Below are 109,933 nucleotides of genomic sequence, written 5' to 3' on the forward strand. Positions count from 1 at the left end.
CACAGGACACTCCTTAAACATAGCTCTATGACTATGTCTTACTGGTGAAGTGTCCGGTTTAAACGGGGGCTATTACACTTACCCCATGCTTCTTGTGGGTCTTTTCTGTTACGGCGGATTGGGCGTGGCGGGTGCCTGGTTACCCGGCGCACCCCTGCAGATCATTGATCGTGTCCTATTAGGCTGTTTTACCGCCGTAGTGATGTCGGCTGGAACCAGTTTAATTGCCAGTTTTTATCAGGCTGAAGCACGACTTAAAATGATGGCGCGTCAGGGCATGGCTATCGAACTTGGTGGAGTGGTGTTTTTATTTATTGGCGGGATTCTGGCTTCCTTGAGTTGGCGCTATCCCTATGCACTCTATCTTTTGTCCTGGTTGCTGCTCGCATTGGTGGTCATTTTGTTTCCACGTCCGCAACAGCAAATCGTCACTGAAACCAGGGATGAAGGCGCAACCAACAGCGATCGGGCATTGCGTCCGGTATTGCTGGCGGCCATCTGCTCCATGATGTGTTTCTTTACCGCCATCATCATGCTGCCACAACGCTTTGCCGCGTTGGGCGTTAATGCCGCTCATATCGGGTATTTTCTGTCATTCGTTTCGCTGGTGGCCGTGTTGGCTGCAGCGTTGATGCCGCATGTGGCACTGCAATTTGGTCCTTATCCAACCCTGATCATGGCGTTCGTTTGTTATATGTTGGCGCACCTGGAGTTTGCTGCTGCACCGGACATGCTGCTGTGCCTGCCGGGCGGCATCCTGTTAGGCATAGGATTTGGCCTGTCAGTGCCTCTGGTCAACCATATGACGGTTGAAACCAGCCAACCGCATGAGCGTGGACGACAACTGGCGCGTTTATCGATGGCAATCTTTGCCGGGCAATTTCTCGCGGCCTTTATGGCTTATATTCCCGGCCAGGTGGCGATGACCTTTATTGCCGCAGCAATACTGGCCGTGATGAATATTGTTGCTTTGCGTAAGTTCGCCGTGGTGAGGAATTAATCTGTCCGAAAAGGGTCGATGCATGTCCTCATCCATCTATGCCTTACCGTTAAGATAGTGCGCAATCTCAATCATTTAGGATCCGCATGAAAACCATCATCAGTAAAAACTTTACTCCAGCCAAAGCCTGGGATGCCGTCGATATTGCCAATTTCGACGGTACCAGCGTCAGATTGCATTGGACTGATAAACCTTATCGCTGGCACATCAACGACGGCGAAGAGGTCTTTGTGGTGTTGGATGGTGCAGTAGAAATGCATTACCGCGAGCAGGGCGAAGTACAGAAAGTGATGTTGAATGTCGGTGATATTTTCTTTGCCAGTGTGGGAACCGAGCATGTTGCCCATCCGCAGGGCGCCGCGCGGGTACTGGTGGTTGAGAAAGAGGATTCGGTATGAAACCACACTAACCGTAATCGGTAACGATTTGATCCGTTAGGCGTAACAGGAGATGAGTGAGCAATCAGGTACAAGCTCGTACGAAAAGTAACCACGGCAGTGCAGCTGGCGTGGTTGGCGGTGGGAGGTGATTTATCCACAGGTTAGCGCGCAGTCTTTTCACCTGAAATGTGGATAACATCCTGATCATTATGACAGTCAATGTGACAGTAACGCTGCGCATGATTAGTTGGATCATCATGATCGCACTAATAGTTAATATGGTAATGGTAACCTGGGGTATTATTATTTCCATCGAAGGCACACAGCCTTCACAAACAACCCAAAGGAATAAAACCATGAAAACTATCAAAACACTGACCATCGCCGCTGCCGCCGCTCTTTCACTGATGTCTGCTGCCAGCTTTGCCCAGAGCATCTCCGTTGAGTCTTCAACTCTTGACGGTGCCGAAGCGAAAGTTGCCGCAGTCGCACAACAGCAGGGCGCTCAGTATAAAATCACTGAAGCGAACACCAACAACCGTGTGCACATGACGGCAGAACTGTACAAATAAGTTCAGTTTCCGCTTCAGCGTTAAGGCCGCCTTCGGGCGGCTTTGCTATTTAAGGCCTAATAAAACGTATTAGCTGATTGCGTTGACAAAACGCTGCGTTATTTGCTGAGGACGGGTTATCGCGCCACCGACCACCACAGCATGCGCGCCCAGTTTTAAACACTGCGCCGCCATCTCAGGTGTTTCCACATTGCCTTCTGCAATCACTGGCGCCTTCACTGCTGTTAATACTTCACGCAGAAAGTGAAAATCATTTGCCGCCAGATACTTTCCGCGCGTTTCCGCCGTGTAGCCATGCAGCGTAGTACCTACGCAGTCGAAGCCGAGTTCATCCGCCAGCAACGCCTCATCAACTGTCGCGATATCTGCCATCAGCAATAACTGCGGATAGCGTTGACGAATCGCCGCCACCAACTGCGGCAACTGCAGTTCGCCAGGCCTCTGATGTTGCGTGGCGTCCAGCGCGATCATCGCTGGATTCGCCGCCATCAATTCATCGACCTCTTTGAGCGTGGCAGTGATATATACATCACTGCCTGAATAATCTCGTTTGATAATGGCGATAATGGGCAAATCCACGGTTTGCATAATCTGCTCTACATCGATCAGACTGTTGGCGCGGATTGCCGACGCGCCACCTTGCTTCGCGGCTAATGCCATACGCGACATGATATAGGCGCTGTGCAGGGGTTCATTTTCCAGTGCCTGACAAGACACCACCAGTTTCCCTTTAATTTGCTCCAGCATGTTTACTTTCATAGCGCGAGTAACTCCTCAACTTCATTTTTGATAATGGTGACGTGCGGGCCATAGATCACCTGTACGCCGTTGCCACGCTGGATAACCGCGCGAGCGCCCGTGGCCTTCAATGCGGCTTCATTAAGTTTAGAACTGTCGTTTAGTGTGATACGCAAACGTGTGGCGCAGCAGTCAAGTTCGGCAATATTGTCTTTACCGCCCAGCGCTTCAATCACCTGCAAAGGGCGTTCGCCAGCGGCAACTGGCAAGGTATCGATGCTGATATCTTCACGGCCTGGCGTTTTAAAATTGAAACGAGCAATCAGCAGGCGGAAGGTGAAGTAATAGAGCAGGAACCACGGCACACCGACCAACGGCACATACATCCAATGCGTCTTCGCTTCGCCCTGCAAAACACCAAACAGAATGAAATCGATTAATCCGCCGGAGAAGGTTTGCCCAATGGTGATGTGTAAAATGTGGGCGATCATAAAGGCCAGGCCATCGAAAAGCGCGTGGATTACATACAACACCGGCGCCACAAACAGGAACGAGAACTCAATCGGTTCGGTGATCCCAGTCAGAAATGAGGTAAGGGCGGCGGACAACAACAAACCGGCCACACGTTTGCGGTTCTCGGGCTTGGCGGTGTGATACATCGCCAGACAGGCACCAAGCAGTCCGAACATCATGGTGATAAAACGGCCCGACATAAAACGCGCAGTCCCCAAGTAAAACTGCTGGGTGTTCGGATCGGCTAACTGAGCAAAGAAAATGCGCTGCGTACCTTCAACAAGATGGCCATTCACCATTTCGCTACCGCCCAATGCGGTGGTCCAGAACGGCAGATAGAAGATGTGATGCAAGCCGAATGGCCCGAGCATGCGGAGCACAAAGCCATAGATAAATGTGCCAAAATACCCCGTGGCATCGACCAATCCGCCCATGCCAAAAATCAGCTTTTGGAAGTGCGGCCATACGAGGGTCATTGCTGCACCAACGATAATCGCCACAAACGAGCTAATAATCGGGACGAAACGTGAGCCACCGAAGAAGCCAAGGAATTGCGGCAGGGCGATTTTGTTATAACGATTGTGCAGCAGCGCCGTGACCAGCCCAATCACCACGCCACCGAATACGCCCGTTTCCAGCGTTTGAATGCCGAGCGCCATGCCTTGACCCACGGCACTGAGATTACTGCTGGCCAGCACGCCGGTTAGCATCAAGAGGGCATTGATGGTGGCATTCATCACCAGATAGGCGAGCAGAGATGCCAGTCCTGCTGTGCCCTTGTCGCTTTTCGCGAGACCTACCGCCACGCCCACCGCAAACAGCACAGCGAGGTTGGCGAAGACCACCGAACCTGCGCTGGCCATGATGGTGAACACCCCTTGTAGCCAGGCGATATCCAGAAACGGATAGGCTTTAACAGTGTTGGGATTGGATAACGCGCCGCCAATGCCCAACAGCAAGCCGGCGGCAGGCAATACCGCGATCGGCAACATAAAGGATTTTCCAAAACGTTGCGCTTTTTCAAACCAGCCTCCTGAAGAGGCTCCACTGAACATTGACATAAATTTTTATCCCCGAAGTGTTGTTGTGGTAAAAATTATTATCACAATCTACTTAATCGGATGAAAATTACTACCATTAGTGTGATAGCTTTCACTTATAATGAATTCTGCTGGCACAAAGCAGGGCCTTTACGCACACTAAGCGCCATCAATATTGGCTAATGGAGAGGTGTCATGACGGACAATGGAAATATTTTGCTGCATCTGAAGCAGGGCCTGCCGGGTTACAGTCCGGCGCTGCAAAAGCTGGGCGACTTCATCCTGACCGAACCGCAGAGAGTGCTGTATCTCACCATTACCGAATTGGCGAAAGAGACGGACACCAGCGAAGCCAGCGTGACGCGCTTGTGCCGCAACCTGAGTTGCAAAGGCTACACCGAATTTAAGATGGCGCTGGCGCTGGATGTGCAGCAGAGTCAGCCCACGCTGGCAGCAACGGGCGATCCGGTTGATGCGCTGGTGGAAGAGTCGGTGCAGGCGCTGCGCGATACCGGAAAATTTATTGATCGCGAGGTTTTACAGCAGGCAGGTGCGGCGGTGCATCAGGCGCGTTCTATCCAAATCTATGGTGTGGCTGCCAGCGCGATAACCGGTGAATATTTGCATTATCGTCTACTACGGCTGGGCAAATCCGCGCAGCTGTTTGGTGATATGCATCGTGCGGCCATGAATGCTTCGACCCTGGGTGAAGGTGATTTGGTCATCGCGATCTCTGCTTCCGGTTCCACCAAAGATCTGATACATGTGGTCAATGTGGCGAAGAAGCGCAAAGCTCAGGTGCTGATGCTAAGTAATACGCTGCGCAGCCCGATGGGCAATCTGGCGGATATGTTGCTGGTGGCGGCGCGACCGGAAGGCCCACTTAATGCCGGAACGTTGAGTGGGAAGGTAGGGGCGATGTTGCTGGTTGAGGCGTTAATGGGGGAGCTGATGGCACATGATGCGCATTACGCCACTGCTAGTCAGCAAACGGCCAGTGCCACATTGCCGATGCTGATCTAACCGTAATGTAAGTCGCTCTCAATCCCAACATGACGGAAAAATCGGTGCGCAGCGATGCGCACCCGAGAAGATACATTTACTCACTCGCCAGCGCGGCGACCGGATCCATACGGGCAGCTTTGCGCGCAGGCAAATAACCAAAAATCATGCCGATAATAGTGGAGCAGGCGAAAGCTGCCCCCGCGGATTCCCATGAGTAGATGGCTGTCAGTACACCGCCTGCCATCAGGCTAATCAGCGGACCGATCACCAGTGAGAGTGCCACGCCGAGTGAACCGCCAACCAAACATACCAGCACCGCCTCAATCATAAACTGCTGCATGATATCGCCACGCCGCGCACCCACGGCCATACGCACGCCAATCTCATGCGTTCGTTCGGTGACGGACACCAGCATAATATTCATCACGCCGATGCTGCCGATCATCAGCGCAATCGATGCCACCATCAAAATCAGCAAGGTCAAGGTGGCTGCTGCCCCTTCAATCGCTTTGCGGTACTTATCGCGGTTAAACATCAGGAAGTCTTTGGTGCCATGGCGCGCAGTCAATAGTTGCGTGAGAGATTCCACCGCCGGACCGCTGACCACATCATCTTTAAGCTTAACGCTGATACTTGTGAGCGCTGTTTGCCCACTGATGCGGTACATCATGGTGCTCCAGGGCAGCCACACGCTGAGACGATTGGGCGAAATGCCGTTATCTTCATGCGCCACACCAATGACTCGCACCGGCACAGACCCTAACACGATCATTTTTCCGATGGGGTTTTCATTGGCTGCAAACAGCTTATTGCGCGTATTGGTATCAATGATGATCTCTTGCCGGGCATGGCGTTCATCACTGAAGTTGCTGCCTTCGGTGAGTTTGATGCCCTGAATCTCAAAGTAATCTTTGCCGACGCCCGATACGGATGCTTTTGACGAGTTGGAGAGATAACGGATCGGCTGGGTCGAGAGCAGCTCAGGGCTGACTTTGTCGACAAACTGCTGGCGAGTAATCACATCGGCATCCGCCATCACCAGCGTCAACACCGGATGCGCATCATCTTCGGCGAAATCGCCGCCGGCATACACGGACACCACATTCGTCCCGAGACCGGAAATACTCTCCAGCGTTTTTTCACGCGCACCTTGTCCAAGCGCGACGACAGTGACGACAGCGGCAATACCAAAGATAATACCGGTCATGGTGAGTGCGGTGCGTAAGCGATGCGTATTCATGGCATTTAGCGCCATGCGCATTGACTCGCGCAGGCGATCAACAAATCCGCGCAGCTTGCTCTGACTTCTGCTCACCATTGGCTGATAGCGCGATCGCGTCGCCTCTGTTTTTGGCCCGCTGTCAGCAAAAATTTCACCGTCCTGGATTTCGATGATGCGGTCAGCGTGCTGTGCCACTTTCATATCGTGCGTGACGATAATCACCGTGTGGCCATCACGATTCAGATCATGAAGGATGCGTAATACTTCCTCGCCCGAATGGGAATCCAGCGCGCCGGTGGGTTCATCGGCAAGAATAATTTCAGCGCCGTTGATGAGTGCGCGCGCAATGCTCACACGCTGCTGCTGGCCACCAGAGAGTTCGCCCGGTTTATGGTGTTCACGGCCTTTTAGTCCCAGTCGCTCCAGCAACTGAGCAGCACGCTCCCGACGCGACTGCCCTTGTAAATTGGCATAAATCGCCGGAATTTCGACGTTGCTTAATGCGGTAAGGTCCGGCATCAGGTGGTAGCGCTGAAAAATAAAACCAATATGTTCGCGACGGACTTTCGCCAGCGCATCCGGTGACAGTGAAGCGGTATTCTGGCCTGAAATAAAATAGTGACCGCTGTCGGCGGCATCCAGGCAGCCGAGAATATTTAGCAATGTGGATTTGCCTGAGCCGGAAGGGCCAATGATCGCGACCATTTCGCCACTGGCGATCTGCAAATTGATATCTTTCAGCACATGCAAAGATTCTGAACCGTTAACATAGCTGCGCTGAATGTTTTTCAGTTCGATCAAGCTCACATCACCACCTTGTCCGCACCGGCGGCTTGGGTAGCAAGGATGACTTTTTCACCGGCTTTCAAGCCGCTGAGAACCTGAATATCAACGCTGTCTGAAATACCAGTGGTGATAATACGTTTCTCAGGCTGATTCTCCTTGTTCGCCACCTCGACAAAGGTCTTGCCTTCCGCGTCTTTTTTCGTTGCCTGTACCGGAATCAACAGCGCGTCTTTCGCAGTGTCGCGCAGCAGATTAACTTGCGCGGTCATTGAGATGCGCAGGGTGTTATCGGGATTGGGAACATCGAGTAACGCATTGTAATAAATGGCAGCATTGGTACTGCTGGCCGGCGTACTCTCACTGTTGCACATCAAGGCATCATCTTTCATCACCGATTCGGGTGCCAGTTCAATGCTACGCAGCGTCGCGTTGTAGCGTTTATCGGGATTGGCGAAGGTGGTAAACCAGGCTTGCTGGCCGGGGTGGATGTTGGTGATGTCCGCTTCGGAAACCTGCACTTTAATGGTCATGGTGCCCAGTTGCGCCAGCTTGGCGATGGTCGGCGCGCTCTGCGCGGCGTTAACCGTCTGGCCCTGTTTGGTCACGATGGCGATCACCGTGCCATCCATCGGTGCCATGATGCGGGTATAGCTGAGATCGAGCTGCTTCTTGTCCACCTCAATTTGTGCTTGAATGACGCGCGCTTTTTGCGCCGTCAACTCAGCACGTGCGGTGCTCCACGCTTCTGCCGCTTCGTCAAAATCCTGACGTGACACCAGGTTGGCTTTAATCATTTGCTGCAGGCGTTTGAACTGCGCATCCTGCCTGACCAACGTCGCTTCACGTGTTTCCAGATCGGCTTGCGCGACGCTCAGTGCAGCCTGCGCGTTGCGTAAATCACTGCGCTGTGGCTGGTCGTCAATTTCAGCGATCAGCTCGCCCTTACTGACGTTATCTCCGGCTTTGATATAGAGCTTTTTCACCTGACCTGAAACCTGCGCACCGACATTGACGCGCTCAATAGCGTCCATCTTGCCGGTCGCAGCGATGACGTTTTCGATGTCGCCTTGACGCACCACGGCAGTGACCAGTGGATTCGGTTTTGGTCTTGAACTGCTGTAGGCCCAGACCAGAATAATGATCGCCAAAATAGCGATCGCGACCAAAAGCCGCTTTTTAGAGGTATTCAACATAAGCATCCCTTTAATGAAGCGAGAATAGTAATCATTAAATGCAACAAACAGGAGAAAATTCGTCAGGATTTCTGCATTAAGTTGGGTGCGTTGAGAAAAAAATGAAAATTTTTCGAATAGAAATCGTCGTTGAGTTGTTTACCCCTAAACCACTCACTATTTGGGAAATGCTATGTCCGCTCCGGCGCGCCAAAACTCACGTCAACGCTATGACGCTTTCAGCATGACGCTGCACTGGATCACTGCGTTTAGCGTCATTTTTCTGTTTGCCTCGGCGCACATTTGGGAACAACTGGAAAAGGGCACACCGCTGCGCAAGGGTTTACAGGCGTGGCATATCTCTTTTGGCATTTTGCTGGCTTTAGTGATGATTGTGCGCCCACTGTGGCGTTTCTATTGCCAACGTCAGACGCATTTGGCCGTGGCGCCAGCTGAAAGCAGCACGCCGATGCGCATCATCGCGCATGCCGTTCATGGCTTGTTGTACCTGTTGTTATTCACTCAGGTTGTATTGGGTTTTCTGTTTCGTTGGTCGCAACAGGAACCGTTTAATTTCTTTGGCCTGTTCGATATTCCAACCTTTATTCATGTCGATACCGCACTGCGTCACACGCTGGCGGGATTACACATTAACGTTGCCTGGGCACTGATTAGCCTGGCAGGTGCGCATGCGCTGGCGGCGTTACTCCATCACTACGTTCTGCGTGACAACGTGCTGCGCCGTATGCTGCCGTTGCGCGATTCGATGCCCCTCCGCGAGGATAAATGAATGATGAAGATGATGAATCAGGTTCGCTGGTTTGCCGTGCCAGTATTGCTGATGGTGTTACATGCACAGACTGCATTCGCCATGGGAGATGACGACAGTGACAAGAAAACCCCGGACTGTCCGAAAGGGCAGGTTTATGACAGCAAAACCAAATCCTGCGTGCCGGAAAAAACCAGCATGCTGAGTGATGAGGATAAGACGAATTACGCCTACCAACTGGCGAAAAAAGGCGAGTATCAAGCTGCGCTGACGTTACTGGATACGTTGCACAATCAGAACACCAAAGAGGCATGGAATTATCGCGGCTACGCCACACGTAAACTGGGCCGCACCGACGAAGGGATGCGTTACTATCAGAAATCGATCGCACTAGACCCCAAATATGCCAAGGTGCGTGAATATTTAGGTGAAGCCTGGATGATCAAAGGCCGACCGGATCTGGCTAAAGAGCAGCTCACTATCATCAAATCGCTGTGCGGTGTGAAGTGTGAAGAGTATCAGGATTTGCACGCGGCCATTAATGGTCACCCTGAGTCCTGATGACCGCTGTTGACGGAGGATAGAAACATTACCAGCACTGAAGTCCGTCAACATCTGGCGGCGCATCTGACGCGTATGTGGCGTTACGCGATGGTGTTATCGCGTAATAAAGATGTGGCCGAAGAGTTAGTGCAGTCCACCTGTGTGCGGGCGCTGGAACGCAGCGCCCAGTACACACCGGGCACACGCATCGATCGCTGGCTGTTTACCGTGCTGCACTCCGTTTGGATCAACGAACTGCGCGCGCAGCGGGTGCGCATGGGGCAGGGATTCGTCGAGAGTGATGAATTGCTCGCTCCCGACCATCAACAACACAATGAACAGCGCATGCAATATGCCAAAGTGATGCAACGGGTTGGGCAGTTGCCAGAGGCACAGCGCAACGCGGTATTTTTAGTTTATGTCGAGGGTTTTACCTATCAGGAAGCCGCCGACACGCTGGCCGTACCGATTGGAACCATCATGAGCCGCCTCGCTGCGGCACGCACTACTTTAGCCAGCGCAGTGACAGCGCGGCCTGCGGTACAGGAGAAACGCTTGTGAATGCACCACGATTTACCTCGCCCTATGCCGACGAAGCTATCGTTGCCTGGCTGGATGGTGAAATGCGCGCGGAGGATGCTCAGGCGTTTGAAACCGAATTAAAGCGCAGTGAAACGTTGTCAGCACGGACGGCTGAGCTGATGAAAAGCAATCAACCTTTTGCGGATGCGTTCGCGCCAATGCTGGATGAGGCGCCGCTGGAGCGTATGGAGTCACGACTGGCGTACCTGCTCGAAAACACGCCATCCGCACCGATAAAAGAGGCTGTTCAGGTTAGCCGCCGTGCGTTGATCGCAGCATCAGTCAGTTTTCTGCTGGTGGGCAGTGCCGTCGGTTTTTGGGCCAGACCCGTCGCGAAAGCTGAACAGGATGAGAGCGCGCGAATACGTGAACTGGAAGCACAATATATGTCGCTCTATAGCCCGGAAACGTTGGCGGATGTCGACAGTTCGCCACAGGTGTTAGCGCGTTCATTACAACGCACGGCGCGCGACCTCGATCTGCGTCTGACGACTGAGCAATTGACGCTTCCTGAAGCGAGCCTGAAAAGTGTGCGTATGCTGCGCTACGACGATTCACTGATCACTCAAATCGCCTGGAATCACAGCAATTACGGTCCGATGGCCCTGTGTATTTCGCGGGAAGATGCGAGTAAACAGAGTGCATTGGCGCAGGAAAAACGGCACGGTATGAATCTGGTGTGGTGGCATCGCAGCGGATATCAGTACGTGCTGATTGGGCGCAATCCTGCTGATCAGTTAAAACGAGCGGCGCAGGTGTTGAGCGCCGCTCTGGTGTAATTTATCAGTGATCACTCATTATGCCCTGGGATGCAGGATACAAATATCGCAGGGGCGTATTGATGGGAAGTTCGCTTAAAGGATGCCCAACTGCTGTTTCAGTTGCGCAATCTCATCGCGCCATTGTGCCTGCAACGCCGGTTTTTGATGTTTGGGCTTACGCTCTCTATCTTCATCCAGCTTGCTTTCCAGATCACACAACGCCAGCAGCAGCGCATCTTCATCGTTGTACGATTCAGACGTCACGGACAGAACATTTACGGTCTCGCTGTCTGACGGTTGTTTGGCACTCAGTTGCTTAATCACCGGTTCAAAGTCATGCCACTCGCTCAGTTGCTGATCCTGAATCAGCCAGAAACGGTTACAGCTGCTGGCGATCAGATTGCGATCGTGCGACACCAGCAACACCGCGCCCTCGAACTGATTGAGGGCGGCTGCCAACTCCTCTTTACCCAGCATATCCAAATGGTTGGTGGGCTCATCCAGCAGCAATAAGGAATAGCGCGCGAGTGTCAGCCCGACAAACAGCAGGCGTGAGCGTTCACCGCCACTCAGCGAGCCCACTAATTGCTGATGACGGAGATAAGGGAACCCCGCACCTATCAGAGCCATCTTTCGCTGGTCGTCACTTAGAGGGGCAAAATGCGCCAGTGCCTCGTTGAGGCTCTCCTCATCAAGCAATTGCGTGAGGCTTTGGTCGTAATAACCTAGCTTTGCACGCGGATGAAACAGTGTGGTGGTCTCACGCTGGTATTCCAGCCAGAGTTGGCGCAGCAGCGAAGATTTCCCGCTGCCGTTGCGGCCCACTATGGCGATGCGGTCGCCGCTTTTAACCTGCAGGCGGGGTAACGAAAACAACGCAGGCGCGTTCTCCGCTGGGCGAATGTGCATTTCAGTCAGCGCCAGCACCCGATCGGCATCCAGCGCTTCTCCCAGTAATTGAAGACGCCATAGACTGCCTTCGGTCAACGTGGTTTGTGCCTCTTTCAACCAACTGGCGCGTTTCTCCATTTGCTGCGCTTTACGCGACAGACCTTCGTTGTCGTAGGTACGTCCCCAAATTGCCAGCCGTTTGGCACTTTTTTCGACGCGCTCAATCTCATTCTGTTCTGCCTGATAACGTTGCGCATCGGTTTCATCCTGCTGGGCCAGCGCTAGTCGGGCAGCGGAGCAGGGCAGGCGGAAGAATTGCAGGGTTTGATCGCGCAGGATCCAGCTGCAATTGGTGACCTGATCCAGCAAGGTGCTGTCATGTGACACCAGCACAAAGCTGCCTTTCCAATTTATCAGGAACTGTTCCAGCCAAAGCAGCGTTGGAAGATCCAGATGGTTGCTGGGTTCATCCAGTAACAGCAGATCAGGCTGGAGAATAAGTGCACGCGCCAGCAGTAACCGCATATGTTGACCGCCACTCAACGTGGCTGCCGTTTGGGTATGCTGTTCAGCATCGAACCCCAGCGAAGAGAGTAGCGCTTCCGCTCGCCAGGCTTCACTGACCTGTTGCTGTTCTGGCAGACGCGCAATCACGCTTGTCAGCAGCGTGGCTTGCTGGAGCAGAGTGGGAAGATGTTGCTCAATTCGCGCCAGCAAACAGTGGTTGGCTAACGTAACGCTGCCCTGACTGCTTGCAAGTTCACCGCTGAGGATTTTTAGCAGGGTACTTTTTCCCGTGCCGTTATCACCGAGCAGCCCAATGCGATCACCTTTTTTGAGGCTGAAATTGATGTCGTGAAAAAGGGTACCGAAGGCGTTATCAAAGCCGACAGCGTGTGCGGATAGTAATGTGCTCATGTGCTTACTCATAAGTTGCAGGCATGCGAACGCCTGACGTCAAAAACTGCTGACGACAACCCGGTAAGCCGGAGGAAGGGTTGAGAATTTCAGTAGACTTCGCTCAGGCGGATTATCGCAGCACGAATGCAGAGATAGCTGAGCGCGGCCAATTACTATAAAAGTGTGAGTAAATAAACAATTCACACGATGGCATAGTAATCCTCCTTATTTATCAGTAGTGAGTAGGGTGGGTTGATGATAGTCACCTGGGCTGGCATTATCCACAGAATATTCGCGATGTTGTGAAGCCACAGGCCATGCCCGGTCAAAAGATATGATTTTCCAACTTGCGTAGTGCAACGGTATCTCCCCCTGAACAGGTTCCTCGAGCTAGTGACAATTATTCTCGATTAGCTGGAAAAATCAGTACGTCAAATTTCAGATTTTATCTAAAGCTCCATTGAATGGTGATAACAAATACCGAGGGGATAATAATCCCCGATTCAATGCCGAAATAGGGTGTGAAATTATATTGAAAGCCATGATAAATATAGGGTGAGAATCCTATTCCGGTGGCCTTTTTAAAGTCGTGATAGGAACCGTGATCGCCACAATCCTTAAAGGCATCGAAAAAAAACTCACCGGTGTAGCCGTAGATACCTTTAAAGGTCCAGCCATCATCCCAGGTTTTCCAGTCTTTTCTCACCCCTAACGCAAGACAGCGATCGTCAAAGCTGTTTTTCATGGTGCCGATCAGGACGCTATAGGTGGAATCTTCGGACAATTTTCTTTCTACCGAAAAGAAGTTATTCTCAAAATTTTCAGTGTATTGCCCATGATTCCCGGTCAGATGATAAACGTAGGAACCCGTGTTGATGGAATATAGGTTAATTTCGCTCGCTGGGCACTGCAGCGAAATGAGTGTTAATACAATCAGTAAGCCCCATAATAATCTGAGATTTGTTCTGGGGGAATCTTCTGTTATTTCATTCATTTTTTCCTCACCACTGGCAATGCGATAATGAAAAAAGCGAACAGCAACCTGATGGGTTGACTCAACATGTTGATTGACAAGTCAGAATGATCAGAGCTTTGAAATTTCAGATAAAGATATTTTATACTGATGAAATCATAGACGATGACGTATTTTAGCAGCTTTTTTGAAAGGGCAATATTGCGAAGAGAAGCGCATTATAAACATGCCTGGTTATATGATTAATAAATAAGGGATTCGTTCAAATAAATCATTCATGTACACTTTTCACTGAATGATGTGTTCCTCATCCAATAAGGGGTAACCCGTGATAGGTTGCAAGCCTGCAAGTTATTGGTCATAAGCCGATTGAAGATTCTCCACCCCAACGCTGCAGCATAACCAGAATCTCACGCCCGGTTATGCTGAACTACACAGGGATGGAAAGTAGAATGACTTCATTCCTGAGTGCAGTTTTAACCTTGATCCACCCAGATGAGCCTATCCACATCAAACCCCAGCCTTTGCGCGATAGCCAGGTACTGTTTTTTCACTTGATTCGGAAGCTTCGGCTCTCGCGACAAGATCCATAAATAACCCCGATTTGGACCGCTCACTAGCGCGTATTGATAATCATCATCCAATGCGATCACGTTATAGCCGCCATAGAACGGGCCAAAAAAGGAGACTTTAAGCGCTGCGGTATCCGATTTGCCGGTGAAATAGGCCTTGCCCTCACTCTCACTCCACTCTTTTTTCACCGAATCATATCCACGATTCAGCACGTTTATGCCGCCATCGTTGCGTTGAGTATAAGTGGCTGTGACATGATCTTTGCCGCGCTCAAAGCGGTGATCCAGGCGGGCGATTTCGTACCATTTGCCCAAATAGCGGTTGGCATCAAAAGGGCTGATAGGCGTGACACCTTTTGGTGGCGTCGGGGATTTACAGGCAACCAGCGTTAACGATAACGCGGCAAGTGCGGCGATGGGCCATATTTTCATTACTGCTCCTTAATCGATCCTGATCCGTATTAAAGGGTATGTCAGCATGATTATAGGCCAGAAATATCGAGGCGGCCCTTAGGCCACCTGATGCAGGGGATTATTTCTTCTCTTTATCTTCGTCAGCCGGAATCAGTGGCTCATCAATCGCAATAGAGGTGCCTGACTTTAACAACTGAATATCGAGTATCACGTAGGTCATGGTGGTGATAAACAAAGAAATCACGCTGCCAATCACGCCGCTGGTGGTAAAGGTGAAGTAGTTGTACATCACCACCCAGGTCACACAAATAAACAGGGCAAGCGCAACGTTAATGGCTGACTGTGAATAGTTGGTAGTGCGAGCGCCCATCTCATTGATTTGCTTATAGAGGTTGGTGCCAACGTATTTCTCCAGCACAAAAATGCCTTGATCCCAACTGCGCAGGCGTCGCGCGCTGCTGCGGGTGAAGAACAGGAATAACAACGAGACAAACAGACCGGAAAAGGCGATCAGCACGGGGACAGCTTCTAATGCATACACCAAACTTTTGTGGCTGGGTGCTTGTGCGGTGAGATCCAGCGTCAGCGAGGCGCCCAGGACGGCATAGAAGAAAATAAACAACGCTAAAAACACCGCATTGCGTTTCCAGTCGAGTTCCGCTTCGTGATTTTTCTGCTGCCGAGCGATGTCGAGGGCGTGTTGTAAACGCGTGTCGCTGGATTGGGTATCCACTTGCCCTATCTCTTCTCCGAGCAAACGGTGAATAAACGGCTGATCGGCCGAATCAATGGTGATGCGCATAACTATCCTGATGGCGTAACTATCGAGGTGCACAGTGTAACGCAATTTCGGCCGCAGGCAGGAATCTGCGAGACAACACGCAGTTTCAGTGCTGCAGTTGCTCATGATTTGCACATCATTTGTACACTTTACTCTGCGGTCACTGTCGGCCGTGTACAGCACGACGGAGGAATAGCCTATGTCGTACGTAGATGGTTTTGTCGTTGCGGTGCCTGAAGTTAATAAAGAGGATTACCGTGCCATGGCGGCCAAAGCAGCGCCGCTGTTTAAGGAGTTTGGTGCCACCCGCATCGTGGAGTGCTGGGCAGATGATGTACCTGAAGGCAAGCTCACGGATTTTTATCGGTCGGTGAAAGCGGAAGAGGGAGAAACAGTGGTGTTCAGCTGGATTGAATATCCCTCACGTGAAGTGCGTGATGCGGCCAATCAGAAAATGATGTCCGATCCGCGGATGAAAGAGATGGGCGAAAACATGCCGTTTGATGGCAAAAGAATGATTTACGGCGGTTTCTCGATTCTACTCGAAGAGTAATGTGCAGGGCGCGTCGGCGCCCTGCACATTTCTGTCGCGGTCAGGCATGCGAGAGGCTACGGCCACTGCTGACACTGTATGACGGTTCGATAACCATCGTGATCTTGATACGTTTTTCCGTTTTGATCCCAATATGGGTTGAACGAATCAATCTGTACAAATCCCGCCAATACCATTTGCTGGCATGTTTGCTGCCACCTATCACGCTCGGGTAAATACAGCACCAACAGATCTTCTGATGAGGGTGAAGGGATGACCGGATGCGAAGTGCATTGTGTGAATTCCAGATGCCAGGGCACATCTGCTTTTCCCAGCATCACGCCATTGAAGCCTTGGTGGTCTTCAAAGGCGCCAATCACATCCAGTCCCAATCCTGATTGATAAAGTTCACGACTGAGCTCCAGTTGTGAAACTGGTCGCGCTACGCGTAGGGTAAGTGTTGCCACAAGTTTAACTCCATGACGATGAGGTTTAGTCCTGTCACTCATACTGTAGCGGCGACAAAAGAGTGATGGCGCAATGCGTGCGCATTGTGTATTGGCGTTGCTAAATCGTCATGAATTAACGCTATTTTTTCTTAATTCTAAACGGGATGGAGAACATGATGAGCTATGTCAGCGAGATGAGAACCTTAGTTGGACATCGTATGTTGCTGCTTGTGGGAGCGAACGTCATCATCCTTGACGATAAGCAACGTATTTTACTACAACAGCGATTAGACGGAAGCTGGGGACTACCCGGTGGGTTGATGGAACCGGGTGAAAGCCTCGAACAAACCGCTGTGCGTGAAGTGAAAGAAGAGACGAATATTGATATTGATGAACTTCATTTTTTGAAAGTCTTTTCTGGCAAAGAATTTACTTTTACGCTTAATAATAACGATGAAATCAATGTTGTCACCGCCCTTTACTGGTCAAAAAAATGGCATGGTAGTTTAATAAATGATAAGAGTGAGGGGTTGTCATTGGCATTCTTCACCACTGATGATATGCCCGATAATATGAGCGAAGAGTATCAGCTCTACCTTCGTTACTTTGTCTCAAAATAAATCGTCATCAGATTGGATTACGTGGCCATACTCAGTACAACAAACGCCACTTCAACAAGGAGTTAACATGCTGGATATCATCCATTTTCCCCTGTTCCTCGTTTCGGTATTTCTGCTGTGTATCACGCCGGGTCCGGACCTCGCTTATGTGGTCGGGCAAAGCGTGGCCAATGGGCGACGCAGCGGCGTGATATCTGCGAGCGGTGTGGCGCTGGGCAGCTGTACGCATGCGTTGGCCAGTGCAATAGGCTTAACGGCGTTAATTATCGCCTCGCCGATGTTATTTACAGCGATTAAATATATCGGGGCTGCTTATCTTATTTATTTAGGTGGCAAGATGGTGTGGGAAACATTTATTGTCAAACCACAGGGATGTCGCTCACAGACTCAGGTGCCACGCTCCAATACACGTAATCTTTTAGTACGCGGTTTTATTACATCTATCACTAATCCCAAAGTGTTATTGTTTTTCATTTCGTTCTTCCCACAATTCGTCGTGGTAGAGGGTAACTATCATGCGAGTTCCTTCCTGCTGTTGGGACTAACATACGCGGTGATTGGGTTGATCACTGATGTGACGTTTGCCCTGCTGGCGGGCGGTGCTGCGAGTGCAGTATCGCGCAACATTACGCTGCAAAAGCTGCTGGATCGTATCGTCGGTATGACATTCATTGGCCTGGGAATTCGCCTGGCCCTGACCCGACGTTAAAAATGCAGAAGAGACAGCAAGTCTGATGATTGGCGATAGCGACTTAATCGGGTAACGTGAAGTGTCTTACGTTACCTACAAAATAATGACCGCACGCTAAGTTGCAGGAGAGCTCGTTCATGGCCGTTAATCCCAATATCATCGGCATCGTCAGCGATGAATTCACCAACCCAAATACCGTCACGATGCTGAATGAAATGACGCGCCAGTTAAACGCGCGTGGTTTAGTGACGCTGTTGCTGAATGTCGATTCAGCAGAAAGCTATCAACGTATGTTGCAGAATGCCGCATCTTTGCCGCTGGCGGGGTTGGTATTTCTGACATCCCTGTTTGAGGATGAATTGCATACCGCAGCAAAACTATTGCCTGACGTGGCGACGGTGCATTTAAGCCAGAGCCGTGAAGCAGGTGCTGAGGTCGTGATTGCCAATGGTTTCGATGCGGGTGCCGAGATGGGGTTATTGTTACTGTCTCAAGGACATCAACGCTTTGGCTTTATGCACAGTCATCAGCAGGCCGATCCCGCGCGTCAAATGGCAGGCATGGTGTCCAGCCTTGAGGCAGAACATAAAACGCTGAACATTCAGCTGGTGGCCGGGGCTAACGATCGAGAACTGGCTTATCAGACCATGATGGCCTACCTGAAGAAAACCCGTGCAGCCGAGCGCATTAATGCACTGTTCTGCGAAAGCGATGTGCTGGCCTTTGGTGCATTGCAGGCAGTGCGCGATTTTGGCCAGGGCGCACACGTGGCAGTCGTAGGTTTTGATGATGTGGATGAAGCCCGCGCCTCAACCTGGCATCTGACCAGTTGGGCACAGCGTCGTGACTTGCTGGTCAACGAAGCACTGAATCGTTTACTGGAAAACCGTGCTGATACAGGCAACGCCTGGCAGCAAGGTGAGTTGCAGGTGCGTCACTCCCATCACGGAAAATATGTCCCGGGTGAAATGTCGCAGTGTGGTTGTGCGATTCGACACTAATTTTATTGGGTCGCCAGGCCGGCGACCCGCTGCAATCAATTCTCTAAACGCCCGACCAGGCTAGCAGAACCCAGCGCGTGACCTTTCAATTTTGCGACTAACTCAGTGTGACTGAGTCCTGCGGGTAAAGTGCCGTTCGCAAGGTCGGTCGCCACCAGCACAAAATTGTAGTGGTGATAGCCCGCGCCTGCGGGTGGACAAGGGCCATAATAGTTTTGCGTGCCGGGCGTATTGGTGCCATAGCTAAAATTTCCTCCTTTGCTTAACTCACCCTGTTGGAATTTGTTACGCGTAGCATCAATGTTGTACGCCAGCATATGCGTCACCCCCAAGCCTTTGGCGCCAGCCGGATCGTTCAGCAGTAGCACATAACTCTGGGTGCCCACGGGCGGATTGGCCCAGCTAAGCGCGGGCGACAGGTTTTTGCCGCTGCAGGAGAGATTGTTCTTATCATTGCCACCCAATGCTTTCTTCATCACGCCGTTATCGGCGAAGTCTGCTGACTTAAGCGAAAACACCGCCGCATGGGCAAACAGTGGCAGGCTGCTTAAGCAGAGTAGGGTCATTAACTTCTTCATTATTGCTCCTCAACAAGGACGGGTTGTGCGTGCGACAGTCGATCCCACGCGTGAAAATTAGCGCTGGGCTAGCGCCATTGGCTGACGCGCCGAATAGAGCACAACGATGGCGGAAAACAGGGCAAATGCTGCAGCACACAACAACATGCTGGCAAATCCATCGGCGTAGCTGGTAATGATGAGTGGTTGTAAAGAGACCTGATGAACGGCGTCATACATCGCCAGTGCATGGCGGAAATCGCCGGCAATAACCTGCGCGCTAAAACCGGGTTGAAGGGGCAACTGCGCGTGTAGCATCGCTGATTGTAATTGCCACTGTGTGCTGGCCGCCAGAATCGCGCCCAGCGTGGCAAATCCTAACAAAATGCCGGAAAAACGGGCTGTTGTGCTGATACCCGATGCCATTCCTGCCTGCTGCGGCGGTACGGTTGCCATAATCGCCTTTTGGGTTTCGCCATTGAGCAGCCCACCGCCACTGCCGAGTAGGGCCATACCCGCCAGGGTCAGCAGCAAATGGTGGTGGTACACGGCAGTCGCAATCATCATGTTGCCAAAGGAGACGGTGACCAGGCCAAGAGCCAGTAAAGTGGCGGCATGCAGGCGTTTGCCGAGCCAGCGCGCCATAACAGGAAACAGCAGCATTGCCAAAGCGAAAGGCAGCATACCCGCTCCGGCCATTAACGGCGTCATTCCCTCAACATTCTGCAATAACAGCGGCAGTAATGAGGTCATAACTTGCGCGGTGGCAGCGTAAGCAAACATCGCTAATACTGCGCCAATAAAGGGGAACGAGCGGAAAAGTTGCAAATTCAACATCGGCCTGCTTTTGCCACTTTCCACACGGACAAATAGGCCAAACCACAACGCGCCGAGACACAATCTGCCCACCACTTCACGGCTCAACCAGCCATGTTGCGGCGCTAATATTAATGCCCAGGTCAAACAGAACATGCCTGCGATAAACAGCGCGATGCCAGGTAAATCGAGTTTACCCGCGTGTTCATGCCTGGATTCCTCAATGTGGCGGGTGACGGCCAGCATCAGCAGGGCACAAATAGGAATATTGACAAAAAATGTCCAGCGCCAGCCAAGCAACGTACTGATCATGCCACCGGCCAACGGTGCCAGCACCATGGTTAATCCCATCACACCGGCCCAAATCGCCCATGCCCGGTTACGTGCCTGACTATCGCGAAAGCTGTGCGCGATAATTGCCAGTGCTGGCGCCAGCAGAAATGCGGAGCCAATACCCTGAACCGTACGGGCAATATTGAGTGCCAAAACGCTGGTCGCCATGCCACAGGCGAGTGAGGCCAGTGCAAAGAGTAAAATGCCGCCGAGAAAGAGTCGGCGTCGGCCAAATTTGTCTGCCAGCGACCCTGCCGGCAAAAGGAGTGAGGAAAAGCTCAGCACGTAAGCGCCAATGACCCATTCCATGTCTGCAAAAGAAGCATGCAGACCTTTAGCGATGGTTGGCAACATAACGCCGACGATATTGGTGTCGATTACCGTCAATGCGCACCCGGTTGAGGCAACGAGTAAAACACGATTCAGATGGCGATGGTCGAGTGCAATGGTAGCAGTGGACATCTTTTCTCCCGCGAGCAAGGTAGTGAATGCTTTACAGCTTGAATCCATCACGGAAGTCATTCAATAAACAGTACTGGAGTTATTGTTAGGCAAAACCTAACAACATTTATATCGCTGGCGTTTCCGTTTCAGGTAATGATCGACATGTTCATCACACAAGATAAGTAGGAGGTAAAACGTGGAATTACGCCATCTACGCTATTTTCTGGAACTGGCAAAAACGCTGCATTATGGCGTGGCGGCTGAGAATCTTAATATATCCACGCCGACGCTGTCGGTGCAGATTAATCAATTGGAAGAAGAATTAGGTGCGCCATTATTTTATCGCACTCAACGTAAAGTCGAGTTGACGCAGATTGGAGAAATTTTCCAACAGGAGGCGCGTGAGACTCTACAACATGCGGAGCAGGCCAAATCCCGAGTACGTAGTGCCGCTCGCGGCGAACGCGGTTATATCCGCGTGGGCTATGTGGCATCCGCACTATTATCTGGCATTTTAACCCGGTTATTGACGAGCTTTAGTGCCAGCGCACCTGATATCTCAATCAATGCACGTGAATCAGTCATGGATACACTGGCCACTCAGGTCAGTGAACGTACTATTGATGTTGCCTTTGTGCGCGGTCCTGTGCCGTTGCCTGCCGATGTCGGATACATTGAAGTCGAGCAAGATCACTTTGCATTGGCACTGCCGGATAACCACCCGCTGGTTGCGCAGGAACAACCCATCGAACCTGCGCAACTTAAAGGGGAAACCTTTATTTTGCCCGAACAAGTGTCTGGCACCGTGACCTTTGCACAGCGTGGTGGGTTTATTCTTAGTCGTAGCTGGTCGGCGGGCAGTTTAAATGAAGTGCTGGCCAATGTCGCATTAGGTAATGGTGTCGCGGTAATACCGGCTATTCTGGTGACTCAATTAAAATTAACCGGCATCACTTATCGCGAAATACCCGGAGCCGTTATTCCTTCATCCATTTGGTTCTTATATCGTAAACGTGAACGTACTCCCGCAGTGAATAAGCTGGTGCGCATGATTGAACGAAGCACCTGACTATTTTATTTGCAACGTCGCAACGCGATCTTTCAATGCGCGTTCAATCGCCTTGCGGTGATAGGGTGACATTTTGCGCCACTCCTGTGCCTCTTTACGCGTACGGCCGCAGGCACGACACCAGCCATTTTTTCCCTCAAAAATACAGACATCAGTACAAGGCGATTTTACAGACATGGAAATAATTCCTTATTGGGTGAGGCCACTGTAGCCATGGAACATCATATAGACGCCCACGATGGCAATCAGGGCACTAGAGAAGTAAGGTGCACGGCGTGCAATATCGGCGAAACCTTTCCATCGACGGGATACATGCCGAACACTTAGCGCCGCACCTACGCCGACGGTCACCAGCGTAAGCGCCAGGCCGATGCTGAAGCAGACCACCAGCGCCGCACCAAGACTAAACTGCTTCACCTGCAGGCAGAGAAGGAGGACCGTGATCGCTGCGGGGCAGGGAATTAATCCCCCCGTCAGGCCGAAGAGAAGAATTTGCAGATTGCTGATTTCACGGCCATCAAAGCGTCGGCGTATGTCTTCCGCGTGCGCGCGCTCGTGTGCATCCTGATATTCCTGAGAACCTTCCGCGAACCTGGCCAATTCGCCATGATGTCCGTGTTCATGATGAGCATGCTCATGATGATGCCCGTGCTCATGATGATGCCCGTGCCCATGATGATGTTCATGCTCATGATGATGCCCGTGCCCATGATGATGCTCATGTTCATGATGATGCCCGTGCTCATGATGATTCCCATGTTCATGATGATGATCCTGCGTATGTTCATGATCGTGTTGCTGATGCCACGCTTGTGCTTCAGACCAGGTACGCCAGAACATCCAGGCAGCTGTTGCAATGATAATGAGGCCTGAAATCAGCTGCAGCCAGGGTTCGGCAGCTTCGGCAGTAAACTGCCGACTGATATACATCCCGCCCATCGCAATCAGCCATACCACCGCAGTGTGGGAAAAAGTGGCTGCCAGACCCAGAATCACCGCCTGGCGAACACTGCCACGGATGGCGACGATAAATGCCGCCATCATCGTCTTAGAGTGACCCGGCTCCAGGCCGTGCAACGCCCCAAGCAAGATGGCGCTTGGGATAAACAGCAACGCGCTAGACGTGCCCTGGCTCAGCAGGGCAGCGAAATCATTCATGGTGTGCATCTCGTGTCGTGATAAGTTGAAAGCGGCATTGCAGTGCCGTAAAATCAAAAAATTCAAAGAAAATATACTATACCCCAGTATACATTAAGATCAACAGGAGCCGAGAATGGGCCATACACTCAAGCATCAGAAAAGCCTGTTAACCCGCGTACGTCGTATTAAAGGGCAGGCAGCTTCGCTCGAGACCGCATTGGAATCGGGTGAGGAGTGCCTAAAAGTGTTGCAGCAGGTAGCAGCGGTACGCGGGGCAGTTAATGGTCTAATGGCAGAACTGCTGGAGGGGCATATCAAAGAGCACCTGATGAATGAATCTGCCACCGAAGCGGAGCGCACTCAGGATTTGGAAGAGATTGTCAGCGTTATACGTTCATATCTGAAGTAGGAGCAAACCATGCTGTGGCTCATCGTAAAATACGCCATCACGGCGGGCATGGTGGTGCTGATTTCTGAAGTGGCGAAACGCAGTGACCGTCTCGGAGGGTTGATTGCGGCGCTGCCATTAGTGACGATATTGGTGTTGATCTGGATGAAGCTGGAAGGTCAGAGCCAGGCAAAGATCGCCAGCCACGCCTGGTATACCTTCTGGTACGTGGTGCCAACCCTGCCGATGTTTGTCGCCTTTCCATTTCTCTATCAGCGCTGGGGATTTTGGCCCACGCTGGTGGCGAGTTGCCTGTTAACTATCGTGCTTTTTGTCCTGTGGGCAACGTTGCTAAAGCGCTTTGGCATACAGTTGATGTAGTCTGATTTTTTATGCCTGCACCCGTTTTCTTTACCCCTTTTTTATCTCGCGCTTGATGAATGCGGAGGGAGAATCCAGCACACAGGTTTATCAAAGTATTTTACTGGGTGCGGGATTCAGCGGGCGCGCGCGGTACTGAGGTCAGGGCGCGATATTGACCGCGCCCAAACATTCAAATGAGCGCGTCAGCCATAGCCGCCAGTTGGGCAAACGGACCCGATAGCGTTTGGTTATGATGGGCAATGATCTGGGATGCACTCATCTGCCCGTTGTCTGTCGTGCTATGTGCATCGCTGATTATTACCACGCGAAAGCCTAAGTCTGCCGCTGCCCGGCAAGTCGTATCCACGCAATATTCTGTTTTCATACCACAAATCACCAACTCTTCAATTCCGGCGAGTTGTAGCGAAGCAAGGAGCGTCGTGCCACGGAAACAGTTGGGGTAGCGTTTCACAAACACACCATCCAACTCGGCATCTATCGCCAACTGTGGAATAAGCTGCGTGAGCGGACTGCTCTCGGCAAGAGGTGTTCCCTCAGGCCCGGTATGGCGAGCAGCAAAGATCGGAGCTTTTGCGTCGCGTGCACGGGCAATCAACGTGTTGATATTGTTCAGCAAAGTTTCTGCGGCAAATGGCTGCTGCGGCGCAAAAAACAAACCGTGTTGCATATCGATAATCAATAGCGCTTTTTTACTTGAGGATGGCATGGTGTGTCTCCTTTCACTGGGTGATGAACGGAGACAATCCCCGTCCATTGGCTGACGGGGTGAGGATTCTGTACGCTTACGTTTTTGCTACAGATACACTCACGCCGCCGATGAATGCGGTGGTGGTTGTCACTGTGCTCAACGTAATGAACCAAGACATCATCGGCTCGCGGCAGATTGGGGAATAAATCTGACGTTAGCACAACATCGTACAAAATCCCTGCGGTTTTTTTTCTGCTGAGAGGAAAAGGCGCTAAAGTAGCAGTCAGTGTGTATCTGCGGAGAAACGACGTTGGTAAAGCCCGTCCACTTGTCACGCGTTCTGCATAGCCCTATGGCGGGTACAGAGGCCATGGCGCTGCAGAGCGAACATACCTTCCCGCGCCATTCCCATGATCACTTCGGGATGGGTGTCATCTCGCAAGGTGCACAGCGCTCATGGAGCCTGCTGGGGCAGATAGAGGCCGGCCCTGGAGATGTGATTATTGTCAATCCGGGAGAAGTGCACGATGGTATGCCGCTTCAGGGCGCGCGTAGCTGGCAGATGGTCTATCTGGAACCTGAACTGTTGTGGCAGGAGTTACGGATGGAGAGGAGTGATGCCGATGCAGTGCTCAAGCCGTTAGTCAGAGACAACTCTCTGAGCCATCGTCTGTTTCAGCTTTTTTTTGCCTTAAATCAGACCAAGGTTGAACCGGGTTTTCTGGAAGAGACGTTATTACAATGCTTAATGCACCTCTGTCATCACCACCTTCTGACCCTGGCTTTCCCGCCCAACATGACACCCACGATACAAAGGGCAAAGCAATATTTAGATGATGCTCCATCACGTCAGACGAGCCTGAGTGAATTGGCAACGTTGTGTGGGCTAAGTCGATTCCAACTTTTGCGCAGTTTTGCTCGTGAAGTTGGAATGACGCCCCATACCTATCTCATGCAGTTGCGCGTCCGTAATGCAAGACAATGGCTGGCAAAAGGGAATAGTGTGGCTGATGCCGCTGTTATGAGTGGTTTTGCCGATCAAAGCCACCTCACGCGTGCATTCTCGCGCCAAATGGGTATCACGCCGGCACGCTATCAAAAAGCCATTCTGATGTAATCCTCTGCAATTTTGTTCAAGACGCAGGCATTTCGTGAATTGATACTCAGGCGATACATTCGACTGAGGGATTAAAAATGCACGCTGGAATAGAGTTTTATGTCACTACTTTGGTGGTAGTGATGTCACCGGGCCCTGGGGCTATGTTAACTATTGCCAGCGGTCTGAATCGAGGAATGCGTGTAAGTTTTATTACGGCTTTAGGGTGCACGCTCGGTATTGTGCCGCATCTTCTCGCTACATTGCTGGGATTAGCCGTTATTTTTCATACCAGTGACTACGCATTCAACATGTTGAAGCTAATCGGCGTTGGCTACTTGCTCTACATGGCGTGGATGGCGCTACGTGAGCGGACGTCACTGACAACGGAGGTGGAGAGTAAAAAATCCGCATTGCGTATTATTAACCATGCTCTGTTACTCAATCTCTTTAACCCTAAATTATCGCTGTTTTTTCTGGCTTTTTTACCGCAATTTATCGCTTCAGAGAGTTCGACGCCGACACAAGATATGTTAGTACTGAGTGCCATTTTTATGTTGCTGACGCTTTTCATCTTTATGTTGTATGGCGCTTTTGCCGCGCTGATGAGGCGTCGGGTGCTCGAAAAACCGCGCGTGATGCGCTTTATGAACCGAATCTTTGCGTTGAGCTTTGTTTGCCTGGGCATCAAATTGCTCATCAGTTCGCGATAACCCATTTATAAAGGAGAAATCTTGATGGAATTTGACTCTATTGATGCAGTCAGGGAAGAAATTGATAAAGTGGATCAACAAGTTGTGGCACTGATTGCCCGGCGTGGAGAGTGTGTTAAGGCCGCTGCACAGTTTAAACAAGACCGCGCAGCGGTACGCGCTCCCGATCGTGTCCAACAGGTGATTGATAAAGTGAGATGTCAGGCAAAAGCGCAGGGGTTATCTGAAGAAATTATTGAGCAGGTTTACCGTGCGATGATTACGGCCTTTATCGATTATGAGCTGCAACAGCATGGTGAATTGAAAGCGTAGTGAAGCGCCCGACAAAAAAAGGCTGCAATGGGTTAAAATTGCAGCCTTAAGTTATGAAAATTTCATTAACAAGAGGGTGCCTCGAGGCCCCGATTTTAATGCTGTGTGTCTTTGCCCGTATTATCGCGGTTGCGAAAAATGTGTGTGACGTTGTTGGTATCTTTGAGTGCCATGCTGTCCTGAGTGGAGGATTGCATGTTGTTCTTCACTTCTGCCATGGCGCGGCTTAGTGCTTTTTGGCGGCCAGCATCGGGTTCAACGGACGCCATCAAACGAAGCTTATCGAGCAGGGCGCTGTTCGTCACCGGCCCCTTTTTTTTCAGCAGCTGCAGTACGGCATCGCCCATGACGATATCAGTTAATCGTTCATCTTTACTTCTGTTCATACACGTTCTCTGGTTACCGCAAAGACCTGCGACAGGTAACAAAGTGGATTCAGTCTAACGTGAAATAACCTATGAGGCGGAAGCCACTTTGTCCGATGTCAGGTCGGTGCGCATGTTCTCAGGATCATCGCTCGGAGGTAAACATCAGGCCAATTAACTGTTGGCAGTGCAACTCTTCTTCCGGGCTGTTGGCCTGTTCCAGTCGGCAAATCAGCTTGGTGCAGATCGTTTTGCGACTCAGTGAACGGCCTGAACGCAGTATTTCTCCAACGATTTTACCCAGGATTTCCTGCTGAGAAGGCAGGGAAGCCTCATTAAAATAACGCGTAATCGCATCCGACGTTGATAGCAGGTTGCTACCCTGACGCATGGTTCCATCCTCCAGGTTAACTAATGAGCACCAGGCCCACTAAAGTTATACAAAGAAAAGCCTGTTGTACATAAATAAGGTTAACCATCAGGGGAGCTATTTTTTGCAAAAAGTGCTAGTCTATTAATTACAGATGCTTATGTAAAAGCACTCTTTTCAGGGCATTTAAACTTGATGTCTGGGCCAATAAGATAGAGATTGAGTTAACCTATGGTACTTAGTACTATAGATATTGCATGTGTGGACAAGGAGCGTCCTTATCAAATCACAGTCAGGAGACACCATGGCAATTTATGTTTTAAAACCATTCGACAGAAATACCAATGCTGATGGGATTGACGACGGCAAGCTATGCATTGCAGCGTTAGAAGTTATCGCGGGTCGATATGAAGCTAATTTAGGCGGTGGGGTATATAAGAAACGCATTCCCTTAACCAAAGGTTAAAGTAGTGGTGCCAGAGCTGTCATTGCTTTCAAAATTGATAAGCACCTCTTCTTTGTAAATGGGTATGCTAAGTCAGCAGTCAAAAGCACAATACGAGAAATGACCGAAACTGAACTGCTACTTTATAAGTATAAGCAAGTTGCCAAAGAGTTATTCAACCTCACCACTGAACAAGCAAGACGAGCGATTAGGGCGGGGAAAATGCGAGAGGTGCAGTGTGATGGTTAATCACCTTAAAGATCTTCAGGAAATCGCACATGATTTCAATGAAATTGGCGTTGTCTCTGATGATCTTAAAGAAAAAATCGATTCAAGGGTAAGATTGCGCGAGTTGCGAGCGGCACTGCCTGTTCAGCCTATGATGTCGGGCCAGGCTATTAAAGAATTGCGTGAGCGTTTGGGCTTGAGTCAAGCAATGCTGGCGGCTTGCGTTGGAATGTCAGTCGCCACGATTATTAAATGGGAACGAGAAGAAAAAAAACCAAACGGCGCGGCGCTGCGTTTGCTCAATATTATTGATCGTAAAGGTTTGAGTGTTCTTCAGTAATACCAAAGCCCCTGAATCGGGGCTTTAAGTTCCTTATTAATTATTTGAACCCCCAATGTGCTAATTACTATTACATTCCTGTAAAGGTCAGTAATCACCATCTGTTGAACGTGTCAGCGTTTTCCACGCCTCGATCTCTGCATTCAACGCCACAAGTTTATCTTTCACCAGCTTTAATGCATCGCTGCCGAGCAGCAAATGTGCAGGCGGATTATCGCTCTCAATGATAGCCAGCATCGCGCGCGCTGCTTTCTCTGGATCCCCAAGCTGTTTGCCGCTTTTCGCTTCTCTTGCCTGGCGGATAGGATCAAAGAGAGCGTTATAATCACTGATGCTGCGCGCGCTTCGCACCATTGAGCGGCCTGCCCAGTCAGTACGGAATGAACCGGGGGCAACGGCCGTTACATGAATATTAAATGCGGCGAGTTCTTTGCTAAGAGTTTCTGAGATTCCTTCCAGCGCAAACTTACTCCCACAGTAATAACTAATGCCCGGCATGGTGATAAATCCGCCCATCGACGTGATGTTAAGGATATGCCCGCGACGCCGTTGGCGCATGAAGGGCAATACGGCTTTGATCATCGCCACGGCACCAAATACATTAACGTCAAATTGGTGGCGCATCTCCTCCAGCGAGGACTCCTCCATAATCCCTTCGTGTCCATAACCCGCGTTATTGACCAAAACATCAATTGGACCCTGATCAGCTTCAATGTCGGCTATAAGGTCATCAATAACAGCGAAATGAGTGACATCGAGTTCAAACGCCAGCGCATTTTGCGGATGGAGTTGTTCAAATGCCAATTTAGCTTCTACATTTCGCACCGTCCCGATCACGCGATAACCTTTGGCTAAGGCCTCCAGCGCCAGCGCACGACCGAAACCGCTGCTTACACCAGTAATCAAAAGTGTTTTAGAGGTAGACATCGTTTTTCTCCCTACATGAATGATGCATGCATAATATTCTCTGGAGGTCAGCGCTATAAGGCCGTATCTTCTGCTTTTATTGCCTAATCTTATGAGTGAGGAGGAGTGGTGGTAGATTCAGAGGTACAACAACGTACGGTGGAATTGCTTAAATCGCTCGCGCCGCATGAGGGCTACAACCTGACGGCACTTTCTGATGTGCGTATTTTGCGTTCAGATCGCCCACTAGCACGCACGCCAGTGCTTTACGATCCCGGTATTGTGATTGTCTGCCAGGGCACTAAGCGTGGTTTCTTTGGCGATCAAATCTACCTCTACGATGAGCAACATTATCTGGCGGTTTCTGTGCCGGTTCCCTTTACCATGGAAACCGCAGCGAGCGCAGAACACCCGTTGCTGGCGATCTACATGCATCTTGATTTCAGTGTGGCGACAGCATTGTTGCTGGAACTAGAGCAACAGCAAGTGCCTTTCACGGCGAAAGCGGCGCAGAGCATGATGTCGAGTCCCATGGATCAGCCGCTACGTGATTCAGTGCTACGTTTCCTGACGGCTCTGAGTCATCCTTTGGATGCACAGATCCTCGGCCCCGCACTGGTGCGTGAACTCTATTATCGTGTGTTGACGGGTGCACAAGGTCAGGCACTGCGTGCCGCGCTGACGTTGCAGGGGCAATTCGGCAAGGTGGGTAAAGCGCTGCGTCATATTCATGCCTGCTATGCCCAGACGCTCAATCTGGCGCAGTTGGCGGGTGAAGCAAACATGAGCGTGCCGACCTTCAGCGCGCATTTTAAAACCATCACCCAGCAGTCACCGATGCAATACGTGAAATCGGTACGCTTACATCAGGCGCGAATGCTGATGGTGCGTCAGGAGATGACGGCGGCCTCGGCGAGCCTTGCGGTGGGTTATGAAAGCGCATCCCAATTTAACCGGGAATTCAAACGTCTGTTCGGGCTGCCACCGGCGGAGGAGATCAAGCGCATGCAGCGCAATTTCGCGGTGCTGCCTGCACAGCAGGCTTCTGCATATGTCTCTTCGCATTAGGGCTCACACAGTGGTTTTAAGCACCATTACCGCATAACAACAAATGTCATCAGTCGCATTGGTAAACACGCAATCCGTTGGATCGCCCAATTCCAGGCAATCACCGACGTTCATTTCAAACAGATTGTCGCCCTCCTGAAAGCGCAAAGTGCCTTCCAGCACCCAGATCAACTGACGACGTGAAAGGTAGGAAATCGCTGGCATTGGCACGTCAGTGTGCGGAGGGAGCTCTACACTCACGACATCCAACGGGATATCGCCAGGTGAAATATGGCGGCGAATGTAGCCCGTTTCCGGATCCTGCCACACGGGTTGTTGTGCATGGCGCAGCAACGTCCCGGGTTGAACTTCCGTGAGGGCGATGAGCTGCGACATGCTCATAGCAAACGAGCCGGCGAGGCGAGCGAGAGACGTCGCAGTTGGGCTGCTCTCACCCCGTTCTATTTTATGGATCATCGCCCGTGAAACACCGGACTGTTCTGCCAGGTCGGTTAAAGACCAGCCGCGCTTCTCACGTTCGATTTTAATGTTCTGACCAATGCGCGCATTGATGTCATCTTCTTTACTAGACAACTCATCTAACATAATGGATAACTACAATAGTAAACGAAACATCCACTATAGTGACGAGGCGGAAATCATGCAAATACGAGCAGCAGAAGAGGGCGATGCCGGGGCGATCGCGGACATCTACAACGACGCAGTACTCAACACCACCGCGATTTGGAATGAGAATACCGTGGATATTGCTAACCGCATCCAGTGGATGGCTGCAAGCCAGGCCGCAGGGTTTCCGGTATTGGTGGCGATTCAGGAGCAAGCCGTCATTGGCTACGCCTCCTATGGCGACTGGCGTCCCTGGGACGGCTACCGACATACCGTTGAACATTCAGTCTATGTCCATAAAAATGGGCGCGGCCAAGGTGTGGGCGGCATGCTGATGACCGCCTTGATTGAGCGGGCGCGCGAGCAGGGCAAACATATGATGATTGCCGGGATTGAGTCAGAGAACAGCGCTTCAATCGCGCTGCACAAGAAGCTGGGCTTCAATGATGGGGGGAGATTAAATCAGGTAGGCTGCAAATTTGGCCGATGGCTCGATCTGACCTTTTTGCAGCTTCAGCTTGATGCAAGGCCGCAGCCTTAACTTAGTGTTTCTGCAAAACGTATTCACTGGGTAAGCTGTCGATATCCTGCATGATCCGCGATACATGTTTGCGCATGCGATTACGTGCTAAGGCGGCGCCTTTTATCCCATCGAACGTTCAGCCAGTCGCCACGCTTTTGGCGACATTCCCGTCTCGCGTTTAAAAGCATGGCTGAAGGCGCTTTCTGAAGTGTAACCCAGCGTCTGCGCCACCACGGCCACCTGATCGGACTCCTCACGTAAGGCGCGTTCGGCTAATCGCATGCGCCATTGTGTCAGATAGGCAACCGGTGTCACACCCGCCACAGTTCGAAACTGCTGAGCAAAGGTGGTACGTGACATGGCGCAGGCTTTTGCCAACTCTTCCAGATGCCAATTTCTTGCCGGATCGCCATGCATCAGTTGCAGCGCAGGCGCAAGACGCGCATCGCCAAGGGCTCGCAGCCAACTGGCGGGGAAAGCATCACAGGTTTGCAGATGAGCACGCAAAATCTGAATAAACAGCAGTTGCGCCAACTGTGACGAGGCCAGTTGCGAACCCGGCTGTGTGGTACGACGCTCTTGTACTAACTGGTCCAGTAACCAACGGAACGAGGCCGCTTGCGGAGAGGCGGCAGGGACATGAATCCATGGCGGCAAAACGTGCGTCAATAAACGGCCACTGGTGGGATTCAGCAGGACATGCCCACCGATATGCGCAAAATCATCCCCTTCACCAATGGGTGCATGAGGTTTTCCGGCACCGAAAAACACACTCATGGCATCAACCGGCTCTACGCCGGGCTCGCTGGACAGCACAAAGGCGCGTTTTGCACTCAGTAAACCAACATCGCCGGTTGAGAACAGAATTGGCCTGGCGCCGTCGTCAAACTGAACCCAGCATTGTCCTTTCAGGACGGCGAAAAACTTAATCTTCTCGGGCGCAGGGAAACGTAACGCCCAGCGCCCGCCCGCGCTAAAGCCTCCCGTCACCAGGGATTCCGCGTGGACGAATTTCAGGATGTCGGAAAAAGGGTCGTTTTGCATTTCCGTACTATCACGCAACTTACACGCACTATCAAGCATTCAAAATCCGGTCATGGCTGTTTACTCTGCTCAGTATCACAACAGCGAGGCATTTTTCATGACTAAAGAAACCGTTTTGGTGACGGGTGGTACCGGTTTTATCGCGCAACATTGCATTATTTCCCTGCTTAAACAGGGATACAGAGTGCGCACGACGGTGCGTTCAGCCCAGCGGGAGAACGAAGTGCGACAACATCTCCAGCAAGGAGGTGTAGAGCCAGGCGAAAACCTGACATTTGTCGTGGCTGATTTAATGGCCGATCAGGGTTGGGATGCGGCCACTCAAGGCTGTACTTATGTGCTGCACGGCGCATCACCTACACCATCCGGTGAGCAGGTCACCGAGGCCGATTGGATCAACCCCGCGATTGAGGGAAATTTGCGCGTTCTGCGGGCGGCGAGGGATGCAGGCGTGAAACGCGTGGTGTTAACGTCGGCATTTGGTGCGGTCGGAGTCGGTCACGCGGCGGACTACCCGCGCCCATTTAAGGAGACGGACTGGACGAACCTAAACAGCGATTTATGGCCGTATCAACGTTCCAAAACCTTATCGGAACGGGCAGCCTGGGCCTTTATTGAGAAGGAGGGGCGGGGTTTAGAGCTGTCAGCTATCAATCCCGTGGCTGTACTCGGACCTGTGCTGGGCGCAGACTACTCACACTCAACCCGGATTATCAAAGAGATGTTAGAAGGGCAGCCGGGTTGTCCTGATATCAACAGCTGTTTTGTGGATGTGCGGGATGTCGCCAATTTACACGTCATCGCTATGAAGCACCCAGCAGCCAGGGGGGAGCGATTCCTTGCCAGTTCGGGCCATAGTTTGCGTCTGGTGGAGGTAGCCCATACCTTGAAAACGTCACTGGGTGACGCCGCCCGCTGCGTATCAATGATCGAACTCACGGATGAGAGTGTGCGGGCTGCTGCAGATAAGAATCCAGTGATGATAGGGATGGTGAAATTGTTGGGGGTAGATATGAACGTCACGGCAGAGAAAGCGATGTCTGTGTTGGGCTGGCAGCCGCGCACACCCCAACAGGCAATTATCGCGACGGCCCAGAGCTTTATTGAGCTGGGTTTGGTCTCACACAACTAGCGTCTGCGGGCAGCATGCAGTTATGTACTGACAGATACTGTGGCATTTATTCCCACCTAAACCTCAACACGATGCTATATAAATGATAACGATTATCATCAATTGCTTTATGCTGAGGTCAGGATGCAACCAACAGAACTCACCGCCGACTGTTGTATTGTCGGCGGCGGACCAGCAGGATTAATGCTGGGTTATTTACTGGCGAGATCAGGATTAAGCGTCGTGGTGATTGAAAAACATCCCGACTTCCTGCGCGATTTTCGTGGCGATACCATCCATCCCTCGACGCTGGAGATCATGCGCCATCTCGGGCTGCTGGATGAGCTACTGACCTTACCGCATCAGAGAGCCGAAAAATTACAGGCAGAAGTGGCTGGTCAGGAGATCACGATGGCTGATTTCTCGCGCTTGCCGGTGCAGTGCCGCTTTATTGCCTTTATGCCGCAATGGGATTTCCTCAATTTTCTCGCGAGCAAAGCGGCCGCTTTTCCCGGCTTCACGCTCTTACAATCCACCGCTTTTGATGATTTGATCTATGCAGAGGGTATGGTATCGGGTGTTAAAACGTTACAGGGTAACGCTACGCGCCTCATTCATACCTCGTTGGTGATAGGCGCGGATGGGCGTAACTCGGAGGTACGTGCCAAAGCCGGATTGCAGAGTAAAAGCTTTGGCTCATCCCGTGATGTGCTGTGGTTCCGGTTGGGCAAACAGGGAAGCGATCCCGAATGGGGTATGGGCCACAAAGGGCCAAAGCAGAATTTCATTGTGATTGATCGCGGTGACTACTGGCAATGCGGCTACACCATCCAAAAAGGAGAGTTTGACGCATTAAAGCTTGCCGGTCTGGAGACGCTAAAGCAGGCTATGGCTGAAGTGGCGCCCTTCAGCGCTGAGCGCATGGCGGATCTCGACGGTTGGGACAAATTGAAGCTGTTGTCGATTCGCATTGACCGGCTGGATCAGTGGATGAAGCCCGGCGTGCTGTGCATTGGTGATGCAGCCCATGCGATGTCGCCGATTGGTGGCGTTGGCGTCAATCTGGCGATTCAGGATGCGGTGGCAGCGGCCAATTGCCTGACTCTTCCACTGAAAAAAGGTCATGTCACACTACGTGACCTGCAGAAAGTGCAACAGCGCCGACAGTTTCCCACCGTTGCCACGCAATTCCTGCAAATTAAAATGAGCAGTAATAAACGTAAGCGCACTACGCCGAGTAAAGTGCCGCAGATGATCAGCCGTTTCCCGTTCTTGCGCTATCTGTTCGGTCGTTTAATTGGTTTAGGCTTTCGAACTGAAAAACCAGAACATCTCAATGAGTAAGTTTGGCTTTCCAATCCTGAAACCTGCTTCCATTTATCCCGATGCCTCCAGCGGCAACAATAGATTCACAGAGCAGACAACAGTGGGTTGTCTGCTAACCCTCATCAAAATGCAGGTGGGTATAAGCGATCTGCTTGTCATTTGTAACATTTCATTAACTTTATGATGGGGTTTTGATAATTTTTTCTAATGGTTTTTTAGCTGAGTTAATCTCTTCGTGCCTTTTATTCATTTGGATGCGCGCCAGACCCTCAATGTTTAATCAACAATTTGTTTATTTTAACCTGTTGATGAGATTAGTTTCTGTCCTCGATTAAATCCTTGATTTGAAATGACTCGCACGCTGTTACATCGCAATACCACAGTTTCACTATGGTTAATGAGCTCTTTTAAGACCATAAGAAACTGAGGAAACAGCAGGTATGAAATTAGAAAACTTATCTCGTCGAACCTTCATGGCATTTGCAGCGGGTGGCACCGTGGCGCTGGCAGCGGGTAAAGTTCATGCCCACGAGGCAACAGTGGCCACTTACCCAGCAAACGATCCCCGCCATCCCCGCGACCCCGGTCCACACGATCCTATCCGTGAGGGGCTCAATCCCGATATTGTCGATCCACCCGCAACAGACAGCGGTACATTACCGAATCTGCGCTTCTCTTTTAGCGATGCGCATGTACGCAAAGGCAGCGGAGGTTGGACGCGGCAGGTGACACAACGCGAATTAGGGATTTCCACTACCATCGCTGGTGTAGATATGCGGCTTGATAATGGCGGCATTCGTGAACTGCACTGGCATAAAGAGGGCGAGTGGGCGTACATGCTCTATGGCAATGCACGTATCACTGCACTGGACACCCAAGGTGGATGGTTTGTGGATGATGTTGGCGTCGGTGACTTGTGGTATTTCCCGCCCGGTGTGCCGCACTCTATCCAGGGGCTCGGTCCCGACGGCTGCGAGTTTTTACTGGCCTTTGATAACGGTAACTTTGATGAGGACAGCACTTTCCTGCTTAGCGACTGGTTTAAACACATTCCGCCTGAAGTGCTCGCCAAAAATTTTGGCGTATCAGCGGACGTTTTCAACACGCTGCCATCACCGGCCGACGAGTATATTTTTGCCGGGAAAGCGCCGGAGGGCGGGGATTCTGCAGCTGTGAAAGGTGGCGTGAAATCTGTGCTGAATTTCTCGCATAAAATGCTGGCGCAAAAACCGATTACCCTGCCGGGTGGCACTGTACGCATTACCGACACCAGTAATTTCCCCATATCAAAAACCGTCGCCGCTGCATTGGTGGAACTTGAGCCCGGCGCTATGCGGGAATTGCATTGGCATCCAAACAACGATGAGTGGCAATACTATCTGGAAGGTGAAGGGCGCATGGGCGTGTTTGCCTCATCGGGGCAGGCTCGGACCTTCGATTTCCGCGCGGGTGATGTTGGCTATGTTCCTTTCGCCATGGGGCATTACATTGAAAATATCGGTGATAAGCCGCTGCGGTTTTTAGAATTATTTAAAAGCGATTACTACGAGGATATTTCATTGAACCAATGGTTAGCCAGTACGCCAGCAGATTTGGTGCGGCAGCATCTGCATCTGGATGATAAATTTATGCAGGCGCTGCAGTTTGCTAAGCATCCGGTGGTGAAATAGCATGGAAAGCGCGTCGCGGGAGCGGCGCGCAATAAGGGTTTAATGCCTTAAACGATAGATATCAGCAAAGTACAGATAGCCTTTTCTGGCGCGCATCTCGTTTAGCCGTGTTTTTTCACTCTCGGTCAGAATGGCGCTGCCCAGCAGTTCATCGACAAAAGCGTCCCGGACATGGACTTCCATATACCAGTCACCGGTGTAGCAATTCTTCCAGGCACCTTTATCGATATCCTTCGCTTTGTACGACGGATTGACATGGAAGAAGAAGAAGAAATTACACACCGCAAAAATCAGAATGCAAACCACATATTCGATGGTGCCGAAAGAGTCGGAGTACAACAGCAGCGCCATGGTAAGAACAAACAGTATCCACATCAGGCTGAATAAACCGGGATAATTTTTGATAAAGGAGATATCAAAGTAGGGGCGGTCATTACGCTGCTCTTCTACGTTGATTCTATCCAGCTCGGTTTGTAGTCGCTCATCTAGTTGATTACTCATGCATTCACCTCAGTGGTTTCCTTATCCATACTGCGCCCGCGCGAGTCTAACAGATAACCACCACGATTTTAGCCTAACCTTGATGGTGATTAGGGGAATTATCTGTGGGGAAGAGAATGGAGTATGAAACCGTATTGGCATTCTGGTTTAACGCGCACAATGAAAGCTATTGGTTCAAACAGAATGACGGGTTTGATGAAGCGATACGAGATGGTTTTTATGATAACTGGGAAGCGGCTCGTCGCGGTGAGCTATCGGCCTGGCGGAAAGACATTCGGGGACGATTGGCAGAAATCATCGTGCTGGATCAATTCTCCCGCAATCTTCACCGGGACAGTGCTCTCGCCTGGCAGCAGGATGGCATGGCGCTATTGCTCGCGCAGGAAGCGGTGAAAACTCCGGGCTATGCGTCACTGAACCTGGATGAAAAAGGCTTTCTCTTGATGCCCTGGATGCATGCCGAGTCTCGTGTTATCCATCAACAAGCCGAAGTGTTGTTCGATGCGCTGAAAGGATCGTCTTACTATCAGAGTGAGTTAGAGCATCGGCAGATTATTGAAGTGTTTGGTCGCTATCCACATCGTAATCAGCGCCTAAATCGCCCATCAACGCCGGCAGAGCAAGCGTTTCTTAATGAGAGGAAACGCTCATTTTATTGACTCAACATCTGCCTCTGCTATTGGGATGGGGCATACATGGACAAAAAAAGCCCGCTAAGCGGGCGGGGTAATTAAACCAAGGAAAAATTCTCGTAGGCAACGCATTGCTGTGTGTTGCGTCACTATATTAGCAACGATAAGTGGCCAGTACATAAAATGATCGATGATTAAATTTTGCTGATTTGATAAAGGTTATATTTGTGACGAACGTGTTATTTTGATGTTTACAACTGCACGCAAAATAGGCGTTGAAGCGCCTTTTTCCCGGCTGGTGTGACATTTATCTCTCGATAGCCTGCCGTGCGGCTTAGCCATTGTTTATCAATTAGCAGACTAAGAAGCGCGGCTCCCGCTGCGCCACCGAGATGCATGCGGCGTTCACTCCAGTCGAGGCAGGCACAACAAGGTTTACGTTTACTACGAAGATTTCGCTGCATGCCGATGCCCTCTAACTGCCGCCGGCCTAAGGGGGTAAGAGCACTACCGTCGGCAACAACCCACTCGTTTTCTTGCATAAAACTGTATATCTCAACCGCCAGTTCACCTGCCAAATGATCATAACAGGTGCGGGCATGGCGCAGATGGCTGGGTGTAGCGGAAACCAGTGCTCGCTGTGGCTGCATCGATACCCCCATAAGGGTTTCAAGCAGGTGCGCAATATCGTTGCCCGCCAAACGGAAATAGCGATGGCGGCCCTTAGATAAACACGTGACAAGGCGGGCATCCAGTAGTTTGCCCAGATGTCCGCTGGTGGTGGAGGCGGCGATATCGGCGACGCCGCTTAATTCTGTGGCTGTCCAGGCACGGCCATCCATCACCGCGCACAAAATGCTGACACGCGAAGGGTCGGCCAGAGCGGCAGCCACAGCAGACATCGCCTGCTGCAAGCCTTGTTCCGCCGTCTCATTGGTGATTATGGGGCTGCTACGGCTTGCCATGCGGTGGTTACCTCTGCTGCACGTTCAGGATTATCGGTAATCAGGATCAACTGGTTGTTGTGGTCACTGTATTGAAGCTGAATGTTAACGCCATTGCGTGCTAGCACGTCAGCAATATCGCCAAGCTGTCCTGGTCGATCCTGTTTCAGCTTGCGGATCAGCGGCTGTTGTACTGAAACCACCTGAAAACCGGCCGCCATTAGCACTTGTCTGGCTTGCTCCCCATGCACAACTAAAAAATGCGCGTGACTTTGTTCACCCACCGTGAACACGCCGCCTCCTTCAAGTCCTACACCATGCTTGCCAAGGGTCAAACCTAATGCGGCTAACTCGCCTGGGACATTATTGAGCATCACGTGAATATCAAACATGTTGGCTTGCCTCGTGCGCGTATTCCCGCAGTACAGCGGCGATACGGATGTGGTAGAAAGAAAACAAGCTGTTTCGACCCTCCTGTTGAGCCTTTTGGTGCGAGATATTTCTCTTCCATGCCAGCACGGCCTCTTCGTTTTCCCAGTAGGAGAGGGACAGGATCTTTCCAGGATCGTTGAGGCTTGAAAATCGCTCTACTGAAATAAACCCAGGCAAACGGGTAAGTTGAGATTTCAGTTGTGCGGCGAGTTCAAGATAGCGGGCTTGGTGCTCAGGTTGGGTGCGTGCTTCAAACAGGACAGCAATCATGGTTCAGCTCCATCAGTCAGTGATGGCAGCAGTGTAGCGAGTGGAGATGAAGATGCTTCGGCGAACAACGAAGTATGGCGCAGCGCGAGTTCGCTGCGCCAGCCCACTCATCCCACCCAGCGAGACTGACGGATGACGCGACAAAAATTCATTGGTGAAAAACCAGGCTGCTTATCGGCAATGACATCGGCTTTAACATTGCCGAAGGTGGTATCAGGCTTGTTTTTAATCCCATCGTAGAAAGCCTGAATAATCTCCTCCTTAAATTGGGCTGGGCGTGGATGCTGTTCTACCACGGCTTCACGCTCCGCATCGCTGAAGTGATCATAGTTGATGCCCAATACATCCATTTCCACGCCAGCGGTGACTAATGCAATTTCCGGGGCCATAAATTGCGGAATGCCCGGGGTGGTATGCAGCGCAATCGCGGTCCAGACTTTATCGATATCGGCCTGCTCTACACCATACTGTTGCAAGAAATCGCGCGCCGCATTGGCGCCATCCACCTCAAAGCGTTTGTCGCAGCTGCAGTGTTCGTGCGTCAGGCCAACATCATGGAACATACAGCCGACATAAAGCAGCTCAGCATCCACCTTAAGATCTAAGCGGCGTCCTGCGAGTGCGCCCCAGTAATAGACGCGGCTGGAGTGGTGAAACAGCAAATCGGATTCGGTATCACGGACGAACGTCGTCGCGTCACGGGTCATTGCAGTATCGGGAATAGTGATGCCGTTAATGGAAAATTTCATGGGAGGTTCTCCGCTCGGTTAAGTTGCAACCAGCTTAATGCCGAGGCAGAATGTCTTAAATAAGCTTTTGGCGACCTTTTAAGACATTAAGACTTTTACAGACGGGAATAGCGCATGAATCACCATCTTGCGATTTTAGCGGTGCCGGGGGCGCAATTGCTCGATGTCTCTGGACCGTTGGATGTGTTTGCCGAAGCTAACCGACTGCTCAATCGTGCCGTTTACCAGCTGCAAGTCATGTCACTGGAAGGGGAACATATTCGTTGTTCCTCGGGCGTGCGCCTGATGGCGGATATTACACTGCACGATATCCAGCAAATTGACACGTTTCTGATCGCGGGGGCACCTGAGGCGCGGGATATGCAGCTAACTGCGCAGCAAACCGCTCGTCTGATTGAGCTATGCCATCACAGCCAGCGCTTTGGCTCGATTTGTACCGGTGCGCTGCTGCTGGCACAAACCGGGTTGCTGAGTGGTAAAAAAGTGACGACCCATTGGGCCTGCGCTGACGCACTGATGGAACAGGTACCGGATGCGCAGGTGGAGGCCGATGCGCTTTATATCGCAGATGGACGATTGCGTACCGCCGCTGGCGTCACGTCGGGGCTCGATCTTGCCCTGAGGTTGGTGGAAGAAGATTTGGGGCGCGAATTGGCTCAGGATATCGCTGCCAATTTGGTGATGTTCTTTCAACGGCCAGTGAATCAAGGGCATTTTGTTCGCAAACAACCACTTTCGCTGGGTGGGCGCAGTGCGTTTCAGGAGATGCAGAGATGGGCTTTGGCCAATCTGGCACAGGTGAGTTCACTCGATGATCTTGCCGCACATATGCAAATTAGCACACGGCATTTAGCGAGGCTTTTCCGTCAGCATATGGATGTACAGGCGGGCAATTGGCTGGAGAATGCGCGAATTGATCAAGCGCGTAAGTTGCTGGAAGCAGGATCAATGCCGCTGAAAGCCATTCCGGCCGCCTGTGGTTACCGCAGTAACGATGTTCTACGACGGGCTTTTGTTAAGGTGACGGGCATGACGCCATCGATGTATCGCAAGATGTTTATGCGCTAGCGGCGCGGCTCTTAGCGCATGCATGAGACGTCAATACTGGCAATATATTGCGTCGCTACGTTTCATGAGTAGAAGAGGCGTTGAGCACCGTAGCGGCGTGATTTATCACGCGTATTCAAAGCCAGGGTGGCACTGGAAGATGCGCAATAAATGTGGCCGCTACGGTTGGTGTGTATTATTTATTCCGGCCAGTTATCCAGAATGCGCTGACGTACTTCTTCCGGATAGCCTTGCGCGAATGAAGCATGCAAATGGCGCTTAGTCTGTAAGGTGTCAAACACGACTTTGGCGCCTTTCCCGGCAACGTATTCTGCCTCGTCGTAGCATTGTGGCAGGCGAATGACACGTTGATTCTCAAACACCGCACGACGGCCTACCGGGTGCACGCGCGTTGACAATGCCCAAACCACTTCACGCAGGTTGGTGGGATCAAAGTCATCATCCACGACATAGACTTTCGGGATAAATACCATCGCATCGGTTTTGAACAGCACTTCACCAATGCGTTGGGCCAACTCTTCACTGCTGACACCCGGCAGCAGTACGCGCCAGTTTTCTGGCATCACCACCAGCAACCAGTGCACGGTGGAATCTTCCGGAATCCAGGTGGTTTTGATCGGCAATTCCGCTTCACGCAGATAAGTCAGTGCATCCGCCGCTAAGCCCATTGCCCACAAGGTGTGCGATTCATCGGTGGGGCGACCGGTGATCGACATCGGCCAGATCGGATCGTCGCGATGGGTAATGGTTTCCACGTGGAAAGTGGGCTGAGCCGAAGAGCCTTCGCCCAGATAGCCGCCGTACTCGCCGTAGGGACCTTCCTGACAATCGCGCTCAATCGAGACATGGCCTTCAATCACAATTTCAGCCGTTGCGGGCACATCAAGATCGAGACTAATGGCTTTCACTACCGGCACTGGCTCTCCCGCCAAAGTGCCGATGTAATCGGCTTCATCCGCGTGGGCTGGGATCGGAATCCCTGACACACATGAGATCGCCGGCGCAGGACCTTGCACGAGTGCATAAGGCATCGACTCACCGCGTGCTACCCACTGCGTCCAGATCTGACCAATATGCTGACTTGGTACAATCAGACCAACCATGCGCTTGCCATCCACTTTCATCACGCGGGCAATAGACCAGTTGACCCATTTTCCATCCGGGGTTTTCACAATCAGCGTGCCCCAGGTGTTGGCGTAACGACCACCGTCTTTGTCATGAGCGAACGGGATAGGGAAGCGGTCAAGATTTGCCGCATCGCCACGTAATATATTCTGCTGGCATTCTGCCTGAGCAGACTCAACGCGGACAGGCGGAATACCGGGTTTAAAGCGGGCAGCGGACAGAGCTTCGATAATCTCCGGGCCGCTGGACTCAGGGGCTAAGCCCAGTGACATCGCGACGCGTGAGTAGGGCATATCGCTGCGCGACGATAATGCCGCAGGCGCACCAAACAGACGAAAGCCCGGCGCGACACCGGCGACCTTGTGAAACAGCGGCGCAGGTGACTGGATTTCATAGCTGCGGCGCGTGATGGCGCTGGGTTCGAAATCATCATCCACTTCACGCTGCACATGCATGATGTCGCCCATTTCATCGAGGGCAGTGATAAAGCTGCGTAAATCGCCGTAATATTTCATCAGGCTCTCCTTAAGCCAGGGTATAACGTGGACCCGTCCAGCGATGGGTAATGTCGTTATCAAGGCCGAACTGATCAAGAATGCGAGAAACAGTGTGGTTAATGATGTCGTCAACGGACTGCGGGTTGTTGTAGAAAGCAGGCATTGGCGGGAGCATCAACGCGCCCGCGCGGGTGAGCGCCAGCATGTTTTCCAGGTGTATGGCGTTGAGCGGCGCTTCGCGAGGCACCAGCACCAGCTTGCGTTGCTCCTTGAGCGTCACGTCAGCAGCGCGCGTAATCAGTCCATCGCCATAACCGCTGCGGATACCCGCCAGGGTTTTCATGCTGCACGGCACCACGATCATGCCATCCACGCGAAATGATCCGCTGGAGATGGCCGCCGCTTGATCGTGTTCGCTGTAAGTCCTGGTCGCGAGGGCAGCGACCTCCTGTACACTGTAAGATGTTTCCATTTGGATGGTGGCGCGCGCCCATTTGGAGATGACTAAATGGGTTTCGACTTCAAGTTCACGCAACGCAGACAGCACGCGTACGCCGATTGCTGCACCTGTTGCGCCGGTCATACCTACAACAAGCTTCATAAGTGATCCATTTTGCAGTATAGTTTAAGTTCAAACTGTTTGTGTTCGAACTATAAGTTTGACGATTTAAGGAGTCAAGTGCACCGATGTCACAAAATCCTGACTTAATTCTTGCCGCCCCCTTGTGGCCGCACGGCGATTGTTCGTTAATGCACCTTGTACGGCGTGCCGGACAACACTCGACTTTTTGTTGGTCTCAATCTGTGGATACCGGCCTGTCAGCCGTGCAGTACGCGATTCTGGTGGTATTGGCTGAGGAGTCAGCCTGCGATCAGCAAACGCTGGGTCAGCGTGCCGGGTTTGATAAAGCCACCGGCACCTATGTTATTGATCGAATGAATAAAAGCGGTTTGCTGAATGTAGTGACAGATGTGAACAACCGTCGTCGTAAACTGGTGTCGATGACCGCAGAAGGGGAAGTGATGCTGAATCGTATGATTGAGCAGGCAAAAAGCGCGGAGAAGATGATCACCACCGGCCTCGACAGCCAGGATATCGCCGATCTGAAGCGCTTATTAAGCAAACTGGGTGGATTGCAGGAACCTGAATAACATGCCGCAAACAGCTTTCGCCGAGCAACCTGGCGAACCGAAACCGGATCTCACCATCGGCTTTTTGCTGATGAAAAGTTTTACCCTGGCCTCCGTCGCGGGGCTGGTAGAGTCACTGCGTTTTGCGGCAGACGAATCGTTTACCAGTCGCCAGATCTTTTGTCGCTGGGAATGGATGACTTGTGATAACCAGCCAATCACAGCCAGCTGCGGACTACCGGTTTCGCCTACGGCTGACCTCGATTTCAGCAAGAACTGGGATTACTTTGTGGTGGCGGGAGGCTTACTGGAAGAAACACGCCAGTCGCCACCGTGGCTGTTACAGGCACTTCGCGACTTACATGCGCGTAATATTCCCATCATCACGCTATGTAGCGGCGCCTTTGTCGCTGGCAACGCAGGCCTGCTGGATGGACGGCATTGCGCCATTCATTTCACCACGCGTGATGAATTTCGCCTGCGATTTCCGAAAGCGATCCCGGTCATCGACAAGACCTACATCAAGGATGGTGGCATTATTTCCTGCCCCGGCGGCACGGCGATCGATCTCGCTGCCGATCTGATCCGCCAGCATTGTGGGCTGGTGCGTTCACAGAAGGTCTTAAAGTATTTGCTGGTGGAAGAGCCCGCTGCACCGGTCAAAAAGACACAGCAAAAGAACACGCTTAACGAGCCGGATGTGTATGAAAACGAGCTGGTGAATAAGGTCATCGAATTTATGAAACATCACCTCGATTCGCCGGTTCCGCTGGCCGATGTAGCCGAATTCGCAGGCGTCACTTTCCGCCAGCTCAATTTGATTTTCACCAAATGCACCGGCTACTCGGCGGCTGTCTACTGGCGGCGTATGCGGCTGGAGCTGGCGCGCAAGTTGATGGCGGACTCCAGCAACAGCATCAATGCGATTGCCACTGCGACAGGATTTGCCGATGCTTCACATTTGATTGCCTGGTTCCGTAAGCAGTATGGCGAAACGCCCAGCTCGTTTCGTAAACGGCGGCGTGTGGTGGAGAGATTGGTTAAGGAGTAGGGGCCGAAATGGCCCCTTTTTACTTAGTGCGAATGCTTAGAGAGTTTGCCAGAAACGGATGGCGCTGGGCTTTCTCCCTCCAGTGAGGCCGCATCATCCAGATTGCGCGATGCGGTTTCTGGTGCCAGGAACCACGACACGATCAGGCCGATAAACGTAATGCCTGCAGCAATGTACATGGTGGGACCAATGCCGATGGTTTGCAGTGAGATCGGTACCAGATATGTCCCAACCGCCGCGCCAATGCGCGACATTGAGGTGCCAATGCCGACGGCTCCGGCGCGAATTTCAGTCGGGAAGATCTCATTTGGATAGACCAGCTGCAGCACCTGCGCGCCGCCGATAAACAGGGCGTAAGCACCAAACATCAGCAGGATGATCATTGAAGGGCCATCACGCAAGGCACCGAGTAACAGCAGTGCCAGACCTGACCACAAGAAACTGTGCAACAACAACTTACGGCGTCCCAGTGAGTTCACCAAACGCGTGCCGATCATGCAGCCCACCACGAACAGCAAGGTAATGGCGATGGAACCGTAAGATGCCCAGTCACCACTGAGATGTAGCGCCTGCAAAACTTTGGGTGCAAAGGCGTAAACGGCGAACACCGGAATAACCGAGCAGGTCCAGAAAATGGTCACAAACGCCATGCGTTTGCCATAGCCAGAATGCAGCAAGCTACCGAATGACAGGTGATTGTTTTCAGGTTGTGGGGGCAGGTTCTTTAGACTAAAGCGGTCGCCATAGACGCGGCGGATAACGGCTTCTGCTTCCTGATGTCGTCCTTTGCTAATCAGCCAGCGCGGTGATTCAGGTGTGCCCATTCTGACAATGAAGAGCAGCGCGCCGATGACTGCCGTGCTCGCCAACGTATAACGCCATGCTTCTACACCGCCAAAATTCAGCAAAGCTTCACCCACCAGATACGCGGTGGCCGCCCCGGCAAACCACAGAATGGTGAGCGTGGCGAGGCATGGGCCGCGCGACTTCTTCGGCATAAACTCAACCAGAAAAGCGGTAGCAACCGGGTATTCAATACCCACGGCGACGCCCGTCATAAAGCGTAAGGCAAAGAGCGTTTCTCCGCTTTGTACCCAAAACTGCGCCAGCGAACAGACAATAAAGAGGGTGGGGCCGACGAAGTAGATCATGCGGCGACCCAGGCGATCGGTCAGTACGCCACCCATGAAGCCACCAAAGAAAATCCCGATCAGGGCTGAAGCCGCAATCAGACCTTCCCATAATGGGCTGAGACCCAAGGCCGGCGACACTTTCGTCATGGCTATACCAATAATACTGAGCACATAGCCATCGACGAAAGAGCCGCCGCCTGAGCGCACCGTTAATAAGCGGTGGAAACGGCTGATAGGAACATCTTCAATAGACATGTTATTTGACATGTTTTACTCCTGTTTCTTTTCGGCGTGAGGGAACTTCACTACGCCAATGCGACTGAATTAAGCACAATCTGCGATGGGTGCTTAACATCATCAGGACGCCAGATAAATATAAACCTGTAGCGGTGATTAAAATGTTATTCAGAACAGAAATTAAAAAAGAAGTGCATCGATAACGCTAGCGGGATTGTTTCATATATCATTTCCTCCGGTGCAGGATAGTCGGATAAATATAACTGAGAGCTTTATCATTTTGATGTGGCTTTTTTGCGGGAGGCGACCACGCCTCCCGAAGTGTTATTCAGAAATCTTACTGCTGACACTTTTGGTAACCACGGTACGTGTTGACCACCAGCAGACTAACGACCCAAGACTGACCATCGCCGTTCCTTGCCAAAACGACAGGATAAGGTGCGAGCTGAGAATAAAGGCCGCTAAAATCGACGAAATGATCGGGATAAAGTAAGACGCGGCGGCTAATACCGTTACATTGCCATGCAAAATGCCGACGTTCCACGCCGCGTAACCGAATCCCATCGCCATCGCCGCCAGCGCCAGTGAAATCCACGTATTAAAAGAGGGTGCAAATTCGGGTTGCGGCGAAATGAGGTATTTAACCCATAATGTTAATGCTGTTAAAACAAAGAACAGCGTAATACCGTTATTACCGTTGGCAATTCTTTTGGTAACCACACAATAAATGGCCCAAATGATTGCGCCGGTAAATGCCAGACCATAGCTTAACGGGTTTTCCATTATATTGTTCGTCATTTCACTGAGCGAAAACCCTTGATCGCCACCCAGTACGCGACATATTCCTGCCACGGCTAAAATCACGCCCGGAATAATCAGCGGGCTGACTTTTTGCCGGTTAACAATCACCGCCAGCACAATCGTCATACTTGGCCATAGATAATTCACCATGCCCACTTCAATTGCTTGCCGTCCGCTATGGGTAAATCCGAGTGAGAGCGAAAGGCAAAGTTCGTAGCAGACAAACAGCACGCTGCCGATAATCACATAACGGCGGGGGAATTTTTTCAGGTTGGGAAATCCCACGCTGAACAGCAGCAATATGGCACTACAGCTGTAGATCAACGCCGCCCCAGCGATCGGACCGAAGCCTTCGCTAACACTTTTGATCAATCCAACAATCGCGCTCCATAACAGGATGGCAATCAAACCTATGAGCGTCGCTTTCTTTTGGGGCATCACCCGCTACCTCTTCTACACAATGTTCACCTGAAATGCCGGTGCAAGCTTACCTGTTAAATTCAGGTTAAAACCAGCATAAAACTATGCCGCCTGACGCACAGTGTAAATACGTCAAAGGGGACGATAGTTGTGGAATGTGATCGTTATCTGAATTCATTTAGAAAATTATTACGTCACTAAAAATAATTTAAATTGTTGATTAATAGTGAATATAAGTTAATTCCTGGTAGGAATGTTCCATCTGATAGTATTTCCTTTGTATTTTTCACGTATACAAAAAACTTATCCCGATTGACCTCTCTTCATGCGATATGCAAATTGTTAACAAACGCAACCATACGGCGTTGCATTTGGTCCTGAATTCACCTGGAGATTTCGTGATGACATTTGAAGGTATCTACACCCCGGCAATTACCCCTTACGCAGCAGATGGCAGCATTGATTTCGCGGCGTTCGCCAACGTCCTCGAATCGCTGATCGAAGCGCGCGTGCACGGCATTATCATCGGCGGATCAACCGGTGAGTATTATGCACAAAGCGCAGAAGAGCGTCTGTCTCTGGTTGAACATGCACGTAAAGTGATTGGCAACCGTCTGCCACTGATTGTGGGTACCGGCGCTATTCGCACTGAAGACGCGGTGGCTTTTGCAACCCACGCTCGTGAGCATAAAGCCGATGCCATTCTGGTGACGTCACCGCCGTATGCGCTGCCAACTGAACTGGAAAACGCCCACCATGCGCTGACCGTTGACAAAGCCGCTCAGTTGCCGATCATGCTGTACAACTATCCGGGCCGTATGGGCATCTCCATGGGAGAAACTTACTTCCGCGAAGTGAGCCGTTCGAAAAATGTGGTGGCGATTAAAGAGAGTTCAGGCGACTTCAACAATCTGCATCTGCTGGCCTGTCAATTCCCGAACATCGCGCTTTCTTGTGGTTGGGATGATCAGGCGCTGGAGTTCTTCGCCTGGGGCGCGCGTAGCTGGGTGTGTGCGGGCTCTAACTTCATTCCACGTGAGCACGTCGCGTTGTACAACGCCTGCGTCGTGGAAAAAGATTTCGATAAAGGACGTAAGATCATGGCTGCGATGATGCCACTGATGAACTTCCTTGATGGCGGCAAATTTGTGCAGTCGATTAAATACGGTTCTGAACTGGCAGGCCTGAAAGCAGGCCAGGTGCGCGCACCGCTGCAGGCACTGGAAGAAGAAGAGAAAGCGCAGTTGCAGGCCGTGATCGACGGTGTGAAACGCAATGTGGCAGCCGTTGCAGTGCTTTAAGGAGTGCGCATGAAACAGGTACAAACGCTGAGCGATGTGGTGAACGTGGCGCGAGAACTGCGGTTCCCGGATCAGGCGTTCATTAACGGACGTTTTACTGCGGCGGTCTCCGGCAAAACACTGGAAACCACCAATCCTGCTACGGGTGAGATTCTGACGCACATCGCTGCTTGTGAAAGCGCGGATGTGAACCTGGCGGTACAGGGCGCACGTAGCGCGTTTGAGTCAGGCAGCTGGAGCCAGCTTCATCCCGGCGAGCGCAAAGCCGTATTACTCAAGCTGGCTGACTTGCTGGAAAACGAAGTCACGCAACTGGCGGTAATGGAAAGTCTCGACAGCGGCAAACCGGTTAGCGAATGCCTGGCAGTGGACGTGCCAGAGACGATTCACGTGATTCGCTGGCATGCGGAAGCCATCGACAAGCTGTACGACCAGACCGCGCCAACCGGCAACGGGGCGATGGCGATGATCGTTCGTGAGCCGATTGGTGTGGTGGGCTGCGTGCTGCCATGGAATTTCCCGCTGCTGATGCTGGCGTGGAAAATCGGCCCAGCGCTGGCTGCTGGCTGCTCGGTGATTGTGAAGCCGGCGGAGCAAACTTCGCTAACGGCATTGCGCGTGGCTGAACTGGCGCATGAAGCGGGTATTCCAGCCGGCGTGCTCAACATCGTCACCGGTACCGGGAAAGAGGTGGGGGAACCCATCGGCCTGCATCCTGATATTGATATGGTGAGCTTCACCGGTTCAACGGCGACCGGACGCCGTTTCCTGCACTATTCCGCGGAATCGAATCTGAAGAAGATTGTGCTGGAATGCGGCGGGAAAAACCCGGCGCTGGTGTTCGATGATGCCGAAGATCTGGCCAGCGTTGCCGCCAATGTGCTAAACGGCGCATTCTGGAATATGGGTGAAAACTGTTCTGCAACTTCCCGACTGCTGGTGCAGGAAGGTGTTAAGGATAAACTGCTCGCTGAGATCGCGGAGCAGATCGGTGAATGGCGTATGGGCAATCCGCTGGATCCAGAGAATCGTCTGGGTACCATGATCACCACCGATCATTTCTGCAAAGTCAGTGACTATCTGAAAACCGCGCGCAAAGAAGGATTACGCATCATTCAGGGCGGATTCACCGATCGCGGTATTTACGTGCAGCCGACCATTGTGGATGGCGTGACGCCGAAAAGCGCACTGTTCCGCGAGGAGATCTTTGGGCCGGTGCTGTGTATCACCACCTTTAAAACGGAAGCCGAAGCCATCGCACTGGCAAATGACACTGATTACGGTCTGGCGGCATCGGTTTACACTGGCAAACTAAGCCGTGCAATTCGCGTATCACGTGCAGTCCGCGCGGGAACGGTGACGGTCAACTGTTTCGGTGAAGGTGATGCAACCACGCCATTTGGTGGCTATAAACAGTCTGGTTTTGGTGGACGCGATAAATCGGTGTACGCACTTGATCAGTACACCGAGCTGAAAACCATCTGGATTGATGTGCCTGCTGAGTAAGTTTAATGCCCGCCACGGATGGCGGGTATACCCTGGAAATAGGATAATTCTCTGCAGATGACGACTCGTATTTTTCTTCTGTAACTCCTTGTAATATAATCATTCCCTTTTCTGTGATCCACCGCAGAATGCAAAAAATATCCCATAATTATTTTTGCTGTATACACACTTTTTCTGTAGGTTAAGCAGGAATTGCATGCGGAATGTCATCACAGGAGATCACTTTGAGATCGGGAAAAGCAGCGTTATACGAAGATTTAAAACGCCTAATTTTGACCATGGAACTGGACCCAGACGAGTTGCTGGATGAAGCCAGCCTGACGGGACAATACGGTTTATCTCGCACGCCTGTGCGTGAAGTTTTCCAGCGACTGGCAGGAGAGGGTTACTTAGAAATCGTCGAAAAACGCGGCGTGCGCGTCATCCCGATGAGCCATTCCACACTGCGCAATTTCTTCCTCGTCGCACCGATGATCTACGCCGCTACCGGTCGCCTGGCGGTACAGAATTTTAAACCTTCCCAGCTGAAATCGCTGAAAGAGACGCAAAAGCGCTTCCGTAAAGCGGTGCAGACGCGTGATGCCGAAGCGCTGGCACTGGAGAACAATCGTTTCCATGAGATCATGGGCGAGATGGCAGCCAATCCCTATTTACAGCCCAGCCTGGGCCGTTTACTGATCGACCATTGCCGCATCGGCCACACCTTTTTCCGCCCGCAAAATGAAGACATGGAACGCCGCCTGCAGCTAGCCGCCGAGCATCATGATGCCTTTATCAGCGCGATCGAAGCGCGAGATGAGCAGAAGGTGGTGGATCTGGTGTTCGAACATTGGGAACTGTCACGCGAAAATATGGAAATCTTTATCGCGCCGCAGGGATTAAAAGCAGACGATCTGGTGCAGTCACCGGAAGGGAATAAGTTGTAGTTTCAGGGTTGTCGATTTTGATACGATAAGGCGGCCTTATGGCCGCCTTGAAATGCGCAGAGTATTTTTAAACAACAGGGCTTACTCGTTACCCCACTCATTCAAAAAGTTAGCAATCTCATCGATTCGCACCGCTTGAATACCCGCTTCACGGGCCATCTCTTGCTGCGACTCTTCGCTAATCTCTTCGTTATTGCTAAGACGAGTCAGTAACAGCTGGAAGTAGTGCGCCAGTGCATCGAGTTCTGCTTCGCTCACATCGTGTTCAGATTCCGACGCGTATTCTTCAGCAATGTCATAATACTTCAGTGGAATATTGTTATTCATTATCAGCTCCCCTTTAAACTTTGAGCATTTTCACTGCGGCATCAATGTCGATCTCATCTTCAGTAAAGATCAGCGTCGTCCCCTGGAAAGTGGTCACCGCCAGTTTTTTTACTGAGCGCATTTCATCAGGCTTAACGTCTGTCTTGGGTTTGATGTTGTTCATCAGAAGGCCCACCGACAGAACGGTGTTTTCTTTATCAATGCGGGTATCAACCGGCTCTTCTTCACTGTAAACCACGAAGGATTTAATCGATGTGAGCTTCAGACGCTCACCGGCGATAAAGATGTATTTGCTGTCCGGTATCACTTTCACCGAAAAGGCCGATAAACCTTTGTTATTGGTGGTCGGTTCGAACGTCACTGCCGCGTCTTTTTTAATCAGATCAGGGTTGGCGACCTTAATCACATGGAAATAACGGTTGTCTCCGTTTTCATCTTTGATAAATCCAAAACCTTTGTCTTCAAACCAGGTTGTGATCGTTCCGTTCATCGCCGTTACCGCCTACTTAATCGTTAATCTAATCAGTTTTTTGCAGCGCGCAGTGTAAAGCACATTGCCTGCGCAGACTACGCCTTTGCTGTAAGTCTGGACGATAAATTTCTGCTGTGCGAGCGCGAGCCTGTGAGAAGAGGGCAAAATTCGTCAGCCCGCTGAAAATTGGTTATCATCCGCACCCACTTCTCAGCCTGGCAGTCCGATGTCCACCATTATCGATACTTTTATAGCTCCGCCGTGTTCTGAAGAGATCTCGATTCTCTATCAGGATGAGCATCTGGTATTGATCGATAAACCCACGGGGCTGCTCAGCCTTTCAGGTAAAAATCCGCAAAATCTGGATTCCGTGCATCACCGGTTGGTGAAGTTATTCCCCGGCTGCACCTTAGTGCATCGCCTCGATTTCGGGACATCCGGATTAATGGTGGTGGCGCGCAACAAAGCGATCAACGCCTTGTTGTGCCAGCAGTTTAGCCAGCGCAGCGTGACTAAAATTTACACGGCGCTATTGTGCGGACATCTCAACCATAATGAAGGGTTGATTGACGCCTCGATAGCAAAAGACCCGGCGCTGTTTCCGTTGATGTCGATTTGTGCCGAGACGGGGAAACCTGCGCGTTCGCGCTATCAGGTAATAGAACGCTTAACTCGTGAAGGGGATAATGGCGTGATATTGCCGGTTTCGCGGGTGCAGCTATTGCCAGAGACGGGCCGCACCCATCAATTGCGTATCCATTGCCAGCAATTGGGCCATCCGATTCTTGGCTGTGATCTGTATGGCGGGTTACTGCAGCCGGGTACGGAAAAAACACCCCGGCTGATGCTGCACGCCAGTGAATTGCATTTTGTCCATCCCATTAGCGGGGAGAACATCACTGCGCGTCATGCCAGCCCGTTTTGACACGGGCGGCATGTATTACCACATCAAATCATCCGGCACTTTGAAGTCCGCGTACGGATCGTCTTCATCCTGCTCTTCCTGACTCAATGCACTGTTCAATACAATGCTATCTGCATCACGCTGCGCAATTTTATCAGCCACGCTGGCGGGAATAATCGCGTATTTGCTTTCGCCACTGCTATCCGCCGCCAGGCGCGCAATCGCCAGACGGCCATTGATCAACTGTGTTTGCGTGGTCTTATCCACACTGATCTTTTTAATTAGGTTGCTATCGGTGAAGTTGAAATCAATCGTCCCTTTGGCAATGGTGATCGCGTTCATTTCGATCAGTTGCTTAACCTGTGCTTTGTACTCTTTGGACAAAGTGGCTTGCTTCTGCTGCTCACTTAGCTGCTTATCACGCTCAATTTGCGCTTTTTTATTCTCTTCCACCGCTTCACGCGCTTCACGTGCCTGCACACGAGACTTCTTGGCAGTGCGCTGCACTTTGGCCATTTTCTTGGTGGAAACTAATCCAGCTTTGAGCATCTGCTCTTGTAAGGTGAGTTTTGTCATCTTCGTCTCTAAAATCCGTTAAAACCTGGCCGGATTATACCTGTAATGCGAGGGCTGATCACGGCGAGGTTTGAGATCGTGATAAATCGTCGTATCAGCGCAGGAGTAATGCCAGCAAGGCAATCAGAGCGGGAAGGGCCTGCACATAGAGAATTTTTCGACTGGCGGTCATCGCGCCGAAGATTCCGGCAATCAACACACAGATGAGGAAAAACAGAGTGACAGGCACACCGTTTTCCCCCAGCCATAACCCCCAGAGTAAACCTGCCGCCAGAAAACCGTTATAAAGGCCCTGATTGGCCGCCAGCACTCGGGTTTCGCGCGCAAAGTCGACGCTGAGTTTGAAGGCTTTCCGGCCGGTTTTCGTCTCCCACAGAAACATCTCCAACACCAGAATGTAGATATGAATCACGGCGACGAGAGCAACAAGGATATTGGCTAACACGGAATTCCTTAATTGAGTGTTCTTTAGATGTATAGAAAGTTTAAGCCAGATTAGCGCCGGTTATTTTTTGCGGAAAAAAAGGCTAGTGATGGCGGTTAAAACCCCTATGAACGGCATCGTTATAGCCCCCGCCCGAAAATTGTGCTGGTCTATGCGTTTTTCTTTACGGATGTCTTCAAAGCGAGAAAGTGCTGCCTTTTCATCGGCCGCGCTGACTTCTTCAAACTGTTTTTCGAATCCCTGACGGGTTAACAGAGTTGCTCTCACATTGTCTGACTTTTGCAGCGCCACGATCTGGTTTCTTTTTTTATAAAAACAATATTCAGGCATTCGATATTCCTTATCAAAAGAGGTAACGGCAATTTATCAGCAGGAACGAAAAGGTACCAAGGTGTCAGAGGTTTTTTTCATGAATATGTGACTTGCGTTATTAGGCAAGTAATACCATGCGACGAGGAGGTACATTTGTTATTGAATCCGCGAAGTTCAGCGCAGATGTTTTGACGCATTCCCAGACGTGTCAGAGCAGTCGCTGACCATCTAATCGCACTGTTCGAGGTTAATCAGCATTCACTGCAGCAGCCCTGAAACAGCACGGCGAAATCAGCACACGCCTGGCGAAGGTTTTGCGCTATATTGGCAGCACTAACACCCGAATATCTCTGCGAAACAGGTAACATTGGCAATGGCTCTGATCCCGAAAAACTATGCACGGCTGGAAAGCGGCTACCGTGAGAAAGCATTAAAAATCTATCCTTGGGTTTGTGGACGCTGCTCACGTGAATTTGTTTACTCCAATCTGCGTGAACTCACCGTGCATCATATCGATCACGATCATACTAACAACCCGGAAGATGGCAGTAACTGGGAATTGTTGTGTCTCTTTTGTCACGACCATGAGCACTCTAAGTACACCGAAGCTGACATGTACGGCACCAGAGTGGTGGCCGGTGAAGATGCACAGAACGATGTAGAAGCAGCAACCTACAATCCCTTTGCTGATTTAAAATCGATGTTAAATAAGAAGAAATAATCGGCACTGATCATTGATGCTGCCAGCATGCCGAACAGAGGCTGGCAGCCTTTACCGTTTGATTTACTGGCGTAACTTCTCTAAAAGTTGCTCAGCCCCTTTATCAATTCCTGTCTCTGCTGCACTAAGTGAACCAAAAGTCGCACCCACGTTCATCGCATTTGGATATTGTTCCGCAACGTACGCCAGTAAGAGTTCGTTTGATGCCGCATCTTTCACCTCCACGGCGAAATTCACGTAGCCACTCATCAAGCCACGTCCTCCACGTACCGACTGAACGATATTGTATGGGCCGCCGGCTAAATCAAACTTTGTGAATGTACCAATCACTTGCGGCGTGGTATCGGCGCCGGTCAGGGTCAGTTTCAATTTGAGCGCAGGAGCCGCCCCGGCAGGGGGATTGGTGATGAATTTCTCCGCTAGCACGTCTTCAAACTTCTTACGCATATATTCAGCGAGTTGACGACGATCATCCACAGACAAGTCATTGAATTGCGCATCATTGCCGCTGTAAATGTCGACCGGTTCAATGCTGATGCTGCGATATTTGCTCCAGTCTACGGGAGCGGCATAACGAAAGGGAATGCGATCGCTATCGTCAGACGTATTCGGCGACATGCGTGATGCTGACGCGATACCAGCATATTTCACCGGGCTGGTAGAGGAACAACCGACAGCGGCAAAAGCGGCCGCTAATACAAGGCTACGACACAACGGGCTGAACAAACGACTCATCTTGATACTCTCCGATAGAAGACATAAGTGAACTGTACGGTTTAGTTAATATCAGTTAGCATAAATCTGTCAAGAAGAGGTTTCAGGGTGTGACATCGTGATGCGGGGGCTGAGAGGTGAGTGCAAGACGTTCGTTAGTGTCGGGTGAAAGAGTTAACGGAAACTATGCAGGATGATGGCCGTATTAGCGGCAATTTTGCTATTGCTCTTCCGCGCCATCCGCAATTTAGGCGAGATACTTCATCTCTGGCAATTAGGTATAAAACGAGGCGGGTTTTATGCCGTCAGGGTTTGGGGCGCGCGCCGCAAACCCTTATTGATGCTGCTGGTTATCGACACCATTGTGGTGGTGGCGCTTATTTGCATTCTGTCAGCCAGAATTCAGATGTTGTGAGCAGCACCTCTGAGGAACAACGAAACGGCGTTTTGCACCATAGTCGTCACCTCACTTTTGGTATAATTCGGCAACGTTCGCTGAAGGAATAATTCATCGACTTCAGCTTTTACTAACGCTGAAAATTGTTTGGCGCGTAATGCCGGGCTGCCGCCGATCAATTCCCCGCTGGCGATGTGATGCTCCATTACCGCCGTCAGGGCGTTCATACTCTCACGCACCCCGGACTCATGAAAAAGCGCGCCGATATCGGAATGGCCCGCTTCACCGACCACCATTCTGTACAACTGCAGAGCCTTCCAGTCTGATGTCAGCGCGCCCAGCATACCTTCACCAAAACGCTGTAACTTCTCACTTAACAACAGGGATTGAGTCTCCGGGTGGTTAAGTTCATCAGCCGCACGCATCAGAAAATTTGTACTAAAACATCTGACAACGGCTTCAAACAGGCTCTCTTTAGAAGCGAAGTAATTATAGAGTGTCGCCTTCGAGCAACCGGCCTGCTTTGCAACGCTATCCATTGAAGCTCGCTCATATCCTTGTTCCAGGAACACGGCTGAAGCGGCGTTGATAATGTCAGTTCTCTTTTGTTCGGTTAGCGTGCGCATCACTCTCTCCTTTGTCGGCGATAAATATTAACAAAACCGGCTGGTTCATTAAAGGAGAGAGGATGGTGGATTCGACGTCTGGAAAATGTTGAGTGAAACCTTAATTGCCACGAAGGGATGTGCGCTGCACAAGCAACACGCTGATTAAAACGATGACCAGTCCGACAAAAGCCGTACCGCTCATCACCTGAGATAGCACTATCCAACCCAGCAGCACGGCGGTGATCGGGCTGAGTAATCCGAGCGATGCCACCGCAACGCTGGGCAGGCGGCCAATTCCCCTGAACCACAACCCGTATGCCACAAATGCACCGGCCAGGGAGAGATAGGCATAAGCGGCCCACTGCGGCAGCGTCAGTGTGGGCAGTGGGGCGTCAATCAGCCACGCTGCGGGTAGCAACATTATTCCACCCAGTATCAGCTGCCAGCCGGTGAGGGCCATCACCGGCAAATCCGTTTTCCAGCGGCGTGTCAGCCATACGCCTGTGGCCATACAGGTCGCGCCCAACAACGCTGCCACAATGCCGACCGGTTCGAACACTGTTTGCGGAGAGAGTAATAGCAAGGCCATCCCGACAACCCCGGCCAGCGCGGCCCATAAAGTGATTCTCGCTGGCGCCCGATGTTCAACTCCCCATGCCAGTAACATCACCAGCAGCGGTTGTATCGCGCCCAATACGGCAGCAAGCCCGCCAGGCAGCCGATAGGCAGCGACAAACAACAGTGCCTGGAAAACACCGATATTCAGCGCACTAAGAATAATGAGCCGTCCAATATCACGGCTGGCGGGCAGGCGACGAGTGAACAGCAACATTAATACCCCTGCCGGAAGTACCCGAATCAGCGCCGCCGTAAAAGGGCGATCGGGTGGCAGAAATTGTGTTGTGACGATGTAGGTTGATCCCCAGATAGCCGGGGCCAGGGCAGTCAATATCACGTCACGCCAGTACGAAAGAGAGAAAGAGGATTGCATCACTTTGCCTTTATCTTCAATTCAAGATAAAATTAGTGTGTCCACCAATTACCTTGAAGTCAAGATAAATGAATGATCAAACTGAAACCCGATCTGATGCCGTCGATCTCATCCTTCAGCAGTGGCAGCGCGAGCGGCCAGATTTAGACTGCAGCCCGATGGGACCGATTGGACGTCTCAAGCGTTGCACGGCGCTGATTGAACAGCGACTTGAAGAAGCTTTTGCCGAGTTTGAATTGAGCATGTGGGAGTTTGATATGCTGGCAACACTGCGCCGTGCCGGAGCACCTTATAGTTTAAGTCCTACCGAGTTGTTTTCGACGCTAATGGTCACCTCGGGCACCATGACGCATCGCTTAAAACGCCTTGAATCCAGAGGGCTGATTACCCGACAGGTAAATGCAGAGGATGCGCGAAGCATGCTGGTGCAATTAAGTCAGGACGGACTGGCGTTAATAGACCGTGCGGTAGAAAAACACGTGGATAACGAAAGAAAGATTCTGTCTGGGCTCTCTCCTGAAGTGCTGATGGCACTGGATAGCCACCTGTCGGGTTTATTGCGATCGCTTGACGGATCCCATCAGCGCTAATTGCCCCATTCTCACGCGTCAGCGTTGTGACGTCGTAATGAGTATTCCCCTATCAGGACACCAAATTTATTTCAGGTCCGGTGCTGTGGCGTAAGTTGAGCACACCGGATCCCTCTAACACTTTCATGCCAATCCCCGCGCCTGAACCCCCGATTTTTTGCGATCCATAACACAATCGTATCGTGATTATATTGACAACATTTCATGAAATTCAGTAAAACTTTATACATAAGGTATACATGATAAATACCCGTGAAATTCATTAAACACTTACGCTTTACACCGCTAAAAAACCCTACGTTGTACGGGCAATCCGCCAGTACAAACAATGAAAACGTGTATTGGAGTAACGAAATTGCAAAAGATCACCTCACTGCCTGCCGATGATTCGATGCCGGGTTGGTTTCATACCAGTGCCGCTCGTACGCCACGCCCGGCGCATATTGGTCAGAAAAAAACACGCTTCGCGATTGTGGGGGCGGGCTTAACGGGTCTGGCAGCTGCGCGACAATTAGCGCTGAATTTCCCCAATGATGAAGTGGTGCTGATTGAGGCGCAGGAAGTGGGATATGGATCGGCAGGACGTAACGCTGGTTTTGCCATCGACGTACCGCATGATATCGGCGCGAAGGATTATATTGGCGACGTCACCATTGCGAATAAAGTCCTCAAGCTGAATACATTAGGGCAAAACTATCTGCGTCAGATTGTGCAGGAACACGGCATCGAATGTCAGATGACCGAATCCGGTAAATATCAGGCATCAGTCGGTGAGCAGGGCACAGCGATTCTCGAAGCCTATCGTAGCGGATTGGCAAAGATCGGGCGCGAATCCGAAATGATCTCGGGTAAAGATCTGCCGGATCACATTGGCACTTCTTATTACAAGCAGGCGCTGTTTATTCCCGGCACCATCTTGTTGCAGCCTTCAGCATTGGTAAAAGGTCTGGCGGATAATCTGCCCGCGAACGTCACGCTGTACGAGTACACACCCATCACGTCGATTGACTACGGTGACAAAGTGACGTTGGTGCATGACAAAGGGAGCATCACCGCTGATACGTTGATCCTGGCTAATAACGGTTTTGCGTCGCACTTTGGTTTCCTGCAGCGCCGTTTGCTACCGACTTTCCTTTACGGCAGCCTGTCACGTCAGTTGACTGAAGAAGAACAAGCGCGTTTAGGAGGCAAAGCGGTGTGGGGGGTGATTCCGGCGCATCCGTTTGGCAGCACCATTCGTCGCACAGTGGATAATCGTATTCTGGTGCGCAACAGTTTTAGTTTCCATCCGGATGGACGACCACGCGAGAAATACCTTAAGCAGTATCTGGAAAACCATCGCAAATCGTTTGAACGCCGTTTCCCAATGCTGCCGCAGGTGGATTTTGAATACACCTGGAGCGGCGCGATTTGCCTGTCGGAAAACCACGAAGGCTTCTTTGGCAAACTGGCACCGAATGTTTATGGTGCGCTGTGCTGTAACGGATTAGGCATAACGCGCGGCACGGCAACCGGCAAATTGATTGCCGATATGATCGCCGGTGAGAAAAACGAACTGATCGATTTCCTCACCCAATCACCGGGTCCAAACCGCACGCCAGCTGAGCCTTTCCTTTCGATTGGCGTGAACTCGGTGTTGAAGTGGGGCCAATACCGCGCAGGCATGGAAGTATAAGAAGGAAATTGCCGCCAGCATTAATGGCGGCTTTTACCCTTGGCTGCTTACCACTTCATCTCACCAGTATTCACTTTCGCACTCAGTTCCAGTGAACTTTCATCCGGCAGATTCGGATAGGCTTTTTTCATCGCCTCAATCACTTCTGCTGATCCCTTGTGCTGCTGGAGTGCTTTTTCAAAACTCTGCAGATAGTTAAGGGTAAATGTCACCGCGCCATCGCCCGCCGGACGTGAGCCAATGTAGTGTCCTGGAATGACCACTTTCGGTTTAAGCTGCTGAATCTCTTTGAGCACGCTGCGCCACTGCTCACGGCTGGCTGGCGTTTGCGTATCTGCGGTCCAGACGTGGATGCCCGCTGCCACGGCGGTGCCCCCCAGCACGGCCTTATTGGCTGGGATCCACAGATAAGCGGATTTATCACCCGCATGACGCAGTTCAACACGTTCACCATCCACGTTAAACGAAGTCTGATGGGTGATCTGCGGTACATAAAGTTGGGTAGGCGCACCATCCGGCATTTTCGGGCCCCAATACGCTAATTTGGCGGCTTTAGTAGCTTCGATATGCTCAACCACTGTTGGTGCTGCGACAATTTTCACCTGAGGGAAGGCTTTGACGATGGGCTCGAGGCCAAAATAGAAATCAGGATCGCCTGAGGTAATCAGGATTTGAGTGAGTTTTTTGCCGCTGGCTTTGATCATCTCTACCAGTTTCTCGCCGTCTTTCGGGCTGAACTGTGCATCGACCAGCAGCGCTTCGTGTGGCCCGGTAATCAGCGTTGACGATACCGGAAACACGCCTTGTTCCTGCGGATTGTAAACTGCCAATTGCAATGGGGCAGCAAACGCCGGGCCGGCTGCCAGTGCGAGCAACAACGTCAGTGACTTCATCTTCATCTCATTTTCCTTTCAGTGCCAACATGGCTGGGAAGCACATCATTGTAAGGATTTTTATGTCTGCTAGAATTCCCGCAAATAGAGATGATCAGTTTCATAAAACGATCAGATGGAGAGCAGATGGACAGAGTCAAAGCCGCTTCAGTATTTAATCGCATTTGCGAACTAGGCAGCCTGAGTGCCGCAGCGCGGGCGCTGGATATCTCACGGCCAATGGTCAGCCGTTATCTGGATGAAATGGAGAAATGGGCAGGCGCACGTTTACTACACCGTTCATCACGTCGCTTGACCATTACCCCGGCCGGGGAAAAAGTGCTGGAGAAAACCCGCATGCTGGCACGGCTGGCCGATGAGATAACCGGACAGGGCGAACCGGGAGAACCGCAGGGCACATTACGCGTCGCCTGTGCGCACTCCACCGCGACCCATATTCTGGGGCCGATGATCCCGGCCTTTTTGGCACGCTATCCACTGCTGCGCATTGAGTTAGAAATCAACAACCAGCCGGTGAGTTTAGTGGGAGAGCGCATCGATGTGGCGGTGAGGATCACGGAAAATCCTGAACCGGGCGCAATTGCCCGCCTTCTTGGCGAATGTGCTTCGGTGGTGTGCGCATCACCCGATTATTTGCGCAAGCATGGCAATCCTGAAACGCCGCAGGATTTGAGCCAGCATAATTGCCTGCACTATAGCCGCTTTGCCGGGCAGAGTTGGCAGTTCAACGATGCCAATGGCGATGCACTGAGCACAGCCGTGAGCGGAAATTTCAGTGCCGGCATCTCATCGGTATTGTGCGATGCCGCCATCGCCGGATGTGGGCTGGCCATGGTGCCAGAAATGGAAGCGCGAGCCGGGATAGCAAACGGTCAGTTGCAATGTGTACTGCCGGACTTTACGCCAAAAACCCTCGGCATTTATGGATTGTATATGTCGCGCGAACGCCAACCTGCCGCGCTGCGGCTGTTTCTTGATGCGGTGCAGCAACAGCTGGCTTCATAAATGCTTTACGCATAACGTCATACAGTTGTGCTATGTCTTGAGAATCTGACACGCAAGGAGAACTCAAGATGCGCATTCCCGACTACCCTTCGCAACATAACGAACAGTGGGCTCAGGTCGATAATTACTTTGCAAACGCATTGGCAGCCGAGGATGTGGCGCTGAAAGCTGCATTAGCGCATAACGCTGCTCAGGGCTTACCGGTGCACGATGTTTCGGCATTACAGGGCAAATGGCTGGCATTGATGGTGACGATTACAGGTGCAAAGCGCGTACTGGAAATTGGCACATTAGGGGGATACAGCACAATCTGGATGGCTCGGGCTCTACCGGAAAACGGCCAAATTATCACGCTCGAATTCAATCCCCATCACGCTGAAGTGGCCCGTCACAACCTGGCGTTGGCACGTGTTCACGATCATGCAGAAGTGATCGTTGGCGCTGCATTGGATAGCTTGCCGATGCTGACTGCGCCGTTTGACCTGATCTTCATTGATGCCGATAAAGTCAATAATCCTCACTATCTTCACTGGGCATTGAAACTTGCTCGTGTTGGGACCGTGATCATTGCGGATAACGTGGTTCGCGGAGGGGCGGTAGTCGCTGCGGATAGTGAGGATCCTAATGTCAGCGGCCTGCGTGAGTTCGTCGATATGATCAACCAGGATAATCGATTGGAAGCCACGGCACTGCAGACGGTTGGCGAAAAAGGCTGGGATGGACTGATCATGGCGGTGGTGAAAAGTTTATAAGCGCTAAATGGGTGATAGTATCCATCAGCAAGTATCACTGAACGTTAATAATGGAGTATTAACTGATGCGCCACTGGGCTACTGACTTTGTTCTCATCTTTGGTTTGATGGGAGGGAGTCACTTTGGCTTGCCAGCACAGACAGCCGGCGCTACGCAACTCGCGGGATTGATACGTGAGCCGCTCTCATTAACCATAACCTTCCCCAACGGACAACGCGCGGTGCTGGATGCTTATGTCACACGACCAGACAAACCCGGTGTGTTTCCTGTTGCACTGATCACCCACGGCACCGATGGCAGCGAGCAGAGCGATCGCCAGCATCTCACGCCGAACCGTTTCTCAGCTGCCGCCATCACCTTTGCCCGACATGGTTATGCCGCTGTGGTGGTGATGCGACAGGGCTATGGTCAATCCACCGGCCACAACGATTATCAAGGCAACAGCTGCGCCCAGCCGCAACATGCTCTAGCAGGGAAAATGGCACGAGACGATATCCTTGCTGCACTGACGGCGATACGGGTACAGCCCTGGGCGGCAAAACATCAAGCTGTGCTGGTCGGCCAATCATCTGGCGGTTTCAGCGTGCTCGCCGCCAGTGCCCTGAATCCACCGGGTGTACAGGCTATCATCAGCTTTTCAGGTGGACGCGGAGCCATGGGTGAGGGCCAGGTTTGTGATAAAACCTCACTGCTGGCGACGCTGAAATCTTATGGTCAAACCGCACGAATCCCAACACTCTGGCTTTACACTGCCAATGATCAGTCGTTTTCACCCCAGCTTGGCGAGGAGATGTTCAAGGCTTACCATCACGCAGAGGCTAAGGGTAAGCTGATCACTCTGCCGGCTTACGGTAACGATGGGCATGATTTACTGATTTCAGCGCCGGAAGGATTCTGGTGGCGCAGCGTCTCGTCGTTTCTTAGCCAGCAACATTTGCCGAGCCATGAAGTGGTGTCCCTTACTGAAGTCGAGCTTGCTGCACCGGCAGGATTAACGCCATCAGGTCAACAGGCTTTCAAACACTATCTGTCAGATCTCGGCTATGAGAAAGCGTTCGCGACCAACGGCGAAGGTGTGTGGGGCCGCGCCCACTGGGCTCGCACCCAGCAGGATGCAAACCATGAAGCTCTGGCAAATTGCGAGCAGTATCGTGAGAAGGAAGAAGCGGCGTGCACCATTTACGCCGCTGGAGATCAACGCTCAGCGGCGAAATGACGCGCTAGGCGATGGGCGTGACTTGCATAAAGTGCATGATCGCCACCAGTGTAACGATCGACAGCACCGTGGAGATGAGGATCGCGCCAGAAGTGATTTGCGCATCACGCCGATAATACTCAGCCAGCATAAAGGGCCCGGTACCGGTGGGCAGTGCCGCCAGCAGAATCGCCATGTTGGTGAGATCTTGCGGCAGGTGAAACAGCCAGACGGCTAACATCCAGGTCAGCAGCGGCTGCATCACCAGCTTGGCCACCACGACCAGGCCCACCGTGGTGAAACTCATTTTCGCCGCGGTGGGCAATTCGCTGGCTTTGGCTTTTTGTCGGCTGGCTAGAAACACCCCTAAACACACCAGCGCGCAAGGGCTGGCCGCACCGCCGAGCAGTTTCAGGAAGGTTTCAACGCTGCCGGGCATGGTCAAACCCGCGCTGGAGCAAGCTGCCCCCAACAGCGGTGAGATAATCAGCGGGTTCTTTAAAATGGCGCGCAGTACTTTAATCGCCAGTCGATGAAATTCACGTTCACTCTGCAAACCAATCTCGATCATCGCGATGGCAATCGCGAACAGGATACACGCCACCACAATAGTCGCCGTGGTGGTGGGGATCAGGCTGCTTTTACCAAAAATCAGTAACAACAGCGGAAAACCCAGATAACCGGTGTTGGGATAGGCGGCGGCAACGCCATCGACGCTGGCATCGGCAGTGGATTTGCCTTTGAATTTTTGACAGGCAAACACGATAACAAATGAGGCGGCGCAGGAGAGGGCAAACGCCCAGAAGAATTCCGGTTGATAAATGGTGTGCCACGGCGTGTGTGCCATGATGTCAAACAGCAGCGCAGGCAGCGCAAGCCATACCACAAATTTATTCAGTTCCGTCGCCGAGGTTGGCCCTAATACACCTATCATGCGGCAAGCATATCCCGCCACAATTAAGCCGAAAACCGGCAAAAGAATCAGAAACGTCGCTATCATTGTGTCCTCCCAGTAAGCTGAAGGACTCTAGTGCCTTTAGTGATGCAGATCCAATAGCAAATTTGGCCGGGATTGATACGGAAAATGAATCATGCTTGATATGAAGCCGCTGCGGTACTTTATCGCGCTGGCAGAAGTGAAAAATTTCCACCGTGCCGCGGAGCGTCTGCATCTATCACAGCCGTCCTTAAGTCGTCACATCGCTGCACTGGAAAAAGCGGTGGGTACACAGCTGGTGGAACGCAATACGCGCCAGCTAATGCTGACGCCCGCCGGTGAGAGCTTCTACCAGGATGCACGTAAGATCCTCGAATCACTCCAGCAGGCGCAACAACTGGCGCGTGACACCGCCGCGGGCAAATCGGGTTTATTGCGCGTGGGTTTCACTATGTACTCTGCACATAGCGTGATCCCGGAGTATGTGCGATTGATTCGCCATCACTTCCCCAACATTGCTCTGGAATTGGAAGAGGCGGTCACTGAAGACCTGCCGGATAAAGTGCTGGCAGGTGAAGTCGATTTAGCGGTACTGGTGGAAGGAACTGCACGCGTGGGCATGCAGACATTGACCGTGTTAACCGAGCCTTTATGTGTGGCCATGTCGCGCACACATCCTAAAGCGAGAAGTCGGAAATTGCAGATCGAAGATTTGCGCGACGATCCTTTTGTGATGACCTCCGCCAGCGCCGGGAGCCGATTAACCGCGGTAATTATGGATTATTGCCGGGCTCATGGTTTTGAACCGATGGTCAGTCTGCAGGTTCGTCTGCAACACACCATGCTTAGCCTGGTCAATGACGCTAGCTATGTGGCATTGGTGCCTTCATCTGTTCAACAACTCAAAATGGATGGCATCGTCTTCAAACCGCTGGCGGATGCGCCGCAGGTTAATCTTGCCGTTGCCTGGAGCAGCGATAACCGCAATCCCTGCCTCAACAGTTTTATAAAACTGCTGATTCAACGACACGCAGCAGTGTGAAACCTACGCCAGCCGCATAATTCTCTGCGGCGCGATAACTACATTGAATTAAATCAATAGGTTAAGATGGGTGGGCCCTGCGAGTCAGTGGCGGTTTCAGCCTGAAATCGCCACAAATTCAGCATTGTGTTGTTCAAAAAATAAGCCAATATTTACTTTATCGTTAAGCCAATTTTAATCTTCACCACGTAGAGTGCCCTCACAGTCACAACCATCAGTAAACGAAGTCAGAATTGCCGAGGCGTAACAGAACTCCTGTTAGTTGCCCGCGTCTATAGACCGTGTTGAGCTGTGTTATCCGCTGGAGAGTACCTTTGCTGCGACTATTATTTCTGTTGATGGGTGGACCGGCGCTAAGAGCGGGTTGGCCTTATCTGACCGGGCTGGGCCTGCTGTGTGCTGGTGCGAGTACCGGGATCCTGATGGATCTGTTGCAACATGGAAGTTTATCGTTCCCCTTGCATGTGTTAGGGGTATTCCTTGCGGTCGAAGGGCTGGCGGAAGCAGTGAGTGCAATCTATTCGCCTGCCGGCATTGCCTGGCCACCTTTGATGAAATCTGCAGGGCTGATGCTGTTTGGCCTGTTGGTATTCATTGCACCGCATGACAGCAGCCTCTGCTTCTCACTGGGTTTTGCCTTGATTTTTCTGCTGGATGGCGGGTTCCGTGTCATTTCATGCAGCCTGATGCGCTGTCGGCGATGGACGCGGAAATTCAGCCTCGGATGCGCGGAAATCCTGTTCAGCCTCCTGATTGCCATCCATTGGCCGCTGGCTCCGCATGTGATCGTGCCGCTGTGTTTTGCTCTTTTGCTGGCGGGATGGGGCATCAATCTCTTGTTTATGGGAGCGCAAATTCATGCGCTGCCAGAGAACACCAGTGTTACCGCACTGCCTCTCTTTACCCGCAAAGGACTGCGTGCGCCGCATGGATTGAATTATGAACATCCGCCGCTGCAGGCTGGGCATACCAGTGTGCCGCTCAATGTCTACATCTGGACGCCGTTGGGTTCGGGCGATGTCGCCGGACGTCGTCCATGGTTTGACCGTTGGGTCGCAGCGATTGACCATCGCGGTAAAGTATCTACCGGCCATACATCGTTAGAGATGGGTAATGAACTCTATATCAGCCTCTACCCGGTTGATGACGTTTCACGCAGCTTGCGCGGTTTCCTGCAAACGCTGCGCGCAAAAGAGGAGTTCGACGTTGAGGGTTGTTTGCTGCCATCGCTGGAAAGTGAAATCAAAAGATGGTGCCGCCCTGATAAACGTCTGGTTCTTACGCACTACAATCAGGCAGCCTTGCGCAATTACTGGCGCGCGAATGCAACCGATACCCGCTATAACCTCACATCACGTAACTGTTCGACCAGCGTAATGCAGGCGCTGGACGTTGCTACTGAAGGCTTGTTGGGTGAACACGGTTTGAAAGGGCTTTGGGTCATCCTCAACCCCGATTTTTGGTTGTTGAGCCTGGTACGCAGCCGCGCAGAAGGCATGACGTGGACGCCAGGACTGGTGATGGATTACTGCATTTTGCTGCGCCGTGTGCTGGAAACTCAACAGCGAACCAGCCGCTATCGCAAAATCATTCATCGTTTAAGAGTCGAACTGCTCGGCGCACGCATGGTCGTGCGCAGTTTGTTACGTTGACCGTTTTTGAACAGCATTCAGGCAAAACCATTCTGTTGCAGAATGGCTCTGGCCGCTGTTGTACTGAGAAAGGCGGCAAGGGGATTAGCAGAGTGGGTGAATGTCGCCCATCCATATTCTGCCTGAATGTTGAACGGTTCCGGGATGCTCAACACCTGCAAATGCGGATGATTGATTAGACGTGGAGCATAGCTGGCGTAGCCAATAAAGAGATCTGCGTGCTGATGGTCGATTAACCATTGTGCTGCCAGTTCGCCCGTGGGGACAGCCAGGCTATCGATGCCACCCACCAGCTGACGCGCGCGCTGTTTCAACCTTTCACCGCAGCCTGGATAAACCTGTCCGATATTGTCAAACAGCTGCCAGGTGTAATCGCCGGAAGGGTCGCTTAACGGCGTCGATGTTGCCAGCCGCAGGTCGTCACGTTGTAAAAGTGAAAGCCAGGTGTCGCTTTCGGTGACAACGTCACTTCTGGTGGTCAAACATAAGCTGTTAGCGGCAAATTTGCCGGTGTGCATTGCAAGACCGCGCTGTAACAGCGTGGCCGGGTGCTTAAGATTGGCGGAGGCAAACAAATCGCATTGTGCACCTTGTTCAATCCTCAGCCGAAGTAAGCCAGCAGGGCCGAAGTGGGTGTCGGTCGTCAGGCCAGACTGATGATGAAAGGCTGTCATCAGATCCGGCCAGACACCGCGCAGACTACCGGCTGCCAGAATGTGCAGCGTTGTCATGATAGGCGGTCCGATAAAAATGCTGATACCAGCGATCAGCCTGCTGTTGCATATCAATATCGCGGAATTTTTCCGGATAGAGTTTCTTCGCCATCCAGAGCTCACCCAAGCCGATAGCTTCTGGCATTGGATAGCCCCAGGCTTTGGCATATTCCGGCATCAGCCAGACCCGATGATGCTTCACCGCGTCAATGGTGCGCCAGCGTGGATTTTGTTGGATCTCATCCACCACTTGAGGATAGCGATCCTGGACAAAAATCACCTGAGGATTCCACGCCACAACTTGCTCCATGCTGACTTGCTTGAAACCCTGAACGGTCGATGCCGCAACGTTGTAGGCGCCCGCGTGCAACATCATCAAACCGGTGTATTTGCCAGAACCATAAGTGGTGAGGTCCGGATTGGCCATGTAAGCACGAACACGCTGTTGCTCAGTTAAACCTTGCAGACGATCGCTCACCAGTTTACGTCCGGCAAACGCCGCGGCAATCAGCTCTTTGGCCTGTTGCTGCTTATTCACCACCTCACCAATCAAGGTAATCCCTTCTTTGATGCCGAGATCGTAAGCTTGATTCTCATTTTGCATGCTGGGGTTAATCTTGCCTTGTTCCCCTGCATCGTCATGGCGTAAGGAAATAGCCAATACCGGAATGCCCAGCGCCGAAATCTGGTCAATCATCTCTTTAGGCGCGTAGTTAGTGACAAAAACCACCTGCGGATGCAGCGCCACCAATTTTTCTAAATCCACATGGGTCAGATCGCCCAGCATGGCTTTCTGTGCCAGTTCAGGCACCAGCTGCGCGTAGCCATCACCCAACTGTTGCTTCCAGTTCGCGAGGATGCCGACGATCTTATCGGTCGCGTTGAGTTGCACCAGCAGGTTCAGCGTTTGGTGCTGTAGCACCACCACGCGATCGACCTGATCGGGGATCGTCACCTGACGACCAATTTGGTCGGTCACCACACGGCTGGCGAAGGTGTTCAAAGAGGTAAAGGTGAGTAAGCCCGCCAGAATCATGCGGTTAAGCGTTGTGTTCATGAGTTATCCCTGCAGCGTAATGCAAAGGATTATATAGCGCTAATTGGCAGGTGCCTATGACTGTTTCAGTGATACGCAGTCGTCGGACGACATGGCACAGCGTCATCTGCTACAATATCGGGCCAATTGCAGCGCGATCCGCTGTCAATTTTCACCTGTCAAATCAAAACAAAAGCCATCGGGCGAATCAACCTGCATGGCGGTGGAGTAGTGGTTGTTATGTTGCACGATGTAGGAATTATTAATGTCTGGACGTTTCTGGCGGGTGCGCTAGTGATTATTCTGCTGCCCGGCCCAAACAGTTTATACGTGCTGCGTACCGGGATGAGCCGCGGTGCTAAAGCGGCGTCTAAGGCGATAGCAGGGGTGATGATGGGTGATCTGATTCTGATCTTCCTTGCCTGGGCCGGTGTTGCGACGCTGATTCGCACCAGTCCGCACATTTTTATGGTGGTGAAGTATCTGGGCGCGATGTTCCTGCTCTATTTAGGCGTAAAGATCATTCTGGGTGCATTGCGCAAGCGCGAAGGTAACCAGCCCGCTGAAGCCGTTAAAATAGAAAATTATTTCCTGCGCGCACTGCTGCTGGGCGTGACCAACCCAAAAGCCATTCTGTTCTACGTCTCCTTTTTCATCCAGTTTATTGATCCAGCAGTCACTCACACTGCGCCTGCCTTTGCAGTGCTGGGCTCGATGATTCAACTGATCAGCCTGAGCTATTACCTGATTTTGCTGATGGCGGGCAACGTGATGGTTCGCTTTCTGAAAAATCGCACTCGTCTGGTAAAACTGGGGAATATGCTCACGGGCATGTTGTTCTTTGGTTTTGCTGTGCGCTTAATGAGTGCACAAAGTTAATTTTATCCCCAGCGCTAATATCCAGGAAACAGCAGGAAAACCTGCTGTTTCCGTTTTCGGGTAGCATTTAAATCATCCCCGGCTTTCTACTCCCACCAAAATTTGTTGTGACCCGCCCAGCTTTTTTCTTTTAATTTATTCGACGTTCTTAATGAGCAGGATATTGTTTGCCATAGTGCAGTGCACTATTGGTGTGCACCGTTAAGGCGCAGAAAAGATTAATGACTGCGGACACAAGCGGATATTTAACTGGCACCACTCTTGCATACCCTTGTATATACATGAGTGTATCACTTGTCGCTAACACCCCATAATCATAACAGAAGGAAATAACTATGTTTTCTCTCCATGCTGTGAAGAAATCAGTTTCTCATGTTTGCTGCTTAGGTTTATTCACACTCGCGGCACACTCTGTTTATGCAGCGGAAACAGCGCCTATCAAAATGGGGGTTGAACCCTGGTTGGGCTACGGCCAGTGGCACATAGCCTCGGCAAAGGGCCTTTTTGCCAAATCTGGGTTGAACAAGGTTGAAGTGATTAACTTCGCCGAAGATAAAGATATCAATGCGGCGCTGGCGAGTGGTCAGATTGATGCCGCCAATATCGCTACTCACACCGCTATGGGGATGATTTCCGCCGGGCTGCCGGTAAAAATCGTCCTGGTGCTGGATCAGAGCAACACGGCAGACGCCATCCTGGCGAGCAAAGAGGTCGGCAGCGTTAAGGAGCTCAAAGGCAAGCAGGTCGCATATGAAGAGGGCACCACCAGCGATATCCTGCTGCGCAGCGCGCTGGCATCGGCAGGATTATCCTTTAGTGATATTAAACCGGTGCCGATGCCTGCAGCTTCGGCTGGTAGTGCCATCCTGGCTGGAAGAGTACCCGTAGCAGTCACCTACGAGCCCTATCTCAGCGTGGCGAAGAAATCAGACCCCAGTATTAAAATGCTGTATAGCGGATCTTCCGATCCAGGTTTAATCAGTGATGTGCTGGTCGTGCGTGATGATTTTATTAAAAGCCACCCGGATGAAATAAAAGCATTAATTAAGACCTGGGGTGCGGCGCTCGATTTTTATAACGCCAATACCACTGAAGGCCGCGCCATTATTTCTAAAGCGGTGGGGGCTACGCCTGAGGATTTAGATACCGCCTTTGATGGGGTTAAATATTTTACCTTGAGTGAAAACAAAGCCTATCTCTCACATGATTTCACCACTAAAACCTTCCCGCATATTTTAAAAGCGGCAACCGAGGCCGGAATTGTGATCCAACCGGTGACGCCTGCTCAAACCATTGATGCAGAGTTTGCCAATCAGCAATAAGCGTTGATAGCGCCTCTCTGCCGCACCTGTCAGCGGAGAGGCATGGAAATCAGGAGGGGGCATGAGTTCAGTTGAGTTGCAGCGGGTTAATCGTCAGGCGAAGAAAAAACGCCGTCGGAGTCACCTTTTAACCATTGGTAGAGAACCCTCACGGGCCCAATTTTTAACTATCGCGATTCTGGTGTTCGTATTCTTGATTCTGGCCTGGTGGCTGGCCACATCCTCAGGAGCAATCAAACCTATTTTTCTGCCGGGCATTGAACGCGTCTGGCGTCAGATGGTGACGCTGGCACAGAACGGTACTTTGCAAAGTGATATCGCCAGCAGCCTGTATCGCATGGTGATTGCGTTCGCGATCTCCTCGGCGATGGCCATTTTCATTGGCGTTCTGGCGGGTTGCTACGGTTTGTTTAAAGCCATAGTTGAACCTCTGGTCGATTTTATTCGCTATATGCCGGTGGTGGCGTTTGTCCCTCTCACCATTTTATGGACGGGTACTGACGATATTCAGAAATTCCTCGTGATCTGGATTGGTACCTTCTTTCAGCAGGTGCTGATGATGATCGATGCCATCAAACGCGTGCCACCTGATTTCGTCGGGCTGGGTCGTACCCTTGGCTTATCCGATCGCAAAATCTTACTGCGAATTGTCATCCCCTCTGCTTTACCCGCAATTTGGGATGCATTGCGCATCAGCCTCGGTTGGGCATGGACGTGGTTAGTGCTGGCTGAATTGGTGGCTTCTACCTCAGGTTTAGGCTACCGCATTGTGGTTTCCCAACGCTATTTCCAGACCGAGACCATCATCGGCTACATCCTGTTACTGGGGCTGCTGGGCCTGATTACCGACCAAATCATGCGCGCCGCTGAGCGTGTGTTATTCCGCTACAACCGGAGACGTTCCTGATGGCGAGCTTAACAATAAATAAACTGGAGAAGAGTTTCGCTCAGGGGAAATCTCGCCGCCGCGTGCTGCATGGCATCGACCTGACGCTCAATGACAACGAGTTTGTTTCGATTGTTGGGGCTTCCGGCTGCGGCAAAAGCACACTGTTATCTATTGCAGCTGGTCTGGAGGAGTTTGACAGCGGCGATGTGCTGGTAGACGGGCAACCGATTCCCGGCCCTGGGCTGGATCGCGGCGTAGTGTTCCAATCTTACACTTTGCTGCCGTGGCTGACGGCGCGCGGCAATATTGAATTTGCCCTGAAAGCCGCAGGCACACCAGCCAGCCAGTGCCGGGAAATCGCGCAGCAGCATCTGGAACTGGTGAAACTGGGTGATGCCGCCGATCGCTGGCCCAGTGAACTCTCGGGAGGGATGAAGCAGCGTGTGGCCATCGCCCGAGCGCTCTCGTATCGCCCCAAAATTCTGTTAATGGATGAGCCTTTTGGCGCGCTGGATGCCATGACGCGTCACCAGATGCAGCAGTTATTGATTGAGATTTGGGAAAAGCATCGCCTGACGGTGATGTTTGTTACGCACGATATTGAAGAAGCCGTCAGGCTGTCGGACCGCATTGTCGTGATGGGCCCAGGAAAAATCGATACCACTTTCGCGGTGAACTTACCGCGCCCCCGTCATGAGGGGATCAATCGCGTACCTGAATTTATCGAGCTGCAGCATCAGGTGCTGAGCCGCATTCACCAACACGAATTCACGCACTGACAATATTGAGGATTAACTATGGCCGTTTCATTTCATGATCTGTCAACGTCTGACGTATTACCTGAGCAGCTATTCAAACGCACCGAATCTGACCTGTCGAGTTTTGCCGAAAAGGTGAAGCCGATTATTGAAGCAGTCAGAACTGAAGGGGATCAGGCGTTAATTCGTTTTGCCCGTGAATTTGATGGCGTGCAGCCAGAAACCTTTGCCATCAAGGCTGACGAACAGGAGTTCGATGCGGCATTCGAACGCGTTGATCCGCAGGTGATCGACGCGATCCGTTTCGCGGTGGAGAATATCCGCGCGTTTCATGAAGCACAGAAGCCCGAGGAGATGTGGTGGAAAGAGATGCGTCCTGGTGCTTTTGCCGGTGATCGCCATGTTCCGATTGATGCCGTAGCCTGCTATGTCCCGCGCGGTAAGGGTTCATTTCCCAGCGTATTGCTAATGACAACCATCCCCGCCATCGTCGCCGGTGTGCCGCTGCCCATTGTGATTACGCCCCCAGGCCCGGATGGCACTGTGGATGATGCAACGCTGGTTGCTGCGCGGTTGGTGGGAATTGAGCACGTGTACAAATGTGGCGGTGCACAAGGGGTGGCGGCAGTGGCGTTTGGCACCGAATCCATTCCGAAATGTTTAAAAATTGTCGGCCCCGGCAGTCCCTGGGTGGTAGCGGCCAAACGTCAGCTTACGCATTTGATCCATCCCGGTGTGCCTGCGGGTCCTAGCGAAAGCCTAATCTTAGCGGATGATTCGGTGAATGGGGCATTGGCGGCGCTCGATCTGATAATTGAATCCGAACACGGCCCGGATAGCTCGGCTTATCTGGTGACGTCCAGCCGTCGCGTGGCGGAAGAGGCCATCGCCGCGCTACCGGGCTACTGGCAGCAGATCGGTGAAAAAAGGGCAGATTTCTCCCAGCGCGTACTCTGTGGCGACCACGGTGGCGTGATCCTCACCAAAGACTTTGCCACGGCGATTGAATTCGTCAACGCGTACGCCCCGGAACATCTCGAAGTGCTGGCACACGAACCGATGGATGTGATGATGAAAATCCGCAATGCGGGTGAAATTCTGCTGGGAGAGCATTCGCCGATTGTGCTGGGTAACTTCGTGCTCGGGCCTAATGCGGTGTTACCAACCAACGGGGCGGCGAAAACCGCAGGACCGCTCTCGGTGTTTGACTATATGAAGCGTATGTCTATCGCTTATGTCACCAGCCGGGGCTATCAGGAATTGGCTCCTAAAGCCAAACGCTTTGCGGAATATGAAGGGTTCCCCGGCCATGCATTGGCGGTGTCAGATATCCGACAGACCTTACTGAAAGGTGGGCGCGATGAATGATCGCCTGCGTCCTCCACTTGCGGCAGAAGCGCGTCGTTTAACCAAAGAAAACCAGTGGGAACGTGCCAGCGAGAAACTTCAGCAGTTGATCGCAGATGTCACCGGGATCGAGGCGATCAGCCTGCAGATCAACCGCGATCAATACAGCCTGAACTCTTTAAATGGTCGCGTGGTGCTCGCGGATGGGCGCACGCTGTTTTTCAAATTCCATCACGAAGAAGGGGAAGAGCACACCATTGATGAGTATTACCGCGCTGAACTGTTGCGTGAGCATGGCTTCGCTGTCGATGTGCCGGTCTACACCTGCGGTGAACCGGGACGACAAATTCTGCTGTACAGCTTACGCAACGATCAGCGTCTGGCGGATGTGTGCCGTGCAGTGGAATCCACAGCGGACTGGAAGCAATCAGCAGCGATTATTGAGGCTCAGCGTCGCGCCGATAGCGATATTCTCGCTCACACGCTGCCGCCGTTGCGTATGGCAACGGCGGCAGAAGTGGCAGCTGAATCTATTCATCAATTGTTCTGGAATCGACTGGTTTCCGAGGGTGATCCGGATGGCTTGGGTGGGCGAGTAGCGCAGTTCTATATTGGGCAGCGCTTCACGCTGGGTGAGGTGCAGCTCGATTGGGAAACTCTGAGCCAGATGCATTGGCAGGTCAACGGCGTGTTATATCCCAAGACTCTTCACCAGCTGTTCCTGGCCGCGGGAGAAGTGTTGAAACCTGCTGCGCTGGCATCTCACGGTGTCGTGGTGGCACATGGTGATGCACACAATGCCAACGTATGGTACGAAACGCAGCACGGTGAACCTGAACTGGTGAGTTTCGACCCTGCTTTTGCGGGTAGCAATATTCCCGCTTTACTGGCTGAAATTAAAGCCACGTTCCATAACATTTATGCGCATCCGTGCTGGTTGTATGAACCTGACGATGCCGCCGCCCGCTATCAGGTCAATGTGCGGTGCGATGGCAACACGCTGATTGTTGAACATGACTGGCAACTCAGCCCGCTACGCCGCGCATTTCTGACCAGTAAAGGAGAGCTTTACTGGAAGCCTTTGCTTGCAGCCCTGCAGGAGAAAGGCTGGCTGCCCGGCAACTGGCAACAGATTATGCGGCTGGCGTTGTTCTGCTGTCCGACGCTGGTGATGAATTTACGTGCCGGCTCATCCAGTAACCATAATCCGACAAGCTCAGCGATTGGCTTCTCGGTTGCCGTGATGCTGGCGTGCGGCGGAGAGGATGAATTCACCCACTGGATCAACAGCCTGATCACGGAGAACTGAGATGAAAGCGATACGCCTCAAAAGTATTGGTCAGGTCACTGTTGATGAACTCTCCCCACCCGATTTGCCCGCCGGATGGGCCAGGATCAACGTGCACTCAGCAGGAATCTGTGGCTCCGATTTACATAATTTCAAAACTGGAAAGTGGATTGCTCATCTTCCGGTAACACCAGGACATGAGTTGTTCGGCGTCATTAGCGAAATCAACGGCGAGAGCGACCGCTTCCAGCCAGGCATGCGCGTAGTCGCTGATTCGCGCGTGTATTGCGGCCATTGCGCATTTTGCTCGTCTGGCGCGATGAACCTGTGCGAGTCCCTGGGCTTTGTAGGAGAAGTGTTTGACGGTGGTTTTGCTGAACAGGTGGCGTTACCGCTAAGTAGTTTGCTGGCGGTACCCGATGCGATTCCCGATGAGATAGCGGTATTGAGTGAACCGCTAGGCGTGGCGTTGCGAGTGGTGAATCAACTCAATCCCGCAGAAGGTGATGCTGTGTGTGTCACGGGCGGCGGAACCATCGGAGGTTTGACAGCGTTACTTCTGCATCGCTTGAAAAAATGTCAGGTGCAGTTAATCGAACCGAATGCGCAGCGCTATCAATTGATCGCTTCTGTCGTGCCGCTGTCCACGCCCCAAAAATATGCCTTGGGTGTTGAAGCCTCAGGATTTCCTGCCGCACTCTCGCAGCTGATCGCAGGGATAACTTCGGGTGGTCGCATTGCGATGGTCGGAATATTTCACCATACGGACGGCATTGATCTGAATGCTTTAGTGGAGCGGGAGATCACGCTGGTGGGTTGCAGTGTCTTCCAGCATGAACAGCAGGCGGCACTGGATATCATGGCCTTGCTGGCGGACGACTTAACAAGGCTTATCGCGCCACCGGTGCAGCTGGATGATGTGCCTGAAACCTATCAGACGCTGATTGAGGGCAAATCGGCCTTCCTGAAAACGGTAATCAAATTATGAGTGTCATGACGTCATTTTCCTTACAAGGTAAAAACGCATTGGTCACGGGCGGGACACGTGGCATTGGTTATGCGCTGGCACAGGCGTTGGCTCAGGCCGGTGCGCGTGTGACGATCACCGGTCGTGATGCGGTTACACTAAAAGCCGCGGTGGCGCAGTTGCGCGCCTCTGGCGTAGAGGCACAGGGACTGATTCTGGATGTCACTCAGGTTGAAAGCATCCAACAGACGCTAGCCGCTGCGGGGCGGGTGGATATTTTGATTAACAATGCAGGCACCGAACAGATTCGCCCTTCGCTCGAAGTGGATGAAGCGTTGTGGGATACCATTGTTGGCACTAACCTCAAGGGCGCATTTTTTTGTGCTCAGGCGGTGGCGAAAAACATGGTTTCTGCGGCATCCGGCGGTGCGATCATTAATGTGTGCTCGCTGACCACCTGTGTGGGCGTGCCCGGCGCCGTTGCCTATGCCAGCTCCAAGTCAGGATTGGCGGGGATGACGCGCACGCTGAGCGCGGAATGGGCGGCGCATAACATCCGCGTGAATGGCATCGGTCCCGGCTACTTCGAAACGGAAATGACTCAGGTGTTTTATCAGGATGACGCGTGGCGCGACGCGATGCAGAAAAAAATCCCGCTTGGTCGATTTGGTGAATTCGACGATCTGGCCGGCAGTGTGGTTTTTCTTAGCTCGGAGGCTGCCCGATATATCACCGGGCAGATTCTGTATGTCGATGGGGGATATCTGGCCTCTATCTGATCTGCAGCATCTCTGGCCGCAGGTCTGCAAGGATGTTGCAGCCTAATTGGGCCAGCGTGCGGTCAACTTCCTGAACCAGCGCAGTGATCACCTCGTTCGCCAGTGCTTCGCCACCTGCGGCCACCGCATACAATAAGGGCCGTCCAATCAATACGGCATTAGCCCCGAGGATCAGCGCTTTAATCACGTCGGTGCCGCGGCGGAAACCGCTGTCGATCAGGATGATAAATTCATCACCGACCGCCGCTCGCACACTGGCAAGCACAGACATTGGGCTGGCGGTACAATCCAGTTGTCTGCCGCCGTGATTCGACAGGACAATGCCTTGAGCACCGATTTTTTGCACCATAAGGGCATCATCAACGGTCATGATGCCTTTCACATACAACGCGCCGTCCCACAGTGAGCGGATCCACGCCAGCGTTTCCCAGCTCAAGGTCTGGTCCATTTGCTGAGCGAAGTAAGTGGCACCGCCGGCTCCTTGTTGCTTTTCAGCGGGCAGGTAAGGCTTAAGATTGCCGAAGCCCGGCATACCGTGTGGCACCAGAGTGCGCAGCACCCAGCCCGGTTTCATCGCCACGTCACAGAGTGCCGGGAATGAGAGTTTCATGGGCCGTCGATAGTGCTGCTTATCGCGCTCACGATGACCAAAATGCACCGCATCAACGGACACCACCAAAGCAGTACAGCCTGCGTCTTTGGCGCGACTGATCAAATTCTCAGTTACTTGCTTATCTTTAAGGACGTAGAGTTGAAACCAACGTTCCTGATGACCAGTCGCTTGTATATCCTCAATAGAAGCGGTTGAAACGGTGCTCTGGATATGGCCAATGCCCGCCTGAGCCGCAGCGCGGGCGAGCATGAGATCGGATTGATTTCTCAGCATGCCGTTATAGCCAGTGGGAGCAACAAGAAGTGGGGCAGCCAACTGCGTGCGGCCAAGGGCAACACCGATATTCCGCTGACTGGAATCGCGTAATACTGAGGGTAAAAATCGCCACTGTTGAAAGATAGCCCTATTGTGATTGAGCGTCACTTCCCCCTCTGCGCCACCATCAATATAGTCGAAAGCGAAATGGGGCAGTGTGCGTCTGGCTTTTGCGCGCAGTTGTTCTGGATTGAGCTTCATCTTTATCCCTGTCTGTCATTCGAGGTTACCTACCTGTATAGACAACCTGCAAGCAGCATGCCAATGATTTCACTGCTGAGGTTCAGAGAAGCTCAATCCGCGAGTCAGCCCAACCAACCAATCAGTGCCGCAGCGCACAAGCAATAGCCACCGAACAGATGCCAGCGATCATGCTCCAGCCAGCGGGAAAGCCAGCGTAGCGCCAGAAGTCCGGCGACAAAACTTAATATCATGCCCACCAGGCTGGGCAGAAGCACTCCGCTGCTCACTGTGACCGTACCAGCAGAACCTGAACTGAAAGCACGCAGGCCCTCTTTAACGATCACCGCCGGTGTCAGCACCACGGCTAACGCAAAACTAAATTCTTCCGCACGTTTACGGGCCACACCCAATGAAAGACCGGTAGAAATCGTGGCGCCAGAACGAGAAAAACCGCGAAATGGCAGGCATAAACCCTGAACGAAACCAATACCTGCAGCGCTTAAGGGCGAAAGTTCGCCGCGATCTTTTTCTTTCAGGCGTGAAGAGAGGATAATTAATAAGCCTGCTGCAGCGAGACCACTGGCGATTATTTTACTGTTACTGAATAAGGATTCTATTTCGAACGTGTCGTCGTTCGCGGCGAAGAAATATTTAATCAGCTTCATTAGCGCTAAACCCACTACGCCGGTCACTGCGGTGGCGAGAATAATTAAAAATACATTCTTCTTAAATGCACGGCTCGAACTGAAATAGGTCTCCCGCCAGTTATTCCAGAAGTAAACAATCACCGCGAACATCGTGCCGGTATGCAGCATCACCAGCAACAGTGTCATATCGGGGGCCGCAGGGTCCAGCCCCAGGAGTTTCTCCGTCATAATGACGTGTGCAGAGCTGGAAACCGGCAGTAACTCTGCCAGCCCCTGTATTACGGCCAGAATGGATACATCGAAATAATTCACCCGTTCGCCCTCAGATAAAATAATGGGAAATGAGACCTGACTTAACCTGGCACACCCTGCCACATTTCTCATTTTAGCCGTGATAAGTATTATCCTATTCGTGATGTCGTTTATGAAATGTTTACTGAATTAAAAATCGAATAATACGCAGGTTATAACTGCATGACGTGGCGCTGTATTTTCCGATGATGTTTTATCCATCCAGTGACATTTAGCAACGCTGAAAGCAGCCTGCATCGGTGATGACCAAAATGGCGCATCGCTGCGCTATTTTTGTGCTTCCTGTTAAACCGAATGCATTAAAACGAAACATAAGTATTCGATCTTGTATCCAAGTCCGTATCCCATCAGGCGTTATCTCCTCGCCGCTGATTGTTGGCACCTTCTGGCACGCAAACTGCATTAATCCCGTTAAGTGACCAAATCGGGAGATGAATCATGTTTGAGGCTTTACTGGATGAGGATGCTACTACATTGGCAGCGCTGATCCGCAATGGCGAGGTGTCTGCCCGCGAATTAACGCAAGCCGCGTTGGATCGTATGGAAAAACGCGAACCACTGATTCGGGCTTTTTGTACGGCATCACCCGAATTGGCGTTACAGCAGGCATCAGTGGTGGATGCGAAGCGTGCACGCGGTGAAGCGCTGGGGGCTTTTGCGGGTGTGCCATTGGCGGTAAAGGATCTCATTTGCACGGCGGGTGTGAAAACCACCTCCGGTTCGGCAGCCTATGCCGATTTCATTCCTGAAGATGACGACATCACCGTCGAGCGCCTGCAGGCTGCTGATGCTGTGCTGCTGGGGAAAACCACTGCGCCCGAGTTTGGTTATAGCGGCGTTGGGCACAATCCGCTGTTTCCTTCACCGCGGAATCCCTGGGATTTGAGCAAAACGCCCGGCGGTTCAAGTGCCGGATCCGGCGCGGCGCTCGCCGCTCGCCTTTGCCCGATGGCATTGGGCAGTGACGGCGGCGGATCGGTACGTATTCCAGCGGCGCACTGCGGCGTTTATGGATTCAAGGCCTCGATGGGGCGGGTGCCGTTATGGCCTGGCTGCCGCGATGAACGCTTTCCCGGCGTCTCTAGCTGGGAATCACTGGAGCATATTGGCCCCATGACACGCATGGTGCGAGACAGCGCACTGATGATGTCAGTGATGGCAGGCCCGGATATGCGCGATCGTCACTCCATTCCCTGCAGCGACGTGAACTGGATTTCCTCTCTGGAAAAACCCTTAAACGGGCTGCGCATTGCGTTTAGTGCCGATTTTGGCTACATCGCCGTCGATAAAGAGGTGCGTGACGTTGTCACTAAGGCCGCTCGACATTTCGCCCGTGAACTGGGGGCGGAATTAGAAGAGGTTGATCCAGGGATTGCCGATGAAGGCGCCACCTTTGCCGCGCTGGTGGCCTTTGAAAGCGATCTCACAGGCATGCGTCAGATGCAAAGCGAACTGGGCTCACGCATGTCACCTCATCTGAGCGCCATGCTGCAACGCGAATGGCGCGCTGAACACTTTACCGACGCCAATACCGCACGCAAGAAGATCTGCAATCAGCTGTGGCGATTTATGCAGCGTTACGACTTGCTGTTGACGCCAACGCTGGCAGTGCCGCCGTTCCCGCTCAATATGCAGGGACCGGAAATCATCGATGGGCGCATGGTGCGAAGCGATCATTGGTTGTCGTTCTGTTATCCCTTCAATTTCACTGGCCAACCGGCGGCCTCAATCCCTGCGGGCTTCACCGCCAGTGGCTTGCCGATTGGTCTGCAAATCGTGGGTCGTCATCTGGACGATGGCCTGGTGCTGGCGGCAAGTGCCGCTTTCGAGCGCATCCAACCGTGGAATCACCTTTATCCTGACTTAATCGGAGTTGCCCATGAGTAACAAATCCTCCCCTGCGCTGGAGCAGGAATTTGAACACGAACCGGTACCTTTAAGTCACCGTCACTCGACGCGGTCGGTATCAGCTGTCTGGTTCGGTTTCCCGATGATCCTTACCAACGCGTTGTTTGGTGGCATTATTACCTGGCATTTGGGTTTCTGGCCCGCGCTGATTGCCATCCTGCTCGGCAATCTGGTGCTGTTCGCTTATGTTGGCGCTCTGAGTTGGTTTGCAGGTAACACCGGGATGAACTTCGCCCTGCAGGCAAAGCGTACCTTTGGCACTAAAGGCTATATCCTCGTTTCCGGTTTTCTCTCGACCGTCGTGATTGGCTGGTATGCGTTTCAAACGGGTTTAACTGGTACAGTCATTAACCAAACCTTTGGCTGGAACGCACTCGCGGTGACCGCTATCGCCATGGTGCTGTATACCGGCGTCACCTTCCTCGGCGTGCGTGCGTTGTCGATCCTGGGCATGATTGCCGCACCGTTGTTTGTGGTGCTCGGTTTGGTCGCACTGTGGTTGATTGGGCAGGATCACGATTTCAGCACCATCACTCAGTTCAAAGGCAGTACTGGTGCAGTCGGCGCCATGAGCATGGGAACGGCGGTGACCATGGTGGTGGCAGGATTCGCCGATTCGGGCACCATGACCGCGGATTTTACCCGCTGGTCGAAAGACGGCAAATCAGCGGTTATCGCGGCATTTTCCGCCTTTCCTATGGCGAACGTCATCTCATATCTGTTCGGTGTGGTGATTGTAGCGGTGGGCGCGGCGGTTGATCCGGTCAATAATGGCGGTAATTTCCTGCCAATGCTGATGAACCATGGCACGTTACTCTCCATCATCGCTTTCCTGTTTGTTTTCATTAACCTCGGCTCGGTTTGTACCCATTGTTTGTACAACGGTGCCGTTGGCTTTAGCCATCTGTTCAGCAGCAAGATGCGAGTCTGGACGTTGATCCTCGGCGCCATCGGCGGGGCACTGGCGCTGGCGGGCGTCTGGTCTTACTTCCTCGAGTGGCTGAGTTTGCTCGGCATCGTGGTACCGCCGTTTGGTGCGGTCATGATCGTTGACCTGATCTTCATGGCAAGAATCAGCGAGCAGCGCAAAACCCGTCGTCTGCGCGGTAGCGCTTTTGCCGCCTGGGCGATTGGCAGCTTGTGTGCGGTGATTGCCCACATTGAATTCCCGCAGTTTGGTGAAGCGGTGATTGGCCTGGTGACGGCTGCTGCCAGTTACACTTTGATTGTCAAACTGAAACGTGAAAACGCAGCGAGCCTGATGGAGCAGAAAAATGCCTGAATTCACCATTGATTCAACACCTTATCCCTGGCCCTTTGATGGGCGGTGTACGCCTGCGGATACCGCACTGATCATTATCGATATGCAGACCGATTTTTGTGGCAAGGGCGGCTACGTCGATAGCATGGGGTATGACATCGCACTGACCCGCGCTCCGATAGCGCCTTTGCAGCGCGTGCTGGCACGCATGCGGGAGTTAGGCTTCCCGATCATCCATACGCGTGAAGGCCATCGTCCTGACCTGAGTGATTTGCCGGCCAATAAACGCTGGCGTTCAAAGCGGATGCAGGCGGAAATCGGTGCGCCCGGTCCCTGTGGCCGCATTTTGGTGCGCGGTGAGCCGGGCTGGGAAATTATCCCGGAGCTGGCGCCACTGGCGGGTGAAACCATCATTGATAAGCCAGGCAAAGGCTCTTTTTATGCCACCGATCTTGAACTGATCCTGCGCAGTCGGGGGATACGTAATCTTATCATCTCAGGTATTACCACCGATGTCTGTGTGCATACCACGCTGCGCGAAGCCAACGATCGCGGCTTCGAATGTCTGGTGCTGTCTGATTGCTGCGCCGCGACCGAGCTAAAACACCACGAAGCGGCACTAAGCATGATTCACATGCAGGGCGGTATTTTTGGTGCGGTGGCCAGTTCGGAGACGTTGCTGGCGGGCCTGGCTCAACCTTCCGCCGCGCTAAGCGTTTAACCATTGCAGATAATGTCCCGGCCACTCAGTCGTTTGTGTGCCGGGCTTACCCAATCCAAAACCATGCCCCCCGATGGGATAGCGATGCATCTCAACCGGCACATGCTGCTGCTTGCACGCGGCAGCCATGATCAAGGTGTTGTGTGGATCGGAAACAGGATCGTCTTCGGCCTGCACCAGGAAAAACGGCGGTGATTGCGGATTAACATAGGATTGAACCGACCAGGCGGTATCCGCGCTGAGTGATGCGTCTTTCCCGACCAACACTTTATGCGTGGAGGTGTGTTCATAAGGTGGCTCAAGCGTAATGATGGGATAGATCAGCGCGGCACGATCGGCCGTTGCGGGGAGATTGTCCATTGCATCACTGGCCTGATAAGCGTGAAAATCCGCGCGGTTCGCCGCCATTCCCAGCAGGTGCCCGCCAGCCGAAAAGCCCAATACGCTGACATTGTTCTCACGGTGGCGCACGATACGCAGTGCGCGCTGTGCATCCTGAAGTGACACTAACGCGCCATCTTTCCAGCCTTCCTGCGGCAGGCGATAACTCAGCACATACGCTGTGTAGCCTTGAGCCGCCAGCCACGCGGCAGCGGGCCAGGCTTCTTTGCCCATTTCGATACGCGTATAGCCGCCGCCAGCCGCAATCAGTACAGCGCGTCCCTTCGGCTGAACAGGCTTAAAGACGGTGAGCGTCGGCATGGCAATATTCCGCTGCGCACCTTTGGCACTAAACGTCATCGCCCCTAAAGGTCCACCGCCACCAGGCGGTTGTTTTGGCCACAAGGGCAATACCTGTGCGGGTTTTGCCGAGGAAGCGGCCAGGCTAAAGCCGCAGCGCGCAGCAAAGGGGGAGAGCAGTAAACCGGTAAGAAAGTGGCGACGGAGCATGGCCGATCCAGACTGAATGCAAAAAGGTATTGAATCAGAAGAATCGGCAGAGAGTATGAAGAAGATGTTGTTAAGTATGACCAATCAACTCATTTTCCTCACGCTATGTGATGTAACGTCTCACCTACAGCGTCAAACAAGCGATCCAACTCGGCAGGCTGTGTATTGAACATCGGGCCAAACTGCAGCGTATCGGCACCGAAGCGCACATAAAAACCGGCTTTCCACAGCGCCATGCCCGCTTCAAACGGCCGAATGGTGGCATCGCCGCCGCGCGGAGCAAGCTGGATGGCACCCACCAGACCGCAGTTGCGGATATCGATGACGTTCGGGCAATCACGCAGCGCATGCAGTGCATGGGCAAAATGCGGTGCCAGCTCGGCGGATTGCGCAATCAGCGCGTCATGATCCAGTAACTCCAGCGTCGCCAGGCCCGCCGCACAGGCCACCGGATGGGCAGAGTAGGTGTAGCCGTGAGCAAATTCAACCGCGTGTTCTGGCAGTTTTTGCGCCATAAAGGTGTTGTAGATTTCGCTGCTGGCGACCACGCCACCCAGCGGCACCGCGCCATTGGTGATCTGCTTGGCGAAATTGAGGATATCGGGCGTGACGCCAAAATACTCAGCGCCGCTCCAGCGGCCCATACGACCAAATCCGGTGATCACTTCGTCAAAAATCAGCAGGATATCGTGCTGCGTGCAGATTTCACGCAGGCGCTGCAAATAGCCTACCGGTGGGATAATCGCCCCCGCAGAGCCGGAAAGAGGCTCAACAATAAGGGCGGCGATGTTGGAAGCATCATGCAGCTCAATCAATTTCAGCATCTCATTAGCCAACGCCACACCGCCGGTTTCGGCCTGGCCAGCAGTGAAGGGCAGATCGGTTTGCAGCGTGTGTGGAATATGGTCAACGTCCATAAACTGACCGAACATCTTACGATTGCCGCCAATGCCGCCCAGGCTGGTTCCGGCGATATTTACGCCGTGGTAACCTCGCGCGCGTCCGATAAATTTGGTTTTCGCCGGCTGGCCTTTGATGCGCCAGTAAGCGCGCGCCATCTTCACCGCCGTGTCTGCTGATTCCGAACCCGATCCGGTGAAGAACACATGGTTTAGATCACCCGGCATATGCTGGGCAATCTTGTCTGCCAGCTGAAATGACAGCGGATGACCGTACTGGAAGCCGGGCGAATAATCGAGCGTACCCAGTTGTTTCGCCACCGCCTGCTGGATTTCACTGCGGCAGTGGCCCGCGCCACAGGTCCATAAACCGGAAAGGCTATCAAAAATCTGCCGTCCTTTATCATCAGTCAGCCAGCGGCCTTGAGCGCCGACAATGATACGGGGATCGCGCTGGAAATTCCGGTTGGCAGTAAACGGCATCCAGTGCGCTTGCAGATTGAGATCGGTAGTGTTGACAGCATCAGACATGATGTTTCTCCAGACGGGTGTATGAAGAGTTTGCATTTAACGGTTAGTTAAGTTAAATCCCTATTAATTCATCTTCAGTTATTGATTTACTCACCTATATGAAAAGCAAATCGCTCGCGCAGGTCACCGACTTTGATCTCAAATTATTGCGCCTGTTCAAAACCGTTAATGAGAGCGGCAGCTTCTCTGCGGCAGAAAGTTTATTGGGGATGACGCGTTCGGCTATTAGCCTGCACATGGGCGATCTGGAAAAGCGACTTGGCATGCGATTGTGTCAACGCGGACGGGCGGGTTTTGCCTTAACCGAAGAAGGGCGTGAGATCCTGCGTCACAGCGAAAGTATGATGGCGGCTATCGAGCAGTTTCGCCTGCAGGTTAATCAGATGCATAAGCAGCTGCGCGGGGATTTGAATATCGGGATTATCAATAATCTGGTCACGCAACCACGCATGAAAATTACCCATGCGCTGGAGAAACTGCATGAGATAGGTCCCGACATTAGGCTGAATATCAGCATGATGACAGCTGCAGAGATTGAAAGAGGGCTGATGGATGGTCGATTGCACGTCGGTGCACTACCGGTCACTTCGCCAATTTCCGGTCTGGATTACATGTCGTTATATGATGAGCGGTCGCAGCTTTACTGCAGCGACACCCACGCGCTGTTTTCCCACGAACCTGATGATGCACAACTGAAAAGGTGTGATGCCATCGCACCTGCATTTCGCATGACGGCAGAAGCCATTGCCATGCATCAGAAACTCAATTGCAATGCAACGGCAACCGACCGCGAAGGCATTGCCTTTTTGATTCTCACCGGCCGCTTTATCGGTTTTCTGCCCGATCACTATGCCGCACAGTGGGTGGATAAAAAGACCATGCGCGCCATTGCACCGGAACGTTTCCACTTCACCAGTAAGATCGCTGTGGTAACACGCAAAGGGCGCAATCAGAATGCCATTCTTGAAAGATTTTTACAGGCGATTGATTGGGAATGAGTTTTAACAAAAGATGTAAAGCAAACGCGTTACTAGTTACAACATACTTTAAAGCTGCATCAATACGCTAAATGCCGGCAATTGTGCGTCATCAGTCTACAGGAAAGAAGGGAGCGTCAGTCACTGCAGAATATGACGAACCTCCCTGCTTTAAGTTGTAAAAGGGGGTGCATGATGCCGCAAGACGCGATCAACTGGGCTCAGATGACATTAAGCTTGAGTTACAGCGGCTGATTATGGCTTATCTGCAAAGCTAGCTGGAAATGAGCAGGGTGACGAGAGCCACCCTGATAAAAACGGTTAAGCGCGCTTCGGTTCACCACGCACCGGCAGATCGCCAGCGACGAAGTAATCTGCTTCGCTACGCGGCAACGGCTGGCGACCACGAATGTTATCCGCGATCTTTTCACCGATCATGATGGTGGTGGCATTCAGGTTGCCAGTGATGATCAACGGCATAATTGACGCATCTACCACGCGCAACGCCTGCAATCCATGCACACGACCTTCACCATCAACCACCGCCATGCTATCGCTGCCCATTTTGCAGGTGCCGCAGGGGTGATAGGCGGTTTCCGCATGGTTACGCACAAACTCATCCAACTGTTCATCAGTCTGGCAATCGAGGCCCGGACTGATTTCTTTGCCGCGATACTTATCCAGCGCGGGCTGATTGATGATCTGGCGCGTAATACGAATCGCGTCACGAAATTCCTGCCAGTCCTGTTCATGTGCCATGTAGTTGAACAAAATAGCCGGATCACGACGCGGATCGCGCGATTTAATCTGCACATGCCCACGGCTCGGTGAACGCATTGAACCTACGTGACACTGGAAACCGTGCGCTTCAACGGCGTTAGAGCCGTTGTAGTTAATCGCTACTGGCAGGAAGTGATACTGAATGTTCGGCCAGGTAAACTCTTCGCGGCTGCGAATAAAGCCACCGCCTTCAAAATGGTTGCTGGCACCGATGCCGGTCCCGTTAAACAGCCACTCTGCACCGATCTTCGGCTGGTTCCACCATTTCAACGACGGATAGAGTGACACCGGCTCTTTGCACTCGTACTGCAGGTACATTTCGAGGTGATCCTGCAGGTTTTCGCCGACGCCCGGCAGATCATGTACCACCGGAATGTCGAATTTGTTCAGCAGCGCAGCAGCGCCCACGCCAGAACGTTGCAGAATCTGCGGCGAGGCGATGGCACCGGCGCACAGCAAAACTTCACGTCGCGCATGCACCTGATGTGGCGTGTTGCCCGATCCCTGCAAATATTCCACGCCCACCGCGCGCTTGCCTTCAAACAGGATGCGATCGGTGGTGGCATGGGTGACGATCTTCAGGTTTGGACGCTTTTTGGCGGTATCGAGATAGCCACGCGCGGTGCTGGATCGACGACCTTTCGGCGTGACGAAGCGATCCATCGGTCCGAAGCCTTCCTGCTGATAGCCGTTCAAATCTTCCGTGCGTGGATAGCCGGCTTCAACACCGGCTTCGATCATCGCAGCAAACAGCGGATTGTTATCGGGTTTACAGGTGGTGATGCTGACCGGGCCTTCACCGCCGTGATAGTCATTGGCGCCAATATCGCGGGTTTCTGACTTGCGATAGTAGGGCAGGCAGTTCAGGTAGCTCCAGCTTTCCAGCCCAGGCTGCTGCGCCCAGTTATCGAGATCCATCGCGTTGCCGCGGATATAACACATACCATTGATCAGCGATGATCCGCCCAGACCTTTACCGCGTCCGCACTCCATGCGGCGGTTATTCATATGCGGTTCTGGCTCGGTTTCATACGCCCAGTTATAGCGTTTTCCCTGTAGCGGATAAGCCAGCGCGGCTGGCATCTGCGTGCGGAAATCGAAGCGGTAGTCAGGGCCACCCGCTTCTAAAAGCAGCACATTCACGCTGCTGTCTTCGGTCAGTCTTGTTGCCAAAACGTTCCCTGCGGATCCGGCTCCGATAATGATGTAATCAAATTCCATTAGTCGCTCCTCAGGTTAAAGCTCAATTAAAATACGGACTGAAAACGGGATAACTCGACCTGCACCGACTTCACCTGGGTGTAGTTTTGCAAGGTCATCAGGCCATTCTCACGGCCAATACCAGAGTGCTTGTAGCCGCCCACCGGCATTTCGGCGGCAGATTCGCCCCAGGTGTTGATCCAGCAGATACCCGCTTCGATCTGGTGAATCACGCGGTGTGCGCGGTTCAGGTCTTGCGTCACTACGCCCGCAGCCAGACCGAAATCGGTGGCATTGGCGCGACGTACCACTTCTTCTTCGCTTTCGTAAGTCAGAATCGACATCACCGGCCCGAAGATTTCTTCACGCACAATGGTCATCTCATCACGGCAGTCGGTGAATACGGTCGGTTCAACCCAGGCTCCGTCATCGAAATCGGCGCCGCTCAGACGTTTGCCGCCGCACAGCAGACGCGCGCCTTCGTTGATACCGGATTCGATATAACGCATCACGTTGTCACGATGGGGGAAGCTCACCAGCGGGCCGAAATTGGTGTCAGGATCGTTGAGGTCACCCGCTTTGATGCGTGCAACACGTTCAGCGATTTTCGCTTCAAACGCGGCCTGGAATTTTGCCGGGATAAACACGCGCGTACCGTTAGTGCAGACCTGGCCTGAGCTGTAGAAGTTGGCCATCATGGCGATGTCAGCGGCCAGATCGAGATCGGCGTCATCAAAGATAATCAGCGGCGATTTGCCACCCAATTCCATAGTGACTTCTTTCAAGGTGGAGCCCGCAGCATTCGCCATCACTTTTTTGCCGCTGGCCACGCCGCCGGTAAAGGAGACTTTATCGATGCCCGGATGGTCAGTCAGCAGTTGACCAGTGACCGCGCCACGACCGTTCAGCACATTGAATACGCCGGCAGGCACGCCCGCTTCGGTGTAAATTTCTGCCAGCTTCAGTGCTGTCAGTGGAGTGACTTCACTCGGTTTAAAGATCATCGCGTTACCCGCTGCCAGTGCAGGGGCAGATTTCCATAAGGCGATCTGAATCGGGTAGTTCCACGCACCAATACCAGCGACCACGCCGAGCGGTTCACGACGGGTATAAACAAACGCCGTGTCGCGCAGTGGGATCTGCTGGCCTTCCAGCGTCGGGATCAGACCGGCGTAATATTCCAGCACGTCAGCACCGGTCACGATGTCAACATATTGGGTTTCGCTCAGCGGCTTACCGGTGTCGAGGGTTTCCAGCGCGGCCAACTCGTCGTTGCGCTCACGCAGAATATCGACGGCACGGCGCAGAATGCGTGAGCGCTCCATGGCGGTCATCGCGGCCCAGACTTTCTGGCCTTTTTGCGCGGCAGCGACAGCACGATCAACATCGGCCTGTTCCGCCTCATGTACTTCGGCCAGTACTTCGCCATTGGCCGGGTTGATGGTCTGGAATGTATTACCTGCGCTCGCCGCAATGAACTGACCATCGATATACAGCTGCTGTTCGGTGAATCGGGACATGATTTCTCCTTCCTCAGTGATTCAGTGCGCCAGCAAGTTGCTGACGGATAAATTGGGTGGTGAGCGTTTTCGCGACATCGATATTGAAGGGCAGACCGCTTAGCGCAGCTCGCAGCCAAAGGCCATCGATTAGCGATGCCAATCCGTGAGCCGCCAGTCGCGCCTGTTCACGCGGCAATTCACGGTGAAACTCGGCGGCGAGAGTTGAAAACAGGCGTCGACTACTGACCCGTTCCAGACGACCCAACTGCGGCTGATGCATGCTGCTGGCCCAGAAATCCAGCCAGGCTTTCATTGCCGCGCTGTGCACCTGCGTGTCATCGAAGTTACCTTCGACAATCGCCAACAAGCGTGCTTCGGTCTTCGCGCCCGCCAACGGTTTCAGGCGGGCAGCCACGGCATCACGTAACTGACGAGTGATATCGCGCATAGTGGCTTCCAGCAAACCGTTCTTGTCCTTGAAGTAGTGGCTGATGATGCCGGTCGAAACCCCCGCACGGCGGGCAATCTGCGCAATAGTTGCGTCATTAATTCCTACCTCGTTAATCGTATCGAGGGTTGCATCAATCAGCTGCCGACGACGAATCGGCTGCATTCCCACCTTTGGCATGACTCCAGCTCCACCACAATGTCAGAGGACTATTTAAACTTTTTTTGATTGCACGTTCAATATAAAAAAGAATTTTGTTAGGATACTGTGCTTCGATTGTTACAAAAGCGCAGCGGTGAACCGGGCTATGCGGCTCATCGTCAGAAGAAAGCACTACAGGGAGGGATAACAGGGGTACTGATAACAACAAGGCCTGGCAGACAGGTCTCGCTAATCCATTGAGTCATTACAGGAAATTAACCAGAGGTCATCGATGATTAATCCACCTGCCAGTGAAAAAGACAGAATCAATCCTGTGGTGTTCTACACCTCAGCCGGACTGATTCTGACATTTTCACTTGTCACTATTTTTTACAGCGAGCTGGCTGCCAGCTTGATTCAGACTGCGGTTAACTGGGTTACCGCTACGTTTGGCTGGTACTACATGCTGGCCGCGACGCTGTATATCGTTTTCGTTATCTACATGGCCTGTTCACGTTACGGCGCCATCAAGCTCGGGCCAGAGCAATCCAAACCAGAATTCAGCTTATTAAGCTGGTCAGCGATGCTGTTTGCGGCCGGTATCGGTATCGATCTGATGTTCTTCTCAGTGGCCGAACCGGTCACGCAGTACATGCAACCGCCTGAGGGCGCCGGACAAACCATGGAAGCCGCCCGACAAGCCATGGTGTGGACGTTGTTCCACTACGGCGTAACTGGCTGGTCAATGTACGCGCTGATGGGGATCGCGCTGGGGTACTTTAGCTACCGCTACAATTTGCCGCTCACCATCCGTTCTGCGCTGTATCCAATCTTTGGCAAACGTATTAACGGGCCGATTGGCCATACCGTGGATATTGCAGCGGTAGTGGGGACCATCTTCGGCATCGCCACCACCTTAGGGATCGGCGTGGTTCAGCTCAATTATGGCCTGAACGTGTTGTTCGATATTCCGGAAGGCTTTACCGCGCAGGCGGCGTTGATTGTGCTGTCGGTGATTATCGCCACCATTTCCGTGACCTCTGGCGTGGATAAAGGCATCCGTATTCTGTCGGAACTCAACGTTGCGCTGGCATTGGGGCTGATTCTGTTTGTGCTGTTCATGGGCAAAACCGACTTCCTGCTGAATGCGCTGGTGCTCAATGTCGGTGATTACATCAACCGCTTTATGGGCATGACGCTGAACACCTTTGCGTTTGATCAGCCAAGAGAGTGGATGAACAGCTGGACGTTGTTCTTCTGGGCATGGTGGGTCGCCTGGTCCCCGTTTGTTGGCTTGTTCCTGGCGCGTATTTCACGTGGTCGCACTATCCGTGAGTTCGTGCTCGGTACGCTGATTATTCCGTTCACCTTCACGCTGTTGTGGCTGTCGGTCTTTGGTAACGCCGCGCTGTATGAAATTATCCACGGTGATGCCGGCTTTGCTCAGGAAGTGATGGCGCATGCAGAACGTGGCTTCTACAGCCTGCTGGCGCAGTATCCGGCGTTTAAGTTCAGCGCTTCGGTCGCCACCATTACCGGCATGCTGTTCTACGTCACCTCAGCGGATTCCGGTTCACTGGTGTTGGGTAACTTCACTTCGAAGCTGAAAGACATCAACAGTGATGCACCGAACTGGCTGCGTATCTTCTGGTCAGTGGCGATTGGTGTTCTGACCATGGGTATGTTGATGACCAACGGTATTTCTGCGCTGCAGAATGCCACGGTGATCATGGGACTGCCGTTCAGCTTTGTGATCTTCTTTGTGATGGCCGGTTTGTATAAGTCTCTCAAAGTGGAAGACCATCGCCGCGCCAGCGCCAGTCGTGAAACGGCACCGTACATTCCGGCCAGCAACGATCGCCTGAGCTGGAAGAAACGTCTGTCGCGTCTCATGAACTATCCAGGCACACGCTACACCCAGCAAATGATGGAGAACGTCTTATTCCCGGCAATGCAGGATGTAGCGAAAGAACTGGAGTTACGCGGCGGTCGGGTTTCACTGGACCGCGTGGAGCCGGAAGAGGGCCATCCGTTAGGTTATCTGGATTTGCGCGTGCTGCTGGGTGAAGAGCAAGACTTCGTGTATCAGATCTGGCCGCAGCAGTATTCGGTGCCGGGCTTTACCTATCGAGCGCGCAGTGGTAAATCGACCTATTACCGTCTGGAGACATTCCTTCTGGAAGGTAGCCAGGGCAACGATTTGATGGACTACAACAAGGAGCAGGTGATTATCGATATTCTCGATCAGTACGAACGTCACCTGAACTTTATCCATCTGCATCGCGAAGCACCGGGCAGCAACATTACTTTTCCAAGCGTGTAACCCTACGGACAGCGGCAGCCCTGCCGCTGTCCGTGCACTTTCCCTGGAGCAAGCTACACTTTCAGCCTGCTCTAAGGGAGACTGAAATGAAATTGGGTTTTGCGTGTAAGTACTTCGATGCACAGGCTAAGCAGCCGTTTCCGTTTAAAATCACCACGCGTACGCGTTTCCTGAGTCTTGATCGCGAAGAACAAGCGCGTTTACTGTCGCAGCTGGCAACCAACAACCTCGAAAACCAATTCCTCACGCTGCAACAACTGGCGAAACTGCCGGATGCGATGCGCATGATGCGGATTGGCAGCGACCTGTTGCCGCTGTATACCGTACCAGAGGCCACCGCCATCTACAGCGAACTGATGCCCGACTTACAGCCGCTGCTGGGCCGCTGTGGCGAATTTGCCCGCGCTCACAACATTCGTCTCTCATTCCATCCTGGACAATATTCCGTACTCGCTTCGGATAATGAAGGGGTAGTGGATCGGGCAATTGAGGATGTGGAGTACCATGCGCTGTGTGCCGTGTTAATGGGGTATGGTCGCCAGTTTCAGGATTTCAAAATCAATATCCATATGAACGGCAAAAAAGGCATCGAGGGGTTTCGCGCGGCGTTTCAGCGTCTCTCTCCTGAAGCACGCAATATGCTGACGGTTGAAAATGATGAAATCTCTTGTTCGCTGGATGATGTATTACAGGCGCGCGATCTCTGTCCGGTGGTGCTGGATATTCACCATCACTGGGTGAAAGAGAATCAATTTATCAAAGCGGATGATGCGCGTATCCCGTTAATTATCGAATCGTGGCGCGGTGTGCGTCCGGTATTACACTATTCGATTGCGCAGGAAGGATTAATCCCAGAACATGGCTTCCCGGATCAGCACGATTTAACGGTGGCAAAAACCAAACTGCGTGCGCATTCTGACTACTACTTCAATCAGGATTTAAACGACTGGGCGCTGTCATTTACTGACTTCGACATTATGTGCGAAGTGAAAATGAAAAATCTGGCGGTCGAGCGCTTATACCGTTATGCGCTCGACCAGGGTGAGATTAAGGCGAGGTAATTACAATCGCCACACGGCGATTCTGCGCGCGGCCTTGTGCACTGTTATTGCTGGCAATCGGGGCGCTCATACCCAGGCCTCGGGTGGTGATGTTGGTTCGCGGTACATCAGCACCCAACGCCCATTGTGTTGCCACAGCATCAGCACGTTTCAGTGACAACTGCTGGTTATAATCCGCCTTGCCGTAATTATCCGTATGACCGTCAATGCGGACATGCTGAATGCCCGTCGCTGAGAGGTTTTTCGCCATATTGGCGATGTTGGCTTTACTGGTCGCGGTGAGTTCAGACTCATTTACCCCAAACAGGATTTTGTCCGATAAACCTAATCCCCAGCCTTCCATGTTTTCAGTAAAGCCCGCGCTTTGCATCGCTGCAATCTGTGCGGCGGTGAAACGACCTTTTGACTGACATCCCGCGCACACCAGAATACACAGCATCAGAAAGAGTTTGATTTTCATACCCGTACCTTACTTATCCCTTTATTTTTGTACATATGCATATCCGCACGTTCCAGAATTGATTGCACCGTATCGCCATGCTGCGACCAGGCGTAACCAATTGTGACCGAGGTGGTTATCGGTGTGCCTTCCGCGATCATAATCTTCTGCGCAATGGCTTCCCTGATCTCCTCTGTCAGCTGCAGCAGCTGTTTCTCAGTCGCGCGGCTGGTTATTAACATCGCAAACTCATCACCGCCGAGGCGCGCGACCATATCCTGTTTATAGGCCAGTGCAAGCAGGCGGGAACCGATGGCTTTCAGCACCTCATCGCCCGCCGCATGTCCCCAGTTATCATTGATGCTCTTGAATCGATCGCCATCCAGGAACAGCAACACAAAGCGCTCATGAGCGAATTGGTCATCAAGCAATCGGGTTAACTGCGTGACAAAGGCGGCGCGGTTGGCCAGTCCGGTGAGCGGATCTTCCAACGCTTTCGCCGCTAACGACCGGTTATCACGCAGTAACGAAGCCTGTAATGATTGCATCTCTGCGAGCAACGAGTTGAGATCGTCCGAAAACAGCTGAAACTCTTTGGTCGGGCTTTCGGGAATACGCAGCGAAAAATCACCCGAGCTGATGACGTAATGAATCGAGCTGGTGATATTGCGTAGCGTCTGCAAAATGCCCCGATGCAAGAATGCGCTCAGCATAAAGGCGACGATCAGCACACACAGCATACCGCTGGATAAAATCATCACTGAGTAACGGATAAAATCCGTCGCCCCTTTGACCGTACCCGCCAGCGTCAACGTCCCGACGACATTTTCCGCATGATTAATATTGACGCTCAGCGGGCGCGCGTAGATCCATTCGCGTAAGAAGTTCTCATACCAGCCATCCTGCTGCTGTTGATCTTGCCAGTTAACCAGCACCGTTTGGTCGTCCGTTACCAGTTTCGCCGTAGCAAACATGCCTTCATTGCCCAACATGGCAATTTTTTTGTGGGCGTCATAACTGTCTTCAAAGACGGTAGCAGCGGTCAGGCTGTTGCTCAACGTTGCGGCAATCAACTCCAGGTTGCGCTTCTCATAACGCTTGATGAAAAGTAACGAAGTGGAGGTCAGCAGCAACCAGCACAGCAACAAGATAACGGCGGAGTTGATGATGCTGATCTTGCGCAGCCTGATGCGGATAGATGATTTTTCATTTTTGATTTTTTCAAATTTCATCTTATTGGCTTCCTTTGCGCGACAGCAATAACACATCCGGACTCACGCGAACGCCACTGCGAGCCAGTGAATCAAGGTTTACGGCAAACATCGGATGATCGGCATTAAAAATAAGACAGAAAGCAGCTCCAATGGCGCAATCGGTATTATTTTCAGCCAGAGAGAGAACGGCGTGGCCTTTCTCCAGGCTGAGCAATTCGGTCTGTTGCTGCGGCGACTGATCGCCGAAATAGAGGGCATCACAGCGATTGCTGGCTAACTCGGTTTCACTGTTGAGATAGACCACGCTAAAGGGCAGCGCTGTCGCGGTGGCACTGGCAGGAAAATTGACGTGGCGCGCAGAATTGAACACACACAACTGTGGGGCGTCGTGCAACGCTGGCCAGCGGGTGAAGCTAATGATGCCGCTGACAATACGGTTGGCTTTGTCATCTTTCGTCGCGGGGTTTTGCGCCGCAGCGGCAGGCAGGGATAGCGGCAATATCAACAGTGCCAGCGAACCGATGCAGATCAGCGCGGCTTTAAGCTGAGCCAAAAGCAGAAATAAAACTTCACGAGGGTGAAGACGAGGTTCAAAACGTAACATGACGCTATTCCGCTGGATTCAACCCGCAAATAGTACCATCGGCATTTATAAAAGAGTACAGGTGTTCAATAGCGTAAAACGCGGACTATTTACTCTGGCAGGATAATCAGATCCAATCATTAATAGAGAAATTGAAGCAGTATTTATATAAACATGCCGGGCGAACTAACATCGCCCGGCAGTGAATCGCAAAGATTATTCACTTAAATCGCGGCCATTGCTGGCAATCACTTTTTTATACCACCAGAAAGATTTTTTGCGGGTGCGCGCCAGTGAGCCATTACCCTGGTCATCACGATCGACGTAAACAAAGCCATAGCGTTTGCTCATTTCGCCCGTTGAGGCTGCGACCAGATCAATGCATCCCCAGGTGGTGTAGCCCATCACCGGGATGCCATCGGCTATCGCTTCGCCCATTGCCTGAATGTGCTGCTTCAGGTAGCTGATACGGTAATCGTCATGAATCTCGCCGTTGGCATCGATTTCATCGCGCGCCCCCAGGCCGTTTTCCACCAAAAATAGCGGCTTTTGATAGCGGTCGTACATCATGTTCATGGTGATGCGCAGGCCTAAGGGATCGATGCCCCAGCCCCATGCGCTCCGGGGAATGTGCGGGTTGGTCAGCGATTTCACCACGTTCGCCGCACTGCTGTTTTTCTCGTTCATATCGGCTGAGGCACAGCGCGACGCGTAGTAGCTGAAGGAGACAAAATCCACGGTATGACGCAGGAGTTCTGCATCACCGTCCTGCCACTCAATCTCAATGCCTTTCTCGCGGAACACGCGTGCTGCGTAGGAAGGATAGGCACCGCGCGCCTGCACATCGATAAAGAACAGGTTCTCGCGATCTTTTTCCATCGCCGCCCAGACATCTTCAGGGTTACATGACCACGGATAGAAATTGCCGCCCGCCAGCATGCAGCCGACCTGATTTTCGGGGTCAATCTCGTGTGCAATTTTCGTCACCAGCGCACTGGCGACCAGTTCATGATGCGCCGCCTGGTATTTAACCTGTTCTCGATTATCCTCTGGTCCGAAGACCAGGCCAGCGCCAGAGAACGGGCTGTGCAGCAGAATGTTGATCTCGTTAAACGTCAGCCAATATTTCACCAGCCCGTTGAAAGCGTCAAAGCAGGTGCGGGCGTAGCGGGCGAAGAATTCAATCATCTTGCGGTTGCGCCATGAACCGTACTCGGTAACCAAATGCATCGGTACGTCAAAATGGCATAACGTCACCAGCGGCGTGATGCCATATTTTTGGCACTCTTCGAACAGGCTGCGATAGAAAGCGATACCTTCAGGATTTGGCGTTAACTCATCACCTTTCGGGTAGATGCGGCTCCAGGCGATGGACGTGCGAAACACCGTGAAGCCCATTTCCGCCATCAAGGCGATGTCATCTTTATAGCGACGATAAAAATCGATGGCATGGTGGCTCGGATAGTATTCATCATCACGCAAGGTGAAGCGCGGTTCCAGCCCGAGTTTGACCGGCATACGGTGTTCGCCATGCGGGATCATATCCACCGTGGTTAAGCCTTTACCGCCCGCCAGATAGCTCCCCTCCGACTGATTAGCGGCTAACGCGCCGCCCCATAAAAATCCCTCTGGAAATGTCACTTCAGACATAAAAAACCTCAGTTAATCAATTCACATTGACGGCTTTAGCAGGATCCACAACCGGTTTAGGCTGCGCTGTTTCACTCACCGGAATATCTTCAAAGCCAAGAATCAGGGTCAGAACAAATGAAAGCACCACCGACAACACCATCACGCCACCCACCCACACAATGCTCATCGGGTTGGCCGGATCAAAAAACTGTACGCTGGTAAACAAGCCGGGTGAGGCCATGGAGTGGCTGGCGAGCCCGCCGATGCCGGCTACCGCGCCACAGATAAATCCGCTGATCAGGCTGGCGATCAGTGGTCGTTTGAGTCGCACCGCAACACCATACAGCGCGGGTTCCGAGATCCCAGCCACGATCGCTGAAGCCGCTGCGGCAAAAGCGGTCTGACGCAATTCCGGATTCTTGGTTTTGAAGGCTACGGCCAGCGATGACCCGCCGAGTGACAGATTGGCGCCGATTTCAGAGGGCATCACCATGCCTTCTTTGCCCGTTTCCGCGATGGTCTGAATGATGGTCGGGGTGAAGACGCGGTGCATGCCGGTCATCACCAGCAGCGGCCATAACGCGCCCATAATCGCTACGGATAACCAGCCGAGATAGCCATGAATGGTGTAAACCAGCGCTGAAATACCGCTACCAATCCAGATGCCTAGCGGGCCAATCAGCACAATGGCAATCGGTGCGGCGATCAGCACAATCAGCATCGGTTTGAGGAAGTTTTTGGTGACCGCAGGGGTAAAGCGATCCACCCAGTATTCGATGTGCGACAGGATCCAGGTCATCACCAGCGCCGGGATGACGGTGTAGGTGTATTTCACCGCCGTCACCGGGATATAGGCGAACTCCACGACCTGGCCTTGTGCCGCTTTGGCCATCAAATCAATAAAGTTGGGATGCACCAGCACGCCGGCAATCGCAATCGCCAATGACATATTGGTTTTGAACTTCAGTGCCGCCGAGGCCGCCACCATTACCGGCAGGAAGAAAAAGGCACCGTCACCGATGACATTCAGGATCACCAGCGTAGACGAACCTTTCTCCAGTACACCGCCCATCTCCAGCACCATTGCTAGCAGCTTGACCATCGATCCCCCGATGATCGCCGGGATCAGTGGCGACATGGTGCCCACCAGCGCATCAAGAATGCCCGCGCCAATGCTGCGCAGAGTGATTTTGCGTTTCACTGGGGCGCTGTTATCGCTATTCGGTGTACCGAGTTTAAGCACTTCCTGATACGCGAGATTGACGTTATTGCCAATGATCACCTGGCATTGCGTATCGGTATGCACCACGCCCATCACGCCCGGAATCGCTTTCAGCGTGGCGTTATCGATCAGGGTAGTATCGCGTAGCACGAAACGCAGGCGCGTCATGCAGTGCGTGACGGCTTCAATATTGGTTAAGCCGCCGAGCGAAGCCACGATGGCGCGTGAAACGTCAGCATAATTTTTAGCCATGGATTGTAGGTCTCTGATTTTTTTGAGTAGGGGTACGTTTGCCCGCATATCTATTGCGAGTCATGAGAAACCGGTTTCACAAAATCATGAATATGAAATCATTACCAGGCAAGGAGTTTAAAATTTGATGTTTAAAAGTGTGATAGTGATCGATAACGAGGTGAGGAGCGGGCAAACATTACGGTGAAAAAATTCTCCGCATAATTCGCGACTTAGGTAAACTTCAGCGATACGAGCGTAAATCAGAGTGAAAAATGGCAACCATAGTTGAGGTGGCAAAGGTCGCAGGCGTATCGAAAGCCACGGTGTCACGTGTGCTGTCCGGCAACGGTTATGTCAGCGAAGAGAAGCGGGAATTGGTGTTTAAGGCTATCGCGGCAACCGGTTTTCGCCCCAATTTACTGGCGCGAAATCTGGCAACCAAGTCGAGCCAGACCATTGGTCTGGTGATCACCAATACCCTCTATTCCGGCAGCTATTTTACTGAGCTCATGCAGCATTCCGCCCGACTGATGGAGCAGCAGGGGCGACAACTGCTATTGGTGGATGGCAAACACAGTGCGGAAGAGGAGCGTGCTGCGATTCAATTTTTGCTCGATTTGCGCTGTGACGGCGTCATCATCTATCCGCGCTTTCTCACCATTGAAGAAATGGACGCTATCATCGATCAGCACTCGCATCCGATTCTGGTGATCAACCGTCGTCTGCGGCAACACGACAGCTACTGTATTTACGCCGATCAACAACGCACCAGCGCCGACGCCGTTGAAGCGTTAATCAAACTGGGGCATCGTGACATTGCCTTTATTACCGGCTCGCTCGATTCGCCCACCGGCCGTGAGCGCCTGGCCGGCTACCAATCGGCGCTGGCAAAGCACCAAATTCCCGTCCAGCAAGCGTTGATTATTGAAGGGAAGTGGCAGGCGCAAAACGGCATAGCGGCGGTTGAAACCTTGTTAAACCAGGGCAGTCCGTTTAGCGCACTGGTGGCCAGTAATGATGATATGGCGGTAGGAGCGTTAAAAGCGTTGGCATCGCACAACATTGCGGTTCCGGCTCAGGTCTCCGTGCTGGGATTTGATGATATTCCGCTGGCCCCCTTTACCGTTCCATCGCTCTCTAGCGTGAAAATGCCGGTGACCGAGATGATTCAGGAAACGCTTGCAAGGCTGATATCGATGCTCGACGGGGGCGAAATGCGCAATCGCCAGCGCTTCTCGGGTGAAGTGATGATGCGAGAATCCGTCGGGCCTGGGCCTTATGTCAGTGAAAACGTTGTTTGAATGACCCAAGTTGGTGTCGCAATCATTAACGCCACTACTTGAAATCTTTTATCAAGCCTCAATGCCTTTGCTAATCATTGGTATATTAACCATCCAAAATCAGAGGCGTTAAAAAGGGGGCGGTTGTATTTAGTGCATTCAATCGCATTCTATTTTGAATTGGAAAGTCCAAATTAAAGTGAGGTTTAATTGTATATTCTATTAGTTAAATGCATTCGGTGTATAATTTAATCAGAATAAGTCTTATTGTGAGTAAATAATTGTCAGTGCTAAGTTGAATTTACACATCCGGACATCTTTCCTGAGGGAATTATGCACGCACGCATCAAGCATCTTGACGGAATGCGCGGTCTTGCCATCTTAATGGTGATTGGTTACCACGCGTATGCACGTTGGCCAGAACTCTTGCCCTATGTAAACCTCACACAACATATTCCAGTTTTTTCTTTCGGCTGGCTTGGTGTTGAGTTGTTTTTCATGATCTCCGGCTTTGTCATATTTATGACGCTGGATAAGTCTGATAGCTATTTCAGCTTCCTGAAAAAACGCTGGCTGCGACTGTTTCCGGCAATGCTGATTGCCAGTTTGTTACTCTATGCTGTGGGTGGGTTTTTCCCGGAATGGTCAGCTATGACACCCTATGTCAGGAATCTGCTACCTGGGCTGATCTTCACTAATCCTGAAACGTTGACACAAATAACCGGTATTGAATTTAATTCGATGGCGGGTTCATTTTGGTCGCTGTACGTTGAAGCGGTATTCTATCTGATTATTGGTGGCATCTATTTTACACTGGGACGGAAATATTGCTTGCCGGGCTTGCTGGTGCCCATGTTACTGCTGTCCGCCTCCTCGGTATTAAAATCTTTAGGTCATCCCATTTTCATTGATGTTATTGCTAAGTTTGGTTTTATTCACTACGCGTGGTTTATGATCGGCTGCCTGGTGTATGAAAGAATGCATGGCCGTGACAAAGTGCTTCATTATGCGATTGTGGCTTTTGCCATGCTGATTAATTTCAGCTATTACGTCAAGAATGCCGGGGTGCTGACGGTGATCCCGCTGCTGATAGTGATGTTGTTCTTCATTGCCAGTTTTTATTCTAAACAGCTTGAGCGTCTGTTATCACTTCGATTCTTCACCGCGATAGGTTTTGCCAGTTACGCGTTTTATCTGATACACGAAAACCTCATGATTGCCATGCTGATAAAACTCAACGTGCACATTAAAAGTGAGATGATCATGTTGCTCATGCCAATAGTGGTCGCCACCGGGCTGTATTATCTGGCCTGGTTTATCACCAAATATCTTGAACCGGCGTTGAGAAATATGTTGAAGGGCAAGCGGACACCGGCACCAGAGGTGGGGTAATAAAATGGGTGCGGTGTTAATCCCGCACCCGATGCTTCACGTTACAAACCAAACCCGTAACGCAGCGCAGTATACGCCACCATGCCAGCCAGCACGGTGGCAAACAAACCGCGCGTCACGATGCCGGTGATCGCCGCAATCAGCGCTGCCAGTAACGATAAACTCAAACCTGAAGCGGTTAACGCCGGCTTTTCGATCAACTCGGCCGTGACAATGGCCGCCATAATGCCCGCCGGGATAAAGCTCAGCCACTGTTGCGCCAGCGGGGCGAGTCGGAAGCGGGAAAGCAGCAGAATCGGGCCAACGCGCATCACCGCTGTGATCAGCGCGGCAACCACAATGGTCATCAGGACATTACGCTCCATGTTATTTCCCCTCCTTGTATTTCATGCGTAACAGCAGCGTGGCCAGACTGGCGGCCATTGAGGCGGCGATTATCACCACTACGCTGAGATCCAGATGTCCCGCAGAAAAATAGGTCACCAGCACCGCAACCACAATCGCCAGCGTCTCCAGCCATTTGCGGCGGCTGGCAAACCACGTCATTAGAATCAGCCCGATAAACATCGATACCAGACTAAAACTCAATCCGGCCATCAGCGATTCAGGGACGGCAGATGCGGCATAAGCGCCAATCACACAGGCAATAATCCAGTTCAGCCAGGCGGGCAGGTTAAGACCAAACATCCAGGCAAAGGCGATTTTGCCGTGCTGGCTGCCGTGCTGTACCGCGACGCCGAAGGTCTCATCGGTGAGCAGCAGGCCGCTGACGACTTTCTGCCAGCCACTTTGGCCACGGAAGAACACGCTAATCGCTGAACTCATCAGCAAGTAGCGCAGATTAACCAGCATCACACTCAGCACCACCGAGGTCATTTCCGCGCCTGCTGCCCATAGCGAATAAAATAAGAACTGCGCCGAACCGGTGTAGAGCAGCGTCGCCAGCAGCGCGGTTTGCAATACGGAGAAACCGGCCAGCGTGCCAATGGCACCCGCAGCAAAACCGATGCTCAGGTAACCGGGCACGGTAGGTAAACAGGCGATAAAACCCGCGCGAAAACTCAGTGGATCGCTGTGTTTCGGCAGGGTGTGACTATTCAACGACATGACAATTTTCCAAAACCTTCTCAACAGATGCACCAATTTTAAGCCACGATGCGCAAGGCTATAGTAAAATCCTGCTCCTGGAGTACATCAGCGAAGGATTTGTGATGCAGGAAAAACGTGATGACATCAAATTGTGGCGTGACCGTGGTATGCACGGCGGTATGGAAATCCTGCGTGCACGCTGCTACGAGCACAGTTATCCGCCACACTTCCACAACGAGTTCGTGATCGCGGCGTTTGCCCGAGGGGCACAACGTACCCGCATTTGCCGTCAACAGGGGATTGCCGCCGCTGGCACGGTGATGGTGATTCTGCCGGGGGAGGTGCACACCGGTGAAGCGGTCCAGCGTGAGGAAGGATGGGATTACTGCGCGTTTTATCCTTCCGCCACACTGGTCAATGAAATTGCGGAGTCACAGATCGGCGGCAAAGGTGAACTCAATTTTGGTGCGGAAGGGATGCGTTACGATCCGCAGCTGGCGCAGCAGATGTTGCAGGCTTCCGCCGTGATGCAAGAAAGTCCGGACGCAGTGGAAAAAGAGTGTGCGCTGTTTCAGGTGCTGAGCGCGTTAATCCGTCAACACGGCGAACGCACGTTAAAAGGCGGTGAGCGGCATGCGTTACGCGCCGATATTCGGCAGGCAATCGATTTTCTGCACAGCGATTACCATCAGCCGCTGGCGGTTAGTGAAATCGCCGCCGTCGCCGGGCTAAGCGAATACCATTTTATGCGCACCTTTCAGAAGCTGACTGGCTTGTCGGTACATCAATACCTCACGCAGATTCGCCTGATGCGGGCAAAACGACTGCTGTCACAAGGCTTCGATGCCGCGCACACCGCCAGTGAAGTGGGCTTCTTCGACCAGAGCCACTTCATCAAGAAATTCCGCGCCCATTTTGGCGTTACACCGGGTGCATTTGCGGCGGCATCGCAATGATGGAGCGAGGATCTTGCCATGACTTCCCGTAACAAACCCATTGAACAGGCGACGCCGCTGTCGGTCGGTTTCGTCCTGCTGAACCGCTTTACGCTGCTGCCGTTTGCGGCTTTTGTGGATTGCCTGCGTCTCGCCGCCGATGAAGGCGATCGCAGCCGTCAGCTGCGCTGTAGCTGGACGTTCATGTCCAGCTCTGGCAATGAAGCGACTTCAAGCTGTGGCGCGGTGATCTCGCCCTGTGAAGCCCTCAAGAACCCAGAACATTTTGACTACATCGTGGTGATTGGCGGGGTTCAGGATGAGAAGGACAAAACCGATCATCGCGCGCTGGATGATATTCGCCTTGCCGCGCAGTTTGGCACGCCATTGGTCGGCTTATGTACCGGTGTCTTTGCATTGATTCAGGCTGGCGTGATGAAAGGCCAATCATCAGCCAAAAAGTTGAAGTGGTGAGTCATGCCGATTCTCTGCCACAGAAGGGGAGTTTAGGTTTGCCCAACTGCAAAATCAAAGGAATAGAAACATGACGAACGCCCTGTGTCAGGCGCTTCAGCTGCAATACCCGCTTATTCAGGCACCGATGGCGGGCGTCTCCACCCCTGAAATGGCCGCCGCCGTCACCAATGCCGGTGCGCTAGGTTCTATCGGTGTGGGGGCCTCCACTCCCGAACAGGCAGCTGTGATGATCGCGCAAACGCAGGCGCTCACCCGAGGCTCCATCAACGTTAATTTCTTCTGCCATGCGCCAGGGGTACGCGACGTTGAACGCGAGCAGGCGTGGATTAATCGCTTTGCGCCGTTGTTTGCGCGTTATGAAGCCGAGTTACCTTCGACTCTCTCGGAGATCTATCAAACCTTCCTGAATAATGACGCGATGCTCAACGTGATTGAGCAGGCGGCGCCGGCAGCAGTGAGCTTTCATTTTGGCATCCCTTCTGCGGCAGTGATTCAACGACTCAAGGAGCGTGGGATCGTGTTGCTGGCCACCGCGACCAGTGTGGCAGAAGCATTGACCATCGCGCGCAGCGGCATTGATTTCATCGTGGCGCAGGGGATTGAAGCAGGCGGGCATCGCGGGCATTTTGATCCTCAGGCTTTCGACCATCAAATGTCGACCTTCACCCTGGTGCAGGCGATCCGTCAGCAAACTGCGCATCCGGTGATTGCCGCGGGTGGCATCATGGAGGGTTCAGGTATCGCTGCCATGTTGCAACTGGGCGCAACCGGTGTGCAGTTGGGTACCGCCTTTGTGTTATGCCCGGAATCGGCGGCAAACGCGGCTTATCGCGCGGCAATGAAACAGGCCAGTGCAACCGGCACCGAACTTACCGCTGCGATTTCTGGACGTCAGGCGCGCTGTTTACGCAATGATTTCTGCGATTTTAGTCGTGACTTCGCCACCAGTGATGTACCGGATTATCCGTTGACCTATTCGCTGGGCAAAGCGCTGGCCGCAGCGGCTGCGGCGAAACAGCACCACGGCTTTGGCGCGCAGTGGGCTGGGCAGGGTGCAGCACTGGCGCGGGAAATGCCTGCGGGTGAGCTGGTGTCATTGTTGATGAATAAGTGGCAAAGCTAACGAAAACTATCTGCCATTCATGGCAGATAGCCATTGATTCACTGGATTAGGATTTTCAAAACCAACACCTCGGTTAATGCTGTTTTGTCTGCTGCGCGTCGCGCGGTATACCTTGCGGGACATCCATCCATCTCCGCAGGCAGACATGAGCACACATACACGCATCCGCAAATTCAACACCAAAGAAACGTACCCTAACCAAAACCTCGACAACGATCTTTGCCAGGCTGTGCGTGCCGGGAATACCGTTTACGTACGCGGTCAGATTGGCACTGACTTCGAGGGCAATCTGATTGGGCTTGGCGATCCGGCTGCACAGGCCGATCAGGCGATGAAAAACGTCAAGCAGCTGCTGGAAGAGGCGGGCAGCGACCTGTCACACATCGTCAAAACCACCACCTATATTATTGACCCGCGTTATCGTGAGCCGGTTTATCAGGTCGTGGGTAAATGGCTGAAGGGTGTGTATCCGATCTCAACCGGACTGGTGATTTCAGGGCTGGGTCAGCCGCAGTGGCTGATGGAAATTGATGTAATCGCGGTTATCCCGGACGACTGGCAGCCACAAGCAGGAGCCTGATCATGACGTTATCAATTGTAGGACGCTGTGCCGAGACCGGTCAGATGGGTATCGCCATTAGCTCATCCAGTATTGCCGTCGGCGCGCGCTGCCCTTGGTTACGCACCCAGGTGGGCGCCGTTTCCACACAGAACATCACCTTACCGGCGCTGGGCCCGCGCATTCTTGACCAGTTGCAGCAGGGAAAATCTGCTCAGGCCGCCTTAGCCGCCGGGCTGGCGTCTGACGAATATCATCAATATCGCCAGGTCACCGTGCTGGCGGCTGATGGGCAAAGTGCCTGCTTCAGCGGAGAAAAAACCTTGGGAGTGAACCATGCGTTGAGTGGTGTGGATTGCGTGGCGGCAGGAAATTTACTCGCCAATCCCGAGGTAATCGTCGCGATGGTAAACGCCTTTGAGCGGAGCGAGGGGCACCTCGCCGATCGCCTGATCTGTGCCATGCAGGCAGGTATGAAGGCGGGAGGTGAGGCCGGGCCAGTACATTCGGCTGCGCTGTCGATAATAGCTGAACCAGCCTGGCCTATTGTTGATCTGCGCGTTGACTGGACCGAGGCCGATCCCATTGAGGAGCTCAACACCCTGTGGCAGGCCTATCAGCCTCAGATGCAGGATTACGTGATCCGCGCATTGGATCCCACCAAAGCCCCCAGCTATGGCGTACCCGGCGACGAGTGATGCAAGGAGCTTCTATGGTGACCAGCCGTACGTTACTGGCTCAGTTGGTGGCCTTTGATACCACCAGCCGTGAGTCCAATCTGGCGCTGATCGATTTTGTCTGGCGCTATCTGACCGATCTGGGTGTGAACTGCGAACTGATTCATAACGCTGAGCGCAGCAAAGCCAATCTGTATGCGAGGCTCGGTCCCGCAGGCAAGGGCGGCGTGATGCTCTCAGGGCACAGCGATGTGGTGCCTGTAGATGGGCAAGCGTGGAGCGTTCCGCCTTTTGCGCTGACCGAGCATGACGGCAAACTCTACGGGCGCGGCACCGCGGATATGAAGGGATTTATCGCCTGTATGCTGTCGGCCGTACCGCATTTTCTGGCACAACCTCTCACTCAGCCGCTGCATCTGGCGATCTCTTATGACGAAGAAGTGGGTTGCCTCGGCGTCAGAACCTTGCTGGATGCGTTAGCGCAGCGCCCGGAAAAGCCGGACATTTGCCTCATCGGCGAACCCACCGAGCTGCAACCGGTTTTAGGCCACAAAGGCAAACTGGGCATGCGATGTGAAGTGCAGGGCGCGGCGTGCCACTCTGCTTATGCGCCACAAGGCGTGAATGCTATCGAGTACGCAGCGAAATTGATTCATCGACTAACCGAGATGGGTGAGCGACTGGCTGCTGCGGAAAATCAGGATGCGCGTTTTGATCCGCCTTATACCACCGTGCAAACCGGCGTGATTCAGGGCGGGCGGGCGCTGAATATTGTGCCTGCAGAATGTAGTTTTGATTTTGAAGTTCGCACCTTACCCAAAGATGATGCGCAACAGGTAGCCGACGAACTGGAGCGTTACGCACAGCGCGACCTGTTGCCCCGGATGCAGGCCGTCAATCGCGACACGTCGATTCGTTTCACATCTATCAGTGGCTATCCCGGTTTATATACTGACGCGGAGAGTCCCGCAGCGCGTTTGATTGCGCACCTAACCGGTACCGACAGCTTTAGCACGGTGGCCTTTGGCACCGAGGGCGGCTTGTTCCATCAGGCTGGTATCCCATGTGTGATCTGCGGTCCTGGCAGTATGGCGCAAGGGCACAAACCCGATGAGTTTATCAGCCTGGAACAGCTGACCGCCTGCGATGCCATGTTGCGGCGGTTAGCGGAGTGGATGTGTCTATAAAGTGACACTGTCACTCATTGCGCAGGCTTATTGAGCCGCACCCTTCAGTTATCTCGTTCTTGTTTTCATCAATCACACACCAGGCTGAAGGGCGCGGTTATCAGGCCGCGCCCAGCCAATTTGCCTGCTTTAACTTTTCCAAACACCAGCTTCAGGAAGCACTAACCGCATGATGCACGCATTCACCGTATGCTGGTGGTAAGCAAAGATAGCCCGTTTCTGGAGAGTCCATGGTCAGTGCAGAAGTCACCCCGTTCCCGCAGCCCGACGTGCTGCATCCTGTAGCCAATAAAGCCAACGTTGCCGTGCAACTGGATGGCGTACTTAAACGCTTTGGCGATGCCATAGCGCTACACAAAATTTCGTTAACCATCGAAGAGGGTGAGTTTATTACGCTGCTCGGCCCATCAGGCTGTGGCAAAACCACACTGCTAAACCTGATGGCAGGCTTTGCCGAAGCAGATGGCGGCGAGATCTTTATTGATGGCGATCTGGTCACCGAGATCCCTCCTTACCAGCGTGAAATCGGTATCGTCTTCCAGAACTACGCACTGTTCCCGCATATGACCGTGGAGAAGAATGTTGGTTATGGTTTGCGTATGCGCGGTGTACCCAAGGCGGAAATCGCTGAGCGTGTAGAACAGGCATTAGCGCTGGTTAAACTGGCGGGCTACGGTCAGCGTAAGCCGCGTGAACTTTCTGGTGGGCAGCAGCAGCGTGTTGCCCTGGCGCGCGCTCTGGTGATTCGCCCGAAAGTGCTGCTGCTGGATGAGCCGTTTTCCGCACTCGATAAAAATCTGCGTTTATCGATGCAGGTCGAGTTAAAAGCTATTCAGCGCAAACTCGGCGTCACCACGGTATTTGTCACCCACGATCAGGGCGAAGCGCTGAGCATGAGTGACCGGGTAGTGGTGATGTCTGCTGGACACGTTCGCCAGATTGGTACCCCGGATGACATCTATCGCCGTCCGCAGGATCCTTTTGTCGCGGGATTTGTCGGCGATGTGAATATCTTGCCAGGCCACTACGCTGGCCGCGACAGCACCGCCGTTATAGAGCTAGGTGGCAATAAACTGCGTCTTCCGTCAGAGCGAGTAAATGCCCATGTGGGCGAACGTCTTGATGTCTACATGCGCCCAGAAAACCTGCAACTGGCACCGTTGAGCCCCCACTCCCTGTTCAGTGCCACGGTGATTACCCATGTTTTCCAGGGTGATCATGTGGATGTACATCTTGATGCGCCAGCACTGGGCAGCGCGGCATTATTTGCGCGCCAATCGGGACTCGAATCCCTGACGCGCTGGCCGGTAGGCAGTGTGGTGGGCGTGAGCGTTGATGATGAAGGTGTTTGTGCGTTTAGCGCGGCGAAGCAAGGATAATCGATGTTACCTGAAATGATGAACGCCGTAATAGCACG

The 109,933-nt window shown here is 52.4% G+C and carries 119 protein-coding genes and 1 pseudogene (1 of these 120 cut by a window edge); 66 read left to right on the forward strand and 54 right to left on the reverse strand.

Going from position 1 to position 109,933, the window contains the following annotated elements; translation table 11 throughout:
* Positions 1–94: 94 nt before the first annotated feature.
* The 3 genes from QMZ65_RS07135 (at position 95) to QMZ65_RS07145 (ending at position 1,952) form a co-directional block, all read left to right on the forward strand.
* Positions 95–1,000 (forward strand): MFS transporter, encoded by a 906-nt coding sequence (locus QMZ65_RS07135; RefSeq protein ID WP_283215674.1) that lies wholly within the window; start codon positions 95–97, stop codon positions 998–1,000.
* 86 nt (positions 1,001–1,086) lie between these two features.
* Positions 1,087–1,398, forward strand: a complete 312-nt coding sequence (locus QMZ65_RS07140; RefSeq protein WP_097119056.1) for a cupin domain-containing protein — start codon at positions 1,087–1,089, stop codon at positions 1,396–1,398.
* A gap of 338 nt (positions 1,399–1,736) precedes the next feature.
* Positions 1,737–1,952, forward strand: a complete 216-nt coding sequence (locus QMZ65_RS07145) for a YdgH/BhsA/McbA-like domain containing protein (RefSeq protein ID WP_034829885.1) — start codon at positions 1,737–1,739, stop codon at positions 1,950–1,952.
* A 69-nt stretch (positions 1,953–2,021) separates the two neighbouring features.
* On the opposite strand, the gene QMZ65_RS07150 is transcribed toward QMZ65_RS07145, so the two are convergent.
* Together QMZ65_RS07150 and QMZ65_RS07155 are read right to left on the reverse strand one after the other, a co-directional pair.
* Positions 2,022–2,711, reverse strand: a complete 690-nt coding sequence (locus QMZ65_RS07150) for an N-acetylmannosamine-6-phosphate 2-epimerase (protein WP_160834267.1) — start codon at positions 2,709–2,711, stop codon at positions 2,022–2,024.
* Positions 2,708–4,264, reverse strand: coding sequence for a maltose/glucose-specific PTS transporter subunit IIC (locus QMZ65_RS07155; protein WP_283215675.1), 1,557 nt, complete (start codon positions 4,262–4,264; stop codon positions 2,708–2,710). Before QMZ65_RS07155 ends, QMZ65_RS07150 begins: the two co-directional genes overlap by 4 nt.
* A 174-nt stretch (positions 4,265–4,438) precedes the next feature.
* Here QMZ65_RS07155 and QMZ65_RS07160 point away from each other — a divergent pair, with 174 nt between their 5' ends.
* Positions 4,439–5,266 (forward strand): MurR/RpiR family transcriptional regulator, encoded by an 828-nt coding sequence (locus QMZ65_RS07160; protein WP_283215676.1) that lies wholly within the window; start codon positions 4,439–4,441, stop codon positions 5,264–5,266.
* Between the two features lie 76 nt (positions 5,267–5,342).
* Here the strand turns inward: QMZ65_RS07160 and QMZ65_RS07165 are convergent, their stop codons facing one another.
* Together QMZ65_RS07165 and QMZ65_RS07170 are read right to left on the reverse strand one after the other, a co-directional pair.
* Entirely contained in the window at positions 5,343–7,277 is a 1,935-nt protein-coding gene (locus tag QMZ65_RS07165) for a MacB family efflux pump subunit (RefSeq protein WP_283215677.1), read from the reverse strand.
* Positions 7,274–8,449, reverse strand: coding sequence for an efflux RND transporter periplasmic adaptor subunit (locus QMZ65_RS07170; RefSeq protein ID WP_283215678.1), 1,176 nt, complete (start codon positions 8,447–8,449; stop codon positions 7,274–7,276). The genes QMZ65_RS07165 and QMZ65_RS07170 overlap by 4 nt, the downstream gene beginning before the upstream one ends.
* A 172-nt stretch (positions 8,450–8,621) precedes the next feature.
* Here QMZ65_RS07170 and QMZ65_RS07175 point away from each other — a divergent pair, with 172 nt between their 5' ends.
* The 4 genes from QMZ65_RS07175 to QMZ65_RS07190 all read left to right on the forward strand — a co-directional run bounded on the left by QMZ65_RS07175 (position 8,622) and on the right by QMZ65_RS07190 (position 11,101).
* Positions 8,622–9,218 carry a cytochrome b gene (locus QMZ65_RS07175; protein ID WP_283215679.1) on the forward strand — a complete coding sequence of 199 codons (597 nt, stop codon included), beginning with the start codon at positions 8,622–8,624 and terminating at the stop codon, positions 9,216–9,218.
* Positions 9,219–9,221: 3 nt separating this feature from the next.
* Positions 9,222–9,758, forward strand: a complete 537-nt coding sequence (locus QMZ65_RS07180) for a tetratricopeptide repeat protein (RefSeq protein ID WP_283215850.1) — start codon at positions 9,222–9,224, stop codon at positions 9,756–9,758.
* Positions 9,759–9,833: 75 nt separating this feature from the next.
* Positions 9,834–10,301, forward strand: a complete 468-nt coding sequence (locus QMZ65_RS07185) for a sigma-70 family RNA polymerase sigma factor (RefSeq protein WP_230599210.1) — start codon at positions 9,834–9,836, stop codon at positions 10,299–10,301.
* Positions 10,298–11,101: an anti-sigma factor family protein gene (locus QMZ65_RS07190; protein ID WP_283215680.1), complete on the forward strand. Its 804-nt coding sequence runs from the start codon at positions 10,298–10,300 to the stop codon at positions 11,099–11,101. The genes QMZ65_RS07185 and QMZ65_RS07190 overlap by 4 nt, the downstream gene beginning before the upstream one ends.
* A 75-nt stretch (positions 11,102–11,176) precedes the next feature.
* On the opposite strand, the gene QMZ65_RS07195 is transcribed toward QMZ65_RS07190, so the two are convergent.
* From QMZ65_RS07195 to QMZ65_RS07210, 4 genes are all read right to left on the reverse strand, one after another.
* On the reverse strand, positions 11,177–12,892 hold the full coding sequence (locus tag QMZ65_RS07195) for an ABC-F family ATP-binding cassette domain-containing protein (protein ID WP_283215681.1): 1,716 nt from the start codon (positions 12,890–12,892) through the stop codon (positions 11,177–11,179).
* A 427-nt stretch (positions 12,893–13,319) separates the two neighbouring features.
* Positions 13,320–13,868, reverse strand: a complete 549-nt coding sequence (locus QMZ65_RS07200; protein ID WP_255253288.1) for a hypothetical protein — start codon at positions 13,866–13,868, stop codon at positions 13,320–13,322.
* 455 nt (positions 13,869–14,323) lie between these two features.
* The gene (blc, locus tag QMZ65_RS07205; RefSeq protein WP_097119063.1) at positions 14,324–14,851 is read right to left on the reverse strand and encodes an outer membrane lipoprotein Blc; all 528 of its coding nucleotides are present in this window, start codon (positions 14,849–14,851) and stop codon (positions 14,324–14,326) included.
* A gap of 100 nt (positions 14,852–14,951) precedes the next feature.
* Positions 14,952–15,635: a RipA family octameric membrane protein gene (locus QMZ65_RS07210; protein WP_283215682.1), complete on the reverse strand. Its 684-nt coding sequence runs from the start codon at positions 15,633–15,635 to the stop codon at positions 14,952–14,954.
* 178 nt (positions 15,636–15,813) lie between these two features.
* Here QMZ65_RS07210 and QMZ65_RS07215 point away from each other — a divergent pair, with 178 nt between their 5' ends.
* Positions 15,814–16,167: a DUF1428 domain-containing protein gene (locus QMZ65_RS07215; protein WP_034829871.1), complete on the forward strand. Its 354-nt coding sequence runs from the start codon at positions 15,814–15,816 to the stop codon at positions 16,165–16,167.
* Positions 16,168–16,223: 56 nt separating this feature from the next.
* Here QMZ65_RS07215 and QMZ65_RS07220 read toward each other — a convergent pair whose 3' ends face one another.
* Entirely contained in the window at positions 16,224–16,613 is a 390-nt protein-coding gene (locus tag QMZ65_RS07220; protein ID WP_097119064.1) for a prolyl endopeptidase, read from the reverse strand.
* A gap of 155 nt (positions 16,614–16,768) precedes the next feature.
* Between QMZ65_RS07220 and QMZ65_RS07225 the strand changes: the two genes are divergently transcribed.
* From QMZ65_RS07225 to QMZ65_RS07235, 3 genes are all read left to right on the forward strand, one after another.
* Positions 16,769–17,215: an NUDIX hydrolase gene (locus QMZ65_RS07225; protein WP_313377453.1), complete on the forward strand. Its 447-nt coding sequence runs from the start codon at positions 16,769–16,771 to the stop codon at positions 17,213–17,215.
* A gap of 67 nt (positions 17,216–17,282) precedes the next feature.
* Complete coding sequence (locus QMZ65_RS07230) at positions 17,283–17,924, forward strand: LysE family translocator (RefSeq protein WP_283215683.1); 642 nt, start codon at positions 17,283–17,285, stop codon at positions 17,922–17,924.
* 119 nt (positions 17,925–18,043) lie between these two features.
* Complete coding sequence (locus QMZ65_RS07235; protein WP_283215684.1) at positions 18,044–18,907, forward strand: substrate-binding domain-containing protein; 864 nt, start codon at positions 18,044–18,046, stop codon at positions 18,905–18,907.
* A 35-nt stretch (positions 18,908–18,942) separates the two neighbouring features.
* Here the strand turns inward: QMZ65_RS07235 and QMZ65_RS07240 are convergent, their stop codons facing one another.
* Both QMZ65_RS07240 and QMZ65_RS07245 read right to left on the reverse strand, forming a co-directional pair.
* Positions 18,943–19,485 carry a YbhB/YbcL family Raf kinase inhibitor-like protein gene (locus QMZ65_RS07240; RefSeq protein WP_283215685.1) on the reverse strand — a complete coding sequence of 181 codons (543 nt, stop codon included), beginning with the start codon at positions 19,483–19,485 and terminating at the stop codon, positions 18,943–18,945.
* Positions 19,486–19,542: 57 nt separating this feature from the next.
* Positions 19,543–21,075, reverse strand: a complete 1,533-nt coding sequence (locus tag QMZ65_RS07245) for an MFS transporter (protein ID WP_283215686.1) — start codon at positions 21,073–21,075, stop codon at positions 19,543–19,545.
* 178 nt (positions 21,076–21,253) lie between these two features.
* On the opposite strand from QMZ65_RS07245, the gene QMZ65_RS07250 reads away from it, so the two are divergent.
* Positions 21,254–22,126, forward strand: coding sequence for a LysR substrate-binding domain-containing protein (locus tag QMZ65_RS07250; protein WP_034829867.1), 873 nt, complete (start codon positions 21,254–21,256; stop codon positions 22,124–22,126).
* Here the strand turns inward: QMZ65_RS07250 and QMZ65_RS07255 are convergent, their stop codons facing one another.
* Both QMZ65_RS07255 and QMZ65_RS07260 read right to left on the reverse strand, forming a co-directional pair.
* Positions 22,127–22,303: a DUF1289 domain-containing protein gene (locus QMZ65_RS07255; protein ID WP_034829866.1), complete on the reverse strand. Its 177-nt coding sequence runs from the start codon at positions 22,301–22,303 to the stop codon at positions 22,127–22,129.
* Positions 22,304–22,315: 12 nt separating this feature from the next.
* On the reverse strand, positions 22,316–23,284 hold the full coding sequence (locus QMZ65_RS07260) for a nickel/cobalt efflux protein RcnA (RefSeq protein WP_283215687.1): 969 nt from the start codon (positions 23,282–23,284) through the stop codon (positions 22,316–22,318).
* 115 nt (positions 23,285–23,399) lie between these two features.
* Here QMZ65_RS07260 and QMZ65_RS07265 point away from each other — a divergent pair, with 115 nt between their 5' ends.
* A complete protein-coding gene (locus QMZ65_RS07265) occupies positions 23,400–23,675 on the forward strand; it encodes a metal/formaldehyde-sensitive transcriptional repressor (protein ID WP_034824208.1) in 276 nt (91 codons plus the stop codon).
* Between the two features lie 9 nt (positions 23,676–23,684).
* On the forward strand, positions 23,685–24,035 hold the full coding sequence (locus QMZ65_RS07270; RefSeq protein WP_034824206.1) for a DUF3147 family protein: 351 nt from the start codon (positions 23,685–23,687) through the stop codon (positions 24,033–24,035).
* A 172-nt stretch (positions 24,036–24,207) separates the two neighbouring features.
* On the opposite strand, the gene QMZ65_RS07275 is transcribed toward QMZ65_RS07270, so the two are convergent.
* A complete protein-coding gene (locus QMZ65_RS07275; RefSeq protein WP_283215688.1) occupies positions 24,208–24,744 on the reverse strand; it encodes a cysteine hydrolase family protein in 537 nt (178 codons plus the stop codon).
* A gap of 352 nt (positions 24,745–25,096) precedes the next feature.
* On the opposite strand from QMZ65_RS07275, the gene QMZ65_RS07280 reads away from it, so the two are divergent.
* The 3 genes from QMZ65_RS07280 (at position 25,097) to QMZ65_RS07290 (ending at position 26,847) form a co-directional block, all read left to right on the forward strand.
* The gene (locus QMZ65_RS07280) at positions 25,097–25,843 is read left to right on the forward strand and encodes a helix-turn-helix transcriptional regulator (RefSeq protein WP_283215689.1); all 747 of its coding nucleotides are present in this window, start codon (positions 25,097–25,099) and stop codon (positions 25,841–25,843) included.
* Between the two features lie 77 nt (positions 25,844–25,920).
* Positions 25,921–26,535, forward strand: a complete 615-nt coding sequence (locus tag QMZ65_RS07285) for a LysE family translocator (RefSeq protein WP_211729012.1) — start codon at positions 25,921–25,923, stop codon at positions 26,533–26,535.
* A 24-nt stretch (positions 26,536–26,559) separates the two neighbouring features.
* Complete coding sequence (locus tag QMZ65_RS07290; RefSeq protein ID WP_097119074.1) at positions 26,560–26,847, forward strand: chorismate mutase; 288 nt, start codon at positions 26,560–26,562, stop codon at positions 26,845–26,847.
* 95 nt (positions 26,848–26,942) lie between these two features.
* Here QMZ65_RS07290 and QMZ65_RS07295 read toward each other — a convergent pair whose 3' ends face one another.
* Positions 26,943–27,233: a hypothetical protein gene (locus QMZ65_RS07295; protein ID WP_097119075.1), complete on the reverse strand. Its 291-nt coding sequence runs from the start codon at positions 27,231–27,233 to the stop codon at positions 26,943–26,945.
* A 124-nt stretch (positions 27,234–27,357) separates the two neighbouring features.
* Positions 27,358–27,603, reverse strand: a complete 246-nt coding sequence (gene ycgZ / locus QMZ65_RS07300; protein ID WP_283215690.1) for a regulatory protein YcgZ — start codon at positions 27,601–27,603, stop codon at positions 27,358–27,360.
* Between the two features lie 283 nt (positions 27,604–27,886).
* Here ycgZ and QMZ65_RS07305 point away from each other — a divergent pair.
* Positions 27,887–28,276, forward strand: a pseudogene (locus tag QMZ65_RS07305) (type II toxin-antitoxin system RelE/ParE family toxin).
* Positions 28,269–28,595, forward strand: coding sequence for a helix-turn-helix domain-containing protein (locus QMZ65_RS07310; protein WP_097119077.1), 327 nt, complete (start codon positions 28,269–28,271; stop codon positions 28,593–28,595). The pseudogene QMZ65_RS07305 and the gene QMZ65_RS07310 overlap by 8 nt, the downstream one beginning before the upstream one ends.
* 87 nt (positions 28,596–28,682) lie before the next feature.
* Here QMZ65_RS07310 and QMZ65_RS07315 read toward each other — a convergent pair whose 3' ends face one another.
* Positions 28,683–29,522, reverse strand: coding sequence for an oxidoreductase (locus QMZ65_RS07315; RefSeq protein WP_283215691.1), 840 nt, complete (start codon positions 29,520–29,522; stop codon positions 28,683–28,685).
* A gap of 108 nt (positions 29,523–29,630) precedes the next feature.
* On the opposite strand from QMZ65_RS07315, the gene QMZ65_RS07320 reads away from it, so the two are divergent.
* Entirely contained in the window at positions 29,631–30,569 is a 939-nt protein-coding gene (locus QMZ65_RS07320; protein WP_283215692.1) for an AraC family transcriptional regulator, read from the forward strand.
* Between the two features lie 3 nt (positions 30,570–30,572).
* On the opposite strand, the gene QMZ65_RS07325 is transcribed toward QMZ65_RS07320, so the two are convergent.
* A complete protein-coding gene (locus QMZ65_RS07325; RefSeq protein ID WP_058960949.1) occupies positions 30,573–31,154 on the reverse strand; it encodes an XRE family transcriptional regulator in 582 nt (193 codons plus the stop codon).
* A 55-nt stretch (positions 31,155–31,209) separates the two neighbouring features.
* Here QMZ65_RS07325 and QMZ65_RS07330 point away from each other — a divergent pair, with 55 nt between their 5' ends.
* On the forward strand, positions 31,210–31,716 hold the full coding sequence (locus tag QMZ65_RS07330) for a GNAT family N-acetyltransferase (protein ID WP_211729006.1): 507 nt from the start codon (positions 31,210–31,212) through the stop codon (positions 31,714–31,716).
* Between the two features lie 102 nt (positions 31,717–31,818).
* Here the strand turns inward: QMZ65_RS07330 and QMZ65_RS07335 are convergent, their stop codons facing one another.
* Positions 31,819–32,742, reverse strand: coding sequence for an AraC family transcriptional regulator (locus tag QMZ65_RS07335; protein WP_283215693.1), 924 nt, complete (start codon positions 32,740–32,742; stop codon positions 31,819–31,821).
* A gap of 97 nt (positions 32,743–32,839) precedes the next feature.
* Here QMZ65_RS07335 and QMZ65_RS07340 point away from each other — a divergent pair, with 97 nt between their 5' ends.
* The 3 genes from QMZ65_RS07340 (at position 32,840) to QMZ65_RS07350 (ending at position 36,849) form a co-directional block, all read left to right on the forward strand.
* Positions 32,840–33,874 carry an SDR family oxidoreductase gene (locus tag QMZ65_RS07340; protein ID WP_283215694.1) on the forward strand — a complete coding sequence of 345 codons (1,035 nt, stop codon included), beginning with the start codon at positions 32,840–32,842 and terminating at the stop codon, positions 33,872–33,874.
* A 123-nt stretch (positions 33,875–33,997) separates the two neighbouring features.
* Positions 33,998–35,197 (forward strand): FAD-dependent oxidoreductase, encoded by a 1,200-nt coding sequence (locus tag QMZ65_RS07345; RefSeq protein ID WP_283215695.1) that lies wholly within the window; start codon positions 33,998–34,000, stop codon positions 35,195–35,197.
* A gap of 455 nt (positions 35,198–35,652) precedes the next feature.
* Positions 35,653–36,849 (forward strand): cupin domain-containing protein, encoded by a 1,197-nt coding sequence (locus QMZ65_RS07350; protein WP_283215851.1) that lies wholly within the window; start codon positions 35,653–35,655, stop codon positions 36,847–36,849.
* 39 nt (positions 36,850–36,888) lie between these two features.
* Here the strand turns inward: QMZ65_RS07350 and QMZ65_RS07355 are convergent, their stop codons facing one another.
* The gene (locus QMZ65_RS07355) at positions 36,889–37,350 is read right to left on the reverse strand and encodes a YlaC family protein (RefSeq protein ID WP_160834236.1); all 462 of its coding nucleotides are present in this window, start codon (positions 37,348–37,350) and stop codon (positions 36,889–36,891) included.
* A gap of 116 nt (positions 37,351–37,466) precedes the next feature.
* Between QMZ65_RS07355 and QMZ65_RS07360 the strand changes: the two genes are divergently transcribed.
* Positions 37,467–38,009 (forward strand): DUF924 family protein, encoded by a 543-nt coding sequence (locus QMZ65_RS07360; RefSeq protein WP_283215696.1) that lies wholly within the window; start codon positions 37,467–37,469, stop codon positions 38,007–38,009.
* Positions 38,010–38,233: 224 nt separating this feature from the next.
* Here the strand turns inward: QMZ65_RS07360 and QMZ65_RS07365 are convergent, their stop codons facing one another.
* From QMZ65_RS07365 to QMZ65_RS07380, 4 genes are all read right to left on the reverse strand, one after another.
* Complete coding sequence (locus QMZ65_RS07365; RefSeq protein WP_283215697.1) at positions 38,234–38,947, reverse strand: ArsR/SmtB family transcription factor; 714 nt, start codon at positions 38,945–38,947, stop codon at positions 38,234–38,236.
* Positions 38,923–39,318, reverse strand: coding sequence for an amino acid-binding protein (locus tag QMZ65_RS07370; protein ID WP_283215698.1), 396 nt, complete (start codon positions 39,316–39,318; stop codon positions 38,923–38,925). Before QMZ65_RS07370 ends, QMZ65_RS07365 begins: the two co-directional genes overlap by 25 nt.
* Positions 39,311–39,628 carry an antibiotic biosynthesis monooxygenase family protein gene (locus tag QMZ65_RS07375; protein WP_160834233.1) on the reverse strand — a complete coding sequence of 106 codons (318 nt, stop codon included), beginning with the start codon at positions 39,626–39,628 and terminating at the stop codon, positions 39,311–39,313. The genes QMZ65_RS07370 and QMZ65_RS07375 overlap by 8 nt, the downstream gene beginning before the upstream one ends.
* Before the next feature lie 107 nt (positions 39,629–39,735).
* A complete protein-coding gene (locus QMZ65_RS07380) occupies positions 39,736–40,377 on the reverse strand; it encodes an HD domain-containing protein (protein ID WP_160834232.1) in 642 nt (213 codons plus the stop codon).
* A gap of 114 nt (positions 40,378–40,491) precedes the next feature.
* On the opposite strand from QMZ65_RS07380, the gene QMZ65_RS07385 reads away from it, so the two are divergent.
* Positions 40,492–41,445, forward strand: coding sequence for a GlxA family transcriptional regulator (locus QMZ65_RS07385; protein WP_283215699.1), 954 nt, complete (start codon positions 40,492–40,494; stop codon positions 41,443–41,445).
* 179 nt (positions 41,446–41,624) lie between these two features.
* On the opposite strand, the gene QMZ65_RS07390 is transcribed toward QMZ65_RS07385, so the two are convergent.
* Positions 41,625–43,085, reverse strand: a complete 1,461-nt coding sequence (locus QMZ65_RS07390; RefSeq protein ID WP_283215700.1) for a UbiD family decarboxylase — start codon at positions 43,083–43,085, stop codon at positions 41,625–41,627.
* A gap of 10 nt (positions 43,086–43,095) precedes the next feature.
* Entirely contained in the window at positions 43,096–43,668 is a 573-nt protein-coding gene (locus QMZ65_RS07395; RefSeq protein WP_283215701.1) for a non-oxidative hydroxyarylic acid decarboxylases subunit B, read from the reverse strand.
* Between the two features lie 86 nt (positions 43,669–43,754).
* Here QMZ65_RS07395 and QMZ65_RS07400 point away from each other — a divergent pair, with 86 nt between their 5' ends.
* The gene (locus QMZ65_RS07400) at positions 43,755–44,219 is read left to right on the forward strand and encodes a MarR family winged helix-turn-helix transcriptional regulator (RefSeq protein WP_097119091.1); all 465 of its coding nucleotides are present in this window, start codon (positions 43,755–43,757) and stop codon (positions 44,217–44,219) included.
* Between the two features lies 1 nt (position 44,220).
* Positions 44,221–45,249 carry a GlxA family transcriptional regulator gene (locus QMZ65_RS07405; RefSeq protein ID WP_097119092.1) on the forward strand — a complete coding sequence of 343 codons (1,029 nt, stop codon included), beginning with the start codon at positions 44,221–44,223 and terminating at the stop codon, positions 45,247–45,249.
* A gap of 23 nt (positions 45,250–45,272) precedes the next feature.
* On the opposite strand, the gene QMZ65_RS07410 is transcribed toward QMZ65_RS07405, so the two are convergent.
* Entirely contained in the window at positions 45,273–46,649 is a 1,377-nt protein-coding gene (locus QMZ65_RS07410; RefSeq protein ID WP_283215702.1) for an MFS transporter, read from the reverse strand.
* 294 nt (positions 46,650–46,943) lie between these two features.
* Positions 46,944–47,858, reverse strand: coding sequence for an aromatic amino acid DMT transporter YddG (yddG, locus tag QMZ65_RS07415; RefSeq protein WP_283215703.1), 915 nt, complete (start codon positions 47,856–47,858; stop codon positions 46,944–46,946).
* A gap of 383 nt (positions 47,859–48,241) precedes the next feature.
* Here yddG and QMZ65_RS07420 point away from each other — a divergent pair, with 383 nt between their 5' ends.
* The 3 genes from QMZ65_RS07420 to QMZ65_RS07430 all read left to right on the forward strand — a co-directional run bounded on the left by QMZ65_RS07420 (position 48,242) and on the right by QMZ65_RS07430 (position 51,573).
* Positions 48,242–49,141 (forward strand): dihydrodipicolinate synthase family protein, encoded by a 900-nt coding sequence (locus QMZ65_RS07420; RefSeq protein ID WP_283215852.1) that lies wholly within the window; start codon positions 48,242–48,244, stop codon positions 49,139–49,141.
* A 9-nt stretch (positions 49,142–49,150) separates the two neighbouring features.
* Entirely contained in the window at positions 49,151–50,647 is a 1,497-nt protein-coding gene (locus tag QMZ65_RS07425; protein ID WP_283215704.1) for an aldehyde dehydrogenase, read from the forward strand.
* A gap of 203 nt (positions 50,648–50,850) precedes the next feature.
* A complete protein-coding gene (locus QMZ65_RS07430) occupies positions 50,851–51,573 on the forward strand; it encodes a GntR family transcriptional regulator (protein WP_283215705.1) in 723 nt (240 codons plus the stop codon).
* Positions 51,574–51,654: 81 nt separating this feature from the next.
* Here QMZ65_RS07430 and QMZ65_RS07435 read toward each other — a convergent pair whose 3' ends face one another.
* Together QMZ65_RS07435 and QMZ65_RS07440 are read right to left on the reverse strand one after the other, a co-directional pair.
* On the reverse strand, positions 51,655–51,900 hold the full coding sequence (locus QMZ65_RS07435) for a DUF2543 family protein (RefSeq protein WP_058960931.1): 246 nt from the start codon (positions 51,898–51,900) through the stop codon (positions 51,655–51,657).
* A gap of 13 nt (positions 51,901–51,913) precedes the next feature.
* Positions 51,914–52,390: a cold-shock protein gene (locus QMZ65_RS07440; RefSeq protein WP_034824130.1), complete on the reverse strand. Its 477-nt coding sequence runs from the start codon at positions 52,388–52,390 to the stop codon at positions 51,914–51,916.
* A gap of 208 nt (positions 52,391–52,598) precedes the next feature.
* On the opposite strand from QMZ65_RS07440, the gene QMZ65_RS07445 reads away from it, so the two are divergent.
* Positions 52,599–53,297, forward strand: coding sequence for an RluA family pseudouridine synthase (locus QMZ65_RS07445; protein WP_283215706.1), 699 nt, complete (start codon positions 52,599–52,601; stop codon positions 53,295–53,297).
* A gap of 15 nt (positions 53,298–53,312) precedes the next feature.
* On the opposite strand, the gene QMZ65_RS07450 is transcribed toward QMZ65_RS07445, so the two are convergent.
* The 3 genes from QMZ65_RS07450 to QMZ65_RS07460 form a co-directional block, all read right to left on the reverse strand.
* Entirely contained in the window at positions 53,313–53,852 is a 540-nt protein-coding gene (locus QMZ65_RS07450) for a DUF2058 domain-containing protein (protein ID WP_097119098.1), read from the reverse strand.
* A gap of 94 nt (positions 53,853–53,946) precedes the next feature.
* Positions 53,947–54,297, reverse strand: a complete 351-nt coding sequence (locus tag QMZ65_RS07455; protein ID WP_045815627.1) for a DUF1304 domain-containing protein — start codon at positions 54,295–54,297, stop codon at positions 53,947–53,949.
* Positions 54,298–54,357: 60 nt separating this feature from the next.
* Positions 54,358–54,627, reverse strand: coding sequence for a hypothetical protein (locus QMZ65_RS07460; protein ID WP_283215707.1), 270 nt, complete (start codon positions 54,625–54,627; stop codon positions 54,358–54,360).
* A gap of 355 nt (positions 54,628–54,982) precedes the next feature.
* Between QMZ65_RS07460 and yajD the strand changes: the two genes are divergently transcribed.
* Entirely contained in the window at positions 54,983–55,330 is a 348-nt protein-coding gene (gene yajD / locus QMZ65_RS07465) for an HNH nuclease YajD (protein ID WP_034824111.1), read from the forward strand.
* Positions 55,331–55,393: 63 nt separating this feature from the next.
* On the opposite strand, the gene QMZ65_RS07470 is transcribed toward yajD, so the two are convergent.
* Positions 55,394–56,065, reverse strand: a complete 672-nt coding sequence (locus tag QMZ65_RS07470) for a DUF3313 domain-containing protein (RefSeq protein ID WP_097119099.1) — start codon at positions 56,063–56,065, stop codon at positions 55,394–55,396.
* 172 nt (positions 56,066–56,237) lie between these two features.
* On the opposite strand from QMZ65_RS07470, the gene QMZ65_RS07475 reads away from it, so the two are divergent.
* On the forward strand, positions 56,238–56,459 hold the full coding sequence (locus tag QMZ65_RS07475) for a hypothetical protein (protein WP_283215708.1): 222 nt from the start codon (positions 56,238–56,240) through the stop codon (positions 56,457–56,459).
* Here QMZ65_RS07475 and QMZ65_RS07480 read toward each other — a convergent pair.
* Complete coding sequence (locus QMZ65_RS07480; protein ID WP_160834218.1) at positions 56,447–57,067, reverse strand: TetR/AcrR family transcriptional regulator; 621 nt, start codon at positions 57,065–57,067, stop codon at positions 56,447–56,449. The two genes, QMZ65_RS07475 and QMZ65_RS07480, sit on opposite strands and share 13 nt — an antisense overlap.
* 100 nt (positions 57,068–57,167) lie before the next feature.
* Positions 57,168–58,040 carry an EamA family transporter gene (locus tag QMZ65_RS07485; RefSeq protein WP_283215709.1) on the reverse strand — a complete coding sequence of 291 codons (873 nt, stop codon included), beginning with the start codon at positions 58,038–58,040 and terminating at the stop codon, positions 57,168–57,170.
* Positions 58,041–58,108: 68 nt separating this feature from the next.
* Here QMZ65_RS07485 and QMZ65_RS07490 point away from each other — a divergent pair, with 68 nt between their 5' ends.
* Both QMZ65_RS07490 and QMZ65_RS07495 read left to right on the forward strand, forming a co-directional pair.
* Positions 58,109–58,630 (forward strand): MarR family winged helix-turn-helix transcriptional regulator, encoded by a 522-nt coding sequence (locus tag QMZ65_RS07490; protein ID WP_283215710.1) that lies wholly within the window; start codon positions 58,109–58,111, stop codon positions 58,628–58,630.
* Between the two features lie 355 nt (positions 58,631–58,985).
* On the forward strand, positions 58,986–60,305 hold the full coding sequence (locus QMZ65_RS07495) for an NAD(P)/FAD-dependent oxidoreductase (RefSeq protein ID WP_097119104.1): 1,320 nt from the start codon (positions 58,986–58,988) through the stop codon (positions 60,303–60,305).
* Positions 60,306–60,352: 47 nt separating this feature from the next.
* Here the strand turns inward: QMZ65_RS07495 and QMZ65_RS07500 are convergent, their stop codons facing one another.
* On the reverse strand, positions 60,353–61,204 hold the full coding sequence (locus tag QMZ65_RS07500; RefSeq protein ID WP_283215711.1) for a Vmh family MBL fold metallo-hydrolase: 852 nt from the start codon (positions 61,202–61,204) through the stop codon (positions 60,353–60,355).
* A 120-nt stretch (positions 61,205–61,324) separates the two neighbouring features.
* On the opposite strand from QMZ65_RS07500, the gene QMZ65_RS07505 reads away from it, so the two are divergent.
* The 3 genes from QMZ65_RS07505 (at position 61,325) to QMZ65_RS07515 (ending at position 64,172) form a co-directional block, all read left to right on the forward strand.
* Positions 61,325–62,203 carry a LysR family transcriptional regulator gene (locus QMZ65_RS07505; RefSeq protein WP_283215712.1) on the forward strand — a complete coding sequence of 293 codons (879 nt, stop codon included), beginning with the start codon at positions 61,325–61,327 and terminating at the stop codon, positions 62,201–62,203.
* 68 nt (positions 62,204–62,271) lie between these two features.
* A complete protein-coding gene (locus QMZ65_RS07510; protein WP_283215713.1) occupies positions 62,272–62,955 on the forward strand; it encodes an O-methyltransferase in 684 nt (227 codons plus the stop codon).
* Between the two features lie 65 nt (positions 62,956–63,020).
* Positions 63,021–64,172 (forward strand): dienelactone hydrolase family protein, encoded by a 1,152-nt coding sequence (locus QMZ65_RS07515; protein ID WP_283215714.1) that lies wholly within the window; start codon positions 63,021–63,023, stop codon positions 64,170–64,172.
* Positions 64,173–64,176: 4 nt separating this feature from the next.
* Here the strand turns inward: QMZ65_RS07515 and QMZ65_RS07520 are convergent, their stop codons facing one another.
* Positions 64,177–65,151, reverse strand: a complete 975-nt coding sequence (locus tag QMZ65_RS07520) for an AEC family transporter (protein WP_283215715.1) — start codon at positions 65,149–65,151, stop codon at positions 64,177–64,179.
* Between the two features lie 91 nt (positions 65,152–65,242).
* Between QMZ65_RS07520 and QMZ65_RS07525 the strand changes: the two genes are divergently transcribed.
* Positions 65,243–66,130: a LysR substrate-binding domain-containing protein gene (locus QMZ65_RS07525; RefSeq protein WP_160834212.1), complete on the forward strand. Its 888-nt coding sequence runs from the start codon at positions 65,243–65,245 to the stop codon at positions 66,128–66,130.
* A 314-nt stretch (positions 66,131–66,444) separates the two neighbouring features.
* Positions 66,445–67,782, forward strand: coding sequence for a DUF4105 domain-containing protein (locus QMZ65_RS07530; protein ID WP_283215716.1), 1,338 nt, complete (start codon positions 66,445–66,447; stop codon positions 67,780–67,782).
* Between the two features lie 17 nt (positions 67,783–67,799).
* On the opposite strand, the gene QMZ65_RS07535 is transcribed toward QMZ65_RS07530, so the two are convergent.
* Positions 67,800–68,513, reverse strand: a complete 714-nt coding sequence (locus QMZ65_RS07535; RefSeq protein WP_283215717.1) for a substrate-binding domain-containing protein — start codon at positions 68,511–68,513, stop codon at positions 67,800–67,802.
* A complete protein-coding gene (locus tag QMZ65_RS07540) occupies positions 68,482–69,552 on the reverse strand; it encodes an ABC transporter substrate-binding protein (protein ID WP_283215718.1) in 1,071 nt (356 codons plus the stop codon). Before QMZ65_RS07540 ends, QMZ65_RS07535 begins: the two co-directional genes overlap by 32 nt.
* 219 nt (positions 69,553–69,771) lie before the next feature.
* Between QMZ65_RS07540 and leuE the strand changes: the two genes are divergently transcribed.
* The 8 genes from leuE (at position 69,772) to QMZ65_RS07580 (ending at position 77,760) form a co-directional block, all read left to right on the forward strand.
* A complete protein-coding gene (gene leuE, locus QMZ65_RS07545; RefSeq protein ID WP_058961387.1) occupies positions 69,772–70,410 on the forward strand; it encodes a leucine efflux protein LeuE in 639 nt (212 codons plus the stop codon).
* 335 nt (positions 70,411–70,745) lie between these two features.
* Positions 70,746–71,732 (forward strand): ABC transporter substrate-binding protein, encoded by a 987-nt coding sequence (locus QMZ65_RS07550; RefSeq protein WP_283215719.1) that lies wholly within the window; start codon positions 70,746–70,748, stop codon positions 71,730–71,732.
* Between the two features lie 61 nt (positions 71,733–71,793).
* Positions 71,794–72,639, forward strand: coding sequence for an ABC transporter permease (locus QMZ65_RS07555; protein WP_283215720.1), 846 nt, complete (start codon positions 71,794–71,796; stop codon positions 72,637–72,639).
* Positions 72,639–73,400, forward strand: a complete 762-nt coding sequence (locus QMZ65_RS07560) for an ABC transporter ATP-binding protein (protein WP_283215721.1) — start codon at positions 72,639–72,641, stop codon at positions 73,398–73,400. Before QMZ65_RS07555 ends, QMZ65_RS07560 begins: the two co-directional genes overlap by 1 nt.
* 18 nt (positions 73,401–73,418) lie before the next feature.
* Positions 73,419–74,747: a histidinol dehydrogenase gene (gene hisD, locus QMZ65_RS07565; protein WP_283215722.1), complete on the forward strand. Its 1,329-nt coding sequence runs from the start codon at positions 73,419–73,421 to the stop codon at positions 74,745–74,747.
* The gene (locus QMZ65_RS07570; RefSeq protein WP_097119116.1) at positions 74,740–76,035 is read left to right on the forward strand and encodes a hypothetical protein; all 1,296 of its coding nucleotides are present in this window, start codon (positions 74,740–74,742) and stop codon (positions 76,033–76,035) included. The genes hisD and QMZ65_RS07570 overlap by 8 nt, the downstream gene beginning before the upstream one ends.
* Before the next feature lies 1 nt (position 76,036).
* Positions 76,037–77,002: a zinc-dependent alcohol dehydrogenase gene (locus QMZ65_RS07575; protein ID WP_211728975.1), complete on the forward strand. Its 966-nt coding sequence runs from the start codon at positions 76,037–76,039 to the stop codon at positions 77,000–77,002.
* A 5-nt stretch (positions 77,003–77,007) separates the two neighbouring features.
* Positions 77,008–77,760: an SDR family NAD(P)-dependent oxidoreductase gene (locus QMZ65_RS07580; RefSeq protein ID WP_058961388.1), complete on the forward strand. Its 753-nt coding sequence runs from the start codon at positions 77,008–77,010 to the stop codon at positions 77,758–77,760.
* Here QMZ65_RS07580 and QMZ65_RS07585 read toward each other — a convergent pair.
* Both QMZ65_RS07585 and QMZ65_RS07590 read right to left on the reverse strand, forming a co-directional pair.
* Positions 77,753–78,889: an alpha-hydroxy acid oxidase gene (locus tag QMZ65_RS07585; RefSeq protein WP_283215723.1), complete on the reverse strand. Its 1,137-nt coding sequence runs from the start codon at positions 78,887–78,889 to the stop codon at positions 77,753–77,755. The two genes, QMZ65_RS07580 and QMZ65_RS07585, sit on opposite strands and share 8 nt — an antisense overlap.
* Positions 78,890–78,993: 104 nt before the next feature.
* A complete protein-coding gene (locus QMZ65_RS07590) occupies positions 78,994–79,830 on the reverse strand; it encodes an undecaprenyl-diphosphate phosphatase (RefSeq protein ID WP_217992814.1) in 837 nt (278 codons plus the stop codon).
* Positions 79,831–80,268: 438 nt separating this feature from the next.
* Here QMZ65_RS07590 and QMZ65_RS07595 point away from each other — a divergent pair, with 438 nt between their 5' ends.
* From QMZ65_RS07595 to biuH, 3 genes are read left to right on the forward strand one after another with little or no spacing between them, the layout of a single operon-like run.
* Positions 80,269–81,717 (forward strand): amidase, encoded by a 1,449-nt coding sequence (locus QMZ65_RS07595; protein WP_283215724.1) that lies wholly within the window; start codon positions 80,269–80,271, stop codon positions 81,715–81,717.
* Positions 81,710–83,020: a purine-cytosine permease family protein gene (locus tag QMZ65_RS07600; RefSeq protein WP_160833899.1), complete on the forward strand. Its 1,311-nt coding sequence runs from the start codon at positions 81,710–81,712 to the stop codon at positions 83,018–83,020. The genes QMZ65_RS07595 and QMZ65_RS07600 overlap by 8 nt, the downstream gene beginning before the upstream one ends.
* Positions 83,013–83,720, forward strand: a complete 708-nt coding sequence (biuH, locus tag QMZ65_RS07605) for a biuret amidohydrolase (RefSeq protein ID WP_097119123.1) — start codon at positions 83,013–83,015, stop codon at positions 83,718–83,720. The genes QMZ65_RS07600 and biuH overlap by 8 nt, the downstream gene beginning before the upstream one ends.
* Here the strand turns inward: biuH and QMZ65_RS07610 are convergent.
* On the reverse strand, positions 83,709–84,611 hold the full coding sequence (locus tag QMZ65_RS07610; RefSeq protein ID WP_097119124.1) for an alpha/beta hydrolase: 903 nt from the start codon (positions 84,609–84,611) through the stop codon (positions 83,709–83,711). The two genes, biuH and QMZ65_RS07610, sit on opposite strands and share 12 nt — an antisense overlap.
* Before the next feature lie 98 nt (positions 84,612–84,709).
* Positions 84,710–86,041: an omega-aminotransferase AptA gene (gene aptA, locus QMZ65_RS07615; protein ID WP_283215725.1), complete on the reverse strand. Its 1,332-nt coding sequence runs from the start codon at positions 86,039–86,041 to the stop codon at positions 84,710–84,712.
* 98 nt (positions 86,042–86,139) lie between these two features.
* On the opposite strand from aptA, the gene QMZ65_RS07620 reads away from it, so the two are divergent.
* Positions 86,140–87,039, forward strand: a complete 900-nt coding sequence (locus tag QMZ65_RS07620) for a LysR family transcriptional regulator (RefSeq protein WP_097119126.1) — start codon at positions 86,140–86,142, stop codon at positions 87,037–87,039.
* 300 nt (positions 87,040–87,339) lie between these two features.
* On the opposite strand, the gene betA is transcribed toward QMZ65_RS07620, so the two are convergent.
* The 3 genes from betA to betI are packed head-to-tail and all read right to left on the reverse strand — an operon-like array spanning position 87,340 to position 91,128.
* Positions 87,340–89,019, reverse strand: a complete 1,680-nt coding sequence (gene betA, locus QMZ65_RS07625) for a choline dehydrogenase (RefSeq protein ID WP_097119127.1) — start codon at positions 89,017–89,019, stop codon at positions 87,340–87,342.
* A 26-nt stretch (positions 89,020–89,045) separates the two neighbouring features.
* Positions 89,046–90,518 (reverse strand): betaine-aldehyde dehydrogenase, encoded by a 1,473-nt coding sequence (gene betB / locus QMZ65_RS07630; protein WP_097119128.1) that lies wholly within the window; start codon positions 90,516–90,518, stop codon positions 89,046–89,048.
* Between the two features lie 13 nt (positions 90,519–90,531).
* The gene (gene betI / locus QMZ65_RS07635) at positions 90,532–91,128 is read right to left on the reverse strand and encodes a transcriptional regulator BetI (protein ID WP_034824050.1); all 597 of its coding nucleotides are present in this window, start codon (positions 91,126–91,128) and stop codon (positions 90,532–90,534) included.
* Positions 91,129–91,381: 253 nt separating this feature from the next.
* Here betI and QMZ65_RS07640 point away from each other — a divergent pair, with 253 nt between their 5' ends.
* Both QMZ65_RS07640 and uvsE read left to right on the forward strand, forming a co-directional pair.
* Complete coding sequence (locus QMZ65_RS07640) at positions 91,382–93,412, forward strand: choline transporter (protein ID WP_045815600.1); 2,031 nt, start codon at positions 91,382–91,384, stop codon at positions 93,410–93,412.
* An 86-nt stretch (positions 93,413–93,498) separates the two neighbouring features.
* On the forward strand, positions 93,499–94,473 hold the full coding sequence (gene uvsE / locus QMZ65_RS07645) for a UV DNA damage repair endonuclease UvsE (protein ID WP_097119129.1): 975 nt from the start codon (positions 93,499–93,501) through the stop codon (positions 94,471–94,473).
* Here the strand turns inward: uvsE and yfiB are convergent.
* The 5 genes from yfiB to ascF form a co-directional block, all read right to left on the reverse strand.
* Positions 94,460–94,933: an outer membrane lipoprotein YfiB gene (gene yfiB / locus QMZ65_RS07650; protein WP_097119130.1), complete on the reverse strand. Its 474-nt coding sequence runs from the start codon at positions 94,931–94,933 to the stop codon at positions 94,460–94,462. The genes uvsE and yfiB overlap by 14 nt on opposite strands.
* Complete coding sequence (gene dgcN, locus QMZ65_RS07655; protein WP_283215726.1) at positions 94,930–96,144, reverse strand: diguanylate cyclase DgcN/YfiN; 1,215 nt, start codon at positions 96,142–96,144, stop codon at positions 94,930–94,932. The genes yfiB and dgcN overlap by 4 nt, the downstream gene beginning before the upstream one ends.
* Position 96,145: 1 nt before the next feature.
* Positions 96,146–96,730, reverse strand: coding sequence for a regulatory sequestration protein YfiR (gene yfiR / locus QMZ65_RS07660; RefSeq protein ID WP_097119131.1), 585 nt, complete (start codon positions 96,728–96,730; stop codon positions 96,146–96,148).
* A 195-nt stretch (positions 96,731–96,925) separates the two neighbouring features.
* Complete coding sequence (locus tag QMZ65_RS07665) at positions 96,926–98,359, reverse strand: 6-phospho-beta-glucosidase (protein WP_283215727.1); 1,434 nt, start codon at positions 98,357–98,359, stop codon at positions 96,926–96,928.
* Between the two features lie 16 nt (positions 98,360–98,375).
* The gene (gene ascF / locus QMZ65_RS07670) at positions 98,376–99,815 is read right to left on the reverse strand and encodes a PTS cellobiose/arbutin/salicin transporter subunit IIBC (protein WP_160833891.1); all 1,440 of its coding nucleotides are present in this window, start codon (positions 99,813–99,815) and stop codon (positions 98,376–98,378) included.
* A 254-nt stretch (positions 99,816–100,069) separates the two neighbouring features.
* On the opposite strand from ascF, the gene QMZ65_RS07675 reads away from it, so the two are divergent.
* Positions 100,070–101,098 carry a LacI family DNA-binding transcriptional regulator gene (locus QMZ65_RS07675; RefSeq protein WP_283215728.1) on the forward strand — a complete coding sequence of 343 codons (1,029 nt, stop codon included), beginning with the start codon at positions 100,070–100,072 and terminating at the stop codon, positions 101,096–101,098.
* A gap of 312 nt (positions 101,099–101,410) precedes the next feature.
* Positions 101,411–102,469, forward strand: coding sequence for an acyltransferase family protein (locus tag QMZ65_RS07680; protein ID WP_283215729.1), 1,059 nt, complete (start codon positions 101,411–101,413; stop codon positions 102,467–102,469).
* Positions 102,470–102,510: 41 nt separating this feature from the next.
* On the opposite strand, the gene QMZ65_RS07685 is transcribed toward QMZ65_RS07680, so the two are convergent.
* Complete coding sequence (locus QMZ65_RS07685) at positions 102,511–102,834, reverse strand: AzlD domain-containing protein (RefSeq protein WP_034824025.1); 324 nt, start codon at positions 102,832–102,834, stop codon at positions 102,511–102,513.
* A gap of 1 nt (position 102,835) precedes the next feature.
* On the reverse strand, positions 102,836–103,576 hold the full coding sequence (locus tag QMZ65_RS07690) for an AzlC family ABC transporter permease (RefSeq protein ID WP_097119136.1): 741 nt from the start codon (positions 103,574–103,576) through the stop codon (positions 102,836–102,838).
* A gap of 104 nt (positions 103,577–103,680) precedes the next feature.
* On the opposite strand from QMZ65_RS07690, the gene QMZ65_RS07695 reads away from it, so the two are divergent.
* The 8 genes from QMZ65_RS07695 to QMZ65_RS07730 all read left to right on the forward strand — a co-directional run.
* Positions 103,681–104,514, forward strand: a complete 834-nt coding sequence (locus QMZ65_RS07695; protein ID WP_283215730.1) for a helix-turn-helix transcriptional regulator — start codon at positions 103,681–103,683, stop codon at positions 104,512–104,514.
* 18 nt (positions 104,515–104,532) lie between these two features.
* A complete protein-coding gene (locus QMZ65_RS07700; RefSeq protein WP_283215731.1) occupies positions 104,533–104,967 on the forward strand; it encodes a DJ-1/PfpI family protein in 435 nt (144 codons plus the stop codon).
* Between the two features lie 70 nt (positions 104,968–105,037).
* A complete protein-coding gene (locus QMZ65_RS07705; RefSeq protein ID WP_283215732.1) occupies positions 105,038–106,093 on the forward strand; it encodes an NAD(P)H-dependent flavin oxidoreductase in 1,056 nt (351 codons plus the stop codon).
* A gap of 145 nt (positions 106,094–106,238) precedes the next feature.
* Positions 106,239–106,673: a RidA family protein gene (locus tag QMZ65_RS07710; protein ID WP_045815588.1), complete on the forward strand. Its 435-nt coding sequence runs from the start codon at positions 106,239–106,241 to the stop codon at positions 106,671–106,673.
* Between the two features lie 2 nt (positions 106,674–106,675).
* Positions 106,676–107,350 carry a DUF1028 domain-containing protein gene (locus QMZ65_RS07715; protein WP_097119139.1) on the forward strand — a complete coding sequence of 225 codons (675 nt, stop codon included), beginning with the start codon at positions 106,676–106,678 and terminating at the stop codon, positions 107,348–107,350.
* Positions 107,351–107,364: 14 nt separating this feature from the next.
* Positions 107,365–108,516: an acetylornithine deacetylase gene (gene argE / locus QMZ65_RS07720; protein ID WP_097119140.1), complete on the forward strand. Its 1,152-nt coding sequence runs from the start codon at positions 107,365–107,367 to the stop codon at positions 108,514–108,516.
* A gap of 230 nt (positions 108,517–108,746) precedes the next feature.
* On the forward strand, positions 108,747–109,895 hold the full coding sequence (locus tag QMZ65_RS07725) for an ABC transporter ATP-binding protein (RefSeq protein ID WP_097119141.1): 1,149 nt from the start codon (positions 108,747–108,749) through the stop codon (positions 109,893–109,895).
* A gap of 3 nt (positions 109,896–109,898) precedes the next feature.
* Positions 109,899–109,933, forward strand: partial view of an NAD(P)H-quinone oxidoreductase gene (locus tag QMZ65_RS07730; protein WP_097119142.1) — the start only. The gene runs 961 nt beyond the window's last position; the window shows 35 of its 996 coding nt (coding positions 1–35); its start codon is at positions 109,899–109,901; its stop codon lies beyond the right edge, outside the window.

The sequence above is a fragment of the Pantoea sp. EABMAA-21 genome (assembly GCF_030053335.1).
GTDB lineage: Bacteria > Pseudomonadota > Gammaproteobacteria > Enterobacterales > Enterobacteriaceae > Pantoea > Pantoea communis.

What these genes read in the sequence shown, in the direction of transcription:
- QMZ65_RS07335 (WP_283215693.1), bottom strand. Translation starts at nt 32,742, where the DNA reads ATGCAAAACGACCCTTTTTCCGACATCCTGAAATTCGTCCACGCGGAA.
- QMZ65_RS07555 (WP_283215720.1), top strand. Translation starts at nt 71,794, where the DNA reads ATGAGTTCAGTTGAGTTGCAGCGGGTTAATCGTCAGGCGAAGAAAAAA.
- QMZ65_RS07400 (WP_097119091.1), top strand. Translation starts at nt 43,755, where the DNA reads ATGTCACAAAATCCTGACTTAATTCTTGCCGCCCCCTTGTGGCCGCAC.
- QMZ65_RS07155 (WP_283215675.1), bottom strand. Translation starts at nt 4,264, where the DNA reads ATGTCAATGTTCAGTGGAGCCTCTTCAGGAGGCTGGTTTGAAAAAGCG.
- QMZ65_RS07170 (WP_283215678.1), bottom strand. Translation starts at nt 8,449, where the DNA reads ATGTTGAATACCTCTAAAAAGCGGCTTTTGGTCGCGATCGCTATTTTG.
- QMZ65_RS07290 (WP_097119074.1), top strand. Translation starts at nt 26,560, where the DNA reads ATGGAATTTGACTCTATTGATGCAGTCAGGGAAGAAATTGATAAAGTG.
- QMZ65_RS07270 (WP_034824206.1), top strand. Translation starts at nt 23,685, where the DNA reads ATGCTGTGGCTCATCGTAAAATACGCCATCACGGCGGGCATGGTGGTG.
- QMZ65_RS07255 (WP_034829866.1), bottom strand. Translation starts at nt 22,303, where the DNA reads ATGTCTGTAAAATCGCCTTGTACTGATGTCTGTATTTTTGAGGGAAAA.
- QMZ65_RS07365 (WP_283215697.1), bottom strand. Translation starts at nt 38,947, where the DNA reads ATGGCAAGCCGTAGCAGCCCCATAATCACCAATGAGACGGCGGAACAA.
- QMZ65_RS07685 (WP_034824025.1), bottom strand. Translation starts at nt 102,834, where the DNA reads ATGGAGCGTAATGTCCTGATGACCATTGTGGTTGCCGCGCTGATCACA.
- QMZ65_RS07180 (WP_283215850.1), top strand. Translation starts at nt 9,222, where the DNA reads ATGAAGATGATGAATCAGGTTCGCTGGTTTGCCGTGCCAGTATTGCTG.
- blc (WP_097119063.1), bottom strand. Translation starts at nt 14,851, where the DNA reads ATGAAAATATGGCCCATCGCCGCACTTGCCGCGTTATCGTTAACGCTG.
- QMZ65_RS07425 (WP_283215704.1), top strand. Translation starts at nt 49,151, where the DNA reads ATGAAACAGGTACAAACGCTGAGCGATGTGGTGAACGTGGCGCGAGAA.
- ycgZ (WP_283215690.1), bottom strand. Translation starts at nt 27,603, where the DNA reads ATGCGTCAGGGTAGCAACCTGCTATCAACGTCGGATGCGATTACGCGT.
- QMZ65_RS07195 (WP_283215681.1), bottom strand. Translation starts at nt 12,892, where the DNA reads ATGAGCACATTACTATCCGCACACGCTGTCGGCTTTGATAACGCCTTC.
- QMZ65_RS07315 (WP_283215691.1), bottom strand. Translation starts at nt 29,522, where the DNA reads ATGTCTACCTCTAAAACACTTTTGATTACTGGTGTAAGCAGCGGTTTC.
- QMZ65_RS07345 (WP_283215695.1), top strand. Translation starts at nt 33,998, where the DNA reads ATGCAACCAACAGAACTCACCGCCGACTGTTGTATTGTCGGCGGCGGA.
- QMZ65_RS07680 (WP_283215729.1), top strand. Translation starts at nt 101,411, where the DNA reads ATGCACGCACGCATCAAGCATCTTGACGGAATGCGCGGTCTTGCCATC.
- QMZ65_RS07665 (WP_283215727.1), bottom strand. Translation starts at nt 98,359, where the DNA reads ATGTCTGAAGTGACATTTCCAGAGGGATTTTTATGGGGCGGCGCGTTA.
- QMZ65_RS07175 (WP_283215679.1), top strand. Translation starts at nt 8,622, where the DNA reads ATGTCCGCTCCGGCGCGCCAAAACTCACGTCAACGCTATGACGCTTTC.
- QMZ65_RS07460 (WP_283215707.1), bottom strand. Translation starts at nt 54,627, where the DNA reads ATGCCTGAATATTGTTTTTATAAAAAAAGAAACCAGATCGTGGCGCTG.
- QMZ65_RS07340 (WP_283215694.1), top strand. Translation starts at nt 32,840, where the DNA reads ATGACTAAAGAAACCGTTTTGGTGACGGGTGGTACCGGTTTTATCGCG.
- leuE (WP_058961387.1), top strand. Translation starts at nt 69,772, where the DNA reads ATGTTGCACGATGTAGGAATTATTAATGTCTGGACGTTTCTGGCGGGT.
- QMZ65_RS07580 (WP_058961388.1), top strand. Translation starts at nt 77,008, where the DNA reads ATGACGTCATTTTCCTTACAAGGTAAAAACGCATTGGTCACGGGCGGG.
- QMZ65_RS07330 (WP_211729006.1), top strand. Translation starts at nt 31,210, where the DNA reads ATGCAAATACGAGCAGCAGAAGAGGGCGATGCCGGGGCGATCGCGGAC.
- QMZ65_RS07140 (WP_097119056.1), top strand. Translation starts at nt 1,087, where the DNA reads ATGAAAACCATCATCAGTAAAAACTTTACTCCAGCCAAAGCCTGGGAT.
- QMZ65_RS07435 (WP_058960931.1), bottom strand. Translation starts at nt 51,900, where the DNA reads ATGAATAACAATATTCCACTGAAGTATTATGACATTGCTGAAGAATAC.
- yfiR (WP_097119131.1), bottom strand. Translation starts at nt 96,730, where the DNA reads ATGTTACGTTTTGAACCTCGTCTTCACCCTCGTGAAGTTTTATTTCTG.
- ascF (WP_160833891.1), bottom strand. Translation starts at nt 99,815, where the DNA reads ATGGCTAAAAATTATGCTGACGTTTCACGCGCCATCGTGGCTTCGCTC.
- QMZ65_RS07325 (WP_058960949.1), bottom strand. Translation starts at nt 31,154, where the DNA reads ATGTTAGATGAGTTGTCTAGTAAAGAAGATGACATCAATGCGCGCATT.
- QMZ65_RS07395 (WP_283215701.1), bottom strand. Translation starts at nt 43,668, where the DNA reads ATGAAGCTTGTTGTAGGTATGACCGGCGCAACAGGTGCAGCAATCGGC.
- QMZ65_RS07265 (WP_034824208.1), top strand. Translation starts at nt 23,400, where the DNA reads ATGGGCCATACACTCAAGCATCAGAAAAGCCTGTTAACCCGCGTACGT.
- QMZ65_RS07675 (WP_283215728.1), top strand. Translation starts at nt 100,070, where the DNA reads ATGGCAACCATAGTTGAGGTGGCAAAGGTCGCAGGCGTATCGAAAGCC.
- QMZ65_RS07515 (WP_283215714.1), top strand. Translation starts at nt 63,021, where the DNA reads ATGCGCCACTGGGCTACTGACTTTGTTCTCATCTTTGGTTTGATGGGA.
- QMZ65_RS07535 (WP_283215717.1), bottom strand. Translation starts at nt 68,513, where the DNA reads ATGACAACGCTGCACATTCTGGCAGCCGGTAGTCTGCGCGGTGTCTGG.
- QMZ65_RS07500 (WP_283215711.1), bottom strand. Translation starts at nt 61,204, where the DNA reads ATGAAGATGAAGTCACTGACGTTGTTGCTCGCACTGGCAGCCGGCCCG.
- QMZ65_RS07570 (WP_097119116.1), top strand. Translation starts at nt 74,740, where the DNA reads ATGAATGATCGCCTGCGTCCTCCACTTGCGGCAGAAGCGCGTCGTTTA.
- QMZ65_RS07715 (WP_097119139.1), top strand. Translation starts at nt 106,676, where the DNA reads ATGACGTTATCAATTGTAGGACGCTGTGCCGAGACCGGTCAGATGGGT.
- QMZ65_RS07375 (WP_160834233.1), bottom strand. Translation starts at nt 39,628, where the DNA reads ATGATTGCTGTCCTGTTTGAAGCACGCACCCAACCTGAGCACCAAGCC.
- QMZ65_RS07240 (WP_283215685.1), bottom strand. Translation starts at nt 19,485, where the DNA reads ATGAAGAAGTTAATGACCCTACTCTGCTTAAGCAGCCTGCCACTGTTT.
- QMZ65_RS07560 (WP_283215721.1), top strand. Translation starts at nt 72,639, where the DNA reads ATGGCGAGCTTAACAATAAATAAACTGGAGAAGAGTTTCGCTCAGGGG.
- QMZ65_RS07405 (WP_097119092.1), top strand. Translation starts at nt 44,221, where the DNA reads ATGCCGCAAACAGCTTTCGCCGAGCAACCTGGCGAACCGAAACCGGAT.
- uvsE (WP_097119129.1), top strand. Translation starts at nt 93,499, where the DNA reads ATGAAATTGGGTTTTGCGTGTAAGTACTTCGATGCACAGGCTAAGCAG.
- QMZ65_RS07410 (WP_283215702.1), bottom strand. Translation starts at nt 46,649, where the DNA reads ATGTCAAATAACATGTCTATTGAAGATGTTCCTATCAGCCGTTTCCAC.
- QMZ65_RS07470 (WP_097119099.1), bottom strand. Translation starts at nt 56,065, where the DNA reads ATGAGTCGTTTGTTCAGCCCGTTGTGTCGTAGCCTTGTATTAGCGGCC.
- QMZ65_RS07725 (WP_097119141.1), top strand. Translation starts at nt 108,747, where the DNA reads ATGGTCAGTGCAGAAGTCACCCCGTTCCCGCAGCCCGACGTGCTGCAT.
- QMZ65_RS07235 (WP_283215684.1), top strand. Translation starts at nt 18,044, where the DNA reads ATGGCCGTTAATCCCAATATCATCGGCATCGTCAGCGATGAATTCACC.
- QMZ65_RS07185 (WP_230599210.1), top strand. Translation starts at nt 9,834, where the DNA reads ATGTGGCGTTACGCGATGGTGTTATCGCGTAATAAAGATGTGGCCGAA.
- QMZ65_RS07215 (WP_034829871.1), top strand. Translation starts at nt 15,814, where the DNA reads ATGTCGTACGTAGATGGTTTTGTCGTTGCGGTGCCTGAAGTTAATAAA.
- QMZ65_RS07210 (WP_283215682.1), bottom strand. Translation starts at nt 15,635, where the DNA reads ATGCGCATCACCATTGATTCGGCCGATCAGCCGTTTATTCACCGTTTG.
- QMZ65_RS07285 (WP_211729012.1), top strand. Translation starts at nt 25,921, where the DNA reads ATGCACGCTGGAATAGAGTTTTATGTCACTACTTTGGTGGTAGTGATG.
- QMZ65_RS07260 (WP_283215687.1), bottom strand. Translation starts at nt 23,284, where the DNA reads ATGAATGATTTCGCTGCCCTGCTGAGCCAGGGCACGTCTAGCGCGTTG.
- QMZ65_RS07595 (WP_283215724.1), top strand. Translation starts at nt 80,269, where the DNA reads ATGTTTGAGGCTTTACTGGATGAGGATGCTACTACATTGGCAGCGCTG.
- QMZ65_RS07585 (WP_283215723.1), bottom strand. Translation starts at nt 78,889, where the DNA reads ATGAAGCTCAATCCAGAACAACTGCGCGCAAAAGCCAGACGCACACTG.
- QMZ65_RS07230 (WP_283215683.1), top strand. Translation starts at nt 17,283, where the DNA reads ATGCTGGATATCATCCATTTTCCCCTGTTCCTCGTTTCGGTATTTCTG.
- QMZ65_RS07690 (WP_097119136.1), bottom strand. Translation starts at nt 103,576, where the DNA reads ATGTCGTTGAATAGTCACACCCTGCCGAAACACAGCGATCCACTGAGT.
- QMZ65_RS07475 (WP_283215708.1), top strand. Translation starts at nt 56,238, where the DNA reads ATGATGGCCGTATTAGCGGCAATTTTGCTATTGCTCTTCCGCGCCATC.
- hisD (WP_283215722.1), top strand. Translation starts at nt 73,419, where the DNA reads ATGGCCGTTTCATTTCATGATCTGTCAACGTCTGACGTATTACCTGAG.
- betA (WP_097119127.1), bottom strand. Translation starts at nt 89,019, where the DNA reads ATGGAATTTGATTACATCATTATCGGAGCCGGATCCGCAGGGAACGTT.
- QMZ65_RS07160 (WP_283215676.1), top strand. Translation starts at nt 4,439, where the DNA reads ATGACGGACAATGGAAATATTTTGCTGCATCTGAAGCAGGGCCTGCCG.
- argE (WP_097119140.1), top strand. Translation starts at nt 107,365, where the DNA reads ATGGTGACCAGCCGTACGTTACTGGCTCAGTTGGTGGCCTTTGATACC.
- dgcN (WP_283215726.1), bottom strand. Translation starts at nt 96,144, where the DNA reads ATGAAATTTGAAAAAATCAAAAATGAAAAATCATCTATCCGCATCAGG.
- QMZ65_RS07710 (WP_045815588.1), top strand. Translation starts at nt 106,239, where the DNA reads ATGAGCACACATACACGCATCCGCAAATTCAACACCAAAGAAACGTAC.
- QMZ65_RS07480 (WP_160834218.1), bottom strand. Translation starts at nt 57,067, where the DNA reads ATGCGCACGCTAACCGAACAAAAGAGAACTGACATTATCAACGCCGCT.
- QMZ65_RS07440 (WP_034824130.1), bottom strand. Translation starts at nt 52,390, where the DNA reads ATGAACGGAACGATCACAACCTGGTTTGAAGACAAAGGTTTTGGATTT.
- QMZ65_RS07610 (WP_097119124.1), bottom strand. Translation starts at nt 84,611, where the DNA reads ATGCTCCGTCGCCACTTTCTTACCGGTTTACTGCTCTCCCCCTTTGCT.
- biuH (WP_097119123.1), top strand. Translation starts at nt 83,013, where the DNA reads ATGCCTGAATTCACCATTGATTCAACACCTTATCCCTGGCCCTTTGAT.
- yddG (WP_283215703.1), bottom strand. Translation starts at nt 47,858, where the DNA reads ATGCCCCAAAAGAAAGCGACGCTCATAGGTTTGATTGCCATCCTGTTA.
- QMZ65_RS07705 (WP_283215732.1), top strand. Translation starts at nt 105,038, where the DNA reads ATGACGAACGCCCTGTGTCAGGCGCTTCAGCTGCAATACCCGCTTATT.
- QMZ65_RS07575 (WP_211728975.1), top strand. Translation starts at nt 76,037, where the DNA reads ATGAAAGCGATACGCCTCAAAAGTATTGGTCAGGTCACTGTTGATGAA.
- QMZ65_RS07200 (WP_255253288.1), bottom strand. Translation starts at nt 13,868, where the DNA reads ATGAATGAAATAACAGAAGATTCCCCCAGAACAAATCTCAGATTATTA.
- QMZ65_RS07145 (WP_034829885.1), top strand. Translation starts at nt 1,737, where the DNA reads ATGAAAACTATCAAAACACTGACCATCGCCGCTGCCGCCGCTCTTTCA.
- QMZ65_RS07700 (WP_283215731.1), top strand. Translation starts at nt 104,533, where the DNA reads ATGACTTCCCGTAACAAACCCATTGAACAGGCGACGCCGCTGTCGGTC.
- QMZ65_RS07445 (WP_283215706.1), top strand. Translation starts at nt 52,599, where the DNA reads ATGTCCACCATTATCGATACTTTTATAGCTCCGCCGTGTTCTGAAGAG.
- QMZ65_RS07245 (WP_283215686.1), bottom strand. Translation starts at nt 21,075, where the DNA reads ATGTCCACTGCTACCATTGCACTCGACCATCGCCATCTGAATCGTGTT.
- QMZ65_RS07520 (WP_283215715.1), bottom strand. Translation starts at nt 65,151, where the DNA reads ATGATAGCGACGTTTCTGATTCTTTTGCCGGTTTTCGGCTTAATTGTG.
- QMZ65_RS07600 (WP_160833899.1), top strand. Translation starts at nt 81,710, where the DNA reads ATGAGTAACAAATCCTCCCCTGCGCTGGAGCAGGAATTTGAACACGAA.
- QMZ65_RS07355 (WP_160834236.1), bottom strand. Translation starts at nt 37,350, where the DNA reads ATGAGTAATCAACTAGATGAGCGACTACAAACCGAGCTGGATAGAATC.
- QMZ65_RS07490 (WP_283215710.1), top strand. Translation starts at nt 58,109, where the DNA reads ATGAATGATCAAACTGAAACCCGATCTGATGCCGTCGATCTCATCCTT.
- QMZ65_RS07370 (WP_283215698.1), bottom strand. Translation starts at nt 39,318, where the DNA reads ATGTTTGATATTCACGTGATGCTCAATAATGTCCCAGGCGAGTTAGCC.
- QMZ65_RS07280 (WP_283215689.1), top strand. Translation starts at nt 25,097, where the DNA reads ATGGCGCTGCAGAGCGAACATACCTTCCCGCGCCATTCCCATGATCAC.
- yfiB (WP_097119130.1), bottom strand. Translation starts at nt 94,933, where the DNA reads ATGAAAATCAAACTCTTTCTGATGCTGTGTATTCTGGTGTGCGCGGGA.
- QMZ65_RS07380 (WP_160834232.1), bottom strand. Translation starts at nt 40,377, where the DNA reads ATGAAATTTTCCATTAACGGCATCACTATTCCCGATACTGCAATGACC.
- QMZ65_RS07225 (WP_313377453.1), top strand. Translation starts at nt 16,769, where the DNA reads ATGATGAGCTATGTCAGCGAGATGAGAACCTTAGTTGGACATCGTATG.
- betB (WP_097119128.1), bottom strand. Translation starts at nt 90,518, where the DNA reads ATGTCCCGATTCACCGAACAGCAGCTGTATATCGATGGTCAGTTCATT.
- QMZ65_RS07695 (WP_283215730.1), top strand. Translation starts at nt 103,681, where the DNA reads ATGCAGGAAAAACGTGATGACATCAAATTGTGGCGTGACCGTGGTATG.
- QMZ65_RS07540 (WP_283215718.1), bottom strand. Translation starts at nt 69,552, where the DNA reads ATGAACACAACGCTTAACCGCATGATTCTGGCGGGCTTACTCACCTTT.
- QMZ65_RS07385 (WP_283215699.1), top strand. Translation starts at nt 40,492, where the DNA reads ATGAATCACCATCTTGCGATTTTAGCGGTGCCGGGGGCGCAATTGCTC.
- QMZ65_RS07550 (WP_283215719.1), top strand. Translation starts at nt 70,746, where the DNA reads ATGTTTTCTCTCCATGCTGTGAAGAAATCAGTTTCTCATGTTTGCTGC.
- aptA (WP_283215725.1), bottom strand. Translation starts at nt 86,041, where the DNA reads ATGTCTGATGCTGTCAACACTACCGATCTCAATCTGCAAGCGCACTGG.
- QMZ65_RS07505 (WP_283215712.1), top strand. Translation starts at nt 61,325, where the DNA reads ATGGACAGAGTCAAAGCCGCTTCAGTATTTAATCGCATTTGCGAACTA.
- QMZ65_RS07430 (WP_283215705.1), top strand. Translation starts at nt 50,851, where the DNA reads ATGTCATCACAGGAGATCACTTTGAGATCGGGAAAAGCAGCGTTATAC.
- QMZ65_RS07510 (WP_283215713.1), top strand. Translation starts at nt 62,272, where the DNA reads ATGCGCATTCCCGACTACCCTTCGCAACATAACGAACAGTGGGCTCAG.
- QMZ65_RS07420 (WP_283215852.1), top strand. Translation starts at nt 48,242, where the DNA reads ATGACATTTGAAGGTATCTACACCCCGGCAATTACCCCTTACGCAGCA.
- yajD (WP_034824111.1), top strand. Translation starts at nt 54,983, where the DNA reads ATGGCTCTGATCCCGAAAAACTATGCACGGCTGGAAAGCGGCTACCGT.
- betI (WP_034824050.1), bottom strand. Translation starts at nt 91,128, where the DNA reads ATGCCAAAGGTGGGAATGCAGCCGATTCGTCGTCGGCAGCTGATTGAT.
- QMZ65_RS07525 (WP_160834212.1), top strand. Translation starts at nt 65,243, where the DNA reads ATGCTTGATATGAAGCCGCTGCGGTACTTTATCGCGCTGGCAGAAGTG.
- QMZ65_RS07390 (WP_283215700.1), bottom strand. Translation starts at nt 43,085, where the DNA reads ATGAAATATTACGGCGATTTACGCAGCTTTATCACTGCCCTCGATGAA.
- QMZ65_RS07150 (WP_160834267.1), bottom strand. Translation starts at nt 2,711, where the DNA reads ATGAAAGTAAACATGCTGGAGCAAATTAAAGGGAAACTGGTGGTGTCT.
- QMZ65_RS07275 (WP_283215688.1), bottom strand. Translation starts at nt 24,744, where the DNA reads ATGCCATCCTCAAGTAAAAAAGCGCTATTGATTATCGATATGCAACAC.
- QMZ65_RS07295 (WP_097119075.1), bottom strand. Translation starts at nt 27,233, where the DNA reads ATGAACAGAAGTAAAGATGAACGATTAACTGATATCGTCATGGGCGAT.
- QMZ65_RS07640 (WP_045815600.1), top strand. Translation starts at nt 91,382, where the DNA reads ATGATTAATCCACCTGCCAGTGAAAAAGACAGAATCAATCCTGTGGTG.
- QMZ65_RS07360 (WP_283215696.1), top strand. Translation starts at nt 37,467, where the DNA reads ATGGAGTATGAAACCGTATTGGCATTCTGGTTTAACGCGCACAATGAA.
- QMZ65_RS07310 (WP_097119077.1), top strand. Translation starts at nt 28,269, where the DNA reads ATGGTTAATCACCTTAAAGATCTTCAGGAAATCGCACATGATTTCAAT.
- QMZ65_RS07620 (WP_097119126.1), top strand. Translation starts at nt 86,140, where the DNA reads ATGAAAAGCAAATCGCTCGCGCAGGTCACCGACTTTGATCTCAAATTA.
- QMZ65_RS07450 (WP_097119098.1), bottom strand. Translation starts at nt 53,852, where the DNA reads ATGACAAAACTCACCTTACAAGAGCAGATGCTCAAAGCTGGATTAGTT.
- QMZ65_RS07485 (WP_283215709.1), bottom strand. Translation starts at nt 58,040, where the DNA reads ATGCAATCCTCTTTCTCTCTTTCGTACTGGCGTGACGTGATATTGACT.
- QMZ65_RS07350 (WP_283215851.1), top strand. Translation starts at nt 35,653, where the DNA reads ATGGCATTTGCAGCGGGTGGCACCGTGGCGCTGGCAGCGGGTAAAGTT.